The sequence below is a fragment of the Streptomyces sp. NPDC002851 genome (assembly GCF_053591935.1).
The window spans coordinates 1-112,543 of record NZ_JBSFUT010000014.1 but is presented as its reverse complement, the minus strand read 5'-3'; the positions used below and the strand labels follow the sequence as shown (position 1 = coordinate 112,543).

Below are 112,543 nucleotides of genomic sequence, written 5' to 3'. Positions count from 1 at the left end.
CAACTCGCCTCACTGAACACATGGTTCACGGATGTTCTTTGATTCCAGATCCGACGAGTTACGTCGAACGTGCCCAGTTTGTCGGTGAATTGACGTCCGGGCTGCCGTTGATGGCCGTCGTCTCGCGAGCCGATCACGTACTCGCCTTGCCTTTCGCCCGCCGCCGTGCATCCCGCAATGCCACCGCACCCCCCGCAATAACCGCCACCAAAACGGAACTGCCGACCACCACATATGTGCCAAGGCGTGATGCCCGCTCCTGGGCTGTTTCTCCAAGAGGCAGTGGAATTGCAGAAGGTGGCTTCGCCTTCTCCGCGTTGTCGTTGCCCGGCACCGGCCGCTCGATGCGCTTGTCAGCCTCCGTCAGTGCCCGTACCGGGTCGACGACGCCCCAGCCCACGAGGCGGTCGTGGCCGGGGATGGCGCGCTCCGCTGTCTGCATGATCTGGGCGTTGATCTGTTGCGGGGTCCACGTGGGTCGCTTCTCCTTGAGCAAGGCGACCACCCCGGTGACGTAAGGGGCCGAGAAGCTCGTGCCGTTGTCGGAGCAGTGGCCGCCGCCGGGCACCGTCGAGATCATGTCGACGCCCGGGGCCGCCACGTCGACGAACTCGCCCGACTGCGAAAAGGCAGCGCGTTCGTTGTTACGGTCCGACGAGGCGACGGCCAGGACGCCCTCGTACGAAGCCGGATAGGTCTCTTTGACGTTTCCTCCGAGGCCGTCATTGCCAGCCGAAGCCACGACGACGACCTTCTTCGCGAGAGCCTCGTTCACGGCCTGCTTAAGCTCAGGTGTGGGCTCTACGGCGTTCGCCGTGTCCTGGGAGATATTGATCACGTCGGCCTTCGCCGGGCCCGCCGCGTAGCGGATTGCCGATGCCAAGGTTTCTGCTGTTCCGTGGCCTTCGGCGTCGTTCTGTTGGATCGGAATGATCGTTGCCCCGGGGGCAAGGCCGACGAAACCCGTGCCCTTCATCGGGCGGGCTGCGATGATTCCCGCGACCTTGGTGCCGTGGCCCACCGAATCCGTAGTTCCGTTCTCTTTTCCGCGCTCGATCTTGTTGCCGTTCTCGTCCTTGAGGTTCTTCGGCAGGAGATTGCGGCCGCTCTTTGTGTCCACGGCCCTCGTCAGCTGGCGGTTCTTGACGTCCACCCCCGTGTCGATGACCGCTACCCGTACGCCCTTGCCCGTCGACTGTTTCCACAACTCGTTGAGCAGGACGCGCTGCAGCGACCAGGGGCGCCCCTCATAGGGCTTGTCCGGGTACGTGCACTGGTCGGGGGCCTCGTCCGCGGCGGCGGGCGTGGTGGTGGCCGGTGCCGAGAGTGCGACCAGTGCGGCTGTCCCCGCGGCCAGGGTCCGGCGCTTTTTTCGCATCGCTCACGCCCCCTGTGGCTGCAGTGCCGCCCCGGTCGACAGGCGCGGCCCTGTAGGTAGGAAGGCCGACCAGGCGGCGGGGATCGGGGCCGGGGTCACGTTCTCGTAGCCGAGCCGGTTCTGGGCCTGTTGGGCCTCCGCCAGGCGTGCCTCGCGCTGCTCCTTGCGCTCCTTCGCCGAGCCCGAGGAGCCGACGCCCGCGTCGTCCGTCGCGCTGTCGCCGTTGGACTGCATCGCGTAGCGCAGGCCGGTGTCCGTGACCAGGAAGGCAAAGCCCGACTTGGTGTTCGAGCCCTTGAACTGGCGGAAGAGCTGGCCCGAGCCGGGCGTCACGTACGCGCTGCTTGCCCCGGTGGGCAGAGGCGCCGGGAAGTCGGTGCCTGCCCAAGTGCTCAGGGTCGTAGCGCCCTTGTTGCCCTCATCGACGTCGCGCAGGACATTGCACACGGTGCTCCGGTTGCCGTCCTCGGTGCCGGGAGAGTTGACCGGCGTTGGTTCCTGATCCGGCCAGTTCTTGTCGTCGCCGAAGGGCGTGCCGGGCGTGAAGGCGGCCGGGCTGACCGGCTTCGCCCGTCCCGCTTGGCCGAGCTCGACCAGATCGGCGCTGCTGAGCAGGAGCTTCGCGGTGAAGTCCGAGACGGGAGCGACCCTGCCGGGCAACACGACGTACTTCTGTCGCTTCGTCCCGGAAGTGGCTTCCAGAACCATGCCCACCTTGTTCGTGTCCTGGTCGAGTCGGCTGCCCGGGACCTTCGCGTCCGCTCCTGGGGTGCCCGTGATTCTGGGGAAGGTGATGGCGTCGCCCCTGTGCAGGGTGTCCAGCCAGCCCGTCGACACCCGCTGCGGCGTGCGGTCCGAGCCGACGACCTGGCGCAGCAGCCCTTCGTTGTTCTGCATGGGGTACGCCGTCCCCTTGGCGTCGACCACATAGCGGGTGCGGTCCGGCCCCTGCACGTACAACAGCTCGCCCCCGGTGAGGCGTTCGGAGCCCTCGGTCCGCTTCATGTCGCGCTGGGCGAGGATGAACGCCGCCTTCTGGATCGCGCGGCCGCCCTCGCCGGGCTGTTCGCAGACCGCCCAGCGCTTCTTCGCCCCGGCTTCCTTGGCCTCGGGCAGCCGGTCGGGAGCGTACGGGATGCCGAGGGTCGGGCCGTGCGGGACCTTGCCGCTGTCGAGCACCGATTCGTCGACGTTGATGATCTTGCCCTTGTCCGGCGTGAGCAGCAGTTTCGCGGAGGACATGTTGAGGACCGGGTGCAGCTGGACCTTGCCGTCGGTCTCCAGGACCACGTACCGGGTGGTCGACTTGCTGGAGATGATGACGTGCTCGCCCTTCTTGTCCCAGCCCTCCGGCGCCGCGGGCTTGAACATTCCCCAGGCCCCGAACGCGGCCAGGACGACGACCGCCACGATCGCCCCCGGCAGCACCGCGCGCAGCGGGCGCGGCCAGGCTTCCTCCGTGCCGCTCGCGCTCGGCTGCAGGAACTGCGCGATCAGCCGCCGTCGCGCGAAGGTGTACGCGTTGAGCTCATCCCGCCGTGATGCCATTGGTTCCGATGCCTCTTTCCCCCACCGGGCTGTCGGGTTCCCCGGGGTGCCGGGGGCCTGTCGCCGTATTCATTGCTTACGTCGCCGTACCGCACCTCATGACGAGAGCGACCGCATCCGGTGATAGGCGTCGAACACCGCGAGGCACAGCGGCAGCAGCGTCAGGAGGACGAAGCTCTCCGCGATCTCCAGGAAGCGGCCCCAGAACGGGGTGACCCCCTTCCGCGGCACGATCAGCGAGATCGCCGCGATCACCGTGGCCACGACGGCGACCGCCACCGACAGCCAGACCAGGCGGATGTCGAGCGCCGTGCTGTCGCCCCGCAGCGCCTTGATGACCATGTCCACGGGCGGGTTGAGGCTCAGGCCGAGACCGAGCAGCACGAGGGAGGCCAGGCCCGCTGCGAGCGCACAGCCGACCTGTGCCGTGTGCCGGAAGAGGTGGGCCCTGGTCAGCATGGCCAAACCGGTGGCGAATGCGAGGAGTTGGGCCCACAGGTCGTCCGAGAAGCCGAGCACCGCGGCCGCTCCCACCGCGACCAGGGCGCAGCCGCCCACCAGGCCGACGAGGAGCTCGTGCCCGCGCCGTGCCTGGGTGGCGATGCGCTCCGCGTCGATGTCGGTCGGCTGCTCGGTCTCGTCCTCGAAGTCGAGGGTGGCGGAGGAGCGCGGCGGGGCGAAGCCGATGGGCAGGCGGGCGAAGCGGGTGGAGAGGCCGGGCAGGAACGCGAGCGTGCCCACGGCGAGCGGGGAGCAGATCGAGGCGGTCTCGATCGGCTCCAGGTCGGCGAGGATCGCCACGAACGTCATCACCAGGCCGATGGCGGAGGCGAAGACAAAGGCCACGAACGGGCCGTCGCCGCTCGGCGTGACGATCACCAGCACTACCGAGGCCACCAGGACGGCCGCGCAGGCGAGCAGGAACTGCAGCCTGCCGACGCCCTGTCCGGCCGCCAGCGGCAGCAGCCCCGTACCGGCCACGCCCAGGTTCGCCAGGGCGCCGATGCCCAGCGCGAGTGCGGCCCCGCGGTCCCCGTACACCCGGGCGCGTGCGACCGCGAGCGCGAGCAGCACCAGGCCGGAGACCGCGGTGAGGATGCCCGGCAGGCCGTGCATGTCGTGCCTCAGGTCCGAGGTCCACGCCACGAAGGCGAGCAGGCAGAGCAGCACCGAGGCGCCGAAGAGGCCAGCGCCGCGCATCAAGGCGTCGTTCCACAGGGTGCGGTCGCGGGTGACCGCGCTCGCGGTGGCGTGCGAGACATCGTCGAAGACCGCGGGCGGCAGCGAATCGGAGAACGGCCGCAGCGAGAGGAGCTCTCCGTCGACGATGCGCTGGGCCGCCAGCGAACGGGCCTCGTCAAGCACGGTGCCGTCCCGGTGCACCAGGTGATAGCCGACCGGCGCACCCGGTGCCGGACTCTGCCCGGAAAGACGGAGGATTTCCGGATAGAGATACGCCAGTGGAACGTCGTCGGGCAGGGCCACATCGATACGGCTGTCCGGCGCCGCCACGATGATGCGGCGGAAACCCGCGCCTCGGCCGACGGGCCCCCAGGAGCCGGAGCCGGGCATTCCACCGCCCGCCGCTCGAACCGTCGAACTCACCTGCTGTTCCCCCTCCACGCCGTTCTCCGGGGTACGGTCCCACCCTTGTCCCCATTGACCGCGAATGGTCCTGAAATTTCTGGGTCGTTCGCGGGTGCGTATGCGCGTGCGTCACCCTATCGCCCGCGGTGTCGGTGTCCGCCAGTAGGATCCCCAGCGGTTGGAGCCGGTGCCACGGGGGTGCGAGGGGCTAATTCCAGCCAACGAGGGGATGGGTGAGCTTTGAGCCAGATCGTCGTCAAGCGGCCGCCGCGCGCCCTGCCGCCCGAAGTGCCTGCAGAGCCAGTGCAGTTGCAACCACCGCCCGAACTGCCACGAGGTCAGCAGGAGGGGGCGCTCATGCAACTGCTCCCGATGCTCGGCATGGGCGGCTCCGTCGTCTTCTTCTTCATGACGCCGAACCCGATCATGCGGATCATGGGCATGGTCATGATTGCGTCAACGGTCGGCATGGGCATCGCGATGCTCGTCCGCTATCGCCGGGGCACTCAGGGCCAGTTGGCCGACATGCGACGGGACTACTTGAAGTACCTCGCAAGAACGAGGCGTTCGGTCGCGAAGACAGCGCGTCTGCAGCGCGACGCCCAGTTCTACCTCCACCCCGCCCCCGAGCAGCTGTGGGCCCTTGTCGCCGAAGGCAGCCGCACCTGGGAGCGCCGCATCAGCGACGACGACTTCGGCCAGGTGCGGATCGGTCTGGGCAGTCAGCAGCTGGCCACTCCGCTGGTGCCGCCCGAGACCGCGCCCGTCGACGAACTCGAACCCCTCACCGCCGGTGCCATGCGGCAGTTCATCGCCGCGCACAGCACCATGGACGGCCTGCCCCTGGCGGTCTCGCTGCGGGCCTTCTACCACGTGACCGTGAGCGGTGACGAGGCATCCGTCCAGGCCTCGGCCCGTGCCCTCGTCGCCTCTCTCGTCTCCCTGCACTCACCCGACGACCTGGTCCTGGGCATCGCCGCCGCGCACGACACCGTCCCGTACTGGGAGTGGGCCAAGTGGCTGCCCCACGTCCAGGGCGAAGGCACCGATGGGGCAGGCCGGAGCAGGCTCATCACCTCCAGCGCCGCCGAGCTCGAGAACCTCCTCGCCGACCGACTCGAGGGGCGGCCCCGCTTCCAGGGGGGCGGCCAACCCCTCCTGGAGCAACCGCACATCGTTGTCGTACTCGACGGCGAGAGCCTGTCCCCGATGTCCCCCCTCGCCTCGGCCGAGGGACTGCAGGGCGTCACCGTCGTCGAGCTCGTGCCGGGCCGCAACACCGGCGCGCGCGGCGGCCTCTCCGTGGACGTACATCCCGGAGTGCTGCGCCTGGAGTCCGGGAACGGCCTGGTGTACGAGGGCACACCGGACCATCTCAGCCACGAGGCCGCCGAGGCCCTGGCCCTCCAACTCGCCCCGCTCTACGTGGCATCGGGCGGCGACTCGGACGAACCGCTGCTCGCCAACCTGGAGTTCACCGACCTGCTCAACCTGGGTGACGCCGCATCCGTCGACGTCGGCCACACCTGGCGGCCCCGCTCCCGCGCCGACCGCCTGCGTGTCCCCATCGGCGTCGGCGAGGACGGCACCCCGGTGCTGCTCGACCTCAAGGAGGCCGCCCAGGAAGGTATGGGGCCGCACGGCCTGTGCGTCGGCGCCACCGGCTCCGGCAAGTCCGAGCTCCTTCGCACCCTCGTGCTCGGCCTTGCCGTCACACACTCCTCGGAGACTCTCAACTTCGTCCTCGCGGACTTCAAGGGCGGAGCCACCTTCGCGGGCATGGCGGACATGCCGCACGTCGCCGCGGTGATCACCAACCTCGCCGACGACCTCACGCTCGTGGACCGCATGGGTGACTCCATCCGCGGCGAGCTCAACCGGCGCCAGGAACTGCTCCGTCAAGCGGGCAACTTCGCGAATATCCACGACTACGAGAAGGCCCGCTCCGTCGGCGCCCCGCTCGACCCCATCCCGTCCCTCGTCCTGGTCATCGACGAGTTCAGCGAACTCCTCACCGCCAAGCCGGACTTCATCGAAATGTTCGTGCAGATCGGCCGCATCGGCCGCTCGCTCGGCGTCCATCTCCTCCTCGCCTCGCAGCGCCTGGAGGAGGGCAGGCTGCGCGGCCTGGAGACCTATCTCTCGTACCGCATCGGCCTGCGCACCTTCTCCGAGGCCGAGTCGCGCGCCGCGCTCGGTGTCCCCGACGCCTACCACCTGCCGAATGTGCCGGGCTCGGGCTATCTCAAGTTCGGCACCGACGAGATGGACCGCTTCAAGGCCGCCTACGTCTCCGGACCGCACCGCCCGAGCGACGACCGCCCCGTGGCGGCCGACGGGCAACTGCCGGTGGACCGCCGCCCCGTGCCGTTCACCGCGTCCCCCGTCCCGGTGCACTACGTACAGCCCGACCCGCGGACCCTCGTACCGGACCCGCCCGCCAGTGGGCAGGACGACGCCCTTGCCGACACGGTCCTCGACGTCGTCGTGCGCCAACTGGAGGGACAGGGCCCGGCCGCACACCAGGTGTGGCTGCCGCCGCTCGACAACCCACCGCCGCTCGACTTCCTGCTCCCGGGCCTCGCACCGGTCCAGAACCGTGGCCTGACCCCGCCCGAATACGAGGGCGCGGGCCGCCTCGTTGTCCCCCTAGGTGTGGTCGACAAGCCCTTCGAGCAGCGCCGCGACACCCTCTACCGGGACTTCTCCGGCGCCGCGGGCCATATGCAGATCATCGGCGGCCCGCAGTCCGGCAAGTCCACACTGCTGCGCACGCTCGCCGCTGCATTCGCGCTCACACACACTCCGCAGGAAGTGCAGTTCTACGGCCTGGACTTCGGCGGTGGCGGAATGGCCGCCATATCCGGCCTGCCGCACGTCGGCGGGGTCGCCTCACGCCTCGACCCCGAGCGGGTGCGGCGCACCGTCGCCGAGGTGTACGGCGTCCTCACCCGCCGCGAGGAGTACTTCCGCAGCGCCGGCATCGACTCCATCGCGACCTTCCGCCGCATGCGATCCCGCGGCGAGATCTCGGTGACGGATCAGCCGTGGGGCGACGTCTTCCTGGTGATCGACGGCTGGGGCAACTTCCGTACGGAGTACGAGAACCTGGAGTCCACCGTCCTCGACATCGCGGCACGCGGTCTCGGCTACGGCATCCACCTGATCCTCACCGCATCGCGCGCCATGGAGGTCCGCGCCAACCTCAAGGACCTCCTCATGAACCGCCTGGAGCTGCGACTCGGCGACACCATGGACTCCGAGCTCGACCGCAAGGCCGCCGCCAACGTCCCGACGGGAGTCCCGGGCCGCGGCATCACCCCGGAGGGGCTGCACTTCATGGGTGCGGTCCCGCGCATCGACGGCCTCCATTCCGACGCCGAGCTCTCCGAGGCAACCGCCGCCATGGGCAAGGAAGCCGCCCGGCACTGGCCCGCTCCCGGAGCCCCCGCCGTCCGCCTGCTGCCCCGTGAACTCCCGCTCGCCCAGCTGCCGATGGGCCGCGCCGAGCCGGAGCGTGGCATCGCCTTCGCCCTCGACGAGAACAACCTGGAACCGGTCTTCCTCAACCTCGAACAGGACCCGTTCTTCCTGGTCTTCGGCGAGAGCGAGTCCGGCAAGTCCAACCTGCTGCGCCTGCTCATCAAGCAGCTGACCGACCGCTACAGCGGCGACAGCTGCAAGATGTTCGTGATCGACAACCGCCGGTCCCTGCTCGACGCGGCCCCGCCGTCCCACTTGGCGGAATACGTGCCCATGTCCAACGCAATGGACCACCACGTGGACGCGCTCGCGGGCCTGATGAAGCGACGCACACCGTCCCCGGACATCACCGCGCAGGAGCTGCGGGACCGCAGCTGGTGGCAGGGCCCGACGGTGTACGTGATCGTCGACGACTACGACCTCGTCTCGACGTCCGCAGGCAACCCCCTCGCGCCCCTCACCGAGTACCTGCCCTTCGCGCGCGACGTGGGCGTCCGCTTCATCGTCGCCCGCAACACGGCGGGCGCGGGCCGGTCCTCGTACGAACCCTTCATGCAGCGCATCAAGGAGCTGGGCGCTCAGGGCGTGGTGCTCGCCGGGGACCCGGCAGAGGGCGACATCCTCGGCAACGTACGACCGCGGCCGATGCCGCAGGGCCGGGGCATCTTCGTCTCGCGCCGACGCGGGAATCCACTGGTGCAGACGGGGCTGGTGGAGAGGGAGCGCGCGTGAGTGCCCCCAGCGCCTGCCCAGACGTGCCTCGCGTGCGCGGCGCAAACTGTAGCGACGACAGAGGTCTCTCAGGCCACCGCCTCGCCCGCCCCCGCCCGGTCACGGCGAGGCGTCTCCGAGCGGAAGCCGTGGCCGAGTTCGGGGGAAAGGCCGTGATAGTGGCGGAAGTTCTAGATGAGCGGGCTCCATAGTGCCGGGTCGATGTGGTGCGTACCCGGCACGACGATGCGTTCGTCGGCGTGCACGCGCCGCACCGCGCACTCGACGCTGAAGAACAACCCGTCCCCGCCCGGGGTCATGGCGACGGTCCGCGCTTCGAGCTGAAGGCCGCACTCGGCGACGCGCGGAGGCCGAACGACCTCGGAGTCCACAGCGGTGAATCCACCGGCGGCGAACTTGTCCCGCTCATACCGATACAGGGCCGCCCGCTTGCTCTCCGGTACGGGATGCGTCCCGGTGAGCGGGGCGAGCCGCTCGACGTTCGCCCAGAGTTCCGGGGAGGCGACGTTGATGGTCAAGTCCGAACGCTGGGCCGGATAGCGCGGTGCGCGACGTGAGTGTCGGGAGTTGTCGTTGCCATGCGAAGAACGCTAGGTACGGAACCCTTCGACGCCCGTCGAAACGCCGGCCTCCCAACGCCCGCTTTGCGGGCCTGGAGCTGCGGAGTGACCCTGGAAGTAGTGATGGGGTCGCCGCTCGGCGCCCGCGCCCGTTCGCCATTGGAGGGTGGTCTCATGGCTGTGCTTATGGAGATCGAATTCCCAGGAGTGACAACGCAGGAGTACGACGCCGTGGACAGGCGCGTGGGCGCGCGCTCGGGCCAGCCTCCTGAGGGGCTGCTGTTCCACACCGCGATCGTTACGGAGACGGGTTTGCGCGTGATCGACCTCTGGGAGTCGACCGACGCGTTCCGGGACTTCTTCACGCGGCTTCAGCCGGTGGTGAAGGAAGAGGGCTATCCCGAGCCGTCCGCGCCGCCGAAGATTACGGACGTCCATTACCACTTCGAACGGCCGCAGCCGGTCAGCAGCTGAGTCCGTGCGGCGGCCACGATCCCCGGCCCCGGCCCCGGGCCGGTGAGGGGGCTGCGCCCCGCCCCGTCACGCCGTCACGCCGTCACCCTGTGACCGTGAACGACGCCAGCGCCGTGTCGAAGTACCGCTTGGCCTCCGCCTGCTTGCCCGACGGGCCCGAGATCCACAGGTCGTACATCTTCCCGCCCTCGTCCCAGCTGATGTCGTACGTGCGGCGTGGGCCGCCGTCCGAGGCCGTGCCGTCCCAGGTGAACTGCCAGAGACCGGCGGCGTGTCCGTTGTGCGTGGTTTCCGTGACCGAGCCGTCGCGGTAGCCGGGGTAGTCGTTCGGGCCGTCCTTGTGGGCCTGGCGCATGACCGCCACCGGGCCGTCGGCGTCCTGCGGCTGCGGGTGGATGCCGATCCGGAACTCCTTGCCGGGGGAGTAGTAGTAGACCCGCGGGGATTCGTACGAGCGCGTGAAGCCGTTCGGGATGGTGATTTTGAAGCCTGCCGGGTCTGTGACCGTGCGGTAGCCGGAGGGGGCGCCGTCGCCACTGCCGTCGCCCGAACCGTCTTCCGGGGGCGTCGAGTTGGACGGGTTCGGCGACGGGGATCCCGCGTCGTCGTCCCGGTCGTCGTCCGAACCGCCGTTGCCGTCCGGCGACTTGGCCGGGTTCGGCGACTTGCTCGGCTCCGTCGACGGGGCCGGGAGGCGGTTGCCCTCCGGGCCCTTCGGGGTGTCCGGGTCCGTCTCCTGCTTGTCCTTGTCGGAACCGGCCGGTCCGGCCTCGTCCCCGGCGCTTTTCGCGTCGTTCTTCGTCAGGAGCCATACGCCGGTGCCCGCACCGCCCGCTGCCAGTACGGCCACCAGGACCCCGGCCAGGAGGGCCACCCGGGTGCGGGGACCCCGCGAGGCACCGGGGGCGCGGCGGGTGCGGGAGGCGGTATGGGGGCCGTTGGGGGTGGGTGGTGCGGAGGCGGGCGTGTTCGTGCCCCTCGCGTCGCCCGTGCCCCTCGGGTCGCCCGTGTTCCTCGGGTCGCCCGTGTTCCTCGCGTCGACCGTGTTCCTCGGGTCGCTCGCACCGCTCCCGCTGTTTGTGGCGTTCGCTGCGTTCGCTGCGTTTGCCAGGGAGGCTCGGGGGTCGGTGGGGGCGGCGGCCCCGGCGGCGACCGACGCGGCCCCGGCCGCCGCACCGGTCCCGACCGCACCGGCCCCGGCAGCCGTCCCGGATGCCCCGGACGCCCCGAACTGGGCCTCCTCCACGACCACCCGCAGCAGCTTCTCCGCCTCGTCCAGGTCGAGGCGGGCCTGCACGTCGCGGTCGAGCAGGCCCCGTACCACCGGAAGCAGCCCGCCGAGCGACTCCGGGAGGCGGATCTCGTCCATCACCACGGCGTGCAGGACACCGGCCACCGAGTCGCGGTGGAACGGGGACCCGCCGTCCACCACCGCGCACAGCAGCACCCCGAGCGACCACAGGTCCGACTCCGGGCCGGTGCGCGCCCCCGACATCCGCTCCGGCGCGGTGTACTCGGGCGAGCCGACGAACGAACCCGTCTCCGTCAGCGTCGTCTGCCCGGCGACCTGCGCGATGCCGAAGTCCGACAGGACCACGCGGCCGGTGGCGGACTCGAGGAGTACGTTGGCGGGCTTCAGGTCGCGGTGCTGTACCCCGGCGGCGTGGGCGGCGCGGAGCGCGGCGAGCAGGTCGAGACCGATGCGGGCGGCTTCGACGGGGGAGAGGAGGCCCTCCTGGGCGACGCGGTCGGCGAGCGAGCGGCCGTCGATCAGCTCCATGACGATCCACGGCCGGTTGTCGTGGGCCACGATGTCGTGCAGGACCATGATGTTCGGATGCCGGACCTGGGCGACCGTGCGCGCCTCGCGCAGCGTGCGCTCGCGCTGCATCTCCGCGTCCATGTGCGGGAGTTCGGGGTCGACGTGCAGTTCCTTGACCGCGACGGCGCGACCGAGCAGCTCGTCCCGCGCACGCCAGACCGTGCCCATGCCGCCGCGCCCGAGCCATGTGGCGATGCGGTAGCGACCCGCGATCAGATCCCCCGTGCTAGCCATGCCCACATCATGCCGTACCAGTGGTACGGGGATATGGCTCTGTTGCGCCTGATGCGTGCGGTGCGGCACGTGGCGGTAAGCGAGGAAGCGCAGGCCGGAAGGGGTGCCAGCTGGCTATGCACCGCAAAGGTGGAGATGCTGTGGAAGATGGGTCGGCCTCGCGACCACCCGGTATCCACCCGGTACGCATCCGGCGCGAAGGTGCGACGAGCTCCGATGAGTCCCGATGAGTTTCCGGCCCCGGGGCGGTCTACCTCGTACGGGCGCCACACCGCGTACACATGAGAGGAGCCCAAGCCATGAGCACCCAGGAGAGCAAGAGCAGCACTCAGAAGATCCGGACCTGCCTCTGGTTCGACGGCCAGTCCGAGGAGGCCGCCGCCTTCTACACCTCCCTCTTCGACGACTCCCGCATCACGGACGTGCAGCGGTACGAGAACGCGGGGCCCGACGGGACCAGCACCGTGACGGTCGTCGACTTCGAGCTCGCCGGGCGGCAGTTCATCGCGTTGGACGGCGGCCCGGAGTTCAAGTTCAACGAGGCGCACTCGATGTACGTCGACTGCGCCGACCAGGCCGAGGTCGACGAGCTGTGGGCCAAGCTCACCGCGGACGGCGGCCAGGAGGTGCAGTGCGGCTGGCTCAGGGACAAGTACGGGCTGTCCTGGCAGATCGTCCCCAAGCAGCTCAACGAACTGCTCGCCGACCCGGACAAGGAGAAGTCGCGCCGCGTCATGAAGGCGATGCTGGACATGGTCAAGCTCGACGTACAGGGGCTGCGCGACGCCTACGACGGCAAGTAATACCCTGCTGAGCTGAGAGTCGTACGACCAAGGGCCGAGGCCGTTCCCCGTCCCGAGACAGGGGTCAAACGGCTCAGCGATTCTTACGCTGACGGCCATGACCGCCACGGATTCGGCTGACGCCGACCTCACGGACGACACGGACCCCGAGCTCGCAAGGACCGGGGTCCTCCGCCGCCCCTACCGCGCCCTGAGCATCGGCATCGTCTCCGTCGTTTTCCTGGTCGCCTTCGAGGCGACCGCCGTCGGGACCGCGATGCCGGTCGCCGCACGGGAGTTGGACGGGGTGTCCCTGTACGCCTTCGCCTTCTCCGGGTACTTCACGACCAGCCTGTTCGGCATGGTGCTCGCCGGGCAGTGGGCCGACCGGCGCGGGCCGCTCGGGGCGCTCGCCACCGGGATCGGCGCGTTCGCGGTGGGGCTTGTGCTCGCCGGGGCGGCCGGGGCGATGGGCGTGTTCATCCTCGGGCGCGCGGTGCAGGGGCTCGGCGGCGGTCTGCTGATCGTCGCGTTGTACGTCGTGGTCAGCCGGGCCTATCCGGAGCGGCTGCGGCCCGCGATCATGGCGGCGTTCGCGGCGAGCTGGGTCGTACCGTCGATCGTGGGCCCGCTCGCGGCCGGAACCGTGACCGAACGGTTCGGCTGGCGCTGGGTGTTCCTCGCCATGCCCGTACTCGTCCTGATCCCGCTCGCCCTCGCGCTGCCCGCGATACGGCGCATGGCGGGCGGGCCGCCGGAGCGGGACGTGGCCGACGGTGCGGGGAGTCCCGCCGCCCGCCGCATCCGGCTTGCGCTCGGCATCGCGGTCGGGGCCGGGCTCCTGCAGTACGCGGGTCAGGACCTGGCCGTCCTGTCGCTGATCCCCGCCGCGCTCGGCGCCGCCCTGCTCGTGCCCGCGGCGCTCGCGCTGCTGCCGCGCGGCACGTTCCGGGCCGGGCGCGGGCTGCCGTCCGTCGTGCTGCTGCGCGGGATCGCGGCCGGGTCGTTCATCGCGGCCGAGTCGTTCGTGCCGCTGATGCTGGTCACGCAGCGCGGACTGTCGCCGACCCTGGCCGGGCTCTCGCTCGCGGCCGGGGGTGCGACCTGGGCGTTCGGCTCCTGGGTGCAGTCGCGGCCGCGGCTCGAACCGTACCGCGAGCCGCTGGTCAGGATCGGCATGCTGCTCGTCGCGACGGCCATCGCCACGGCGCCGACGGTGCTCATCGACTCCGTACCGGTGTGGATCGTGGCGGTCGCCTGGGGCTGGGGCTGCCTCGGCATGGGCCTGACCATCTCGTCCACCAGCGTGCTGCTGCTCAAGCTCTCCGCCCCGCACGAGGCGGGCGCCAACTCGGCCGCCCTGCAGATCTCGGACGGCCTTTCCAACATCCTGCTCCTGGCCGTGGGCGGCGCGGCCTTCGCGGCGCTCGGCGGCGGGGCGGTGGGGGCGGCGGACGCTCACCCCAGCCCCGGTGCGGCCGGACACCCTATGGCCTTCGTAGCGGTCTTCGCCCTATCGGCGGCGGTGGCCTTGGTGGGTGTGTACGTGGCGGGGCGGCTGCGGGCCTCGTCCGGGTGACGGCCCGGATATCCCGGGGGTACGAGCCCGGCGTGCGCTCTACGGTCGGCGCCACGTGCCCTCGCCGAGGGCTGAGAGCGGAAAGAGGAGCAAGCAGTGCCCGACTTCGAACTGCACCTCGGGCCCGACCGGGAAAAGGCAGTGCGGGCCATCGCCGAGGCGCAGGGCACCACCCCTGAAGAGGTGGTACGCCGAGCAGTGCTCGAAGTGCTCGCCGAGGCCCAGGCGGCCCCCGCCGCACCGGACGACTCGCAGCGCCCCGCCGACCCGGTGTGACCCGCGTCCCACCTCCGCCCCACGTGGCGCAGTCGCCGTGTCCCCTCAATACGCCCCCGGTAGGGTGTCCCGGTTGTCATACGTAGCCGAGCACCCCGACCGCGAACCCGGAGACCGTGACTACCACCGCCCCCTCCTCCCACCACCTCTCACCCGCCTTCCCCGGCCGCGCCCCCTGGGGCACCGCCAACAAGCTGCGTGCCTGGCAGCAGGGGGCCATGGAGAAGTACATCCAGGAGCAGCCGCGGGACTTCTTGGCCGTCGCGACGCCCGGCGCCGGTAAGACCACCTTCGCGCTGACCCTGGCCTCGTGGCTGCTCCACCACCACGTGGTGCAGCAGGTGACCGTCGTCGCGCCGACCGAGCACCTGAAGAAGCAGTGGGCGGAGGCCGCGGCCCGGATCGGGATCAAGCTCGACCCGGACTACAGCGCCGGGCCGCTGAGCAAGGAGTACCACGGGGTCGCCATCACGTACGCGGGCGTGGGCGTCCGCCCGATGCTGCACCGCAACCGCGTCGAGCAGCGCAAGACGCTCGTCATCCTCGACGAGATCCACCACGCCGGTGACTCCAAGTCCTGGGGCGAGGCGTGCCTGGAGGCCTTCGAGCCCGCGACCCGGCGGCTCGCGCTCACCGGTACGCCGTTCCGCTCCGACACCAATCCCATCCCCTTCGTGACGTATGAGGAAGGGAATGACGGGATCCGGCGGTCCGCCGCCGACTACACCTACGGCTACGGCAGCGCGCTCGGCGACGGCGTCGTGCGGCCCGTCATCTTCCTCTCCTACAGCGGCAATATGCGCTGGCGGACCAAGGCCGGTGACGAGATCGCGGCCCGGCTCGGCGAGCCCATGACCAAGGACGCCGTCAGCCAGGCCTGGCGCACCGCCCTCGACCCGCGCGGCGACTGGATGCCGAACGTCCTCAAGGCCGCCGACCAGCGCCTCTCCGAGGTCCGCAAGGCGATCCCGGACGCCGGTGGCCTGGTCATCGCCTCCGACCAGGACTCGGCACGGTCGTACGCCAAGCTGATCCGGGAGATCACCGGCACGAAGGCGACCGTCGTGCTCTCCGACGACGTCGGGGCGTCCAAGAAGATCGACGAGTTCAGCCGGAACGAAGGCAACACGGCCCGGTGGATGGTCGCGGTCCGCATGGTGTCCGAAGGCGTCGACGTGCCGCGCCTCGCCGTCGGCGTCTACGCCACCACCATCTCCACGCCGCTGTTCTTCGCCCAGGCCGTGGGCCGTTTCGTACGGTCGCGGCGGCGCGGCGAGACCGCCTCCGTCTTCCTGCCGACCATCCCCGACCTCCTCGGCTTCGCCAACGAGATGGAGGTCGAGCGGGACCACGTCCTCGACAAGCCGAAGAAGGACGGGGAGGAAGACCCGTACGCCGAGTCCGAGAAGGAGATGGACGAGGCCAACAAGGAGCAGGACGAGGACACGGGGGAGCAGGACATGCTGCCCTTCGAGGCCCTCGAATCCGACGCCGTCTTCGACCGAGTCCTTTACGACGGTGCCGAGTTCGGCATGCAGGCCCACCCCGGGAGTGAAGAGGAGCAGGACTACCTCGGCATCCCCGGGCTCCTCGAGCCCGATCAGGTGCAGATGCTGCTCCAGAAGCGGCAGGCCCGGCAGATCGCGCACAGCCGGAAGAAGCCGGACGAGGAGGCCGATCTCCTCGAACTGCCCGCCGAGCGGCGGCCGGTGGTCTCCCACAAGGAGCTGCTCGAGCTCCGCAAGCAGCTCAACACCATGGTCGGTGCGTACGTCCATCAGTCCGGCAAGCCGCACGGCGTGATCCACACCGAGCTGCGCCGGGTCTGCGGCGGCCCGCCGAGCGCGGAGGCCACCGCGGGGCAGATCCGGCAGCGGATCGCGAAGGTCCAGGAGTGGGCGACGCGGATGAAGTGACCGGGGTCCCGGCCTCTGTGCGGCCGCTCGGTCAGCGGCGCTCGCCCGGTCAGCGGCGCGCGCCGGGGCCGCGGCGGTTGCCGATCACGACCATGGCCGTACCGATACCGATACCGACACCGATACCGATACCGATCGCGAGCGTCACCGCGGCGGTGCTGACGATCCAGGGCGTGCCGGGGCGACGGGCGCGGCCAGCGCGGTCGGCGCGTCGCGCTCGGCGGCGCCGACGGGGTGGGCGAGAGGGCAGCACCGGCAAGGGTCCTGAGTCGTGAGCCCTTGGTCCTCAGGGGGGGGCATTGCGGGGCGGCGAGATTCCGGCATTCGGGATAAACGCCCCGTATCGCTCCCGCTGCACCCGTCGAGCTTTCCGCCAGGTGCCCGGATTCTGGACGGAGTCTTCCGCTCAGCGGGACGTCTCGCTACTGTCCCGGCAACGCATACGCCCCGTGGCAACGCCGCCGCGGAGCGCAGCCGGTGCCAGGTGGCGCCTGGGCGGACCGATTCGCCGCCCCGGACCGCCTCCGCCCGACGGCCGCTGTCGCGCGTTCGCCGTTGGGACCGGTGACGCGTCTTTCCCCCAGGGGCCGCCGCAACTCACCTGAAGGAGAGGGCGTCGTGACCGCGGAGACCTCCCAGACGCTCGACCGGGGACTGCGTGTCCTCAAGCTGCTCGCCGATACCGATCACGGTCTGACCGTCACCGAGCTGTCCAACAAGCTCGGTGTGAACCGTACGGTGGTCTATCGGCTCCTGGCCACCCTTGAACAGCACGCGCTGGTCCGCCGGGACCTGGGCGGCCGCGCCCGGGTCGGCCTCGGCGTGCTCCGCCTGGGCCGCCAGGTGCACCCGCTGGTGCGGGAGGCGGCGCTGCCCGCGCTGCGCGCCCTCGCCGAGGACATCGGCGCCACCGCGCACCTCACCATGGTCGACGGCACGGAGGCGCTCGCCGTCGCCGTGGTCGAGCCGACCTGGACCGACTACCACGTGGCGTACCGCACCGGCTTCCGGCACCCGCTTGACCGCGGCGCGGCAGGCAAGGCCATCCTGTCGGCCCGGCAGGGCGTGATGACCGACCCCGGCTACACGCTCACCCACGGCGAGCTGGAGGCCGGGGCGTGCGGAGCGGCGGCCCCGCTGCTCGGTGTGACCGGGATAGAGGGCAGCGTCGGCGTGGTGATGCTGGCGGACGCGGTTCCGGAGCGGGTGGGGCCGCGGGTCGTGGACGCGGCCAAGGAGGTCGCGGACGCCCTGCGCTGACCGCACCACGCTCCCGATAGATTGACGTCGTGCTCTCTCGCCTCGCCCAGCTCTCCCGCCCCAAGGCCCTGGCCCTCAGCGCCACCCCCGTCGTCGCCCTCCTCGCCGTAGCCGCGTTCGCCCCGCTGCCGTTCTCCGTGGCGCAGCCCGGCTCGACCGCGGATGTGCTCGGGGAGCACAAGGGGGAGCCGGTGATCACCATTGCGGGCGCCCCGACCCGGGACACCAAGGGTGAGCTGCTCATGACGACCATCGCGGCGACCACCCCCGACACGGAGGTGGACCTCGGCGACGTGATCGACGGCTGGTTCCGCACCGACCGCGCCGTCATGCCCCGCGACGCCGTCTACCCGACCGGCGACTCCGTCGAGGAGATCGAGGAGCACAACCGGGCCCAGATGAAGAAGTCCCAGGACGCGGCGGTCGACGCGGCCCTGACCTACCTCGACAAGAGCCCGGAGGACGTCCGCGTCCAGCTCAAGCTCGCAGACGTGGGCGGCCCGAGCGCCGGGTTCCTGTTCTCGCTCGGCATCATCGACAAGCTCGACGGCGACGGCAGCGGCGGCGACCTCACCGGCGGCCGCAAGATCGCCGGTACCGGCACCATCGAGGCGGACGGCACCATCGGCCCGGTCGGCGGCGTGGCCCTGAAGACCCAGGCGGCCCGCCGCGACGGGGCGAGCGTGTTCCTCGTACCCAAGGCCGAGTGCTCCGACGCGAAGGCCGAACTCCCCGACGGCGTACGCCTGATCCCGGTCGACAGACTGACCGACGCGGTCGACTCGCTCCGGGCCCTGAACGCGGGCGGCGGCAAGAACGTACCGAGCTGCTGAAGCAGGGTGTCAGCGAGGCTCAGCCTTCTAGAAGGGCGTCTCAGCGGCTCAGCCCTCCTAGAAAGGCGTCACAGCGAGGCTCAGCCCTCCTTGACGAACCCCTCCGCCAGCAACCAGTCCAACGCCACCTTGTGCGCGTCCTGCCCGTCCACATCCACCTTGGCGTTCAGGTCCCGCGCCACCTGGTTGTCGAGCCTCTTCGTGATCGGGTCGAGGACGTCCTTGATCGCCGGATACTTCTTCAGGGACGCGGAGTTGACCTCGGGCGCCGCGTTGTAATTCGGGAAGAAGCGCTTGTCGTCCCGCATCACCGTGAGGTTCATCGCCTTGATGCGTCCGTCGGTGGTGAAGACCTCGCCGTACGTGCACGCGCCCTTGGCCGCCTGCGTGTAGACGATGCCGCTGTCCATCTTGGTGATGTTGGCCGCGGGCACCCGCATCCCGTACTGCTTCTGCATGCCCGGCAGGCCGTCGTTGCGGGAGGCGAACTCGCTCTCCACGCAGAGCGTGACGGCGCTCGGGTCGGACTTCGCCAGGGCGGCCACGTCGGAGAGCGTCCTGGTCCGGTACTTCTGCTCGTTGGCCTGGTTGAGCGCGAGGGCGTACGTATTGTTCAGCTCGGCGGGCGGCAGCCAGGTGATGCCCTCCTTCAGGTCCGCCGTGCGCACCGCCTCCCACTGCGCGTGCGGGTCGTCGACGGGTTCGGTGTTGCCCTGGTACGTGATCCAGGCGGTGCCCGTGTACTCGTACATGAGGTCCGCGTCGCCGCTCTTGACCGCCTCGCGGGCGCCGATGGAGCCCTGGATGCCGGTGCGGTCCAGGACGTCCGCGCCCGCCGCCTCCAGGGCGATCCCGGTGATCGCGCCGAGGATCAGCTGCTCCGTGAACTCCTTGGACGTGACGGTGAGATCGGCGCCCTCCAGCGGCTTGCCGTCGCCGATGGTGCCCGGCTCGACGTCGTCGACCATGGGGGAGCCGCTGGTGAGCCCGCAGCCGGAGAGTAGCGAGGGGAGCAGCAGCGCGGCGGAGGCCGCTATCGGATACGTACGCCTCACGTACCCGTCTCCAACCCCCGCGGCCTGAGCAACAGTTCGGCCAGCGAAGCCAGCCAGTCCACCAGGAGCGCGAGCACCACCGTCAGGATGGAGCCGAGCATCAGGACGGCCATCCGCTGGTTGGTGATGCCGGTGGTGATCAGGTCGCCGAGGCCGCCGCCCCCGCCGAATGTGGCGAGCGTCGCCGTGCCGACGTTGAGCACCAGGGCGGTGCGCACCCCGGCCAGGATCAGCGGGACGGCGAGCGGGAGTTCCACCCGGCCGAGGACGCCGAGCGGGGACATGCCGATGCCGCGGGCGGCCTCGAGGAGCGCGGGGTCGTTGCCCTTGAGGCCCGCGATGGTGTTGGAGAGCACCGGGAGCAGCGCGTAAATGATGATGCCGGTGAGGGCGGCCTTCTCGCCGATGCCCAGCCAGATGACCAGGAGAGCCAGGAGGCCGATCGCCGGGGTCGCCTGGCCGATGTTGGCCAGGGCCATCGCGGCCGGGGCGGCGCGGCGCAGCGGGCGGCGGGTGAGCAGGATGCCGAGCGGGATCGCGATGATCAGCACGAAGAAGGTGGAGATCACCGTGAGTTGGATGTGCTGGCGCAGGCGGAGCATGACGTTGCCGCCCGCGAGGGCGTTCTCGGCGATCGAGTCGAGCTCGGCGGTGCGGAACCAGAGCCAGGTGATCAGGAGCACGATCGCGAGCAGGGCCGGAAGGACGGTCAGCTTCGCCAGGCTGATCCGCCGCGGCGGCTTCCCGGGCGGTACGGGCGTCAGCGGCTCCTGCTCGCCCTGGCCCACGTCCCGGAACGCGAGCCCCTTGACCTCGTGCTCGCCGTGCGGGCGCTCCTGCGGGCGCTCCTGCGGGCGCTCCTGCGGGGACGCCGTCGACTGCTCGCTCTCGGTGTTCACGCCCGTTCCTCCTCGGCGCCGCCGTCGCCCTCCTGTTCCCGGTGGGTCAGCTCGGCCTGCCGCTCCTCCAGCTCGTGCTGGTGCTCGAGGGCGTCGAGCCGGTCCGCTTCCAGGAGTTCGTGTACGGAGTTCATCAGCGTCTCCAGGTCGACGACGCCCTCGTACGCGCCGTGCCGGGCGGTGACCGCGACGCGCCCCGCGCTGTCGGTGAGCACCGCCTCCAGGGCGTCCCGGAGCGTGGCGTCGCGGGTCACGGTGTCGTGCACGAGCGTTCCGGCGCGGGCCAGGGAGCCGCGGGCGCGCATCAGGTCGCCGCGGCGCAGCCACTTGTACGGGCGGCCGCGCTTGTCGAGCAGCAGGATCTCGTTGGTGGAGCCGGAGCGCAGCTTGTCGAAGATGTCCTGGAGCGGGTCGTCGACGGTGACGGTCGCGTAGTCGCGGATCTCCACATCCCGTACGCGGGTGAGATTGAGCCGCTTCAGGGCCGCGCCCGCGCCGACGAAGCCGGAGACGAAGTCGTCGGCGGGGTTGGTGAGGATCGCCTCGGGGGTGTCGAACTGGGCGATGTGCGAGTGCTCCCGGAGCACCGCGATCCGGTCGCCGAGCTTGATGGCCTCGTCGAAGTCGTGCGTGACGAAGACGATGGTCTTGTGCAGCTCGTGCTGGAGCCGGATCAGCTCGTCCTGAAGGTGGTCGCGGGTGATCGGGTCGACGGCGCCGAACGGCTCGTCCATGAGAAGCACCGGCGGGTCGGCGGCCAACGCCCGGGCCACGCCGACGCGTTGCTGCTGTCCGCCGGAGAGCTGGCGCGGGTAGCGGCCGCGGAACTCGACGGGGTCGAGGCCGACGAGGTCGAGCATCTCCTCGACCCGGCTCCTGATCCTCGCCTTCGGCCAGCCGATCATTTTCGGTACGAGGGCGATGTTCTGGGCGACCGTCATGTGCGGGAAGAGCCCGGAGGACTGGATCGCGTAGCCGACCTTGCGGCGCAGCTTCACCGGGTCCATGTCGGTGACGTCCTCGCCGTTGATCCGGATGCGGCCGCTGGTCGGCTCGATCAGGCGGTTGATCATCTTCAGCGTGGTGGACTTGCCGCAGCCGGAAGGGCCCACGAAGATCACGATCTCGCCGGCCTTGATCTCCATGCTGACGTTGTCCACCGCGGGCTCGTCACTGCCCGGGTAGCGCTTGGTGAGTTGCTCGAGCTCGATGGTGGCGCCCGTGGTGGCACTCGGGGCCGGGCCCGCGGGGCGGGTCGGCATGGGTTGCTCAATGGTGGCGGCGGCGGTCTCAGACACGGATACCCCTCGGAATGGTCAGACGGCCGATGACGACGTACGCGGCGTCGAAGAGCAGGGCGAGGACGATGATGCCGAGCGTGCCCGAGAGCACCTGGTTGAGCGCGTTCTCGCTGCCCAGGGAGCCGATGCCGCGGAAGATCTCGTTGCCGAGGCCGGGCCCGGAGGCGTACGCGGCGATGGCGGCGATGCCCATCAGCATCTGCGTGGAGACCCGGATGCCGGTGAGGATCGGTGGCCAGGCGAGCGGCAGCTCGACCCGGAAGAGGCGGGCGAGGCGCGACATCCCGATGCCCTTGGCCGCGTCGACCAGGGCCGGGTCGACCCCGCGCAGGCCCACGATCGCGTTCCGCACGATCGGGAGCAGGCCGTACAGGATCAGCGCGATCACGGTCGGCGCGACGCCGAGCCCGACGATCGGGATCAGCAGACCGATCATGGCGAGCGACGGGATGGTCAGGAGCGTCGAGGCCGTGGTGGTGGCGAGGCTGCCCGCCCACTCGTTGCGGTACGTGAAGACCCCGACGAGCACGCCGATGAGCGTGGCCACGACCATGCACTGGAAGACGGCGCCGGCATGTTGAGAGGCGTCGGTGAGCAGCTGCTGATGCCGACTCCCCAGGTACTCCCAGAAGTTCACTGAGTCACCTCGCATTGCTAGCCGTCACTTGAAGGTCACCGTCCCTGAGGCTCCGCCGCGGCCTGCTCCACCAGCGGGATGATCCGCAGCGGCACGGGGTTCTCCATCACGATCGCGGTGGAGGCCCGGACGATGCCATCAAAGCCCACGACGCGGTCGATCACACGCTGAAGATCGGCATTCGAGCGGGCCACCAGGCGGCAGAGCATGTCGCCGTGCCCGGTGGTGGTGTGCAGCTCGAGGACCTCGGGCACGGTCGCCAAGTGGGCCCGTACGTCGGCGCCCTGGCCCTGTTTGATCTCCAGGGTCGCGAACGCCGTCACCGGGTAGCCGAGGGCCGCCGGGTCGACATTCGGGCCGAAGCCGCGGATCACTCCATTCGACTGAAGCCGGTCGAGCCGGGCCTGCACGGTGCCGCGCGCGACGCCCAGGCGCCGGGACGCCTCCAGGACCCCTATCCGCGGCTCGCGGGCGAGCAGCACGAGCAGCCGTCCGTCGAGCTCATCGATGCCCGGGGCAACCGGATTTCCCGCCATGGCGCAGATCACACTCCCACTGGTCATCATGTACAGATAGCCCGGCCATACTGGCCGCTCGCTATGCATTGTGCCCAGCAAAAAAGCAAACTATTGCGCAGCTTGCGGACGCGGAGAGACGCTGCGGACATGGCAGCTACATCAGCGAATCCCCAGCAGACCACCCCCCACACACCGCGCGAGGCCGATCCCTTCCCGGTGAAGGGCATGGACGCGGTCGTCTTCGCCGTGGGCAACGCCAAGCAGGCCGCGCACTACTACTCCAGCGCGTTCGGCATGCAGCTGGTCGCCTACTCGGGACCCGAGAACGGCAGCCGCGAGACCGCCAGTTACGTCCTGGAGAACGGCTCGGCCCGCTTCGTCCTGACCTCGGTGATCAAGGCATCCACCGACTGGGGCCGCTTCCTGGAGGCCCACGTCGCGAAGCACGGCGACGGCGTGGTGGACCTCGCCATCGAGGTGCCGGACGCCCGCGCCGCGTACGCCTACGCGGTCGAGCACGGCGCCACCGGCCTGGAGGAGCCGTACGACACGAAGGACGAGTACGGCACCGTCGTACGCGCGAGCATCGCGACGTACGGCGAGGTCCGGCACACCCTCGTCGAGCGCTCCGGCTACGACGGCCCGTACCTGCCGGGCTTCGTCCCCGCCGAGCCGATCGTGCAGCCGCCCGCCCGGCGCACCTTCCAGGCCATCGACCACTGCGTGGGCAATGTCGAGCTAGGCAAGATGAACGAGTGGGTGGCCTTCTACAACAAGGTCATGGGCTTCACGAACATGAAGGAGTTCGTGGGCGACGACATCGCGACGGAGTACTCGGCCCTGATGTCGAAGGTGGTGGCGGACGGCACCAAGAAGGTCAAGTTCCCCATCAACGAGCCCGCGATCGCGAAGAAGAAGTCGCAGATCGACGAGTACCTGGAGTTCTACAACGGCCCGGGCGTCCAGCACATGGCCCTGGCCACGAACGACATCGTCGAGACGGTACGGACGATGCGTGCCGCCGGAGTCCAGTTCCTGGACGTCCCGGACTCCTACTACGACACCCTCGGCGAGTGGGTCGGCGACACCCGCGTCCCGATCGACACCCTGCGCGAGCTGAAGATCCTCGCGGACCGCGACGAGGACGGCTACCTGCTCCAGATCTTCACCAAGCCGGTCCAGGACCGCCCGACCGTCTTCTTCGAAATGATCGAACGCCACGGCTCCATGGGCTTCGGCAAGGGCAACTTCAAGGCCCTCTTCGAGGCGATCGAGCGGGAGCAGGAAAAGCGCGGGAATCTGTAGCCGACACCGGCCGACACCGGCCGACACCGGCCGACACCGGCTGACGGCGGCGGAGCGCTCGGGTAAGCCGAGCCCTCCGCCGCCGTTCGACGTACGCTGCACGCCATGGCCAGGATCAACGACGTCGGCGGCATGCAGGGCTTCGGGCCGCTCGACACCACCGACGACAGCGAGCCGTTCCACGCCGACTGGGAGGCGCGGGTGTTCGCGCTGAACAGCGCCCTGGTGAAGCAGGGCGTGTACAACCTCGACGAGTTCCGGGACGCCGTCGAGACCCTGCCGGTCGCGGAGTTCCTGGCCGCCTCGTACTACGAGCGCTGGTTCCACGCCATTCGGACTCTCCTGGAACGCAAGGGAGTTCTGGCACCGGGTGAGCTCGATGACTGACCGGTTCGCGCCCGGCGACCGGGTCCGCACCCTGGCTCACGACCCGCCGCACCACACCCGCCTGCCCCGCTACGCCCGTGGCAAGACCGGCACCGTCGTCGAGCCCGAGGGCCGCCACCCGCTCGCCGACCTGCGCGCGCAGGGCCTCGCCGACGCGGCCGCGCCCGCCGAGCAGGTGTACGCCGTCCGGTTCGCGGCCCGCGACCTGTGGGGCGCGGGGGACCATCACGTCGTACTCGACCTGTGGGAAAGCTACTTGGAGGCCGCGCTGTGAGCGGAGCACACGAAGAGAGCGGGGCCGCGACCCTCTCCCGGCGGGTACGCCGCCTGGAGACCTTGCTCGAGGAGCGCGGGCTCGTCGACGGGGCCGCGCTCGACGAGGCCCTCGACGCCTTCCTCGCCGACGCCTCGCCCGCCAACGGCGCCCGCGTCGTGGCCCGCGCCTGGACCGACCCCTCGTTCAAGGAACGGCTGCTCGCCGACGGCACCGCCGCCGTCGCGGAACTCGGGTTCTCCGCCGGGGGAGTGCAGCCGCAGCGGCTCCGAGTCGTCGAGAACACGGCGGACGAGCACAACGTCGTCGTCTGCACGCTCTGCTCCTGCTACCCGGTCCGGCTGCTCGGCCCCTCACCCAGCTGGTACAAGAGCGAGGCCTACCGCTCCCGCGTCGTGCGCGAACCCCGCGCCGTCCTACGGGAGTTCGGGCTCGACCTGCCCGAGGACACCCGGATCACCGTCTGGGACTCCAGCGCGGAGACCCGGTACCTCGTGCTGCCGCGCCGACCCGAGGGGACCGAGCGGCTCTCCGAGGACGAGCTGGCCGCTCTCGTCTCCCGGAATGCGCTGATCGGTACCGCGGCGCTCTGAGGGCGGGCTGAACGGCCGTACGGCTTACGTGGCGGAGCCGGACGTTTGCGTGGCCTGGGGCGTCGGGGTTCGCCAGGACTGCCGCGTGGGTGTGGGCGTGGGCGCGGGCGGCGCGGGCGTCGTGGGGCGGGCGCTGGACGGGCGGGACGTGGGCGCGGCCTCGCGGGTGGGCTGCTGCGACTCCTGCTCCTCCGGCTGCTCCGACTGCTCCGACTCCGGAGACTTGGACGGTTCCGCCTCCATCTGCGCCGGACCGCCCTCCGGCGGCTCGCCGAGCGCCGTCAAGGCTTCCCGTGCCTTCGGGGCGAGGAGTGGCGAGAAGTGCGGGTTGATGCGCAGCGCCTCCTGTAGGTGGCGGCGGGCCGCGCCGTACTTCTCAAGGGACCGCTCGATCTCCCCCCGGTGGTACGCGAACAGGGCGCTCCGCGGACCCTCCTTCATCGCCTTCTGCGCGTACCCGAACGCCTCCTCGTCGTCGCCCGCCCGGTGCAGCGCCCAGCCGAGCGCGTCCGCCGTCTGCGGGCTCGGGTGCCGCTGCCACTCGGCGGTGAGCCGTTCGACCGCCGCGTCCGCGTCGCCGTGCCCGGCCTCGAAGAGCCCGAGCACCAGCTCGTCCCGGACCCCGCCGCCCCGCTCCTGCTCCGCGATCCGGCGGCGCAGCAGGTCGTACTGCACCCGCGCGGCGGGCTCGTCGCCCTGAGCGGCGTACAACTCGCCCAGTTCCAGGTGGTATTGGGGCAGCGGCCGCTTCACCAGGACGGCCTGGTACGTGAGGACCGCCTCGTCGCCCCGGCCGAGCGCCGCCTGCGCCCGGGCCCGCCCGGCGAGCGAGGCGTGGTGCCCCGGGTCGGCGCGCCGCGCCGCGTCGAACCAGCGCAGCGCCTCCGCCGGCTCGCCCCGCTCCCAGGCCTGCTGGCCGAGCAGATGCTGGTACGCCGCCCGCTCCGCCGGAGTCTCGGCCAGGGCCGCCGCGTCGGAGAGCGCCGCCGCGGCGTCCTCGCGCCAGCCGCGGCTCTGGTACACCTGCCCGGCGCGGGCGAGCACGGCCTGGCCGGAGCGCAGCTCCTGCAGTTTCTCCAGGGCCTTGCCCGCCGCCTTCTGGTCACCGAGCCGTACGTACGTGTCGATCAGGTCGGGGTAGAGCGTCCAGCGCTTCGGCGCCTGCTTCCGGGCCAGTTCGCCCCACTTCCGCGCCGCCCGGTAGTCGTGCCGTACGCGGGCGAGCGCGGCCATGCCCGTCAGGGCCTCGACGTTCCCGCGCTCCCCGGCGCGGACCTTCAGCGAGGTGCGCAGCGCCCGCTCGGCCTTCGGGTAGTACCGGTAGTCGGCGGTCCGCTCACCCCGTTCCACGTAGGCGGAGCCGAGCACCGCCCAGGACTCCTCGTCGCCCGGGTGCCGTGCCACGTGCGCCGCACGCTCGCGGATCAGGGCGTCCAGGTCGGGCAGCGCGGCGGGAGCGCCCGCCTGGGCGGCGGCAAGGGCGCGTCCCGAGGGCCCGAGCGCGGGCCGCTCCGTCTCGTCCTGCAGCAGCGGTACGAGCGTCAGCGCCCCAACGAGCACCACGGACCCGGCGACGGTGCCGAGCAGGACACGCTTCAGCGAGGGGGCGCGTCGCCCGCGACCGGTCGGTGCGGGCCCTGGTTCGTTCTTCACGACGCTCTTCATGGCGCTCACTGTGCGTCAGTACGAAGAACGGATCGGAGTACGTACGCGGGGTCGCGGACGGGTTCACACCGATGGCCCCCGATGCGACCCTTGGATCATGAGCGACGCCTCCCAGGCTTCTCCGGCTTCTCCGGCTTCTCCGGCTTCCCCGGCGTCCGCGGCTTCCGCGGTTCCTTCGGACCTCACCGCCCGGCTCCGCGAAGGGCTGCCCGCCGACGCGGTCCTCACCGACACGGACGTCACGGCCTCGTACGCGCACGACATGGCCAGCTTCTGCGACGCGGGGGCCCCGGCGGTCGTCGTCCTGCCCCGCACCGTCGAAGAGGTGCAGCACGTGATGCGCACCGCGACCGCGCTGCGCGTCCCGGTCGTCCCGCAGGGCGCCCGCACCGGCCTGTCCGGCGCGGCCAACGCCTCGGACGGCTGCATCGTGCTCTCCCTGACCAAGATGGACCGGATCCTGGAGATCAGCCCCATCGACCGGATCGCGGTGGTCGAGCCGGGCGTCGTCAACGCGACGCTCTCCCGCGCCGTCGGCGAGTACGGCCTCTACTACCCGCCGGACCCGTCGAGTTGGGAGCAGTGCACCATCGGCGGGAACATCGGCACCGCGTCCGGCGGCCTGTGCTGCGTGAAGTACGGCGTCACCGCGGAGTACGTCCTCGGACTCGACGTCGTCCTCGCCGACGGCAGACTGCTCAGCACCGGCCGCCGTACCGTCAAAGGCGTCGCCGGATACGACCTCACCCGGCTCTTCGTCGGCTCCGAGGGCAGCCTCGGCATCGTCGTCCGCGCGGTGCTCGCGCTCAAGCCCGAGCCGCCCCGGCAGCTCGCGCTCGCCGCGGAGTTCGCCTCGACCGAGGCCGCCTGCGACGCGATCTGCAAGATCATGGAGGGCGGCCACGTCCCCTCGCTCCTCGAACTGATGGACCGTACGACCATCAGGGCCGTCAACGACATGGCGCAGATGGGCCTCCCGGACACCACCGAGGCGCTGCTCCTGGCCGCGTTCGACACCCCGGACCCGGCCGCCGACCTGGCCGCCGTCGGCGAGCTGTGCGCGGCCGCGGGCGCGCGGGACGTCGTACCCGCCGAGGACCACGCGGAGTCCGAACTGCTGCTCCAGGCCCGGCGGTTGTCGCTCACCGCGCTCGAGGCGGTCAAGGGCACCACGATGATCGACGACGTCTGCGTGCCCCGCTCCCGGCTCGCCGACATGCTCGACGGCACCGCCCGGATCGCCGAGAAGTACGGCCTGACCATCGGCGTCTGCGCACACGCGGGCGACGGCAACACCCACCCCACGGTCTGCTTCGACGCCCAGGACCCCGACGAATCGCGGCGCGCCCGCGAGTCCTTCGACGAGATCATGGCGCTCGGCCTGGAACTCGGCGGCACCATCACCGGCGAGCACGGCGTCGGCGTACTCAAGAAGGAGTGGCTGGCACGCGAGCTCGGCCCGGTCGGACTCGAACTGCAACGCGGCATCAAGCAGACCTTCGACCCGCTGGGGCTGCTCAACCCCGGCAAGCTCTTCTGACGCTGTTCTTTGCGGCTGAACCGCCGCCGCTCTCGCGGACCTGGCTGGTCGCCGTTGTGGTTCCTCAATTGATGGTTACGGCTGTGGCGGCAGGGATTCTTCACTCACCTCCGTCCTTGGACTCGTCCGACGGCCACGGGTCGCGCAGCCACAGTTCGTCGAGACGGCCGCCCGGGGTCGGGGTGAGCAGGTCGGCAAGGCCGTCGTCGATGCCGAGCTGCTCCGCCTCGGTACCCGGCGGCACCACGCGCAGGGTGCGCTCCAGCCAGGCGGAGACGGCGGCGGCCGGGGCCTCGATGAGCGCGTCGCCGTCCGGCGAGCTCAGCGCCATCATGACGACGCTGCGGCCGTTCAGCTTGGTCGGCCAGACCCGGACGTCCCCGTGCCCGCAGGCCCGGAACACGCCCTCGACCAGGAGTTCGCGGGCGAAGGTCCAGTGCACCGGGTGGTCCGAGCCGATGTGGAAGGCGATGTGCACGGCGTACGGGTCGTCGGTGCGGTACGTGAGACGGGCCGGGACCGGGATGCTGCGTTCCGGGGACAGAACCAGCTTCAGCTCCAACTCGCGTTCGACAACGGTGTGCATGGCGTTTCCTCTCACTTCGTTCTCCGTAGGGGGCCCCTGAGCGGGCCTTCAGGAGGAGAGAGGGGGCTGCGCCGCATCCCTTACGCAACTTTCCGGAGATTCTTTGGATTCTTTTCGGTACCCGGACAGGGGATGGAACGGCGGGACGGGCCCGGCCTCGCGCAACCGTCTGATAGATGTGGACCCTCAAGAAGACCACCGAGCAGATACGGGAACGCGGACCATGAGCGCCCCAACCCCGGCCCCTGGCGACAGCAGCCCCACCTCCGGCTACTACCCGGATCCGTCCATCCCCGGATATATCCGGTACTGGAACGGCGCCGCCTGGGTGCCGGGTACCAGTCGGCCCGCCCCTGCCGAGGGCGAGCCGATGCCTGAACCGCCCGGCGGGCACGGCGCCCACGCCCCCGCCGTCCCCGAGCAGCACGTCGCGCCCGCGGAGGAGACCGGGCCGATGTTCCTCGACGAGGAACCGGCCTCGGCCACCACACCCGCCTCCGGCTCGGCCCCGGACGCGGGCGGCGCCACGGCGGGCGGCGCCGCACAGCAGAGCGGCGGCAGGCCCGAGCCCGCCTCCGCCTGGCAGGCCGATGCCTCCCGGCAGTCCGGCTTCGGCGGCACGCCGAACGGCGGGGTGTCGTGGGGCGCGCCCGGCGTGCCCGGCGCGCAGGACACAGCTGACCCGCAGGGTGCGGCGCCCGCGCGGCCCGAAGCGCCCGACGGTGCCCCGGCACAGGGTGCGTGGCCGGACGGAACGGTCGCGATCCGGGCGGTGAACCCGCACGGCGACGGACCTGCCGGATCCGCCGGGGCGCAGCAGGGCGGCCCGGGCGGCGGCCAGCCGGGCCAGGCAGGCCAGCCGGGCGAAGGCACCCCGGGCCAGCCCCCCGCCGACCGCACGATGATGGTCCGCCGCCTCAACCCCAACGCGGACGGCACCGGCCAGGCCCAGGCCCCCGGCCAGCCCCAGTCACCGCCCGCCGCGCAGCCCGAGCCCGGCACCATGGCGATCCGCGCGCTCCCGCAGAACGACGCGGCCGCCCCCGGCGCCACGGCACCCCCGCACTCCGGTTACGGCTACCCGCAGCAGGGCAACCAGCCGGCTCCCGGCGGCGGTTACGGCTACCCGCAGCAGTCGCCGCCGCAGCAGCAGCCGCCGCAGTCCCCGGTCACCCCGGGCCCGGGCGGCGGCGCCGCGTCCTGGCCGCAGCAGGCGCAGCAGCCCGCGCCGGGGCCCGGCCCCGACGACCCCGTCATGCCCTTCAAGCCACCGACCACCGACCCGTTCCTGGAGGCGGCGCAGGCCCAGGCCGCGGCCCGGCCCGCGCCGCTCGGCAAGCGGCTCGCCGCGCGGCTCATCGACGGCGTGCTGCTCGCGGTCGTCCTGGGCGCGGCGGCGTTCCCGTTCATCGGGAAGGCGACGGACCACATCGAGGGCAAGATCGAGGCCGCGAAGATGTCGGGCGTGAAGACCACGGTGTGGCTGCTCGACGGGACCACGGCGGGCTACCTCGGCATCGTGCTCGCGGCGCTGCTGCTCTTCGGATTCCTGTACGAGGTGCTGCCCACGCACAAGTGGGGCTGGACCCTGGGCAAGAAGCTCCTGAAGCTCGAGGTGCGGGACATCGAGGAGCACGCGCCGCCGTCCTTCGGGGCGTCGGTCAAGCGCTGGCTCGTGTACTGCGTGCCCGGGCTCCTCGCGGTGGGCGTGATCGGCATCCTGTGGTGCGTCTTCGACCGCCCCTGGCGCCAGTGCCTGCACGACAAGGCTGCCCGTACGTTCGTAGCGGGCTAGGTCCCGTCACTGAGCCCGGCGCCGACCACGATCACGGCGCCGGGCCTACCCGTAGCGCGAGAACCCGTATGGCCCCGCGCGGGATGCGACGCACCGCGCCACAAGGTCGACTCGGCGCATGACCACCCAACCGCCGGACGACGACCCGTTCAAGAAGCAGCCGCCCGACGGCAGTGGCGGCGGTAGTCCGTACGACACCCCGCCCGGGGGCCCCGGCGGCCCGAGTGGTCCCGGCGGTCCCGGAGAGGGCGGCGGCCCGTATGGCGCGCCCCCGCCGCCCTACGGAGGCGATGCCTACGGCGGCGGGTACGGCGGGGCCGATCCGCTCGCCGGGATGCCGCCGCTCGCCGACAGCGGCAGGCGCGTCCTCGCCCGCCTCATCGACATGGTGCTCGTCGGCGTCGTCGTCTGGCTGATCTCGCTGAGCTTCGGGGGCATCACCTTCGACACCGACCCCGAACAGGTCGAGTTCAGCGAGTCCTTCGGGCACTCGCTGCTCGCTGCCGTCCTGTACACCGGCTACGACACCGTCCTGATCGCCCAGTCCGGCCAGACCCTGGGCAAGAAGTGGCTCGGCCTGCGCGTGGCCAACCTCGACAACGGCGCCACGCCCTCCATGCAGACGTCACTGCTGCGCGCGGGCGTCCTCTGGCTGCCGTTCGCGTTCTGCTGCGCCTGCGTCTGGACGGCGATCTGCGGCGGTTGGAGCTTCTTCGACAAGCCGTACAAGCAAGGTCTGCACGACAAGGCCGCCAAAACCGTGGCGGTCACCGTCACTTGACCGCAGGCACGCGCTCCTCGGTGCGGGCCGGGGCGGGCGAGGCGTCGAGCGGTATTTCTTTGGTACGAGGGGTGCGCACCGTCCTCGGCGCCGGTAGCGTCACCGCAACCAGGAGGCCGAGGCCGAGCGCGGCGACGGCGACGAGGGCGATGCCTATCGCGCTCTGCGTCCGGGCGAGGAGCAGCAGCGCGAGGGTGGCGAAGACGACGGTGGCGGTACCGTAGGCGAGCTGTGCGACAGTCGGGCGAGGCATGTCGTAATCCGTCCTCGGGACAGCGGAACTCTTCTGGAACGTGCGGTGCTGGGCGTACGAAGTGCGGATCAGGACGTACGGTTTGGTCCCCGCGTGTCCAAGCGCGCCGTCAACTGACTCTATTCCGCTGGATTCCCGAGCGGAACGACGAGTAAGCGTGACCTAACCCACGGTGCCGAAGCACAGGGGGCGCACGGGTTCATTCACTGGTCCGGCCTCTGAGATGTACGCGCCCTTGCCAGGGTCACGGTTGCGTGCCGGTCAAGAACGGGCAGTGTCCGGATAACGTAACGCCCCTTCCGCGTAACGTACTTGACCAGTCCAAGTCAAGGTCTGTCTTTTCAGCCGCGTCTCCGGTCGAATGACGTCACTTGTGACGCGGCTCGCGCCCGGATGCCCAACTCTCCGTTCCACCCCTCACATCCGCGGGCTCCGGCACGCGCGGTCGCGGGGGAGGACAACATCAAGTGAACAGAGCAGAAGGGCCTGCCAGACGCGGATCGCTGCGTGCCGCGGCCGTCGTGACGGCGCTCGCCGCCGTCGGCGCCACGGCGTCGGCGTACAGCCTGGCCCAGGCCGATGACCACGGCCTGCGGAGCTCCCCGGTGGAGCGGCGCGACCCGGCTCCCGCGAAGGGGCACGCCGAGCACGACCTCGAGGGCCCGTTCAGCGAGCAGCAGGAGCGGCTGCGCGAAGAGGCGCTCGAGCGGGTCATATCCGGGGACGCCAAGGCGAACAGGCGGGGCGGCTCGCAGGTCGTGAAGATGGACGACGGCAAGTACGTCGAGCTGGGCCGGGAGAAGACCGACAAGATCTTCACGATCCTGGTGGAGTTCGGCGACAAGGTCGACGACACCACGATGTTCGACCCGGACGGTCCGGACGGGCCGAAGCCGCCGGTGAAGAAGTACGGCGGCGAGCCCGGGCCGCGCCACAACGAGATAGCCGAGCCGGACCGCGAGGACAACAACTCCACGGCCTGGCAGGCGGATTACGACCGACAGCACTACCAGGACCTGTACTTCTCCGAGGACTCCGGCAAGCAGTCCATGAAGAAGTACTACGAGAAGCAGTCCTCGGGCCGCTACTCGGTGGACGGCGAGGTCTCCGACTGGGTCAAGGTCGAGTGGAACGAGGCCCGTTACGGCTCGAACTACTGCGGCGACACCAACTGCGCCAACGTCTGGGACGCGGTGCGCGACGGCACCAACCAGTGGGCCGCCGACCAGAAGGCCGCCGGGAAGACCGACGAGGAGATCAAGGCGCAGCTGTCCCAGTACGACCAGTGGGACCGCTACGACTTCGACGAGGACGGCGAGTTCAACGAGCCGGACGGCTACATCGACCACTTCCAGATCGTGCACGCGGGCGAGGACGAGTCCGCGGGCGGCGGCGCCGAGGGCGAGAACGCGCTGTGGGCGCACCGCTGGTACGCGTACGGCTCGGACGCCGGAAAGACGGGCCCGGAGGAGAACAAGGCGGGCGGCACCCAGATCGGCGGGACCGGCATCTGGGTCGGCGACTACACGATGCAGCCGGAGAACGGCGGACTCGGCGTCTTCGCCCACGAGTACGGCCACGACCTGGGTCTGCCGGACCTCTACGACACCAGTGGCAAGGGTGAGAACTCCACCGGCTTCTGGTCGTTGATGTCCTCCGGCTCCTGGCTCGGCCGCGGCAAGGACTCGATCGGCGATCTGCCGGGCGACATGACCGCCTGGGACAAGCTCCAGCTGGGCTGGCTCGACTACGACACGGCGAAGGCCGCGACCGAGTCCCGGCACAAGCTGGGCCCGGCCGAGTTCCAGACCAAGAACAAGCAGGCGCTCGTCGTCGAGCTGCCCGCCAAGTCGGTCACGACCACGATCACCAAGCCCGTCGAGGGCTCCCAGCAGTGGTGGAGCGGTTCGGGCGACGACCTCAAGAACACCCTGGCGCGCCCGGTCGACCTGACCGGCAAGTCCAAGGCGTCCCTTGACCTTTCGGGCTGGTGGGACATCGAGGAGAACTACGACTACGCGTATGTCGAGGTCTCCACGGACGGCGGCGCGAACTACACGCCGATCGACGGCACCGCGGACGGCAAGCCGATCCCGCGCGACGGTGGCGACAAGCCGGCCCTGACGGGCGTCTCGGAGACGTACAAGAAGCTCAACTTCCCCCTGGACGCCTACGCGGGCCAGAAGATCGACCTGCGGTTCCGCTACCAGACGGACGGCGGCGTCGCGGGCAAGGGCTTCACGGCCGACGCGATCTCACTGACCGCGGACGGGGAGAAGCTCTTCGAGGACGGCGCCGAGGCGGACGACAACGGCTGGACGGCGAAGGGCTTTTCGCGCATCGCGGAGTCCTTCACGAAGGACTACCCGCAGTACTACATCGCCGAGAACCGGCAGTACGTGTCGTACGACAAGACCCTCAAGTCCGGCCCGTACAACTTCGGTTGGGCCGGGACGAGGCCGGGCTGGGTGGAGCACTTCCCGTACCAGAACGGCCTGGTGATCTGGCAGTGGGACACCTCGCAGCCGGACAACAACACGGGCGTGCACCCCGGTGAGGGCCTGGTCCTGCCGGTCGACGCGCACCCGAAGGCGCTGAAGTGGGCCGACGGGACGCTGATGCGCAACCGCATCCAGTCCTTCGACTCGTCCTTCAGCCGCTACGGCACGGACGCGGTCACGCTGCACAAGAACGGCATCGCGACGAAGCTCCCGGCGCAGCGCGGGGTGCGGGTCTTCGACGACGGGGACTGGTCGCGGTACTACGACGCGTCGAACCCCACTGGAAGCGTGAAGGTTACTGACACCAACACCAAGATCAAGATCGTGAAGGAGTCCCGGACCGGCTCGACGATCACGGTCAAGGTTGGCCCCGGAGCTAACTGACAGTTATTTCCGCAGGTCAGAAGCGTATCGGCCGCGACCCTCTAGCGGGGTCGCGGCCGGTCGTGTTTAGGTGCCTCCGGTGACTTCTTATTGACGCAACGACTTACGGGGGTGTGTTCCGGATGGCTGCGGGCGGCTTCAGCAGATTGCCGAACGGCACGGTGGTAGTGGCCCTTACCCTTCCAAATCCAGACATAGGGGGCGGGAACATACGGATCCTGGTGCATGCCGTAAATCGAGCACGCGCCCTGACCCGCATCCGGAACCTGGGCTTCCGAGCGGTCTATCTGCGCGGCAACGCGGCCCCGCCGACCCCGGACGAGATCACGGCGGTCCTGCACCATCCGGACGGCCTGATCTGGCGCACGGCCCCGGACGAGACCCACGAACTGTGGCACCCGATCCGGGCGCTGATCCGCCCGGTGCGCGTGTTCTGACGGCTCAGACCACGGGCTTGCCGGTCAGCTCCACGCCCGCCTCCCGCAGCTCCTCAAGCGCGGCCTCGGTCGTCTCCTCCGAGACCCCGGCCGTCAGATCGAGCAGCACCTGAGTCCGGAACCCCTCGCGGGCGGCGTCGAGCGCCGTGGCCCGTACGCAGTGATCCGTAGCGATACCGACCACGTCGACCTCCGTGACCTCCCGGGCCCGCAGCCAGCGCGCCAGCGGAACGCCGTTCTCGTCGACCCCCTCGAACCCGCTGTACGCCGCCGTATACGCACCCTTGTCGAAGACCGCGTCGATCGCCCCGGACGCGACGGCGGGCGCGAAGTTCGGGTGGAAGCCCACCCCCTCCGTACCCGCCACGCAGTGCGCGGGCCAGGAATGGGCGAAGTCCGGCCGGTCCGAGAAGTGGTCGCCGGGCGCGATGTGACAGTCACGGGTGGCGACCACGTGCTGGTAGCAGGCGCCCGCGGCCTGGCCGATCAGATCGGTGATCGCGGCGGCCACATCCGCACCGCCCGCGACCGCGAGGCTGCCGCCCTCGCAGAAATCGTTCTGCACATCCACGACAATCAGGGCGCGGCGCATGATGGTGTCCTTCGGGTGGGGGGCCGGGCGCGGCCGGCCGGCTCGCGGGGTGCTCGCCCCTCAAGGTCGAGCGTAGGCACTGCGCGTGCATTGCGGGAGGGGGTGTTGGGCTGCCAGGTCCTGTCGTCGGACTCCCGTCTGCCGCGCGGCTGCCCTCCGGGCGACGACGGGAGCCTGACGACGGGACCTGGCGCGACTGCCGTTGCATTCCCCCTCCCCCAGCGTTCATGCGCGTACGGGCCGCGGTGCGCCGAGGTGAGTGAGCGCGCGTACGGCGTCGTACGTACGCAAGGCCGCCGCCCTTTTCCGGGGCGGGGGGCGGGTCAGACGTACTCGGTGGGGATGACGGGCTCCCCGCGGGACAGCTGGGTCGCGGAGAGCGGCAGCCGGTCGCGGGCCGCCGCGTGCCGCTCGCGCACCGTGTCGAGCGGCTCGCGGGCAAGGACCTCGCCGCCCTTGACCAGCTCGACCAGGAGCTGGCGGTCGGCGAGCTCCGCGGGGACCGGCCCGGTGCCGACCACCTCGGCCTCGGCGACGCCGTCCTCGTCCAGGCGGCGGGCGGCCCACTTGCGTCCGGCCTTGGAGGTCTTGCCGCCCAGGGACTTCTTCGCCATCGGTTCGAGCGGGGCCTGCGGGTCGGCGGAGGCGGCCCGGGCCACCAGCTTGTAGACCATCGAGCAGGTGGGGTGCCCGGAGCCGGTGACCAGCTGGGTGCCGACGCCGTACGCGTCCACGGGTGCGGCCGCGAGCGAGGCGATGGCGTACTCGTCCAGGTCCGAGGTGACCACGATCTTCGCCTTGGCCGCGCCGAGCTCGTCCAGCTGCTGCCGCACCCGGTGCGCGACCAGGAGCAGATCGCCGGAGTCGATGCGTACGGCGCCGAGTTCGGGCCCGGCGACCTCGACGGCCAGGCGTACCGCCTCGGCGACGTCATAGGTGTCGACGAGCAGCGTGGTGCCGCGCCCGAGCGAGTCGACCTGGGCGGTGAAGGCGTCCCGCTCGCTGTCGTGGAGCAGCGTGAAGGCGTGCGCGGAGGTGCCGACCGTCGGGATGCCGTAGCGGAACCCGGCGGCCAGGTCCGAGGTGGAGGTGAAGCCGCCGACGTACGCGGCCCGGGACGCGGCCACCGCGGCCAGCTCGTGGGTGCGCCGGGCGCCCATCTCGATGATCGGGCGGCTGCCCGCGGCCGAGGCCATCCGGGAGGCGGCCGCGGCGACCGCCGAGTCGTGGTTGAGGATGGAGAGGATCACCGTCTCCAGGAGCACGCACTCGGCGAAGGTCCCCTCGACGCGGAGGATCGGCGAGCCCGGGAAGTACGTCTCGCCCTCCGGGTAGCCCCAGATGTCGCCGCGGAAGCGGTACTGCGCGAGCCATTCGAGGGTGGGCTCGTCGACCACGCCGCGGGCGCGCAGGAAGTCCAGCATGCGGGCCTCGAAGCGGAAGTTCTCCACGGCGTCCAGGACGCGCCCGGTGCCCGCGACGACACCGTAGCGCCGGCCCGGGGGCAGTCGGCGGGTGAAGACCTCGAAGACGGAACGGCGTTCGGCGCTGCCGGCGCGCAGCGCGGCCTGGAGCATCGTGAGTTCGTAGTGATCCGTGAAGAGCGCCGTCGACGGCACCTCCACGGGCAGTCCGAGCGGCAGTCCGGGTTCGTCCGAGGGGTTCTGGGGCCCACTGTTCATGCTTACGGATGCTACCGCTATCTCGTCACTCTGACGATTTCGGGGTGCCTTTACCGGGGCGGTCCGGAAAATCTTCGGGGTGGACCGCGGGAACCGCCCGGGGGCGTTTGTGCGCAAGCCCGGCCCGGGTGGCAGCATGGGCCACGTGAGTGTGGCTCCCGATGTATCTCCGACAGAGATCCAGCGCCCAGAGGCGGCGGAGGAGGGTTCCCCCGTGGCGGAGCCCGATGTCCCCTGGGTCACGATCGTGCACAACGATCCGGTCAACCTCATGAGCTATGTGACGTATGTCTTCCAGACGTACTTCGGCTACTCCAAGGACAAGGCGCACAGACTCATGCTCGACGTGCACCACAAGGGCCGTGCGGTCGTCTCCAGCGGCACCCGCGAGGAGATGGAGCGCGACGTGCAGGCGATGCACAGCTATGGACTCTGGGCGACCATGAGTCAGGACCGCGGCTGATGGCGGGACAGTTCGAGCCGATTCCCGGCGGCGGCGCGGCCGTCGCGCTCGACGAGGTCGAGATCTCCATCCTGCGCTCGCTCGCCGTGCAGCTCCTCGAGCTGATCGGGCCCGGGCCCGGCGGGGCGGGCGACGAACCGGACCCGCTCGCCGAGCTGTTCGCCGAGGGCCCGAGCGAGCCGCCGAGCGACCCCGTCCTGCAGCGGCTCTTCCCGGACGCGTACGGCGATCCCGATGCGGTGCCGGACGACGAACTCAAGGCGTACTCGGCGGAGTTCCGGCGCTTCACGGAGAACGACCTCCGGGCCGGGAAGCGTGAGAACGCCCTGGCGGTGGTCCGCTCCCTCGACGAGCTCAGCGTGAGCGGCGAGGGAGGTGCCGTACTGAAGCTGTCGGTGGACGACTCGCGCCGGTGGCTCGGCGCCCTCAACGACCTGCGCCTGGCGATCGCCGCCCGCCTCGACGTGATCGCCGAGGAGGACACCGATCTGCTGTACCGGCTGCCGGACTCCGATCCGCGCAAGCCGATGGTGATGGCGTATCTGTGGCTGGGCGGTCTTCAGGAAACGCTCGTCGAGACGCTGATGCCGTAGCGGCTCTTCCGTAATTACATGGCCCCTGCATTACATGTGTAATGCAGGGATTTCTGTTCGGTAAGCGGATGCCGAATAGCGAATAACGATCCCGTCACATCGGGCTCCCTTCGTGCCTGGTAGCGGCCTTCCGCCCGATCTTCGAGTGACCCAGGTCACACGGCTGGGGGTTAAAGACGTGGTAAGAAACGTCAACTGATTTTCCGGCACCGTCCTCGCCGAATCGGACAACGGCGTTCGCTCCACCCCTCATTCCCGCTCGCAGCAGTTCTGCGCCATCGAGGTTGCTCTATATGTCGCTCGATTCCCTTACTCAGTCCATCGACGAGGCGGTATCCGCCCGCGTCGAGCCGATCGCCACCTGGCTCGGCGACGTCGTCTTCTACTCCGTGCCCGTCGCCGGTACGGAGCTCCCGCTCATCGTGGCCTGGCTGGTTCTCGCCGGTCTGATCTTCACCACCTGGTTCGGCTTCGTTCAGCTACGCAAGTTCAAGCTGGCCCTGGACGTGGTGCGCGGGAAGTACGACGACAAGGAGTCGGCTGGCGAGGTCAGCCACTTCGCGGCGCTGACCGCCGCGGTCTCCGGCACCGTCGGCCTCGGCAACATCGCCGGTGTCGCCGTCGCCGTCTCGATCGGTGGCGCGGGCGCCACCTTCTGGATGATCCTCTGCGGCCTGCTCGGCATGGCCACCAAGTTCGTCGAGGTCACCCTCGGTGTGAAGTACCGCGAGGTGCACCCCGACGGCACCGTCTCCGGTGGCATGATGCACTACCTGCCCAAGGGGTTCGCCGAGCGCTTCGGCAAGGGCGGCGCGACCTTCGGCAAGGTGCTCGCCGTGCTCGGCTCCATCGGCATCCTGTTCTTCGGCCTCTTCGGCGGCAACCTCTTCCAGGCCAACCAGAGCTACTCCCTGCTGGCCTCCGTCACCGGTGGTGAGGACGGTCTGATCGGCTCTTCCACCGGCGCCCTCTTCTTCGGCCTGCTGCTCGCCGCGCTCGTCGGCATCGTGCTGCTCGGCGGCATCCGCTCCATCGCCTCGGTCACCAGCCGCCTCATCCCCGCCATGGCAGGCATCTACATCGTGGCGTGCCTGGTGGTCATCCTCGTGAACGTGACCGCGGTCCCAGCCGCCTTCGCCGAGATCATCCAGCGCGCCTTCGACCCCCAGGGTGTCGCGGGCGGCATCATCGGCGCCCTGATCGTCGGCTTCAAGCGCGCCGCGTTCTCCAACGAGGCCGGTCTCGGCTCCGCCCCGATCGCGCACTCCGCGGTGAAGACCAAGCACCCCGCGAGCGAGGGCCTGGTCGCCCTGCTTGAGCCGTTCATCGACACGGTTGTCATCTGCACCATGACCGCGCTGACCATCGTCATCGCCAAGCCCGACAGCTGGAAGGTCGGCAACGAGAACGCGGAGGGCGTCACCATCACCTCCGACGCCTTCGCGACGGTCCTGCCCTGGTTCCCGTACGTGCTCACGCTCGCCGTGCTGCTCTTCGCCTTCTCCACGATCCTGACCTGGGGCTACTACGGCCTCAAGTCCTGGACGTACCTCTTCGGGCGCAGCAAGGCCAGTGAGGTCACCTACAAGGTGGTCTACTCCCTCTTCGTGGTCGTGGGCTCGCTGCTCGCCCTGGACACGCTGATCAGCCTGGCCGACTCGGTGCTCTTCCTGCTCGCCGTCATCAACATCACCGGCCTGTACCTCCTGGCCCCGGTGGTCAAGCGCGAGCTGAACTCCTTCCTGGAGTTCGTCCAGCGGCGCAAGAACGGTCTGCCGGACAAGGACGAGGACGGGGACGGGGACGCGGAAGCCGTCACCGTCTCGCAGAACGTCTGAGTCGACCGCCGTCGTTCGACTCGGCAACGGGTCCGCCCGCACCCTTCGGGGGGTGCGGGCGGACCCGTTTGTGTTGTCCCGTGTGGCGTCCCGGAAGGTTTTCCGCCGCTTTGTGTTCGCTCAACGGACGTTCAAATCCGTATAACGATCACGTCACCGCAATGCGGCCTTTTGTCTTCGATGCGGGTCGTGTGGCCCATTTTGCCCGTGACCCCCGTCACGTATCTGTCGCTGGATCACGGATGTGGACGTGATAAATGTTCTCGACCACCCGGCGGGACGCCACCCATGTTGCCGCCGGGGCGCCCCGCCGGCAGACCGCCGGTAGGCACGGCTCCATCCATCCGGGGGGATCGTGACCCGGTCCGGGCCGACAGCGGCACGGGTCGGCGTGGAGAAAGGCGCAGCACGCATGACCTCAGTGCAGGTCGATAAGCAGTACGACGGCAGTGAGGCCGTGTCCGGCGGGGAGACCGCCGGTGAGTCCGTCGGGGAGACCGAGGGCTATCAGCGCGGGCTCGGGGCCCGGCAGATCCAGATGATCGCGATCGGCGGTGCCATCGGCACCGGCCTGTTCCTCGGCGCGGGCAAGGGCATCTCCAAGGCGGGCCCGAGCCTCATCCTCGCGTACGCCCTCGCGGGCCTGGTCATCTTCTTCATCATGCGGGCGCTCGGCGAGCTCCTCATGTACCGCCCGGTGTCGGGCTCCTTCTCCGAGTACGCCCGCGAGTTCATCGGCCCGTTCGCGGGCTTCGTGACCGGCTGGACGTACTGGCTCTTCTGGGTCGTCACCGGCATCACCGAGGTCACCGCGGCCTCCGAGTACATGCAGTACTGGACCAAGCACGCCGACGGCTGGGTCGATCAGCCGCAATGGGTGTTCGCGCTGATCTTCACGGTGGTGCTCTTCGGCGCCAACCTGATCTCCGTGAAGCTCTTCGGTGAGCTGGAGTTCTGGTTCTCCATGGTCAAGGTCACCGCGATCCTCGGCATGATCCTGATCTGCGTCGGCATCCTGACCATCGGCTTCTCCGACGCCGGTGACACCGCCTCGGTCACCATGCTCTGGGACCAGGGCGGCTTCTTCCCCAATGGCGTCGGCTCCACGCTGATGACCCTCCAGATGGTGATGTTCGCCTTCCTCGCCGTCGAGCTGGTCGGCGTCACCGCGGGCGAGTCCAAGGACCCGAAGACCGTCCTGCCCAAGGCGATCAACACGGTGCCGTGGCGCATCGCGGTCTTCTACATCGGCGCCCTGATCATGATCCTGTCGGTCGTGCCGTGGACCCACTTCCAGGAAGGCGTCAGCCCGTTCGTCGCCGCCTTCGAGAAGATGGGCCTCGGCATCGGCGCGGCCATCGTGAACTTCGTGGTGCTCACCGCCGCCCTGTCCTCCTGCAACTCGGGCATGTACTCCACCGGCCGGATGCTGCGCGACCTCGCGCTCAACGGCCAGGGCCCGAAGATCTTCACCAAGCTGACCAAGAACGGCCTGCCGCTCGTCGGTACGAGCGTCTCGGCCTCCCTGATGCTGGTCGGCGTCTGGATCAACTACGAGTTCCCCGGCGAGGCGTTCAACTACGTCGTCTCCTTCGCGACCATCTCCGGCATGTGGGCCTGGATCATGATCCTGTGCTGCCAGATCCGCTATCGCGCCCGCGCGGACCGCGGCGAGCTGCCCAAGTCCTCGTTCCGGGCGCCGGGCGCGCCGTACACGAGCTGGTTCGCGCTCGGCTTCATCGGCTTGGTGATCGTGCTCATGGGCGTCGACGAGGGCGCGCGGATCTCGCTGTACGCGGCGCCGGGGTGGGCCCTGATCCTGTTCGTGTCGTACCGGCTGCTCGCGCGCCGCACGCCCTCGATCGCGGAGCGGGAGCGGAAGACCGGGGCCGTCTCATAGTCGCGTCTCAATAGATGGGCCGCGGATCTCGGATCCGCGGCCCCTCTGCTTATTCTCGTCATCATGCTCACCATCACCCAGGCCCTGTACGACAAGATCGTGGCCCACGCCCGCGCCGACCACCCCGACGAGGCGTGCGGCGTCATCGCCGGGCCGGTGGGCTCCGGCCGTCCCGAGCGCTACATCCCGATGCTGAACGCGGCCCGCTCGCCCACGTTCTACGAGTTCGACTCGGGCGACCTGCTCAAGCTCTACCGCGAGATGGACGACCGGGACGAGGAGCCCGTGGTCATCTACCACTCGCACACGGCGACCGAGGCGTACCCCTCCCGCACCGACATCTCGTACGCCAATGAACCGGGCGCCCACTACGTCCTGGTGTCCACCGCCGACACGGACGACGCGGGCGAGTTCCAGTTCCGCTCGTACCGGATCGTCGACGGCGCGGTCACCGAGGAAGACGTGCAGGTCGTCGACGCGTACGAGGTCTGACAGACTGACGCCGACCATCAAGGCGGCAGGTGCCAGGAACCCGGTGCGAATCCGGGACGGTCCCGCCACTGTGACCGGGCGCGAGCCCGGAAGTCAGGAACTGACCTGTCGCCTTCTCCCACGACCAGGGGACGCGGACATCCCCCGGAGGAGGCCCCGCTGTGCCCAGGAGCACTCGGCGTACCCGCGCACATGCCCTCATAGCCGTCGCGGCCCTGCTGCCGCTCACCGCCTGCTCCACGGCGGGCCCGGACGACGCGAAGCCCGCGGCGCGGGCCGCCGGATTCCCGTACACGGTGACGAACTGCGGTGTGCGGACCACGTACACCGCCCCGCCGCAGCGCGCGGTCACCATGAATCAGCACGCCACCGAGGTGCTCCTCGAACTCGGCCTGCGCGACCGCATCGCGGGCACCGCCTATCTCGACGACGAGGTCCTGCCGAAGTACGCCAAGGACTACAAGTCCCTGCCGGTGCTCGCCGAGAAGTACCCCTCGTACGAGAAGCTGCTCTCCGCCGACCCCGACTTCGTGTACGGCGGCTACGCCAGCGCCTTCGCCGGGAACGAGGGGCGTTCGCGGGCGGCCCTGGCCAAGTCGGGCATCAACACCCGCCTCAATATCGAGGGTTGCTCGGGCGGGCGGGCCTCGACCATGAAGGACGTGTACCGGGAGGTCCGCGAGACCGGCCGTACCTTCGGGGTGGGGGAGCGGGCCGAGCGGTGGGTGGCGTCGGCGGAGCGCGAAGTCGCGGATACGGCGGGGGAGTTGGGGGACGTCGAGCCGGTCCCGGTCTTCGTCTACGACAGCGGGGACAAGGTGGCGTTCACGGCGGGCGGCACGGGGATCGGCAACGAGATCATCGAGCGCGCCGGGGGCCGCAATGTCTTCGCCGATCTGAAGAAGCCGTTCGGCAACGCGTCCTGGGAGGACGTGGTCGAGCGGGCGCCCGAGTGGATCGTGATCTACGACTACGGGGGTACGACGGTGGAACAGAAGAAGCGGCGGTTGCTGGACGACCCGGCTCTCGCGGACGTACCGGCCGTGAAGCATCGGCGGTTCGCGGTACTGCCGCTGTCGGATGCGGTGTTGGGGGTACGGGCACCCGGGGCCGTGCGGAACCTGGCGGAGCAGCTGCATGCGGGTGCCGCGGGATGACCGCTGTCGGCGCGCGGCGGTATGCCGTGGTCACGGCTGCTTTGGTGGGCGCTCTCGCCATGGCCGCGCTCGGGGGCCTCGCCCTCGGCTCGGTAAGCATCCCGCCGGGAAAGATCCTCCAAGCCCTCACCGACCCCACGCCCACCCCCACCCGCACCATCCTCCTGGACGTCCGCCTCCCCCGAGTCCTGCTCGGCGCGGCCGTAGGCGCCGGGCTCGCCGTGATCGGGACCGTCCTGCAGGCCCTTGTCCGTAACCCCCTCGCCGACCCCTTCCTGCTCGGCATCTCCTCCGGGGCCTCCGCCGGGGCCGTCGTCGTGATCGTGCTCGGGGGCAGTTTCGGGCTCGCCGGGGTCGCGACGACCGTGTCCCTGCCGGTGGCCGCCTTCGTCGGGGCGCTGGGCTCGCTGGTTCTCGTGTACGGCCTGGCCAGGGGGCCCGGGGGTGGCTTCGGGACCGCGCGGCTCGTGCTCGCCGGGGTCGCGGTCGCGTACATCCTGTCCGCGCTGACCAGCCTCGTCCTGGTCGTCTCGGCCCGCGCCGACCACCTCCAGGAGATCCTCTACTGGACCCTCGGCGGCCTCGGCAGCGCCCGCTGGGACATGCTCGCGCTGCCCGCCGCCGTCCTGGTCGCGGGCACCGTGCTGCTTCTCGCCCTGGCCCGGCCGCTCGACCTGCTGCTCGCGGGGGAGGAGGGCGCCACCGTGCTCGGCCTGGACACCGGCCGGTTCCGGGCCGCCGTCTTCGTGCTCGCCTCGGTCCTCACCGGGGTGCTCGTGGCGTACAGCGGCGCCATCGGCTTCGTCGGCCTGATGGTGCCGCACGCCGCCCGGATGGCCGTCGGCGCCGCCCACCGCAGGCTGCTGCCGGTCGCGGCGCTCGGCGGCGCGGTGTTCCTGGTCGCCGCCGACCTCGCGGCGCGCACCGTGGCCGCACCCCAGGACATCCCGGTCGGCGTGCTCACCGCGCTCACCGGCGGCCCGTTCTTCCTCTGGCTGCTGCATCGGAGCCGTACCGTCGCCGCGGCGGAAGGAGCCGCCGCCTGATGCTGAGCATCGAGAACCTCACGTACGAGATCGGGGACCGGTCCGGGATCGGGGGCCGGTCGGAGGGCCGGTCCGGGAGGCGTCGCCTCGTCGACGGCGTCACCCTGCACGTCGCCGAGGGCGAGACCGTCGGCCTCGTCGGCCCCAACGGCAGTGGCAAGACGACCCTGTTGCGGTGTGTGTACGGCACCCTGACCGGCGCCGCGGGCCGCGTCCTCCTCGACGGCGACGACCTGGCGACGCTGACCGCCAAGGCCCGCGCGCGGCGCATCGCCACCGTCCCGCAGGACGGCCACGCCGGCTTCGAGCTGACCGTCCACGAGGTGGTCGCGATGGGCCGCTCCCCGCACAAGCGGTTCTGGGAGGCGGACACGGCGGCCGACGAGGAACTGGTGCGCGCGGCCCTGGACCGGCTCGGCGTCGCCGACCTCGCGCACCGCTCCTTCGCCCGGCTCTCCGGCGGTGAACGCCAACGCGCGCTCGTGGCCCGGGCGTTGGTGCAGCAGCCGCGCCTGCTCGTACTCGACGAACCCACCAACCACCTGGACATCCGCTACCAGCTGGACATCCTGGGCCTCATCCGCACCCTGGGCACCACCAACCTCCTGGCCCTCCACGACCTCAACCTGGCGGCGTACTACTGCGACCGTCTCTGCGTCCTGCGGGACGGCCGCGCCGTGGCGTACGGCACACCGCGCGAGGTCCTGACCGAGGAGCTGCTCGCCACGGTCTACGGGGTCAGGGCCGAGGTCACGGTGCATCCGACGACCGGAGCGCCCGTGGTGACGTACCTCCCGGAACCGGCCGAAGCCCCCGGGAAAGCGGTCCCGATCCCGATGGGCGAGCACGATCAGTCCGCTATCTGAGATCACATTCCAGGACCCGGACCGGGAATCGATACGATGACCGCATGGTTCTTCACGACGTGAGCGACAAGACGCCGGGCATGCTGCTCGTGGCGCGCCTTCACGTCGACCTGTGCAGGCTCTCCAGCGCCATCTGTCCGCGCTGACCCCTGCCGCCGCACGGCCGTGCGCCGCGGCGCTCACCCCGCGCACCACCTGCTTTTCGCGCTGTCGCGCGCGCACCGACCTCTTTCTCACCGGACGACAGGAGCTCAGCCATGGCCATCGAGGTCCGCATCCCCACCATCCTCCGCCAGTACACCGACGGCGCGAAGGCCGTCGAAGGCAGCGGCGACACCCTCGCCGACCTCTTCGCCGACCTGGAGTCCCGCCACTCGGGCATCCAGGACCGACTGATCGACGAGGCGGCCGGCGGTCAGCTGCGCCGCTTTGTGAACGTCTACCTGAACGACGAGGACGTCCGCTTCCTCGACGGCATCTCCACCAAGCTGGCCGACGGCGACAGCATCACGATCCTCCCGGCCGTCGCCGGCGGTATGGCCTGATATGCGGTACGACTCCCCGCTCGCCGCGGTCGGCAACACCCCGCTGGTCCGGCTGCCCCGGCTCTCGCCCTCCGACGAGGTCCGTATCTGGGCCAAGCTGGAGGACCGGAACCCGACCGGCTCGGTCAAGGACCGCCCCGCGCTCCACATGATCGAACAGGCCGAGAAGGACGGCCGGTTGACCCCGGGCTGCACCATCCTGGAGCCGACCAGCGGCAACACGGGGATCTCGCTGGCGATGGCGGCCAAGCTCAAGGGCTACCGGATCGTCTGCGTCATGCCCGAGAACACCTCGTCCGAGCGGCGCGAACTCCTCGCCATGTGGGGCGCGGAGATCATCTCGTCCCCGGCGGCGGGCGGTTCCAACACGGCGGTACGGGTGGCCAAGGAGCTCTCCGCCGAGCACCCGGACTGGGTGATGCTCTACCAGTACGGCAACCCGGACAACGCGGGCGCCCACTACGCCACGACGGGCCCGGAGATCCTCGCGGATCTCCCCTCCGTCACCCACTTCGTGGCGGGCCTCGGCACGACGGGGACGCTCATGGGCGTCGGCCGTTATCTGCGCGAGCAGAAGCCGGATGTCAAGATCGTGGCGGCCGAGCCGCGCTACGACGACCTGGTGTACGGCCTGCGCAACCTGGACGAGGGCTTCGTCCCCGAGCTGTACGACGAGACCGTCCTGACCACCCGCTTCTCGGTGGGCTCCCAGGACGCGGTGACCCGTACCCGCGAGCTGCTGCAGCAGGAGGGCATCTTCGCGGGCGTCTCCACGGGCGCGGCGCTGCACGCGGCCATCGGCGTGGGCAAGAAGGCCGTGCGCGCGGGCGAGCCCGCGGACATCGTCTTCGTCGTGGCCGACGGCGGCTGGAAGTACCTGTCGACCGGCATCTACACGGCCGAGTCGACCGACGCGGCGGTGGCGGCCCTGCACGGCCAGCTCTGGGCCTGAGGCTGTCCCGAGTCCATCCGGCGGGGTGACCGGCCCCCGCGCCCTGGGCGCGACCCCGGTCACTCCGCCAAGTGCTGCACCTGATCCCACAGCGTGGGATCCACGACCCCCACCCGCCGCCGGAACCCCCACACCGGCACCTCGCGCAGCTCGTCCGTCTCGAGGAAGCTGGTCCGTCCGTGGGTGTCACCGACGGCCCCCGGGGGCAGCGGGATCACCCCGGCCCGTTCGTCGTGGTACTTGGTCGTGATCTCCGCGACCCGCGCGGCCCCGCCGTGCACCCGAAGGACCAGGCAGGGCCGGTCCGCCCGCCCGTCTCCCACCGCCGCGCTCCCCGAGGCACTACGCGCGGCCCCTTCTGACTCCGGGCCGTCCTCGTCTGGCACCTCCACCCACCAGATCTCCCCCGCCCGCGGCCGCACCTTCGGCCCGGCAGGGACCCCGGAAGGCCGCGCGGGCGGATGCGTACGGTCGTGCCGGGCGCGGATCCGCCCCACGCTGTCCGAGACCGCGACGATCAGGGCGAGCACCACGACCGCGGCAAGCGCAAGCCACCACGACGTGTCCATGGCCCCGACGGTATCGAAATGAAGCCCGTCCGGCGTTTGAGGACGAGCGCGCTGGGAACGCACGCCGCCCGAACCGGTGACGCGCCGGGTGAGTTCCCCCACAACGGCCCGGGACGGAGGAGTGACGAGCCCTTTTGCGCCTTACGCTCAACGGACCGCACAACCCCCGTCCTTCCCGCCAGCACGGAGGTTCCCGCTCCATGAAGCTCACCGTCGTCGGCTGCTCCGGGTCGTTTCCCTCCGCGGACTCGGCCTGTTCGAGCTACCTCGTCGAGGCCGACGGCTTCCGGCTGCTCCTCGACATGGGCAACGGTGCCCTGGGCGAGCTGCAGCGCCACTGCGGTCTCTACGACCTTGACGCGATCTTCCTCAGCCATCTCCACGCCGACCACTGCATCGACATGTGCGGCTACTTCGTGGCCCGCTACTACCGCCACGAGGGCGGCCGCTGCGGAGCCCTCCCGGTCTACGGCCCGGAGGGCACGGAACAGCGGCTGACCACGGCGTACGCGGACACCCCGTCGTCCTCGTCGATGAGCGAGGTCTTCGACTTCCACACGCTGAAGCCCGGATCGTTCGAGATCGGCCCCTTCTCCGTACGCACCGAGAAGGTGTTCCATCCGGTGGAGGCGTACGCGATCAGGGTCGAGCACGGCGGCAAGTCGCTGACGTACTCCGGGGACACGGGCGTGTGCCCGGCGCTCGACGAACTCGCCGTCGGCACCGACCTGTTCCTCTGCGAGGCCTCCTTCACGCACGGCAAGGAGGACATCCCGGACCTGCACCTCAACGGCCGCGAGGCGGGCGAGGCGGCGCAGGCCGCGGGGGTGGGGCGCCTGGTGCTTACGCACATCCCACCGTGGACGGACCCGCAGATCAACCTGAGGGACGCGCGCGCGGTGTTCAGCGGGCCCGTGGACCTGGCGGCGCCTGGCGCGACGTACGAGATCTAGCGAGATCCAACGAGATCCAACGCCGCCTCTAACCGAGCAGCAAAGGGGCCTGCCGTAGGTCGACTACGGCAGGCCCCTTGGTCACGTCATTCGCCGGAGGCTACTTCGCCTCGGCCTTCTGCAGCTCGGCGAGCTCCTCGTCGGACTCGCGGCCCGGCGTCGGCAGGTTGAACTTCGTGATCGCGAAGCGGAAGACGAAGTAGTAGACCACCGCGAAGCACAGGCCCACCAGGGCCAGGCCCCATGGGTTGGACGCGATGCCGAGGTTGAGGACGTAGTCCACCGCGCCGGCCGAGAAGCCGAAGCCGTCCTTCATGCCCAGGGCCCAGGTCAGCGCCATGGAGACACCGGTGAGGACCGCGTGGATCGCGTACAGGACCGGGGCGATGAACATGAACGTGAACTCGATCGGCTCGGTGACACCGGTGACGAACGCGGTGAGCGCGAGCGAGAACATCATGCCGCCGACGACCTTGCGGCGCTCCGGGCGGGCGCAGTGCGTGATCGCGAGGCAGGCCGCGGGCAGGGCGAACATCATGATCGGGAAGAAGCCGGTCATGAACTGTCCGGCGCTCGGGTCACCGGCGAGGAAGCGCGCGATGTCGCCGTTGACGGTGCCGTCGGCGCCCTCGTACGAACCGGCCTGGAACCACGGGAAGGAGTTGAGCAGGTGGTGCATGCCGACCGGGATCAGCGCACGGTTGGCGACACCGAAGATGCCCGCGCCGACCGCGCCGGAGCCCACCAGCCACTCGCCGAAGTTGTGCAGCCCCGTGCCGAGGACCGGCCAGATGAAGCCGAAGACGATGCCTATGAACAGGCCCGCGAAGGCCGACAGGATCGGGACGAGGCGGCGGCCGCCGAAGAACCCGGCCCAGTCGGGCAGCTTGGTCCGGTAGAACTTCTGGTAGAGCAGCGCGACCACGATGCCCATGACGACACCGCCGAGGACCTTGGCGTCCACGGGCGCTTCCACCAGCGCGACCTTGCCGTCCACGACCTGCTCGACCTTCGGCAGGTTCGGGTCGGTGAAGGTGCCGAGCACCTTCTGGAAGACCAGGTAGCCGGTGACGGCCGCGAGTGCGGTGGAGCCGTCCGACTTCTTGGCGAAGCCGATGGCGATGCCCACGGCGAACAGCAGCGGCATGTTGTCGAGCAGCGCGCCGCCGCCCGCCGCCATATAACCGGCGATCTTGTTGATGAAGTCCGGCAGGGACTCCTTGCCGAGCATGTCGTCAGCGCCGAGGCGAACCAGGAGCGCACCGGCGGGCAGAACCGCGACCGGCAGCATGAGGCTGCGGCCGATGCGCTGCAGCACCGACATCACGCCGGCGCCCTTCTTCTTGTCGGCCGCGGGTGCGGCAGCCGTGGACACAACTTCCTCCAGTGGGCATGACGCCGCCTGGGAAGAGGGTGGGGGACGGCGACGTCGCTCAGGGGACGCGGTACGGTCGTACCGCCTGGTCTACACCACTAGTGGTGTAGACCTGTTGTAGCACGGTGAGTGCGAGATAAGGAACTCCTTCGGTCCCTTAAGTCCCTGACGCCCTACTTGAGGTTCTCGCGCTCCATTTCCGCGATCTCCTCGTCGGACTCGCGGCCCGGTGTCTTCAGGTCGAACTTGGTGATCACGAACCGGAAGAGCACGTAGTACACGACCGCGAAGCCGAGCCCGACCGGAATGATCAGCGCCGGCTTGGTGGCCTTGCTCCAGTTCAGGAGGTAGTCGAAGAGGCCCGCGGAGAAGAAGAAGCCCTCGCGAATGCCGAGCGCCCAGGTGATCGCCATCGAGGCGCCGGTGAGCAGCGCGTGGATGCCGTACAGCGCGGGCGCGAGATAGACGAAGGAGAACTCGATCGGCTCGGTCACGCCGGTCACGAACGAGGTCAGCGCGACCGACATCATCATGCCGAACACCACCTTGCGGCGGGCCGGCTTGGCGCAGTGCGCGATCGCCAGACAGGCGGCCGGCAGCGCGAACATCATGATCGGGTAGAAGCCCGTGGTGAACATGCCCGCGTCCGGGTCCCCGGCCAGGAAGCGGAAGACATCGCCGTGGATCTCCTTGCCCTGGGCGTCCGTATACGTACCGAACTGGTACCAGGCAAAGGTGTTCAGGAGCATGTGCATCCCGAACGGGATCAGTACCCGGTTGATCACGCCGAAGATTCCGGAGCCCCACGCGCCCCAGTTGGAGAGCGTCTCGGCCGAGCTGTTGAGTCCGTCGCCGATCGGCTGCCAGCCGTAGCCGAAGATCACCGCGAGCGCGATGCAGACGAAGGACATCACGACCGGGATGAACCGGCGGCCGCTGAAGAAGCCCAGCCAGTCCGGCAGCCGGGTGCGGTGGTACTTCTCCCAGATCTTGGCGGTGATCACGCCGACCACGACACCGCCGAGCACACCGGGGTCGACCGGCTGCTCGGTGACGTCGTCGGTGAAGGCGGAGTCGAGGACGTTCTTGAAGACCATGTACGCGACCACGGCGGCGAAGGCCGTGGAACCGTCCGCCTTCTTGGCGAACCCGATGGCGACGCCGACGCAGAACAGCAGCGCCATGTTGCCGATGATGCCGTTGCCCGCACCGGCGAGGATGGCGGCCGGCTTGTTCCAGCCGAGCCCGTCCTTGCCGAACACGTCGTCCTGGCCGATCCGGAGCAGCAGGCCCGCCGCGGGCAGTGCGGCGACCGGGAGTTGGAGGCTGCGGCCGAGCTTCTGCAGGCCACCGAGGACGACCTGGCGCCAGGTCTTGGCGGGCTTCGAGGACTTGGAGGGCTTCGCCGACGCGGCGGACGCATCCGAACTCATCCATGTCCTCCGGGACGGGCCAGGATCGGCGGCGTGCATACTGGTGTAGACCAGTAGCGCTACGGTCTGGAGCCCGGCCCCGAGACGGATCTCCGTGGTCGCCATGATTGGCCACCCGGTCGCCCCTCGCCCGCGAAGTTGCGCCAACCGTGCGTTACCGTGACGAACCGGACCCACGCGGCCCGAACAGAGCGTTCTGACAAGCAGGGAGACAGAGATGGCCTCGAAAGCCGAGAAGATCGTCGCCGGGCTCGGCGGACTCGACAACATCGAAGAGATCGAGGGCTGCATCACCCGCCTGCGCACCGAGGTCGCAGACGCGGACCTGGTCGACGAGGCCGCTCTGAAGGCCGCCGGTGCCCACGGCGTCGTGAAGATGGGCACCGCGATCCAGGTCGTCATCGGCACCGACGCGGACCCGATCGCCGCGGAGATCGAAGACATGATGTGACGTCGCGTACGACGTACGCAGGGCGCCGGGCCCGCCGTGGGGGCGGACCGGCGCCTTTGCCGTGTACGGGTCGTGGTGTGCCGTTTCGGTGCCTGCCGTTGGGAGCGTGCCGTTTGCCGTATGCCGGGGTGCGGCCGGATCCGTAAGGCGGGGTTCCGGTGGCGTTGCCCCCTCCGGATAGGCTCGCGGCATGTCTCGCATCGACGGCCGTACCCCGCAATCGCTCCGCCCCGTCACCATCGAACGCGGCTGGAGCAAGCACGCCGAAGGATCCGTCCTCGTCTCCTTCGGCGACACCAAGGTCTTCTGCACCGCCTCCGTCACCGAGGGCGTGCCCCGCTGGCGCAAGGGCAGCGGCGAGGGCTGGGTCACCGCCGAGTACGCGATGCTGCCCCGCTCCACCAACACCCGCGGCGACCGCGAGTCCGTCCGCGGCAAGATCGGCGGCCGCACCCACGAGATCTCCCGCCTCATCGGCCGCTCCCTGCGCGCCGTCGTCGACTACAAGGCGCTCGGCGAGAACACCATCGTCCTCGACTGCGACGTGCTCCAGGCCGACGGCGGCACCCGCACCGCCGCGATCACCGGGGCGTACGTCGCCCTCGCCGACGCCGTCGCGTGGGCACAGCGCAAGAAGCTGATCAAGCCCAAGGCGCAGCCGCTCACCGACTCCGTGGCCGCCATCAGCGTCGGCATCGTGGACGGGGTGCCGCTGCTCGACCTCTGCTACGAGGAGGACGTGCGGGCCGACACGGACATGAACGTGGTCTGCACCGGCGACGGCCGCTTCGTCGAGGTCCAGGGCACCGCCGAGGCCGAGCCGTTCGCCCGCGACGAGCTGAACTCGCTGCTCGACCTGGCCGTCTCCGGCTGCGACGAACTGGCCGCACTCCAGCGGGCCGCTCTTGAGGCGAAGGCCACAGCGGAAACCAACTGACGTCGTTCAGGCGTTCCGTACGACAAGACCCGCATACAGGAATCCGGTCAATACAGGAATCCCGATCCAGGGATCCGCATCAAGGGGAGGACCCGTTCCATGGCCGAGCGCGCACGCCATACCCGGCAGCAAACCGCCCGACGGACCACCAGGATCGCCGCCACCATGACGGCCGTGGCCGCGGCCGCCGCGCTCACCGTCGGCTGCGGCGCCGTCGACAAGGCGCTCGACTGCGTCCAGACCGCCGACACCATCGCGAACAGCGTGGGCGATCTCCAGCAGGCCGTGGAGGGCGCCGGGGACAATCCGCTCGAGGCCGACAAGGCGCTCGACGAGATCGACAAGAACCTCGACGAGATCGGCGACAAGACCGACAACGCGGATGTCGGCAAGGCGGTCGACGACCTCAACAAGGCGGTCACGAACGTCCGTAAGTCGATCGAGAACGGGGACGCCAACCCGGACATCACGCCGGTGACGGACGCGGCGAGCGAACTCACCAAGGTCTGCTCGCCCTGACGCCCGGGGCCTGGGCCCGAGGCATGGGCCCTGGCCCTGGCACCCATAATCGGGGCATGACCCGCCTGATTCTCGCCACCCGCAACGCCGGGAAGATCACCGAACTGAAGGCCATCCTCGCCGACGCCGGTCTGCCGCACGACCTCGTCGGCGCGGATGCCTACCCCGACATTCCGGACGTCAAGGAAACGGGCGTCACCTTTGCCGAGAACGCCCTCCTGAAGGCGCACGCCCTGGCCCGCGCCACCGGACTGCCCGCCGTCGCGGACGACTCGGGCCTGTGCGTGGACGTACTCGGCGGCGCCCCCGGCATCTTCTCCGCGCGCTGGGCGGGCCGCCACGGCGACGACACCGCCAACCTCGAACTCCTCCTCGCCCAGCTCGCCGACATCGACGAGCTCCACCGCGGCGCCCACTTCGCCTGCGCGGCAGCGCTGGCTCTGCCGGACGGAACGGAGCGCGTGGTCGAGGGCCGCCTCCGCGGCACCCTCCGCCACGCCCCGGCGGGCACGGGCGGCTTCGGCTACGACCCGATCCTCCAGCCGGAGGGGGAGAGCCGGACGTGCGCGGAGCTCTCCGCCGAGGAGAAGAACGCGATCAGCCATCGCGGGAAGGCGTTCCGGGCGTTGGTGCCGGTGGTGCGGGAGTTGTTGGGCTGACGCCGCTTCGCCGAAGGGCGCCGCTCATCGGCGGCGCCCTGCTTGGAGTGGGCCCGGTGGGACTCGAACCCACGACACACCGCACCTAAAACGGCGCCCTCTAGCCTGCTGGGGTACGGGCCCGCAGCGATGCTTACTCTACTGGGCGTAGTGGGCCCCTGGTGCCTGGGTCGCTACGTCGGCCGCCTCGGCACCAGGTGCTAGTTGTCGCATGGCAGTTGGGGCACAACAACCGCAGGTTCTCGCGTCGGTCGTCGCTCCAGTCCCCGTTGATGTGGTCGACCTCCAGCGTCATGGGCTTGCCGAGCCACTCGGGGCCGATGCCGCAACGTGCGCACTCCTCGGGCACACCTACTTCGAGAAGTGCACGGCGTATGCGCTTCGTCGCTGTCCGGTGTGTGCCGTTGTGCCGGACCAGTACCTCCTCCGGGCGTTTGGCGTTCGCGGCCGGTTTCCCCCGATGATGCGCCTGCCCGACGAAGTGTGCGCTCGAAAGCCCTTCCTGCTCGATCCAGCGCCGCAGGGCGGCTCGTCGGCTGCCGTTGTCGGGAAAGTCGAGTCTCTGCAGGGCCTCGGCCAAGGAACGGGACGCGGCCACTGCCTGACGCAAAATGTCTGGGCTGGGCTTACGGATGCTCATGAGATGCCCTGCGTCCGGCGTTGCTTGCGTCTACCCCGATATGTGTCGGTGGTCGCATGGCAGTTGGGGCACAGTAGCCGCAGGTTCTCGATTCGATTGTTCCGCCAGTTGCCGTCGATGTGGTCGACTTCGAGTGGCAGCGGTTCGCCGAGCCACACCGGACCGATTCCGCACAAGGCGCAGCGTTCCTCGTTGCCAAGTTCACGCATCGCCCGTTTGAGACGACTGCTTGGTGTCCGCCAGGCGTGTGGTGATGTCTCCTCGACGAGGATCTCTTCGGCGGTCCGGCGACGCTGGTTATGCCTCTGGTTCTCCGTGCGGACCACCGGCGTGAAGTGTGAGGTGTCGATCCCGTACGCCTTGATCTTTCGGCTGATGTGGGTGTGGTGGCCACCGACGGCGTCAAGCCCCAGGCGGCGCAGGACCTCGGACACGCTCGTGGAGGCCGAGACCGCCGCCTGAAGGATCGCCCGCGTCCACTTCACCCCCTCCCGCTCGAAGTGGGACGTGTCCACCCCCAGCTTCTTCATGCGGTCCTGGATGTAACGGCGGCGTGAGCTCCGCGGATCCACCCCCAACCTCTCCAACGCCTCCGACAGCGTCCGAGACGCTCCGGCCGCCTCCTCCAGGCGCTCCCTGGTGTATGGGCTGGCTGCCCCCATGGGTTCCCCTCCGATCCGGTCGCACGTTCGTGGCCTCGTACGGAGTAACGAACCGGTTATCGGACAGTCACGCCCGGGATGCGGAACGGCTCGTACCGGATCGCCCGGTACGAGCCGCTCACCTCGCATCGGATGTCAGATCCCAAGATCCTTGATGATCTTGGCCACGTGGCCCGTCGCCTTCACGTTGTACAGGGCTCGCTCGACCTTGCCCTCCTCGTCCACGACGACCGTGGAGCGGATGACTCCGGTGACGAGCTTGCCGTAGAGCTTCTTCTCGCCGAAGGCGCCGTATGCCGAAAGGACCTGCTTGTCCGGGTCGCCGACCAGCGTGACCTTCAGGTCCTCCTTCTCGCGGAACTTGGCCAGCTTCTCCGGCTTGTCCGGCGAGACGCCGATGACGTCGTAGCCCGCGGTGGCGAGGACGTCGAGGTTGTCCGTGAAGTCGCAGGCCTGCTTGGTGCAGCCAGGGGTCAGCGCCGCCGGGTAGAAGTACACGATCACCTTGCGGCCCTTGCGGTCCGCGAGCGAGACCGGGTTGCCGTCGGCGTCGGGCAGGGTGAAATCGGGGGCAACGTCGCCGGGCTGCAGGCGCTCACTCATGTACGGCTCTCCTCGGTCGGTGCAGTCGGTGCAGGTGCAGGTGCGGGTATCGGTACGGGAGAGCGTAATGGGGGCCCTTGTGCGGTGCTGCGGCCCGGGAGCTGACAGACTGTCCACTACGAAGCACGAAGCCACGGATACGAGCCACACGGAGGCAGCGCGGTGTCGGATGCGGACGTCAGGACCCCCGCTGAGATCGAGGCGGACATCAAGCGCCGGCGTGCGGCGCTGGCCGAGACGCTCGACGAGATCGGCGTGCGGGTCCACCCGAAGACCATCGTCGGCGACGCCAAGGCCCGCGTCGCGAGCAATGTCGACCGGACCCTCGGCCGCGCCTACGTTTCCGCCAACCGCGCCGTGAGCCAGGTGAAGTCCCAGTTCGTGGACGCCGAGGGCGCCCCGCGGATGGAGCGCGTGGTGCCCACGGCGCTGCTCGCGGTGGGGGCCGTCGGGCTGCTCGCGGTGGCCGCGCGGCGCAGGAGAAGCTGACCCGGCGGCGTACGCAGGGGTCGGAGGCAGGTAGGTTCGGGGCGTGAGCGCCAACAACCAAGAGCACAGCACCCACCACGACAAGTTGCCCATCCGGATGCTGCACGACCGCGTCCTGGTCCGGACCGACACGGCGGACGGCGAGCGGCGCTCGACCGGCGGCATCGTCATCCCGGCCACCGCGGCGGTCGGTCGGCGCCTGGCCTGGGCCGAGGTCGTCGCGGTCGGGCAGAACGTGCGGACCGTGGAGCCCGGCGACCGGGTCCTCTTCGACCCGGAGGACCGGGCCGAGGTCGAGGTGCGGGGCGTGGCGTACGTCCTGATGCGCGAGCGCGATCTGCACGCGGTTGCCGCGGACCGCTTCGAGGGCTCCGAGGACTCGACGGGGTTGTACCTCTGATCCGTTGATCCGGGCCTGGGGGTTTCTTCCCTGGGGGCTTCTTCCCCAGTCCCGCCCCTTCCCGTAACCAGGGGGCTCCGCCCCCTGGACCCCCCCTTTCGTCCTCAAGCGCCGGACGGACTGGGAGTCGGAGCCCAACTTCCCTCGGGAGCACCGCCCCCGCCGGTCGTCGTATCGCCGCCGTCCGTAGTGCCGCCGTTTGTCCGGCCGCCCGGCGTCTGGTCGCCCTGCGTTTCGCCGCCCTCGGTCCGGCCCTGTGTCTGGCCCTCCGACCGGCCCTCCGTCCGGCCCTGGTTCTGGCCACCGTTCGTCGCCCCGCCGTTGCCGTTGGTGCCGCCGTTGCCGTTCGTGGGGCCGTTCGTGGGGCCCGTCGCGGTCGGCGTTCCGGGTTTCTGGGGCTCGTCCGGTGATGGGGTCTCGGACGGTGAGGGCGGGGGCTCGGAAGCGTTCGGGGCCAGGGTCAGGTCGAAGTCCTGGACCGGCTCGCCGCTCAGCGCGTCCCGGGTGAACTGGGCCCAGATCCGCGCCGGATAGGCCCCGCCGTCGATCCGCGGCTCCCCGAGCGCCCCGTACAGCGGGGTGTGCCCGTAAGGCGCCTTCGGGTCCTGGCCGAGGACCGCGACGACCGTCGCGAGCTCCGGCGTGTACCCCGCGAACCAGGCCGCCTTGTCCTCCTCGGCCGTGCCGGTCTTGCCCGCCGCCGGGCGGCCCGCGGCCTGCGCGGCGGTGCCCGTGCCGCCCTCGACGACGCTCTGCAGGACCGCCGTCGTGGTGTCCGCGGCCTCCCGGCTGACCGCCTGCTCCGTGCGCTGCTTCGGCAGCTCGACCGGCTGGCCGTCCTTGGAGACCTCCTCGACGAGCGTGTACGTGCCGTGCTTGCCGTGGTTCGCGAGCGTCGCGTACGCCTGGGTCATCTCCAGGACGCTGGCCGTCGCCGGGCCGAGCGCGATCGACGGCGACGCGGTCAGGTCCGGCGTCGACTCCGGGATGCCCAGGTCGATCGCGGTCTTCTTGACCCGGTTCGAGCCGACGTCCACGGCCATCTGTGCGTAGACCGCGTTCACGGACCGGTCCGTGGCCTCGGTCACCGTGATGTCGCCGTACGAGTGCTGGTCCTCGTTCTCCGGGGCGTAGGTGCCGCCGCTCCAGCCCTCGACCGGGCGCTTGTTGGTGCCGTCGTAGAGGGTGAACGGGGTGATGGGGCGGCCGTCCTGCGTGGTCGAGTCGTTCTCCACCGCCGAGGTGAACACGAACGGCTTGAAGGTCGAGCCCACCTGGTAGTCGCGCCGCGTCGCGCTGTTCACGTACTGCTTCGTGTAGTCGATGCCGCCGTACATCGCGACGACCCGGCCCGTCTCCGGGTCGATGGAGGCGCCGCCCGCGCGCACGTGGCGGTCGATCTCGCGGTTCTTGTCGATCTTCGAGATCAGTTGCTCGTCCACGGCCTCGACGAAGGCGTTCTGCTTCTTCCGGTCGATCGTGGTCGTGATCCGGTAGCCGCCCTTTTCCAGGGTGTCCTCGTCGATGATGCCGTTCTCGGTCAGATAGTCCTTGATCGCGTGCACCAGGTAGCCGCGCTGGCCCGACAGGCCCTTGGCGCCCTTCGGGGCGTCGGGCTCGGGGAACTTGGCGGCCTGCCGGTCCGCCGCGCTCAGCCAGCCCTTCTTGACCATGCCGTCGAGCACGTAGGTCCAACGGCCCAACGCCCGCTGCTTGTTCTCCGGATGCGCCGATACGTCGTACGCGTTGGGGGAGTTGAGCAGCGTCGCCAGATAGGCGCCCTCGGCGACCGACAGGTTCTCGGCGTCCTTGCCGTAGTACGCCTGGGCCGCGGCCTGGATGCCGTACGCGTTGCGCCCGAAGTAGCTGGTGTTGAGGTAGCCCTCGAGGATGTCGTTCTTGCTGACCTGGCGGTCCAGCTTGATCGCGATGAAGAATTCCTTCGCCTTGCGGGTCAGGGTCTGTTCCTGGCCCAGGTAGTAGTTCTTCACGAACTGCTGCGTGATCGTGGAGCCGGACTGCTTGCCCTTGCCGGTCACGGTGTTCCAGGCGGCCCGGATCATCGCCTGCGGGTCCACCGCCGACTCCTCGTAGAAGTCCCGGTCCTCGGCTGCGAGCACCGCCTCGCGTACCTGCTTGGGCATCTGGTTGAGCGGGATGCTCTCCCGGTTGACCTCGCCGTCCCGGGCGAGCTGCGAGCCGTCCGCGTACAGGAAGACATTGGTCTGCTTGGTCGCCGCCGCCTTGGCGGGCGGAATATCGACGAGCAGATACCCGGCCACGAGGGCGCCGCCGAGCAGCAGACAGAGCAGCAGGAACGTGCCGAGCACCATCCGCCAGGTCGGGAAGATCCGCCGCCAGCCGGTGCGCTTGCGCCGCTGCTTCTTGCCCTTGCGTGGGTCGTCGTCGCGCGACGCCCACGTCGGCCGCCGGTCGGCGCCGTTCTGCTGCGGCTCGTCGTCGCTCATGTCTTTACGGAACTCCTGTTTTCGCCTGGTACGCAGGTACTCGACCCTTTACACGGGTACGCGAACCTCTGGCCCAACTGTCGCATTGCGTGGTGGACCGCCCGTCATCAGGCACGCGTCTGTGACGGCACTGTGATCCTCCGACCGAGTGAAAATCCCTGGCGGGGTCTTGCGCTGCCCGGCTAACGTCGTGCGCTTTGGCCGGTGAGGGTGTGAGAGGGGGGCCGTGCGTGCGGTTATACGTGACGGTCGCGGTCGGCGGCTTCCGGCGTTACGCGACCTACCGTTCGGCCACCGCGGCGGGGGTGTTCACCAACTCCGTCTTCGGCCTCGTCCTGGCGTACACGTTCATCGCCCTCTGGCACGAGCGCCCGCAGCTCGGCGGCTACGACCAGGCCCAGGCGCTCGCCTACGTCTGGCTCGGCCAGGCCCTGCTCGCGGCCTGCGCGCTGCTCGGCGGCGGCGTCGAGAGCGAGCTGATCGAGCGGATCCGCTCCGGCGACATCGCCACCGACCTCTACCGCCCCGCCGACCTCCAGCTCTGGTGGCTCGCGACCGACCTGGGCCGGGCCGTCTTCCAGCTCCTGGGGCGCGGCCTGCTGCCGATGGTGTTCGGCGCCCTCGCCTTCGACATCGCGCTGCCCGCGGACCTGGGCACCTGGCTCGCCTTTCTCGGGGCCGTCGCCCTGGGCATGGTGGTGAGCTTCGCCATCCGCTATCTGGTCGCGCTGTCCGCATTCTGGCTGCTCGACGGGGACGGCGTCGGGCAGATCGCGATGCTCACCGGAATGTTCTTCTCCGGGATGCTGCTTCCGCTCACCGTCTTCCCCGGCGCGCTCGGTGAGCTGGCGCGTGTGCTGCCCTGGTCCGCGCTGCTCCAGGTGCCCGCCGACGTGTACCTCGGCAAGTACCCCGGCCCGGCCGTCCTTGAGGCGTACGCCTTCCAGCTGGCCTGGGCCGCGGTGCTGCTCGGCGCCGGGCGGCTGCTCCAGGCCGCCGCGACCAAGAGGGTGGTCGTGCAAGGTGGTTGAGGCTGCTTCGACGACTTCGACGACTTCGACGGGTTCGGCGGGTTCGGCGGGTTCGGCGGGTTCGACGGGTTCAAGGTCGGTGTGGGCGCGGGCCCGTCCGGTCGAGGCGTTACGCATGTACGGCGTGATCGTCGCCATGTGGATGCGCTCCACCATGGCGTACCGCGCGTCCTTCGCGATGACCGTCCTCGGCTCCTTCACGGCCTGCGCCTTCGACTTCGTCGCGATCCTCCTGATGTTCGCGCACGTCGACCGGCTCGGCGGCTACTCGCTCGGCGAGATCGCCTTCCTGTACGGCATCGCGGGCACCGCCTTCGGCCTCGCCGAGCTGCTGCTCGGCTCCGTGAGCAGGCTCGGCAGCCGGGTCCGCGACGGCACCCTCGATACGCTTCTGGTGCGCCCGGTACCGGTGCTCGTCCAGGTCGCCGCCGACCGGTTCGCGCTGCGCCGGATCGGCCGGATCGTGCAGGGGCTGCTCGTCCTGGCGTACGGCCTGATCGTCCTGGACCTCGACTGGACCCCGCTGAAGCTGCTCATGCTGCCGATGATGGTGCTCAGCGGTACCGCGATCTTCGGGGCGCTGATCGTGGCCGGGGCGGCCTTCCAGTTCGTGGCGCGGGACGCCTCCGAGGTGCAGAACGCCTTTACGTACGGCGGCAATACGCTGCTTCAGTACCCGCCGACCGTCTTCACCAAGGACCTGGTCCGCGGCGTCACCTTCATCCTGCCGCTGGCCTTCGTGAACTGGGTGCCCGGCCTGTACGTACTCGGCCGCCCGAACCCGGCCGGGCTGCCGGACTGGACGGCCTTCCTGCCGCCGGTGGTGGCCGCGGTGTGCTGTGCCCTGGCCGGGTTCGCGTGGCGGGCCGGGCTGCGTTCGTATCGAAGTACGGGTAGCTGAAAGGGAGTTGAGCGGAAGTGGGCGACGCATTGGCCTCCGGCGGCGATCCTGGCGAATTCATCGAGCTCGACGGCGTGGAGAAGGTCTTCGACGTACGCGTACGAAAGAAGGGCAAGAAGGGCAAGAAGACCGGATTGCTGCGCCGCGAGCGGCACGAGGTGCGGGCCGTCGACGGGATCTCCTTCACCGTGCCGCGCGGCGAGATGGTCGGCTACATCGGGCCCAACGGCGCGGGCAAGTCCACCACCATCAAGATGCTCACCGGCATCCTCACGCCCAGCGGCGGCCGCCTCCGGGTCGCCGGAATCGAACCCTCCCGGGAGCGCACCCGCCTTGCCCGGCGCATCGGCGTGGTCTTCGGGCAGCGCACCACGCTCTGGTGGGACCTGCCACTGATCGACTCGTACCGCCTGATGCACCGGATGTACAAGATCCCCGACGCCCGCTTCCGCGAGAACCTCGACCGCTGCGTCGAACTCCTGGATCTGGGCGGCCTGTTGAACGTCCCGGTCCGGCAGCTCTCGCTCGGGCAGCGGATGCGCGGTGACATCGCGGCCGCGCTCCTGCACGACCCGGAGGTGCTCTACCTCGACGAGCCGACCATCGGCCTCGACGTCGTCTCCAAGGCGAAGGTCCGCACGTTCCTGCGCGAGCTGAACGCGTCCGCGGGCACGACGGTCCTGCTGACCACCCACGACCTCCAGGACATCGAGCAGCTCTGCAAGCGCGTCATGGTCATCGACCACGGCCGCCTGATGTACGACGGCGCGCTCGCGGGCCTGCACGAGATCGGCGAGAGCGAGCGGACCCTCGTGGTGGACCTGGAGCACGAACTGCCCGCGATCGAGGCGGACGGCGCGCGCGTGGTCCGCGTCGAGGGCCCGCGCCAGTGGCTGGCGTTCCCGGCCTCGGCCTCCGCGGCACCGATCGTGACGGCCCTTGCGTCCTCGTACCCGGTGGTCGACCTGTCGGTACGGGAACCGGACATCGAGGACGTGATCGCAAAGATGTACGCGGAGCGGGCCGAGCCCTAGGGTGAACTTCATGACCGACGATCTGCCCGAGCTGCGGGCTTCGGACGCCGACCGGGAACGCGTGGCGGAGCGGTTGCGGGATGCCCTCGCCGAGGGCCGCCTGGACATGGAGGAGTTCCAGGACCGCCTCGACGCGGCGTACAAGGCCCGTACGTACGGCGAGTTGGCGCCGCTCACTCAGGACCTTCCGGCCACCCGGGGCGCCGGCCCCGGCCCTGCCGCCACCTCGTCATCCGAGGCCGGGGCGTGGGCGGACCGCATCGGCGGCCGCGGCACGTCCACCGGTGGCGTGGCGATCATGTCGGGCTTCACCCGCAAGGGCCGCTGGACGGCACCGCGCCGCTTCAACTGCTTCGCCTTCTGGGGCGGCGGCGAAATCGACCTGCGCGAGGCCGACTTCGAGGCTCCCGAGGTGGTCATCAACTGCGTGGCCATCATGGGCGGCGTCACGGTGACCGTGCCGCCCGGCGTCGAGGTCGACGTACGCGGCATCGGCATCATGGGCGGCTTCGACGACAGCGCGAGCGGGGTGCCCGGCGACCGGGGCGCCCCACGCGTCGTCGTCAAGGGCTTCGCCCTCTGCGGCGGCGTGGGCGTGCTCCGCAAGGCGTCGCGGGCGGAGAAGCAGCGGCTGAAGGAGGAGCGCCGTCGGGAGCGCCTGGAGCGGGGAGAGGGCGGCCAGAACGGCAACGGCAACGGCAACGGCAACGGCAACGGCGACGGCGATGAAGGCGGCGAGGGCGGCGAGGGCGAGGGGCGGCGCAAGGAACTCGGGTAGCGCCCGGACGCGTTGACAGCCCGCTGCGCGGGCCGCTCACAGCCGGGGGCACAGCGGGCCGGTCAGAGCGGGCTGGTTACAGCGGGGTGGTCACAGTGGACCGTTTACAGCGCGGTGGTTACAGCGGGGTGGTCACAGCTCAGCCGGAGCGGAGCCCTTGAGGAGAGCAAGGTTGAAGCTCTCCGCCATCTTCTGGAAGCCCGCGTCGCTGGGGTGCAGGTGGTCGCCGGAGTCGTAGGCCTCGCGGAGGCGCTCCGGGGCGTACGGGTCGCGCAGCGCGCGGTCGAAGTCGACGACCGCGTCGAAGACCTTGCCGTTGCGGATCTCCTCGTTGACCGTCTTGCGCACCGCTTCTAGATCCGGCTTGTAGCCACGGTGGCCGCCGAACGGCATCAGGGTCGCGCCGACCACCCGCAGGCCGCGCGCGTGCGCCTGCCGGGTCAGCTCGCGCAGGCCCTCGATGAGCTTCTCGGGGTCGGTCAGCTGCGGGGTGCGCAGGATGTCATTGACGCCAAGGACGATGACGACGGCCTTGACCCCCGTACGGGACAGCACGTCGCGGTCGAAGCGGGACAGGCCGCTCGGGTTGGTGGCCGGGCGGCCGAGGCCGTCGGAGAGGACCCGGTTCCCGCTGATGCCCTGGTTGAGCACGCTGTAGCGGGGCGCGCCCTGTTCCTCGCGGAGCCGGTCGGAGAGGACGTCGGTCCAGCGGGCGTTGGCGCCCATGGTCGAGCTGACGCCGTCGGTCAGGGAGTCGCCGATCACCACGACGGCGCCTTCGGCCTCCCGGGTGAGTACGTCGACGGCGGTCAGATAGCGCCAGTACGGGCTCTGTTCGGTGTACGCCTCGCCGCCCGGGTCCTCCGTGTGGTCGCCGCTCGCCGCGTACGAGATCTGCCGCGCGTGCGGGTGGTACGTGACGGGCCCGGAGCGGGTCGGCGAGAACGTCGTCACCAGGATGTCCCCGTCGGCGGGCACCGCGATGCGGACCGCGTCGCTGACCACCTGCCCGCCCGGCTCGATCACCACGGAGTGGCTGCCGCCGAAGCTGAGCCGGCGCAAGGTCCCGGCCGCGGCGGCCGCGTTGCTGGGAGCCGCGGCGACGGCTATTGAGGCGTGCTTGATGGAGAGCGGCTGCTGACCGTAGAGGTTGGAGAGCGTGATCCGGGCGCTGTGGCCCGCCACGCTGGTGTGCACCACGTTCCGGATCGACTTACCGGCCAGACCGGCCTCGGTCCTCGGCTCGGCGCCCGCGGGCGAGGCCGACCAGGTACCCACCCAGGTCCCGGCGGAGGCGGGGGCGGCGGAGCCCTGCGGACTGCGCGGGCCCGCGCGGAGGTTGTCGCCGGAGCCCTTGCCGCCGGACACGATGACGTAGATGGCGGTGGAGACCAGCACCACCACGGCCGCCAGTGCGGCCAGGAGGGCATAACCGTTGCGCCTGGTCATGCGTGCTGTATCTCCTCGGGACGGGGAGCCCCGAGGCTCCGGATTGACTTTCCCATTTTGCTGTACGGGCCTGGCGCGTGCGCAGGGGACCCCCGATTACCCAGGAGGGGCGAGGGGATTACCCGGGGCGGGGCGAGGGCGGATCGGCGCGGGGGCACAGTACGGCGCCGCCGTCGCCGCCGTCCGGTCCCGTCCGAACAGACGCCGGGAACTAACGGTCCGTTCCAGGAGTCGCTCACTTCAGGACGCGGCGGGGACAATTGGGTGGGGACGGTTCGGACGGATGGAGCGAATGGGAAGCGACGACAGCGAGAAGCCGGAAGTTCCGGGCACATCCTCCGATATGGCGGAATCCGTTCATAGGGAGGATTCCCCGGCGAGGGCTAGTGCATACGGGGGCATGGGGGACCCGGATGGGGATGCTGACGGTGACCCAGGTGGGGATGCTGACGGTGACCCGGGCGGGGAGCGGCCTGGCCCGGCGTACGAGAAGGCGGGCGTCGCCAGACGCTTCGGCGCCGCCGCCATGATGGACACCCCGGCGGACGCCGAGAAGCGCCGCGGTGTGCGCCGTATGAAGGTGACGGCGACCGGTCTTCTGCTCCTGGTCGCGCTCATCTTCATCCTGGCCAAGTGGGCGCAGAGCGCGGGCGCCGGTGGCTGGACCGGCTATGTCGCCGCGGCCGCAGAGGCGGGCATGGTGGGCGCGCTCGCCGACTGGTTCGCGGTCACGGCCCTGTTCCGCCGCCCGCTCGGCCTGCCCATCCCGCACACCGCGATCATCCCCACGAAGAAGGACCAGCTGGGCATCACCCTGGGTGAGTTCGTCGGCGAGAACTTCCTCTCCGAAGCGGTCGTACGGCAACGCCTGCGCGCCGTCGGCATCGGCGCCCGCCTCGGCACCTGGCTCGCGGACCCCGCGCACGCGGACCGCGTGACGGCCGAACTCTCCACCGCGACGCGGGGCGCGCTCACCGTGCTGCGCGACTCGGACGTGCAGGCCGTGGTCGGCGAGGCCATCACGCGCCGGGCCGAGGCGGCCGAGATCGCCCCGGGGCTCGGCAAGACCCTGGAACAGGTGGTCGCGGACGGCGGCCACTACCGCGTCGTGGACCTGATCTGCGTACGCGCCCACGACTGGCTGGTCGAGCACGGCGAGTCGGTGATGGACGCGGTGCAGGACGGCGCCCCCGGCTGGACCCCGAGATTCGTGGACCGCAGGGTCGGCGAACGCGTCTACAAGGAACTTCTGCGCTTCGTCACCGAGATGCGGGACATGCCCGCGCACCCGGCGCGCGGCGCCATCGACCGTTTCCTCACCGACTTCGCCGCCGACCTGCAGTCCGACAGCGACACCCGGGCGCGCGTCGAACACCTCAAGCGGGAGATCCTCGGGCGCAGTGAGGTGCAGGACATCATCGCCTCGGCCTGGTCGTCGGTACGGGCGATGATCGTCTCCGCGGCCGAGGACGAGCGCAGCGAACTGCGCCTGCGGGTACGCGCCGGACTCCTCTCGCTCGGCTCCCGCCTGGGCGAGGACGACCGGCTGCGCTCCAAGCTGGACGGCTGGCTCGAGGACGCGGCGGTGTACGTGGTGACGACGTACCGCAACGAGATCACCTCCCTGATCACGGAGACGGTGGCGAGCTGGGACGCCGAGCACACCTCCCGCAAGATCGAGGCCCACATCGGCCGTGACCTGCAGTTCATCCGGATCAACGGCACGGTGGTGGGTTCGTTGGCGGGCCTCGCGATTTATACGGTGGCGCATGCGCTCGGGGGATGAGGGCGCGTGGGGGACGGGGAGGGGGACGGGGACGGAGACAGGGGCGGGGACAGGGACGGAGAAGGTGATGGAGACGGGGCCGGAGGCCGGAGGTAGTCGGCACCAGGTGGCGGTCCTGGTACGCCACGGCGTGCTGCCGATGGAACTGGGCCTGGTGCACCAGCTGTTCGGCACGGCACGCTCCCCGGGCCCGGCGGGTGAGCGGCTGTACTCCGTACTGACCTGTGCCTTGGAGCCGGGCCAGATCCGCACGGACGCGGACTTCCCGGTGTACGCGGCACACGGCCCGGAGGCGCTGGCGCAGGCGGACACGGTGGTCGTACCGGCCTCGCACGAGGAGGACGAACTCCTGGACGGTGCAGGGGGATTGCCCCCGAGGCTGGCCGAGGCACTGGCGAGGATCCGGCCGACGTCCCGCCTGGCGTCGATCTGCACGGGCGCCTTCGTACTGGCGGCGGCGGGCCTCCTGGACGGCCGCCGGGCGACGACCCACTGGCTCTCGACGGCCCTGATGGCCCGCAGCTTCCCGAACGTACGAGTAGATCCCGAGGTGTTGTACGTCGACGAGGGCCGTGTCCTGACGTCGGCGGGCGAGGCATCCGGTGTGGACCTGTGCCTGCACATGATCCGGTGCGACTTCGGCGCGGCGGTGGCGGCGGACGTGGCGAGGCGCACGGTGGTGCCGCCGCACCGCGAGGGCGGCCAGGCGCAGTACATCCCGCGCCCGGTGGCGGAGCCGGATGGCCGCTCGTCGACGTCGGCGGCGCGGGCGTGGGCCGTGGAGCACCTGAGTGAGCCGGTCACACTCGGGGATCTGGCGGCGCGGGAGGTGATGAGCGTACGCACGTTCAGCCGCCGCTTCAGGGAGGAAGCGGGGGTGACACCGATGCAATGGCTGACCCGTCAACGCATCGAACGGGCAAGGCAGTTGCTGGAGGAAACGGACAGAACGGTGGACCGCATCGCGGCGGACTCGGGCTTCGGCACGGGCACGAACCTGCGCCAGCACTTCCACGCGGCACTGGGGGTGACCCCGAGGGCGTACCGGGCGACGTTCAGAGGGCCGGAGGGACTGTAAAGAGGAGGGGGGAGGGGCGACACGCCCGGGCGGCAGGAAAACGTAACCCCAAAATCACCACGGGCCGGGAAGCCGCCCTGAGACCCCGCCCCCGCACAACACCTCAGCTCACCCGCCCCATCTCGCCGCCCTTACAAGGCAGTTGAAGATCAATCCCAAAATCCCCGCATACCCACCGCAGCCCGCACGAACCTACGACTCACCCAACAACGCAGTCTTTCCGGCACAGTTGAGACAGAAACCCCGCCCCGGCAGCGACAAGAAGCAGGAGCAGACAGGTGATCTGTTACGGAGCGACCGTCCTCGACCTCGTGGAGGACCTGGTGGACGCCTACGCCGAGGTCTTCTCCGCGCCACCTTGGAACGAAGACGAGGAAACCATTCAGCGCTTCCACTACCGCCTCTGCAACGACACGGACCGCCCCGGCTTCCGAGCCGTCCTGGCCCAGTCCCGCACCGGCATCGACGGCTTCGCCCTCGCCTACCTGACCCCCGAACGCCTCCCGGACACACGGACCCACGCGAAGGTCGCGTCCCAGCTGGGCCCGGACAGGGTGACGAACCTCCTGACCGGCGCCCTGGAACTGGACGAACTAGCAGTCCGCCGCCACGCCCGCCCCCACGGCACCGGCCGCCACCTCCTCTCCGAACTCGCCGGGGACGCCCCGGAGGGCCGGGCCTGGGTGGCAATGTCACGGCGCGCGGAGGACGCGGTCGCGAGCTATCGGCGATTGGGGTGGCGGGAGGTGGAGCCACTGCCCGGGGAGGAGAACGAGATGCTGGTCTTTCTTTCGCCGGGGCATCCGGGGGTTGCCGGCGCGGCGGCATGACGGCGTTGTCGGCGTACAGTCGCTCCCTCCGGGGGCGCGGTCGGTAACAGCCGTCCAAGCAGAACCTGCGAGGGCTCCGGGCCCGCCGAGCAGGAGGCGTGATTTTTGCTTCCGGCCGCTGTGGGGCCATTCTTGCCTTATGGCTCGCTCATCAGCTGTCCCGTCTTCCCCCGGCGTCTCCGACCGGATGAGCCGGCAGGGGCGTCAGGACACGGAGCCGGAGTTGGCGGTGCGCCGCCTCCTGTACGCAGCGGGGCTGCGGTATCGGCTGCAGCGCAGGGTGCCGGGCATGGCCCGCAGGACCATCGACATCGCGTTTCCCGGGCCGCGTATCGCTGTCTTCCTCGATGGCTGCTTCTGGCACGGATGCCCTGAACATGCCACCAGCCCCAAGGCCAACGCGGCCTGGTGGCGTACGAAACTGGACAAGAACATGGCACGCGACGCCGAGACGACGGCCCATTTGGAGGCCGAAGGGTGGATCGTGCTGCGGTTCTGGGAGCACGAGGCGCCCGAGGATGTCGCCGCGCGCGTGGTCGCGGCGATCCACCGGGCGCGCGATCGACGTCAGCGCGGGTCCGCCTGAGCCCCGTGACACTCCCGGTACGCCATCCCCGACCCACACCAACAATCCCCCCGAGGAGGCCAAGCCACAGCCCGCCCCCGGGCCGCCAGGGTCGTGGCGTACTGGGGGAGGAGGTCCGGGTCGGACGGGGAGGTGGACTCTGAGGCTGCGAAGGCTTCGTAGGACGGGACCGTTGCCGTGACGATGCCTAGGTTTGGGGTGCCCGATGCCGCCAGCTCGCGGAGGGAGGACTCCACTGTTGCCAGGTGTTCCTCGTGGGAGGGGTATTCCGTCCTCAAGGTCGGGTAGGCCGCCAGGAGTTCGGAGAGCTCATCTGCCGGCCAGTGGAGGATCGCTACCGGGAAGGGGCGGGAGAGGGCCTCTCGGTATGAGCCCAACTCGGCCTGGAGGCGGGTGATTTCGGCGCGGAGTTCCGTCGGGTCCTCCGAGCCCAGGCTCCACGTGCGCTTTGGGTCGTGGAGTTCGTCCAGGGAGATCGACGACGTGTGGGCCGTGTCCGCCAAGGTGTCCCAGGGGTCGTGGGGCAGTGCCAGGAGGCGGCGGACTCGGTGGCGGGCGGTCATCAGGGTTCGTGTGTCGGGCGGGAGCTGGGCGGGGCCGGAGGGGGCGGGGGCGAGGGTCTTCGCCGCCTCCGTCAGGAGGTCGTGGGACTGTTCCAGTTCGTCGTGGGTTTCCAGGGCCTCCGCCGCGATGACCCAGGGGGCCGGGTCGCGGGGGGCCGCCAGGCGTACGCCGTCGATGATGGCGCGGGCCTCGGCCTCGTGGCCGTACTCGTAGAGGTTCGCGGCCTTCAGGGCGCGGATCAGGGTGGGGTGCTCCGGGGCCGGGTCGGTGGTGGCGAGGAGGCGGTCGTAGAGCGTGGTCGCGCGCGGGCGGTCGCCGGCCACCTCCAGGTGTGCGGCGGCGTGCAGGAGCAGCTGCTCGGCGTCCTCGGGGTACTGCGCCGCGGTGCGCAGGAGACGCTCGGCTTCCGCGGTGTGATCCCTGGTGTGATCCGTGTCCGATTCGGGGCGCATGGAGACACCGTACTGCCGACCTCTGACATGAGGCAGGGGCCGTCCAACGGGTGGCTGGTTGCTTGGGGGTGGCCAGTTCACGGGGGTGTGTTTATCGTGCGCGGCTGGGGGCGGCTGATGAGGGGGTGCCTTTGGTGGTCCGGGTCCGGCCGGGGCGGCGTGCGCGGGTGTCTGTCGTTGTGCAGGGTCGCGCCGCGCGCCGGCGGGGGGTCGTGCGGCGGGTGCTGTGGGGTGGTGCCGAGGTGGCCGTGACCCTCGGGCTCGTGCTGTTGCTCTTCGTCGCCCATCAGCTGTGGTGGACCAATCAGCAGGCTCGCGCCGGGGCCGAGCGGGAGGTCCGTGCGCTTGAGGAGCGGTGGGGTGACGACGGCGGGGGTGAGGGCGGGGGTGGAGACCGTCGCGGTGATGGTCGGGGTGATGGTGGCTCCTTCGATCGGCCTGCGGCGGGCTCCCGTGGATCTGATTCCGGTGCGTCCCCCTCGCATAACTCTCCGGGTTCCCAACCTCGTTGGGATTCCGCGTACGCCGTGCTGAGCATTCCTCGGCTTGGTGTGCGCGTTCCCGTTGCCGAGGGGGTCAGTGAGGGCGGGGTGCTCGATAAGGGGTACGTCGGGCACTATCCGCAGACCGATCAGCCGGGGCGGGTCGGGAACTTCGCGCTGGCCGGGCATCGCAATACCCATGGGGAGCCGTTTCGGTACATCAATCGGCTCGAGGCCGGGGACGAGCTGAGGGTTGAGACTCGGAGCGATGTCTTTACGTACGTAGTCGACCGGCTGTTGCCCGAGACGCTGCCTCGTGACTCCGGGGTGATCGCTGATGTGCCGCGTTCCGGCGTGAAGCCCTCGTACGGGTACCGCGAATCCGGGTACTACATCACGCTCACCACCTGCACACCCGAGTACACGTCCCGTTACCGGCTCATTGTGTGGGGGAAGCTCAAGTCTGCGCGGCCCCGTCAGTAGCTCAGTAGGCTCCTGTGGGTGATCTTTTCTCGCCCTCATCTGTTGTGGCTGCTTGTGCCCTTCGTGTTGTTCGTCGTGGCGCTGCCGGTGGCCAACCGGACCGAACCCGTCGTCTTCGGGCTGCCGTTCTTCTTCGCCTGGCTGCTCGGGGCGACGCTGCTCACGCCCGTCTCCGTGTGGCTCGCCTGGCGTGGGGACCAGCGGTACGGGTGGGACGAGCGGGACGAGCGGGGCCAGCGGGACCAGGCGTATCGGAGTGAGGACGGGCGCCCGTGAACGCCGCCGTTGCCACCGGGATCTTCGGCGTCTTCATGGTGGCCACCGTCGTCCTCGGGCTGCTCGCCGTGCGCGGGCGCGGGCAGCAGGGTGGGCTCGCCGAGTGGTCCGTGGGTGGGCGCAGCCTGGGGGCCGTGTTCATCTGGGTGCTGATGGCGGGGGAGTCGTATACGAGCTTCAGCTATCTCGGGGCCGCGGGGTGGGGGTACAACTACGGGGCCCCCGTGCTGTACGTCGTCGCCTATATGTCCTGCGGGTACGCGGTCGGGTACGTCGTCGGGCCGATGCTGTGGTCGTACGCGCGGCGGCACGGGCTCGTCGGGATCACCGACATGATCGCCCACCGTTACCGCCGCCCCTGGCTCGGTGCCGCCGTCGCCGTGCTCGCGACCGTGTTCCTGCTGCCGTACATCCAGCTCCAGATCACCGGCATGGGCGTGGTCGTCGCGACGATCTCCTACGGCACCATCAGCCTCAACTGGGCCTATTTCCTTGCCTTCGCCGTGACCACCGGGTTCGTGGTGGTGAGTGGGCTGCGGGGGAGTGCCTGGGTTTCCGTGCTCAAGGATGTGCTTGTTATGGGGACGCTTGGGTTTCTTGCCCTCTACGTTCCCTTGCATTACTTCGACGGGTACGGGCCCTTTCTCGACCGGCTGCTTGCCGAGAAGCCCGCGTGGCTGACGCTGCCCGGCCATGGGGGTGGTGAGGGGAGCGGCGGAGACGGGAGCGGGCTCGGCGTCGCCTGGTTCGCCAGTACCTCGTTCCTCAACGCGCTCACCGTCGTCATCTTCCCGACCACCGTCGCCGGTTACCTCGGGGCCCGGGACGGCGATGCCCTGCGTCGCAACGCCATCTGGCTGCCCGCGTACAACGTCCTTCTCTTTGTACCGATGTTTTTGGGGATGGCCGCTCTCTTTGTAGTGCCTGGTTTGGTCGGCGCCGACTCCAACCTGGCGCTGTTCCGGCTCGTCACCGACTCGCTGCCCGCTTGGGCGGTCGGGCTCATCGGCGTCGCGGCGGCGCTCTCCTCGATCGTGCCGATGGCCGTGTTCATGCTGGTGATCGGCACCATGTGGGGGCGCAGTGTGCTCTCGCTCGTGCCCCGGCTGCGCGGCCAGGCGCGGCAGAAGACCGCCTCGCAGGTGGTGGTCGTGGTCGCGGGCGCACTCGCGCTGATCATGACGTACGCCGCACCCAACACCCTCGTACGGCTGTCGCTCATCTCGTACGAGGGGATGGCGCAGCTCCTGCCGATGCTGCTGCTCGGCCTGGTGTGGCGGCGGCTGACCCTCGCGGGGGCGGTGAGCGGGCTCGTGGTGGGGGTGGCGATCGTGTGCGGGCTGGTGTTCAGCGGGAACGATCCCGTCTTCGGTGTGAACGCCGGGGTCGTGGCCCTCGCCGTGAACCTTGCGGTCGCGCTCGTGGTGACGTACGTGGGGCCGGTGAGGCAGGACGAGGATGAGCGGGCGGATGCCGAGGTGCTGGCGAAGGATCCGCTCGGGGTGTAGGCGGTGGGTGACGGTACGATCGGTGCGTCCGGCAGTGCGAGAGGGGGCGGCGTGTTCGACAGCTTTCAGTGCTACAAGGCGCTGCGCTCCGCCGGGCTGCTCTTCCTGCTGTTCGCCCAGGCAGCGCTGACCGACACCGGCAGCCTCTCCGCCGCCGTCGCCCTCGCCGCCACCGCCGCGGCCGGTTCCGCGCTCGCCTTCTGCGCCGTACTCGCCTCGCGCGCCGTGCCCACGGTGCCACGCGGCCGGGTCCGTACCGCCATCCGCGACCGCGAGCGGCGCACCGCCTTCCTGCCCCAGCGCGATCCCGACGCCGCCGGGCGACCCCGGCCGCGAGCTCCGGGGCGGCTCGTCCCGACGGCCGTCGCGTAGGGCTGTGCTCTTGCTGTTCGCCTGACAGCTCTTGTTCGCCTGCCCCTCGCGGGCCGTCATGCCGACGTTCGTTCACATTCCGGCACGACGAGACCCACGGAGGGCTCCGCCTTGTCCGTTACTTCGCTCTTTTCTGGCTTTGCCGATCTTGTCGCTCGCTTCGCCGAGCTGCTTGAGCCCGCGTTCCACGGCTCCTCGGCCGCGGCCGCCATCGTCCTGTTCACCATGGCCGTACGCCTTGCCGTGCACCCCCTGTCGCGGGCGGCCGCGCGCGGGCAGAAGGCGCGGGCCCGGCTTGCGCCGGACCTGGCCGCGCTGCGTGAGAAGCACGCCAAGGATCCCGAGCGGCTGAAGCGGGCGGTGCTCGAACTGCACGCCAAGGAACAGGTCTCACCGCTCTCCGGCTGCCTGCCCAGCCTCCTGCAACTGCCCGCCTTCTTCCTTCTGTACCACCTGTTTTCGAGTGCCGAGATCGGCGGCTCCCCCAATGCCCTGCTCGGCCACAGCCTGCTTGCCGCGCCCCTCGGCGGGCGCTGGTACGACGCGCTCGCGGACGGTGGGGTCCTGGGGCCCGCCGGGCTTGTCTACCTCGGCCTGTTCGTGGTCGTTGCGGCCGTCGCCACCTTCAACTACCGGCGTACGAAGCAGCAGATGGCGGCCAATCCGCTGCCGGGGCAGGGAGGTCAGGCCAGGGGGCGGCAGGACGCGCAGGCGCTGCCCGGCATGGGGGCGATGGTGAAGTTCATGCCGCTGATGTCGTTCGCGACGCTCATCACCGTCGCCGTCGTGCCGCTTGCCGCCGCGCTCTACGTGGTCACCAGCACCGCCTGGAGCGCGGTCGAGCGGGCCGTCCTTTACCGGGATCTTCCGGGCACTTCCGGAGCTGTCGCTCACGCCGCGTAATGGTCCGTGATGTGAACGGGGTATTGCGGAGTGGACGAAGAACTTGGAGGATCGGCCAAACCTCCGATGGCCGCCACCCATCGGCCCGCTTAGTGGTTGACCTGGGGAGTGAGAGATGAAGCTGCTGCGCGTCGGACCTGTGGGGGCGGAGCGCCCCGCGCTGCTTGACGAGGCCGGAACCCTGCGTGATCTGTCGGGACTCGTGTCCGACATCGACGGCGGCCTGCTCTCCGACGGGGCCGCGCTCGACCGGATCCGGGTGGCGGCCGAGGGTGGCGTGCTGCCCGTGCTCGATGCCGAAGGGCTCCGGGTGGGGCCGCCGTTGGGCCGTATCGGCAAGATCGTGTGCATCGGGTTGAACTACTTCGACCACGCGCGCGAGACCGGGGCGGCGATACCGGAGGAGCCGATCGTCTTCTTCAAGGCCCCGGACACGGTCGTCGGGCCGAACGACACGGTGCTCGTACCCCGGAAATCCGAGAAGACCGACTGGGAGGTCGAGCTCGCGGTCGTGATCGGGCGCACCGCGCGGTATCTGGAGTCGGCGGAGGACGGGCTCGCGCATGTCGCGGGGTACGCCATCGCCCATGACGTCTCCGAGCGGGAGTTCCAGATCGAGCGCGGCGGTACGTGGGACAAGGGGAAGAACTGCGAGACGTTCAACCCGCTCGGGCCGTGGCTGGTGACCGCCGACGAGGTGCCGGATCCGCAGGCGCTGCCCCTGAAGCTGTGGGTCAACGGTCAGCTGCGGCAGGACGGGAACACGGCCGAGCAGATCTTCCCGGTGGGGGAAGTGGTGCGGTACATCAGCCAGTTCATGACCCTGTACCCCGGGGACGTCATCAACACCGGTACGCCGGCGGGAGTGGCCATGGGGCAGCCCGAGCCCAAGCCGTACCTTCGGGACGGGGATGTGGTGGAGCTGGAGATCCCGGGGCTCGGGCGGCAGCGGCAGGAGCTGCGCGGGGCCTGAGGGGTGGCGCCCGGCGCCGGGGTGCGGTCACGGGTGACGGTCAGAGCGTGACCGTCACCCCGTCCCGGGCCGACCTGCGGGCCGCCTCCAGGACCTCCAGGGCCGCTGCTGCCTCGCGGGCCGGGACCGGGTTGGGGGCGGTGCCGCGCAGGGCCGCTGCCACCGCCGCGTAGTACGCCGGGTAGTCGCCCGGGAGCGTCGGTTCCGGGCGGCCGCCGCCCGTCAGGGGGGATTCGCCGGAGCCTACGCGGCCCCAGAGGGGTTCCGGTTCCAGGCCCCAGGTGGCGGCGTGCGCGCGGGGGCGCAGGCCCTCGCGCAGGGCCGCCTCCTGGGGGTCGAGGCCGTACTTCACGTACCCGGCGGTCGAGCCCAGGACCCGGAAACGGGGGCCGAGTTGGGCCGCCGTGGCGGAGACGTACAGGTGGGAGCGGACGCCGTTCTCGTGCGTGATCGCGATGAACGTGTCGTCGTCGGCCTCGGCGCCCGGGCGGCGTACATCCGACTCCGCGTACACCCGTACCGCCGGGCCGAACAGGACGAGCGCCTGGTCGACCACATGGCTGCCCAGGTCGTAGAGGAGTCCGCCGATCTCTTCCGGGTCGCCCGACTCCCGCCAGCCGCCCTTGGGCTGGGGCCGCCAGCGCTCGAAACGGGACTCGAAGCGCTGTACCTCGCCGAGCTCGCCGTCGTCGAGGAGCTTTTGCAGGGTGCGGAAGTCGTTGTCCCAGCGGCGGTTCTGGAAGACCGAGAGCAGCAGGCCGCGCTTGTCCGCCAGGTCGGCCAGGGCGCGCGCCTCGGCGGCCGTGCCCGCGACGGGCTTGTCCACGACGACCGGAAGACCCGCCTCCAGGGCGGCGGTCGCGAGCGGGACGTGTGTCTTGTTGGGCGAGGCGATCACGATCAGGCCGAGCTCGTCCGCGCGCCCCCACAGCTCATCGGGGGTCGCGACGTAGCGCAGGCCGTCGCCGTGCTCGGCGCGGGCCTGCGCCTGCCGCTCCGGGTTCGAGGTGACGACCGTGTCGAGTACGAGGCCCTCGGTGGCGGCGATCAGCGGGGCGTGGAAGACGGAGCCCGCGAGGCCGTAGCCGACCAGGCCGACGCGCAGCGGAGCGGGAGCGGAGACGGAGGTCATGTCGTCCACTTAAGCAACGGTGTTGCGAAAGTTCAAGCAACGGGGAGAATGGGCGCGTGAGGACGAGTCGAGCCGGTGACGGGAGTGGCCAGAGCCAGAGCGGCCGGAACGCCCAGAGCGGCCGGAGCGGCCAGAGCGGTCGGGGCGTGAATCTGCCCGCGCTGCGCAGTCATAACGCCGCCCTCGTCCTCGATCTCCTCCGCACCGCCGGTGCCGACGGCATCAGCCGTCTCGAGCTCGCCGAGCGCACCGGGCTCACCCCGCAGGCCGTCAGCAAGATCACGGCTCGGCTGCGCGCCGACGGGCTCGCCGCCGAGGCGGGCCGCCGCGCCTCGACCGGCGGCAAGCCGCGCACCGTGCTGCGCCTGGTGCCGGGCGCGGCCCACGCCGTCGGCCTGCACCTGGACCGGGATGCCCTCACGGCGGTCCTCGTCGATCTGTCCGGCACGGTGGTCGCGGAGCGCCGCGCGGGCCTGGACTTCGACGAGGGTCCGGATGCGGTCGTGGCGGCGGCCGCCCGGGAGGTACGCGGCCTCCTTCCGGATTCCGTCCCCGTCCCCGTCTCCGGGCCTGAACCGGCCGCTCCTGCCGCCCTCCTGGGCGTCGGTGTCGCGTTGCCCGGGCCGCTCGATCATGTCGGGGGTGTGCTGCGTCGCGTGACCGGGTTTCCCGAGTGGGACGGGTTCGTGTTGCGCGAGGCGGTGGCGCGGCGGCTCGGCGGTGAGGTGGCCGTCGTCGTCGACAAGGACACCAATGCCGCCGCCCTCGGCCTGGCGCTCGGCGGTGCCACCGCGTCGCCGAGGGGCTCGTTCGCGTATCTCCATCTCGGTACCGGACTCGGCGCGGGGCTCGTCCTCGGTGGTGCGCTGTATCGCGGCGAGCGCACCGGGGCGGGTGAATTCGGCCACCAAGTGGTGCAGTTGGACGGGCCGGAGTGCGGCTGCGGCAACCGTGGCTGCATCGAGGCGCTCTGCCTCGCCGCCGTCGCCGCGGGCGATGTGGACCGGGCCGCACGGGTCCTGGGGGAGGGCGCCGCGAACCTCGTCGAGCTGCTCGACGTCGACCGCGTGCTGCTCGGCGGGCGGGCGGTGCTCCATGCTCCGGAGCGTTTTGTACGGGGTGTGGGCGCCGTTGTCGCACGGCGGGCGCGGCACGGGGCCGAGGACCGGGCCGGGGTCGCCGTCGCTGTGGCGGGCGGGGGTGAGCGGGCGGTGGCCGAGGGGGCGGCGCAGCTGTTGCTCGCGCCGTTGTTCGGCCGCGCGGACGTGGCGTTCCCGGTGACTCAGGGTGGGCCGAAGCTCGTCTGAAGGAGGGGGATCGTGGGGCCGATCGGCCCCACCGTGCGAGTGCCGGTACGGCGGGGACGTACGCGCGTGGCAGATTCCATTGTTCGGTTCTTCGTCTGTCTTCCTGTCTTCCTGTCTTCTGTTCTCCTTCTTTCTCCTTCCGTCCTCTGCCAGCCAGCCCGTCTTCTGCATCTTCTGCCTTCTGTCAGCAAAGGTCGTCTCCTGATGCGCTCGATGCTCCTGCACAGCGCTCGCGCTTTCGGCGTCGCTGTCACCGCCACCGTTCTCCTGCTCGTGACACCGCTGTCCCCCGCCGCGACGGCCGGGCAGAAGCCGCTCACCTGCGACACCGCCGCCAGGGCCGACGGCGCCGACAGCCACGACTTCCCCATCGGCAGCCGCATCAAGGGCGGTCCGGCCACGTACCACGCCGGTGGCGGCCTCGGGGAGTGGACGGTCGAGCTGCGCAACACCGCCAAGATCGCCTGCGGGAACATCCACCCGATCGTCGTCCTCCTCGACCGCGACCGGGACCTCACGGCGGCGCAGGCGAAGTTGGAGTTCCGGGATCCGGACGGCCGGTGGCACCCCGTTGTCTTCCGGGAGACCGATGAGGCGGGCGAGCTCGTCGGGGTCTTCGACGGTTCCGGTGACGGGTTCACCGGGTTCTCCATCGCCCCGGGGCGGACGCTCGCGGTGCCGGTGCGGCTCGGGTTCACCTCCGACGCCGGGGAGAACGAGGTCACCGCCAGCGTCGCCGTCGTACAGCGGCGCGGTGCCGACGGCGACTGGATCGGAGAATCCCGCGACTACCGCTTCACGCTCCTCGCGGCCTCCGACGCGGGCACCGGACGCCCGCCCGCGCAGCTCGCGGGGACCGGGGGCGGGACCGATACGGACGACCGCGCGCTGCTCGCGCTCGGGAGCACCGCCGCGGCGCTCGTCCTCGGCGGCGCCGCGCTCGTGACGGCGGTACGGCGCCGTCGCTCCCGCTGAGCCACTGAGCCACCGAAGCGGCTAGCGTTCCCGCGTGGACTACCCGAACGATCAGCACCCCGGCGCCCCCGTGCGCGCCGGTATCCCCGAGCACGGCCGGATCCCCAAGTACTACGCGGTCAAGACGCAGATAGCGGACCTCCTCGACGAGCTCGGTGAGGGCGGCCTGCTGCCCACCGAGCGGGATCTCGCGCTGCGGTACGAGGTGTCGCGCGAGACCGTACGCCAGGCGCTGCGCGAGCTGCTGCTCGAAGGGCGGCTGCGGCGGTCGGGACGCGGCACGGTCGTGGCCGGGCCCAAGCTGGAGCAGCCGCTCGCGCTCGCCAGCTACACCGAGGGCGTACGGCGGCAGGGGCGCAGGCCCGGACGGTCGCTGATCTCCCTGGACCGGTTCCCGTGCCCGGCGGCGCTCGCCGCCGAACTCGGCCTGGAGCGGGGCGAGTCGGTCTGGCACCTGGAGCGGGTGCTGCTCGCGGATGACGAGCGCGTGGGTCTGGAGAGTACGTACGTCGCCGTGGCGCGGGTGCCGCGGCTCGACGCCGAGTTCGAGCCCGACTCGTCCTTCTACGCGTATCTGCGCGAACGGGTCGGCATCGCCTTCGGGTCCGCGGACGAGCGGATCGAGACGGTGCTCGCGACGCCGCGGGAGGCCCTGCTGGTCGGGACGCCGCCGGGGTTGCCGATGCTGCTCATCCACCGGGTGTCGCGGGATGCGGAGGGGCGGCGGTTGGAGCGGGTGCGGACCTTGTTCCGGGGGGATCGGTTCAGCTTCTCGGTGCGGCTCGGGGACCGGTAAAGCCCGTAACGCGGCAGCAGATCCAAAAGTCACGAGAAGATAACGGGTCTAGGCCAAGTTTGACGGCCCGTTCACCGTCCCGTCGCCGGGGTGTCCGGTCCGGGTCACTCGCCGCTACGAGCGTTCCCGGCATGAGAGTTGTCGTCGTAGGGGCCGGCGTGGTGGGCACCATGCACGCCTGGCAAGCAGTGGAGCGCGGCCACGAGGTCGTACAGATCGAGCGCGAGACGGAGGCCCGCGGGGCCTCGTTGCGCAACTTCGGGCAGATCTGGGTCAGCGGCCGAGCGGGCGGGGAGGAGCTCGAAACCGCCCTGCGCGCCCGCGAGTTGTGGGAGGAGATCGGGGAGCGGGTGCCGGGGCTCGGCTTCCGGGCCAACGGCTCGCTCACGCCCGTACGCAACGAACTCGAACTCGCCGTCGCCGAGGCCGCCCTCGCCCGCGACGACGCCGCGGTCCGCGGCTACAAGCTGCTCACCGCCGCCGAGGCACGGGCCGTCAACCCCGCCCTGCGCGGCGCGTTCACCGCCGCCCTGTACTGCGAGCGGGACGCCGCCGTCGAGCCGCGCACCGCCCAACTCGCCCTCAAAGAGGCGCTGCTCGCCTCCGGCCGCTACACCTACCTCGGTGGCCGCGAAGTCCGCGAAGTTCGCGAGATCACCGCCGCCCAGCCGGGCGCCAGGGCCGCCGTCCGCGACGACCACGGCGATGTGCACACCGGGGACGCCGTCGTCCTGTGCACCGGCGCCTGGCTCGGCGGCCTCGTCCGCGAACTCGCCCCCGAACTGCCGGTACGCTGCGTACGGCTGCAGATGATGCAGACCGACCCGCTCGGCGAACCGCTGCCCACCTCCGTGGCCGACGCCGACAGCTTCCGCTACTACCCGGCGTACCGGTCCCAAGCCCTCGACGCGCTCAACTCCGCGCAGGCGCAAGCCCCGACCGCCGCCGCGCACAAGATGCAGCTGCTCATGGTGCAGCGGCTCGACGGCGGCCTGACCATCGGCGACACCCACGAGTACGAGCACCCCTTCGCGTTCGACGTCGTCGAGGAGCCGTACGAGCACCTGAAGGAGGTCGTCGAGGGCTTCCTCGGGCGGCCACTGCCGCGCGTGCGGCACCGCTGGGCCGGGGTGTACGCGCAGTGCACCGACACCTCCCGGGTGGTCCACCGCGAGCAGGTGCGCGACGGGGTGTGGCTCGTCACCGGGCCCGGCGGGCGCGGCATGACCTGCTCCCCGGCGATCGCCGAGCGAACCGCGAACGAACTTGGCTGGTGAGGACAGTGAGCAAGCAGCACCCTGACGTACGGCTCGTCGTGCTCGACATGGCCGGAACCACCGTCGCCGACGGCGGCCTGGTCGAGCGGGCCTTCTCGCGCGCCGCCGAGCGGCTCGGCGTCGAGCCCGGTTCCGCCGACCACGAGAAGAAGCTCCAGTACGTCCGCGACACCATGGGCGAGTCCAAAATCACCGTCTTCCGGGCGCTGTTCGGCGACGAGGAGCTCGCCGGGCGCGCCAACGCCGCCTTCGAGGCCGCGTACGGCGAACTCGTCGACGGCGGCCGGATCGCGCCGATCCCCGGCGCCCGCGAGGCCATCGAGGAGCTGCGCGCCGCAGGCCGTACCGTCGTCCTGACCACCGGATTCGCCCGGGTCACGCAGGACGCCATCCTCGACGCGCTCAGCTGGCGCGGGCTCGTCGAGCTGACCCTGTGCCCGGCCGACGCCGGGGGCCGCGGGCGCCCGTACCCCGACATGGTCCTGGCCGCGCTGCTACGCACCCGTGCCGCGGACGACGTGCGTGAGATCGCGGTCGCGGGAGACACGGCGTACGACATGAGGAGCGGTCGGCGGGCCGGGGCCGGAATCGTCGCCGGGGTGCTCACCGGGGCGCACGAGGCCGAGGCGCTGCGCGCGGCCGGGGCCACGCACGTGCTCGGCTCGGTGGCCGAACTGCCGGGTCTCATCGGCGGGATGGGCACATGAGCAGCGGGATACGGTTCGACGGCGTGTCCGTCGCGTACGACCAGGCCGCCGAGAACATGGCGCTGGACCACCTCGACCTAACCGTCGAGCCCGGCGAGGTCATGGCGCTGCTCGGCCCGTCCGGGTCCGGGAAGACGACCGCGTTGCGGGCCGTCGCCGGGTTCGTGCGGCCGGTCGCCGGTCGGGTGTTCATCGGGGACCGGGACGTGACCGATCTGCCGCCGTACCGGCGCGGCATCGGCATGGTCGTGCAGCAGTACGCGCTCTTCCCGCATCTGCGCGTGGACGAGAACGTCGCCTTCGGGCTGCGCGCGCGGAAGGCCCGAAAGGCCGACAAGGCGGCGATTCCCGGGCGGGTCGAGGAAGTCCTGGACATGACCGGGATGGCCGCCTACGCCAAGCGCTATCCGCGCGAGCTGTCCGGCGGGCAGCAGCAGCGGGTCGCGATCGCGCGGGCGCTCGCCATCCGGCCCGGGGTGCTGCTCCTCGACGAGCCGTTGTCCGCGCTCGACGCCCAGCTCAGGTCCGGGATGCTCGCCGAACTCGCCCGGCTGCACCGGGAGTTGCCGGATGTGTCCATCCTGTACGTCACCCACGACCAGGTCGAGGCGCTGACCCTGGCCGACCGGATCGCCGTCATGGACAAGGCCCGCCTCCAGGACTGCGGTACGCCGCGGGAGCTGTACCGGCGGCCGCGTACCGAGTTCACGGCGTCGTTCGTGGGCAACGCGAACCTGCTGCCGGTGCGGGTGGGGGACGACGGGGAGGTGCGCCTTGGCGAGGCCCGCCTGAAGGTCGACACCGGCGCCGCCGCCTCCGGCGCTGCGGCGACCCTTTGCGTACGGCCGCATCTCGTGGGGCTCGGCGAGGGGGCGAACACCCTGCGGGGTGCCGTGCGCGAGGTGCAGTGGCGGGGGGCCACGCATCGCCTGTACGTGGAGGTCGACGGGCATCGCGTCAAGGCGGACGTACGCGAACTGAAGGCTCCGCCGGGGATCGGGGAGTCGGTTGCTCTGCACTTCGCCGCTGAGGACGCGGTGTTGCTCGGGGCGGGAGTGGCCGATGAATAGTGCGGCGCGACGGTCTCTCTGGGCGCTGCCGCCCGTGGCGGCCCTCGGGATCGTCTTCCTCTACCCGTTGGCCCTCGTACTCAAAGAGTCCGTCACCTCCCTCGACGACGGCAGCACGTCCCTTCAGCCGTACGCCGACGTCCTCTCCGACCCCGCCTTCCGGGAAGCGCTCTGGACCACCGTCCATCTGGCCGTCGGAGCCACCGTCGGGTGTCTCGTGCTCGGGTTTCTGCTCGCGCTCGTCATCGCGTTCGTGCCGTTTCCGGGGGCCCGTGGCATCGCGAAGTCCATCGACGTCTTCCTCTCCTTCCCCTCCTTCCTCATCACGCTCGCGCTGCTCTTCATCTACGGCACCGTGGGCATGGCCAACGGCCTGTGGACGGATGTGACCGGGGCCGCGAGCGGGCCGTTCCAGTTCCTGGGCACGCCCTGGGGTGTGCTGCTCGCCGAGATCACGTACTTCACGCCGTTCGTGATGCGGCCGCTGCTCGCCGCCTTCTCGCAGCTCGACACGGCGCAGATCGAGGCCGCGTCCTCGCTCGGCGCCCGGGCGCCGCGGATCGTGCGGCAGGTGATCCTGCCCGAGGCGCTGCCCGCGCTCGCGGCGGGCGGGAGCCTCGTGCTCGTGCTCTGCCTGAACGAGTTCGGGATCGTCCTGTTCACCGGGGCCAAGGGCGTCACGACCCTGCCGATGCTCGTCTACAGCAAGGCGATCCTCGAGTCCGACTACACCGCCGCGTGTGTCGTCGCCGTCGTCAACGTCCTGATTTCTGTGGGTCTTTACGGCCTGTACCGGGTGGTGAGCCGTCGTGCTGGTGCATAGCCGCAAGGCCAGGTGGGCCACCTGGGCCGTCTTCCTGCTGTTCTTTCTGCCGCTCTTCCTGCTGCCGCTGCTCGTGATCCTCGCCGCGTCGTTCGCCACGAACTGGTCGAGCGCCTTCCCCTCGGGGTTCACCACCGGGAACTACGCCGCCGCGACCCGTGGCGAGTCCCTGCAGGCGCTCGGCACCAGCCTGCTGACCGCCCTGGCCGCGAGTCTGCTCGCGCTTGTCGCCGGGACCTGGGCGGCGCTCGCCGCGCACGCCCTGAAGCGGCGCGGTGGGGGCACCCCCACGCCCTTCAGGCTGTGGGGGCGGATCATGGACGCGCTGTTCATGCTGCCGGTGGCCGTGCCGTCCGTGGTCGTCGGCCTGGCCGTGCTCGTGGCGTTCTCGCAGCCGCCGTTCCTGCTCAACGGCACCCGCTGGATCGTCATCCTGGCGCACACCATCCTCGTCACGGCGTTCGCCTACCAGTCGGTGTCCGCGGCGATCGTCCGCCTCGACCCGGCGTACGAACAGGCCGCCGCCTCGCTCGGCGCCCGGCCCGGGTACGTCCTGTGGCGGGTGAAGCTGCCGCTGCTCCTGCCGTCCCTGAACGCGGCCGCGGGGCTCTGCTTCGCCCTGTCCATGGGGGAGTTGAGCGCCACGATGATGCTCTACCCGCCGGACTGGATGCCGCTGCCCGTCCAGATCTTCACCGCCACCGACCGCGGCGCCCTCTTCGCGGGCTCCGCCGTCGCCGTGGTCCTCATGGGCACGACGCTGCTCGTGCTCCTGGCCGTCTCCCGTATCCGTACCAGAGCTTCCTACCGCTGAACCGGCCCTGAACCGGCCCCTGAACGGCTTGATCGCCGCAAGGAGATACAAAACATGCGTACTCGCACCCCGGTTGCCGTCATCGGCAGCCTCGTCAGCCTCGTCGCAGCAGCCTCCCTCACCGCCTGCGGTGGCAACTCCGCCGCCTCCGACGAGAAGGTCGTCACCGTCTACAGCGCCGACGGCCTCAAGGGCGAGAGCGGCGACGGCTGGTACGACCAGGTCTTCAAGGACTTCGAGAAGAAGACCGGCATCAAGGTCAAGTACGTCGAGGGCGGCTCCGGTGAGATGGTGCAGCGCGCCCTGCGCGAGCGGTCCAACACCCAGGCCGACGTCATGGTCACCCTGCCGCCGTTCATTCAGCAGGCCGAGGGCAAGGGCCTGCTCCAGGCGTACGAGCCCCAGGGCGCCGACCAGGTCGACGGTGCGGACAAGGCGGCCGACGGCACCTGGACCGCCGTCGTGAACAACTACTTCTCCTTCATCTACAACAAGAAGTCGCTGAAGCAGCCCCCGAAGACCTGGGAAGAGCTCCTGGACAAGAAGTTCAAGAACAAGCTTCAGTACTCCACGCCGGGCGTCGCGGGCGACGGCACCGCCGTGCTCATCAAGGCGATGCACGACCTCGGCGGCAAGGACGCGGCCATGGCGTATCTGAAGAAGCTCCAGGCCAACAACGTCGGCCCGTCGTCCTCCACCTCCAAGCTGGCGCCCAAGACCGACAAGGGCGAACTCCTCGTCGCCAACGGCGATCTGCAGATGAACTACGCCCAGTCCAAGTCCATGCCGAACCTCGGGATCTGGTTCCCGAAGACCTCGACGAAGCCGGACGCCAAGCCGACCACCTTCGCGCTCCCGTACGCCGCCGGTCTGGTCAAGAACGCCCCGCACTCCGCCAACGGCAAGAAGCTCCTCGACTTCATGCTGAGCGAGCAGGCCCAGAAGCAGGTCTCCTCGGTCGGCGGCGGCTTCTCCGCCCGCAAGGACATCAAGGCCACCGACGCCAACGCGCTCGAGCTCGGCCGCCTCATGGAGGGCGTCGAGATCTTCCGGCCGGACTGGGCCGAGATCGACAAGAACCTCTCGTCGTACGTCGACGCCTGGAAGACCGCCACGGGCAGCTGACCCGTACGGCCCGTACGCCGTGGCCGGGTCCGCAGGTCGGACGGGGTGGGTCGGTTTCGGGCCCGCCCCGTTAGTCTGATCGTGTCCGGCCATCCCATAGAGGCATTCCGGCCAAGAGCGGAGATCAGTCCCGTGGCAGAGCGCAAGCCGATCGATTCCTGGCTCACCGACATGGACGGCGTCCTCATCCATGAGGGCGTCCCGATCCCCGGAGCCGACGCCTTCCTCAAGCGCCTACGGGAGTCCGGCAAGCCCTTCCTCGTCCTCACCAACAACTCCATCTTCACCGCGCGCGACCTGCACGCCCGGCTGCGGCGCATGGGCCTGGACGTCCCGGTCGAGAACATCTGGACGTCCGCCCTGGCCACCGCCAAGTTCCTGGACGACCAGCGGCCCGGCGGCACGGCGTACGTGATCGGCGAGGCGGGCCTGACCACGGCCCTGCACGACATCGGCTACGTCCTGACCGACCACGACCCGGACTACGTCGTCCTCGGCGAGACCCGTACGTACAGCTTCGAGGCCATGACGAAGGCGGTCCGCCTGATCAACAACGGCGCCCGCTTCATCTGCACCAACCCGGACGAGACCGGGCCGAGCCTGGAGGGCCCCCTTCCGGCGACCGGCGCGGTGGCGGCGCTGATCACGAAGGCGACGGGGAAGGACCCGTACTTCGCGGGCAAGCCGAATCCGCTGATGATGCGAACGGGCCTGAACGCGATCGGGGCGCACTCGGAGTCGAGCGCGATGATCGGGGACCGGATGGACACGGATGTCCTGGCCGGACTGGAAGCCGGGATGACGACGTTCCTGGTCCTGACGGGCCTGACGAAGCCGGACGAGATCGAGAAGTACCCGTTCCGGCCGTCGAAGGTCGTGGACTCCATCGCGGACCTGGTCGACCGGGTGTGAGTTCAAAGGTCAGCCCCTCCGGCGTTTGAGGAGCGGGGGTCCGGGGGCGGAGCCCCCGAAGCGGCCGTCAGCCACGCGGCGTTAGCCGCATATCGATACAGCCGGGAAGGAGCGGGGCGGGGAGATAACTCCGCTGGCCTATACCGGATGGCGGCGGCCCCACGCGCGGCGGACCTTCGAAGGACCAGGAGGTTCCACCATGCGCCGAGCCGGACTCGCTCTCAGCGTCGCCGCCGCCATCCTCGTAGCCCTGTCGCCCGGTACGTCCCTCGCCGGTGACAGGGTTCGGGTCGACCCTGCCAAGGCCGTCCCCGGAGAAGAGGTGGCGGTCACCGCCGCCGGGTGCGAGGGCACCAGCGGAGCCGCCAAGTCCGAGGCCTTCGTGGCCGACGCGACGCTCACCGGACCGGAGGGCGAAGGCTCACCCCTCAGCGGCGAGGCCATGATCCGCTCGACGGTGGAGCTTGGACGGTACGACGTCACGGTGAGCTGCGACGGCAAGGACCGCGGCAAGGGCAAGATCACCATCGTCCGCGACAAGCCCTCACCCTCGCCCTCGCCCACCCGCAAGGCCTCGGCCAAGCCCCCGGCCGCGAAGCCCGAGCCTCCGGCCGCGAAACCGAAGCCCGAGCCCCCGGCCGCGAAACGCACGTCCCCGGCCTCGCCCACCGCCCCGATGCGCGCGGGCGGCGGCGGCACCGCCGAGACCGCGGCGGCCGGGACGGGGGACGGCACGACGTACGCGCTCATCGGCGGGCTGCTCGTGGCCGTTACCGCGCTCGCCCTCGCCGCACGGGTCGGCGTCCGCTCCCGCCGCTCCAGGTAGGACGGCGAGGCATGGCGGCCGGTGCGGAAGGCGGAGCAGGGGCGGGGCGGTTCTGCACCGGCGTGGTCTGGGCCCTCCTGCTCGTCGGGTTCTGGCTGTGGGGCGGGGAGGCGGCCGAGGTGCCCGGCGGCGCCGCGGGCCCCACCACCGGCGACGTCGCCGCCGTCGGCAGACCCGCCCGGCTCGAACTGCCGCCCACGCAGCAGGCGTTGTCCGCCGCGCCGCCCCAGCACCTCGACATCCCGTCGATCCGGGTGAGCGCACCCGTGGTGCGGCGCGGCCTCGACGCCGACGGGGCCGTGGCGCCACCCGGCTACGACAAGCCCGGCGTCGTCGGCTGGTACGAGGGCGGTACCGCACCCGGCGCCGAGGGCACCGCCCTGTTCGTCGGGCACGTCGACACCGACACCAGGCCCGCCGTCTTCTACCACCTGAGCACCCTGCGCCCCGGCGCCAAGGCCAGGGTGACACGGGCCGACGGGACCGTCGCCGAGTTCACGGTCGAGGGCGTACGGGTCTTCGGGCGGAACGAGTTCGACGCCCGGCAGGCGTACGGGGAGCGCCAACCGGGCCGCGCCGAGCTGCGGTTGATCACCTGCGGGGGCACGTTCGACCGGGTCACCCGCAGTTACTCGTCGAATGTCGTCGTCTCCGCCTACCTGACCGGCACGGCGCCCTGAGCGTCCGGCACGCCTCCCTCCCCGGCCGGAACCGCCGCACGGGCCGCCGCCGCGCGCAGCCCCAGCGCGCCGAAGACCGCCGCGAACACCGCCCACAGCAGGACGTGCGAGGCGAGCGAGAGCATGCGGAAGTCCCAGAGCAGGGTGGCCCCTACGGGTACCGGGTCCGGGTTGCCCGGCAGCGCGAACAGGGCCACGAGTACCGCGACCGTGGTGGCCGCCACCGCGAGGTGCCGCACCGGGACGCTGCGCGCCGCGAGCCGGACGTACACCTGCCGGACCAGGAACATGCCGAGCACGCCGATGACGACGGCGGCCAGCCACAGCTCCTGCCGGTTGGTGACCGTGCCCGAGTCGCCGACGCCCGGCGGGTTGGCCGGATAGCGCAGGCCCGGCAGGAGCGACACCGCGAGGAACGCCGCGGCCGAGAAGGCCAGGGCGCGCGACCACGGGGACGCGTCCGGGGTGCGGCGGTGCACCAGGGCGTACGCGATGGCGAAGAGCACGCCGATGGCGAGCCCCGCGACGATCGCCGTCACGACCAGGCCGAAGTGCTGTTGGGAACGGGAGAAGAGCTCTTCGTGATGCTGGGCCGCGGGCGCCGCGTCATGGGCGTGCGAGCGCGCCTCCTCGAGGCGGATCGCACGGTCCATCAGCGGCTCGGCGAGCAGCAGCGAGAACAGGCCCGTTACCAGGCCCGCCGCGCCGCCCGCCGCCAACCCGCGCCCGAGCAGGGGGAGTACGGGGGAGTTCATGCTGGGAGCGCCCCGATCAGTGGCAGGGGGCGCCGAAGAGGTGCCGTCCGTCGTGCGAGAACTCGTGCAGATAGTCGCCGGTCGCGGCGATCGCGGTGCCGTTGTCGATGAAGACCGCGTACAGCGCCACCAGGGCGATGATCGCGGCGGCCGAAGCGAGCAGCCAGTCGCGGGTGCGGGTCGTCGCGGCCGATACCGCGGCGGTGTCGGGGGTCTGCGCGTGCAGGGACATATCGATGAGCCTCCTTCTGGGGTTTCCACGCCCCATGGCAGGAGGACGACGGCTCAAGTTCCTGGCTCCCGTACGCGCCCGTCGAGTTGGCGGGTCATCGCGCGCGGTCACAGTGGCGGGACCGTCCCGGATTCGCACCGGGTTCCTTGTCTGCCGTCGCCTCGCTGTATGGACTTGTCGTCCGGGAGAGTCCCAGCAGGCAGCGACGCCTGTCAACCGCGCGTGGACGGCGCGGGGGCGGCGCGCGGACTGCACGGGGCGGCGCACGCCGTGCCCCGCGCCCAGGGCCCCCTCGTGCGTGCGGGCCCCTGTGCCACGATGGGGAGCCGGACAGTGCACCAAGGGGGAGTGGATGTACGGCAAGCACGACCGCCGTGGGCACGGGCCCGCGGTACGGGCGGGTAAGGCCGCGGCGGCTGCCGTGGGGGCGGCGGCGCTGCTGCTCGCGGGCTGTTCCTCGTCGGGCGACCCGGAGCCGGGCCAGGACCGCACGACCAGCGGTCCCGTGGGACAGCGGCCCAAGGCCACCGACCCGTACTGGGTCAACCCGGACGGCAACGCGGCCCGGCAGGTCGCCGCGTACGAGAAGGACGGCAAGCGCGAGGACGCCGCGCTGATCAAGAAGATCGCGGAGCAGCCGGTCGCGGAGTGGATCGGCACCGAGAACCCCGAGCAGGAGGCGCGCGGCTTCACCCAGGCTGCCGAAAAGGCCGACCGGGACGCGTTGTTGGTGCTCTACAACATCCCGCACCGCGACTGCGGGCAGTTCTCCAAGGGCGGCGCCCCGGACGGCGACAGCTACCGGGGCTTCGTCGACGGCGTCGCCAAGGGCATCGGGGATCGGCACGCCACCGTGATCCTGGAGCCGGACTCGCTCCTTCACCTGGTGCAGCAGTGCACCCCGAAGGAGTTCCACGAGGAGCGGTACGCGCTGCTCACCGAGGCCGTGACGAAGCTGAAGGCGCTGAAGAACACCAAGGTCTATCTGGACGGCGGGAATCCGGGCACCGGCTCGCCCGACGCGTACTACGAGCCGCTGAAGCGCGCGGGCATCGACAAGGCCGACGGCTTCGCGGTGAACGTATCGAACTTCTTCACCACCGAAGAGGCCACCGCCTTCGGCAAGGAGCTCTCACCGAAGGTCGGCAACAAGCCGTTCGTGATCGACACCAGCCGCAACGGCAACGGCCCGTACACCGGCGGCGACGAGGCCGAGCGCTGGTGCAACCCGCCCGGGCGTGCGCTCGGTGAGGAGCCGACCACAAAGACCGGTGACGAGCTCGTCGACGCGTATCTGTGGATCAAGCGGCCCGGCGAGTCGGACGGCGAGTGCAAGGGCGGCCCGAAGGCCGGTGAGTGGTGGCCGGAGTACGCCCTGAAGCTGGCGAAGGCCGGTCGGTAGTCCGTACGTAGGTGAGGGCACCTCCCGGATCGGGGGCGCCCTCACTCGGTTACCGAAAACGTCCTCTACATAAGCTCGCGTACCGAAAACGTCCCCTACATAAGTAAGGGCTGCCAGGGGCTACTTGGGGATCTCCACCCACTGCGCCTTGCTCGGCCGCCCCTTGTCGTCCGTGACGAACAGCATGTACCAGCCGGGCTGCACCAGGTTCTTGTTGCGGGGCACCGTCACGGTCACCGAGTCCCCGGACCGCTTCAGGCCGAGCGCGATGGACCGCTGGTCGATGTCCGTGACGTGGGTGCTGGCGCTGGGCCGGATCAGGCGGGCGTTCTTGATGGACGAGGCGTTCCGGGTCTTGAAGGTGCCCGAGCCGCCGAGCTCGATCGTCTCCGGGCCGTCCTGCAGCGTCGGCCCGGTGCCCTGGTACAGGTAGGGCGGGGTGTAGATCTCGATGCGCTGCTCGAACGTGCCGGGCTTGGTGTTGGCCGCGTCCGCGAACAGCGAGTCGGAGCCGAAGACCACGACCCGGCCGTCCGGCAGGAGCAGCGAACCCGAGTGGTAGTTGCGGCCCACCAACGGGTCGGCGACGCGCCGCAGTTCATTGCTCTTGGCGTCGTACATCCGGGCTTCGAGGATGTTGGAGTCGCTGCGGCCGCGGTAGTCCTCGGAGCCGCCGGTGATGAGGATCTCGTCGTTGGGCAGGATGGACGACTGCGGGTAGCGGGTGCCCTTGTCGAGCGAGGGGCCGTCCTTGAAGGCCGGGGTGTCGTCCTTGAGGTCGATGATCCGGGTCTTGTTGCTGGACTTCTCGGATTCGCCGACGCCTCCGCCGCCGATCACCATGAACTTCTCGTCCTGCGCGGGCGGCACCATCACGGTGCCCGCGGTCTCCATCAGCTTGGCGTCGCTGAGGCCGCCGACCTTGGTGAACTTGTTCGTCCGGAAGTCCCAGATGCCGGGGTCGCGGCCGACGTCGTCGGGGCCGTACCCGGCGTTGGCGCCGGAGTAGAAGAGCTTGCCGTTCGGCAGCCCGAAGACCGCGGGGTACGTCGGGAACTGGCGGTTCTGCTTGACGTACTGCCACTTCTTGGTCTCGGGGTCGTACACCTCGTTCCGGTTGCCCGGGACGATCTGGCCGATGTCGTCGAGGCCGGAGAGGGCGAGGATCTTGCCGTTCGAGAGCGTGGTGAGCGTGGGGTACCAGCGCGCCTCGTTCATCGGGTCGACCTTGATGTACTTCTCGGCGACCGGGTCGAACTCGTAGGCGTCCTTGATGCCTTGGAAGTCCTTCTTGTCCAGCGCGAGCTTCTCGGCGATGCCGTAGGTGTTGCGGGCGTCGGCGCCCTTGAGGCCGTGTACCCGGTAGTTGTCCTGCGCGCCGGTCTCGTACTTCTTACCGCGCTTCTCGGCCTCTACATAGATACGGCCGAGTCCCGGATCGTTGCGGACGAACGCGCCGGTCTGCTTGTCGAAGACCTTTTTCGCCTTCTCGACGAGGACGGGGTCCTTGGAGACGAAGGTCTTGCCGCTCTTCTTGCCGGTGAAGCGGGTGCCCGCGGGCAGCGTGATCGGCTTGTCCGGGTTCTCGTTGTGCACCACCATCAGGCCGCCGGCCTTGGTGACGTCGCCCTTGAGCTTCTCGTACCGCTTGGTTCCGCCCGCCACCAGGAGCTTGCCGTCGGGCAGTTGGGTGTGGCCGGTGCAGAACAGGTCGTTCGGGGTGTGGATCTCCTTGAAGGTGTTCTTCACCGGGTCCCACAGGACGGTGTCGAACTTCCCCGCGTCGAAGTTCTTCTGGTTGTTCCCGGAGCCGGCGACCATCAGCACCTTGCCGGTGTGCAGGACGGCCGCGTGGATGGTGTTCAGCCGGTACTTCTCCGGGAACTGGACTATCTGCCAGTGACCGTTCTCGGCCTTGTACTCCGGTCTGTTGATCTTGTACTGGTGGTACTGCTCGGAGCCGTAGCGCCAGAGCCACGGGCCGTTCATCCCGGCCAGCGCAAGGACGACCGCCGTACCGATGGTGAGGCGGCGGGCACGGCGGCGGCTGGAACGGTCTTTCATCGGTTCTCCACGTGGTGGTGAGGCAGGCCGGTGCCTGGCAGCGGGCCGGGATGCCGGGATACAAGAAGAAGCGCGGGGCGCTGCCCACGGCCGACGCCGCGTCTCAAGGGGGAGGTGGAGGGCCGGGGCGAGTGGGTACGGCGATCTGCATGGTCTCGTCGGCGGCCCAGGTGGGCCTGCGTGCCGGGGCGTGCGCACCCGGCGCGGGTGCGGGCGCGGGCTGGGCTTGTCGGTGTCCCGGGGCCTGGTGCTGCGCGACGGGATGCGGTGCGACGGGATGCGGTGCGGTGGGTTGCGGCACGACGGGTTGCGGCACGGTGGGGTGCGGTGCGGTGGGCCCGTGGGGCTGCCCGGGGGCTCCGGCTGCTGCGGCTCGCGCTCCGACGGCTCCGGCTCCTGCCGCCGCCGCGGCGGCCTTGCGGCGCTTCTTCTCCTGGCGCCACCCGTACCGCCACGCGAAGATCGGCGCGGCCGTGATCAGCAGGGCGACCGAGGCCCAGGTGATCATCGCCGGGTGGGCGTGGTCGTACACGAAGGCCGCCGCGACCGAGCCGCCGAAGACCAGGATGAAGAAGAGATGGATACGGAAGGTCCCGAACAGCGTGTCCGGGCTGGCCGATTCGCCCTTGGGGGTCACCACGAACTTGGACTTGCGGCGCAGCACGGCGTCCATCAGGGAGCGGGCGTAGATCGGCGCGGAGAGCGCCGACATCACCATGCCCGCGACCCCGCCGGAGCCCTCCGGCTCGTGCGGTGAGACGTTGTGCCGCCGGTTCCAGATGTAGAGGCCGATCTGCAGCGCGGAGGCGTTGCCGTACAGCATCAGCCAGATCGTCGGGTCGATGTTCACACCCGAGGCGCCGAGGCCCAGGAAGAGCGCGCAGCTCAGCGCCGCGAGGATCCAGTTGAGTGCGGACATCGGGTAGAAGATGACCAGCATCGTGTAGTTGAAGAGCCGCCCGGGCGGCAGCGTGAACGGTGCCTTCCAGAACTGCTTCAGGATCGACTCGTACGTCCCGCGTGACCAGCGCAGCTGCTGGGTGAAGAAGTCCGTCCAGGCGTTGGGGCCCTCGCCGACCGCGAGCACGTCGGGCGTGTAGACCGACTTCCACTTCTTGCCGGTGGCCGGGTTGCGGTGGCGGTGGATCTCGAAGCCCGTCGCCATGTCCTCGGTGATCGAGTCGTACAGGCCGCCGATCTGCTTGAGTGCGCTGATGCGTACGGCGTTGGAGGTGCCGACGAACATGGGGGAGCGGTAGGCGTTGCCCGCCCGCTGGATCAGGGCGTGGAAGAGGAACTGCTGGGACTCGGCGGCCTTGGTGATGAAGTTGTCGTAGTTGCCGTAGACCTGCGGGCCGATCACGAAGCCCACGTCCGGGTCGCGGAAGAAGCCCAGCATCCGCTCCAGGTAGTTGGGCAGCGGCACATGGTCGGTGTCGACCGAGGCGAAGTAGTCGTAGTGGTCGCCGTGCGCGTCCAGCCAGGCGTTGTAGTTGCCGTGCTTGGTCTTGGCGCGGTGCGGGCCCTTCTTCTGGTTCCACTTCTCGACGCCCTTGCGGGAGAAATGGTGCACGCCCAGGCGCGCGCAGACCGCTTTCACCTCGGGGTCGTCGCCCTCGTCGAGCAGCCAGATGTGCAGGAGGCCCCGGTGCCGGATCTTGACGGCGGCCTCCAGGGTCTTCGTCACCATCTCGAGCGGCTCCTTGCCGGGCACGAAGGAGGTGAGGAAGGCGACGCGGGTGCCGTTCTCCGGGACCACGGGTATGGGGTCGCGGGCCACCAGCGTGGCGTGGGCGTTGGACAGGACGTTCATGCAGCGGAAGAACTCGATCAGGCCGATCGAGACGAGCATGACGACGTCGAGGTGTTCCAGATACGGGTTCGGAACGTAGTCCCGCTTGGTCCAGTGCTCCGGCTGAAGCAGCCAGGCGAGCAGCACGAGCGAGAGCAGCGGCGCCGCGCCGAGCATCAGGGCCGCGCGGATCCGGTGCGGCTCCTGCGAGAGCAGCGAGCGGTACTTGACCTTGTACGGCTTGGCCGGGTCGGGCTGCGTCAGGGGGCCCGCGAGCCTGCTGTAGTGCTCGTAGTCGTAGCGCGGCAGCGACTTCTTGATGCGTTTGAAGCCGCCGGTGAAGGAGCCGGAGCGGTGCGGCGGCACCCGGAGCTGGGTCGTCTGTGACGGGTCGAAACCCGGTTCGGGGCCCGTCGGAGTCGACGTCATTGGTCCATCCCCCCGCACGCGGGCAGCCGCGTGGTCGGTCGTCGGTCGTGTCCGCTCGGGTCCCCCTTGACCGTCCCGGACGGATCATGGCGGGTCACCGCCCCTGCCCGCCCTAAGTGACGAGTCTGGTGACCTTCCGGTTGCATGATGCCTGCCGCGGCGCTCGCGCGAGAACGGAGCCCCGATCCGTAACGATGCCGCAACCGGCCATGCGATCCCCCGCGGCGGTCCCCCAACCGCCCCGTACCGCCCGCCTCATGGGAGCCATCGGCTCCATGGCTTCAGGCAAAGATTCTACGAGCCCCTACATGATTGCAAGAGCGGTGAACCGCCCGGCGGGCACCCCCGGCGTGCGCCGCGCGTCCATGGGCGCACGCGGCCCGGCGCGCGCCGTTACATGTCAAATGCGTGCTGAGCGACCGCCGTTGGATCAGGCGATCCCAGGCGCATACGGATATTGCCGAAGTGGTCCCGAATGGCTTGTTCCGCACCCAGGACGTCGCCGGAGCGTACCGCGTCCAGGATGTCCCGGTGCTGCTTGCAGGTCACCTGCGGATCCTGCGGGGCGCCCATGAGATCGGTGCCCACCCGGTGGAAGGCGTCCCAGAACGCCTCGAGGACCTCGCCGAGCAGCGGGTTGCCGAGCCCTCGGTAGAGCGCCGCGTGGAAGGCGCGGTCGGTCTCGGCGGCCACGTCGCCCTTGGCCGCCTCGCGCTCCATCTGCTCGGCCAGGGCTTCGAGCTGCGCCAGGTCGGCGGGTGGCACCCGGCCCGCGAGCCGGGCGATGAGGCCGGTCTCCACCGCCTCGCGCAGCTCGAGGAGTTGGCGCAGGCTGTCCTCGCCGCGGTAGTGGCCCGCGACGGTACGGAAGGCCAGGCCCTCGGTCATCGGCGCCATCGACATCGGCCCGACGTAGGTGCCGAAGCCGTGCCGGATCTCCACGATGCCCATCGCCTGGAGCGCCTTGAGCGCCTCGCGCACGGAGTTCCGGCTCACGCCGAGCAGCTCCATCAGCTCCGGCTCGGTGGGCAGCGAGGCCCCGGAGGGCAGCCGCCGCTCGATGATGAGCTTCTTGATCCGCTCCTGTATGTCGCGCGCCATAGGGTTCAAGGCCATGGGGTCAAGGTAGCCGCAGGTCGTCCGGACGTGACCCCGCAGAGCGAGATCCGGGCATGCCGGAATATGGACATTGCCGAGACGCGGGCCCGCCGAGACATGGCCTGCCGAGATGCGGACATGACGAAAGGCCCCCGCTTTCGCGAGGGCCTTTCGTGTCGGTGCGCCGCCAGGGACTCGAACCCCGGACCCGCTGATTAAGAGTCAGCTGCTCTAACCAACTGAGCTAGCGGCGCGCGCTGACCTGCGAAAGCTTACCCGATCCCGAGGGGTGCCCCGGACCACCGGACCGCCGCGACGCCCTCGCGTTCGAACAGCGGCTGGGCGAACGGGGGACCGGGGCGGGCGCCTCCGTACAGCATTCGGACCGTCAACATGCGAATGGGCTGGACAGTTGAGAAACTGACGACCGTGCAGCGACGTGAATACGCAAGGGCGGGGCGCGAGCCGGGATGTGACGGGAATCGCATTCCGTCCGCTCCGGCTCCGGCGCCGGTATGGGCTACGGCTCCGGGGTCGACTTCGGCGCCGGAGGAATGCGACGGATTCGAGGGCGCGATGCCCGGCCCCGGGTTTTCCGTACGGGCCGGACTTCCGGAATTCGAGGAGCGGGAACCGGTCCCGGACTGCCCCTGCCCCGGCTGCGCCGCCGTGCGCCGCGAGACCGCCCGGTCCCCCGGGGAATCGGGGCACCGGCCCTGCGGAGTGCGCCGTGCCCTGGTGCTCGCGGCCGCCACGGGCACCGTGGTGTGCGCCGCGCACCCCCCGTCCGCGGCCGCCGCACCCCACGATCACCGCAGGTCAGCAGAGCAGATCAGCTCGGCCGGGGTACGCGCGGACGACCCCGGCGGCAGCCCGCAGGGCGGCCAGAGCGGCCTGTACGGCAGCCCCGGGCGGCCGGCCGACGGGCCCGGCACGGTCACCCGCGCGGAGATCATCGAGCGGGCCGAGGAGTGGGTCGCCGCGAAGGTGCCGTACAGCATGGACCAGTACTACACGGACGGCTATCGGCAGGACTGTTCCGGCTTTGTCTCGATGGCCTGGAATCTCGGCCGCAATGAATGGACCGGAAGTCTCGACCGGTACGCGGTACGCATCGAGCGGGACGAACTGCGGCCCGGCGACATTCTCCTGTTCCACAATCCGGCCGACCCGCAGAAGGGTTCGCACGTGACGATTTTCGGCGGCTGGACCGACGCCACGCACGCGTATTACCTCGCCTACGAGCAGGCCCGCCCGCACGCCCGCAAACAGGACACCCCGTATGCCTACTGGAATCACGCCAAGCGCTATACGCCCTACCGCTACAAGAACCTGCGCGTCGCCGGAGAACCCGTCACCGGCGGACCGGCCGAGCAGACGCCCCGCTATCCGGGCGCGGCGGCATTCGGCCCCGGCGCCAAGGGCCCGCACATCACCCAGCTCGGCCGCCTCCTGGTGCGCCGCGGCGGCGCCCCCTTCTACCGCTCGGGCCCGGGCCCGGTCTGGACCGAGGCCGACCGCAGGGCGACCCAGGCGTTCCAGCGGGCACAGGGCTGGACGGGGGCGGACGCGGACGGGCTGCCGGGGCCGGTGACGTGGGAGTACCTGGTGGCGGGGAAGGGGCGGGATATTCCGGTGGCGGGTTCGGGGGGTGCGGTCGGTTCGGGCGCCGATTCCCGTACGAGTGCGAGTGCGAGTGCGAGTACGGGTACGGGTTCTGGTTCCGGTTCCGCGGGGATGCCCCGCTACCCGGGCAAGGCCGTGTTCCGGCCCGGGCGGTCGCACCCGATGATCGAGCGGCTCGGGCGGCAGCTGGTGGCGAAGGGCTTCGGCCGCTACTACGCGCAGGGGCCAGGACCGCGCTGGAGCGAGAGCGACCGGCGCAACGTCGAGGCGTTCCAGCGCGCCCAGGGCTGGCGCGGCGGCGCGGCCGACGGCTATCCGGGCCCGGAGACCTGGCATCGGCTCTTCTCCTGACCTGCCCATGACTCGTCCCTCGCCAGGACCGGCACAGGCGACACAGCTGCATCGCGGAGGTACCGATGAGCACCACGACCGAGAGGCCCAACGACGGACCGGAGTACGAGGGGTCGTCCGAGGCTCCCGCGCCCTCGGCCGCCCGCGCCCCCCGGCTCATCCAGAACGACTCCACCACCGAGATCCCCGTCCACCTCCTCTTCCGCGACGGCACCGGCCCGGGGGCCCGTCTCCCCGGTCTCAGCGGGCCCGCGACGCCTGGCACCGCACCAACCGCATCCATCAGCGGCTCCGCGGCGGGCGCGGGCGGATGCACGACGACCGGGACGACGGACCCCGGCACCCCGCTCGCCCCCGCCGTGGTCGGCCGCCGCCGGGGCACCGGCGAGCAGCCCCGAACCGTGTCCCCCGCCAGCGGCCCGCACCGGCCGGTGCTCGGAGCCCCGCCCCGCCCCGAACCCCCCTCCGACACCGGCCCCGTGGAGCTCCGGGCGCGGTCCTGGCCGGGGGCCGCCGCCGTGGCCGCGGGCGCGACGGGGCTCGCCGGGTGTGCGGCCGGGGCCTGGTGGTCCGGGGTGCTCCCGCCGCTCGCGGTGTCCCTGGCCCGGCTTCCGGTGCCGCCGGACGGGGCCCAACTCGGGCCCGCGCAGTGGGCGGTGATGGCGGGTTCGGGCGCGCTCTCGCTCTTCGCGTTCGGCGGGCTCGGCCGGGGGCGGGTCGGCCGGGCGTGGGTGCTCTCGCTGTTCGGGCGGTACCGGGGGAGCGTCCGGCGCACCGGCCTGGTGTGGGTCAACCCGTTGCTGAAGCGGCGCCGTGTCGACGTACGACTTCGGCACTGGCGGAGCGAGCCGATGCCGGTCGTGGACGCGCACGGGGTCGCGCTCTCCGTGGTGGTCCTGGTGGTCTGGCGGGTACGGGACACGGCGCGGGCGGCGCTCGCGGTCGAGGACCACGCGGCGTATCTGCGCGCCTGCGTGGAGTCGGGGCTCGCCCGGGTCATGTCGCGGCTGCCCGCGGACCCCTCGGCCTGCGGCGCGGCCGGGCCGACGCTCCGGGACACCGAGGCGGTCGGGAACGCGCTGACCCGGCGCCTGGCCGCGGACGCGGCGCCCGCCGGGATCGAGGTGTTCTCGGTGCAGCCGACCCGGATCGAGTACGCCCCCGAGGTCGCCGACGCGATGCGCCGCCGCGGGCTCGCCGCGCTGGATGCCCGGGAGCGGGACAGCGTCCTGACACGGGTGGTCGACTCGGTGGAGGACACGGTGACGCGGCTGACCACGCGGGGCCTGGTCGAGCTCGACGACTACGAGCGCAAGGCGCTGGTGAAGGACCTCACGGTGGCGTTCTACACGGGGCAGACGGAGCGCTAGTCCCGGTCTCCCTTGTCGCCCGAAAAGCCCTCCCTCATTGGTATGGACTAGTTCAACTCTCAGTAATAATCTGTGACTTGGTCTAGACCGCAGCACTGCAGCACTTCGTACGGCTCACGGAAACACCCCCACGTTCTCCCAGGAGCACAGGAGCAGCAGCATGCGCAAACGCACCTACGCCGCGGCGGTCGGCCTCGCCACCGCCGGCGTCTTCGTCCTCTCCACCGGCGCGGCGAGCGCCCACGGCTACACGGACTCGCCCATCAGCCGGCAGAAGCTCTGTGCCAACGGCACGGTCACGGGCTGCGGCGCCATCCAGTGGGAGCCGCAGAGCGTCGAGGGCCCCAAGGGCTTCCCGGCCGCGGGCCCCGCCGACGGACGCATCTGTTCCGGCGGCAACGCCCGCTTCGGCGAGCTGGATTCGGCCACGAAGCCGGGCGGCGGCGCCTGGCCGACGACCAAGCTGTCCAGCGGCTCGAGCCACACCTTCCGCTGGCAGTTCACGGCCCGTCACTCCACGACCGACTTCCGGTACTACGTCACCAAGAACGGCTGGGACGACAGCAAGCCGCTCAGCCGCGCGGCCCTGGACACCGCGCCGTTCTTCACCGTCCCCTACAACAACCAGCAGCCCCCGGCCACGCTCGAACACACCGGCACGCTGCCCTCCGGCAAGTCCGGGCACCACGTCATCCTGGCGGTGTGGACCATCGCCGACACCGGCAACGCCTTCTACGCCTGCTCGGACGTCACGTTCTGACTGGACCCGATATGTCCCACCGGACCGGCGGAGCTGTCTCTTCCCCCACCCGGGCAGCCAGGTAATGTCTGCGCGCACCGCTCTGACCAGGTGGTGTGCGCAGACCTCTGACCAGGTGGTCTGCGGAGACCCAACGCGCAGACCAGCGCAGCCCACCCCCGGGGGAAGACCGATGGACTTCGTGATCGTCGCCGTACCGACGCTGCTCGCCGCCGTCGCGGCCGCGATCGGCGCGGTGATGGTGCGCCGCGTGCTGCAGCTGCGGCGCGCCCGGACCCGCGGCCGCACGGCCGAGGCCCGCTGTCTGCGCACGTACACCACCACGCGCCGGGACGACGGCCGTGCGAGCACCACGCTGCACCACGTCTACGAGTTCCGTACGCCGGAGGGCCGCGCGGTCCGCTTCGAGGAGGCGAACGGTCCGGCGAGCGTCGGTGAGGGCGACCTCGTGCCGGTCTACTACACGGCCGACCGCCCCGAGCGCGCCACCGCGCACGCACCCCGCCCGGCCGCCGACGCGGCCGCCGCGGCGGGGCTGCTGCTCGTCCTGATCCTGGTGGTGGCGCTCTGCGTCGGCCTCGCGACCTCGTCCCGCACCGAGTTCGGCCGGATCGCCGTGGAGGACGCGACCAGCGCGGCCCTGCCTTTCTGACGGTACGTCAATTATGGTGCGCGGTCATGGGACCACCTGACGTCTGCGAGAGTGCTACCGGCGTCAGCCGGTAGGTGAATCGCCCCAGCGGCCAGCGGGCTGGGGGCCAGGGTGCTCCTGGGCTTCGATGTATCGCTTGACCACGGCCAGGGGAGCGCCACCGCAGGAACCAGCGAAGTAGGAGCCGGACCAGAAGCGGCCGTTTATGATCGCCTGGTTGACGTTGTGCGTGCATTCCTGGCGGAGTCGCCTCGAGCTGACGCCTTTGAGGCTGTTCACGAGCTTGGAGATGGCGACCTTCGGCGGGTAGTGCACGAGCAGGTGAACGTGATCGCGTTCGCCGTTGAACCGCTTGAGTTCGGCCTCGAAGTCCGTGCACACGTCCCGCATGATCTCCTCGCAGCGCCCCAGCAACTCCGGGGTGAAGACGCTCCGCCGAGACTTCGTGACAAACACCAAGTGCACGTGAAGGTTGTAGGCGACATGCGCGCCCCTGCGTACATCGGGGCTCTGTTCCCATCGTGGTGACATGAACCAATGGTATGCTGCTGATCGTTCCGGCCAACACGCGGTACAGGGAGGGGAGTTGAAGCAGCTGCGTGGCCACAAGGCCCGGCTTTACCTCACCCCCTCCCAGCTCACGGCAGCCGAGGCCCAGGGGCACGCGGCCCGCACGATGTGGAACTGCCTGCACTCCTGGTGGACGATGCTCCCCAAGGACAAGCGCACCCTCGGTGCAGCCGACGAGGCGATACGCCAGGGCCGCAAAGACCTCGACTTCCTTGGCGTACTGCCCGCGCAGGCCGCTCAGCAGGTCCTCAAGACGTACTTCCGTGCCTGGGTGAACTGCTGGGAAGGCCGGGCTGATGCCCCGAACTTCAAGGGCCGCTTCCGGTCCCGCATGGCCGTCGACATCCCGCAGGGCCGTGACCTCCAGATCGTGCGGCTCAACCGCAGGTGGGGCCGGATGTGGGCGCCGAAGATCGGGTTCGTGCTGTTCCGCTGGACCAAAGACCTCCCGGTCGGCAAGCGTGCCAACAAGTCCAACAAGGTCACCGGCGCCCGCCTTGTGAAGGAGGCGAACAGCTGGCATGTCATCTTCCGCGTCCAGACCGAAGTACGCGACCCCGAGCCCCACACCGGCCCCACGGTCGGCATCGACCGCGGTATCACCAAGCCTCTGGCTCTCTCGGACGGCTCGTTCCGTGAGCACGGCCCTTGGCTGTCCAAGGGCGAGGCCGAGCGGCTGCGACGCCTGGAGAAGGCGGCAGCACGCAAGCGCCGCGCCCGCAAGAAGGGCGAGAAGCCCTCACGTCGCCTCTCCCACACGTACGACCAGATCGCCCAGCTCCGCGCAAAAGCCAAGCGTCGAGCGGTCGACTGGCAGCACAAGACCACCACCGAGATCGCTCGCGCCTTTTCGCGTATCGGGGTGGAAGACCTGGCCATCTCGAACATGGTCAAGTCAGCTCGGGGGACCGTGGAAGCCCCCGGCGCCAACGTCCGTCAGAAGGCCGGACTGAACCGCTCCATCACCGGGGAGGCATGGGGCCGTACCGTGACGATGCTTGAGTACAAGGCCGCCCAGCGTGGCGGCCAGGTCGTCAAGGTCCCGGCCCCGAACACCTCACGGCGCTGCTCGGCCTGCGGCTTCATCACCCCCGGCAGCCGGGAGACGCAGGCCCGTTTCGTCTGCAAGGCCGGATGCGGGTACGAGGCGAACGCGGACACCAACGGCTCACGCAACATCAATCACGCCGCCGGATCGGCGGTGTCAGGACGTGGAGACCTCGGGGATGCCCGGTCTGTGAAGCGTCAACCACCCACCAAGCCGCACGCGGCCTGAGGAGGGATTCCCCCTCGTTCCACGAGGGGGAGGAGATCAAGTACCCCTGAAGCCCGAACGTCGAGGATCTTCTGGAGCACTACCGGGACCACGGCCGCGAGGAGCTTCTCGGACGGTGACGCACCTGGACCCGGGGGTGGGTGGAGTGGACTACTGCTGGGCGCACGGGGACGCCGCGCCGCGCGTCTCCGGCGGCTGAAGTGCCGTGACATGGCCGCCGAGCTGGAAGCCGATACCGCGGACGGTCACGATCCAGCTGGGCGCGCCGAGCTTGTTGCGGATGCTGCTGACGTGCGTGTCGATGGTCCGGCGTGACCACGCGTCGCCCCACACCTCGTTCATGATGCGCTTGCGCGAGATGACGGCATCGGGCTGCGTGGCGAGGAGATGCAGCAGATCGAACTCCTTGCGCGTCAGGTCGATGCTGCGGCCGTCGAGCCTGACCTGACGCGCCGACGGGTCGATGAGGAGCGGCCCGTGCGAGATCACGGCCGGGGCCCGGTGCGCGGTGTGGGCCCGCGAGCGGCGCATCACGGCCTCGATACGGGCCATGAGCTCACGGAACCCGTAGGGCTTGACGAGATAGTCGTCGGCCCCGGTCTGCAGGCCGAGGACCCGGTCGAGTTCGCTGCTGCGGCCGGTGACGGCAATGATGGGAACGTCGCTACTGGCGCGAATGCGCCGACAGATCTCCAGGCCGTCGAGGTCGGGAAGATCGAGGTCGATCAGCACCATGTCGGCGCTGTCGTAGGCGCGGAGCGCGGCCGCGCCCATGCCCACCCACCGGGCCTCGTGCCCCTGCCGCAGCAGCTTCTGCACCAGGGACTCGGCGCACTCCGTGTCGCCGTCCACCACGAGCATGTGCCAGGCGACGGACGGCTGTTCGCCGTGGATCGGGGCGGTCGGCGCCGCCCTGTCGATGGGGTCGTGCCGGTACGGGAAGCCATGCCGGTCGGGTGTCACCGCCAGGTGCGGACGACGGCTGATTCCTGGAGAAGCGTTCGCCATTTCTGATCCCCCGCGTCATTGATTCAGGAAGAAAGGCGCCTGCTTCATAGTGGCCGCGGAGGAGCGGGGTGGCCAGAATTCTCCCTGTTCCACAAGTTGCAGGGCAGCAACTGGCCATCGGCTTACGGAAGTAGCGGGACCGGCTTACGGAAGGACGGCGACGGTGGCCGCGTAGCACAGGCCCGCGCCGTAGCCGACGAGCAGGGCGAGGTCACCGGTCCCGGCGTCCCCGGAGGCCAGGACCGCGTCCAGGGCCAGTGGGATGGACGCGCCCGAGGTGTTGCCGGCCGTCACGACGTCCCGGGCGACGGTGGTGGAGTCCGGCAGGCCGAGCCGGTTCGCGATCATATCGATGATGCGGACGTTGGCCTGGTGCGGGACGAAGACATCGAGCCGGTCCGCCGGTACCCCCGCGGCTGTAAGGGCCTGCTCCGCGACCCGGGCCATCTCGTAGGCGGCCCAGCGGAACACCCGCTGGCCCTCCTGGCGCAGATACGGGAACTCCTGCTGTCCGGCACCGTCCCTGAGCGCGTCCCACGGCAGGCTCTGCTCGATCGCGTCCGCCTGGGAGCCGTCCGCGCCCCACACCACGGGCCCGAATCCGGGGGTGGTGGACGGACCGATCACCACGGCCCCGGCGCCGTCCCCGAAGATGAAGGCGGTGGACCGGTCCCGGAGGTTGAGCAGGTCGGTCATCCGCTCCACGCCGACGACCAGAACGTGCCCGCCACGGCTGCGTACGCTGTCGGCCGCGAGCACCACGCCGTGGACGAATCCGGCGCAGCCCGCGGACACGTCGAAGGCGGCGGCCCCATGGGCGTCGATCCGGTGCGCTATCTCCGTCGCGACGGCCGGGGTCTGCTTGAGGTGGGTGAAGGTGGCGGCGATGACGCAGGTGATGTCGGCCGGGCTGAGGCCCGCGGCGGCGATCGCCTTGAGCGCGGCCTGCTCGGCCATCACACCGAGTGTTTCGTCCGGCTCCGCCCACCGCCGGGTGACGATCCCGGACCGGGAGCGCACCCAGTCGTCCGAGGAGTCGATGAGACGGCAGGCCTCGTGGTTGTCGACGATACGGCGGGGGCGGTAGGCGCCCACGCCCATGATCCGTGCGAAGGGGCTGCCCTGCGGGGCGACGAGCCCCTGCGTCACTGGCTCCCGGTTGTTCACTGGCTCCCGGTTCACTGTGCTCCTCCAAGGACAGCCGCGGATGGTGCGGGGACATACCGGCCGAGCACTGCCGCCAGTGCGCGCAGCAGGTCGCTCTCGTGGGAGCGGACGAAGAAGTGCCCGCCGGGCAGGACGCGCAACTCGCTCCCCCGGCCGCCGTGGCGCGACCAGGCGGCCATCGCGGGCACGGGCACGAGATGGTCCTCGCGGCCCACCAGCAGGTGCAGCGGCAGCCGCAGCGGCTCGATCGCCCGCTCGGGCGTGGTGCCGGAGCACAGCCGCAGATCGTCGCGGACCAGCGGGATGAACCGGTCCCGGAAGCGCTTGCGGCGGGCCAGCTCCCAGGGGATCCCGCCAAGGCCCGCGAGGGCGGCGGCAAGGGCCTCGTCGCCCGCGTCCGGGTCCAGGATGCCGTTGGGCGGCACGTGCGGGGCCCGGTGCGAGAGCAGGACGAGTGCCCGGGGGAGTGGTGCGCCCCGTCGCTGGCGGCGCAGGGTGAGGGCGTGCGCGACGAAGGCGCCCATGCTGTGCCCGAGAAGGACGTGCGGACGCGCGAACGCGTCGTCGAGCTGCTCGTCCAACTCCGCGGCCAGCGCGTCGCGTTCGGTGAACCGGGGCTCGTGCGCCCGCTCCTCACGCCCTGGCAGCTGCACCGGGCGCACCCGGACCCGGGCTCCGTGCGCGTCGAGGAGCTGCTGCCAGCGCGCGTACGCGGAGGCGCCGCCGCCCGCGCACGGCAGGCAGAACAGCGTCAACGTACGCTCGGCGTCGGGCACTTGGGGTTGCGCACAAGGGGCTACCACGCGTCTCCTCCTGCCTGGCGCCGCAGGCTCAGCAGCCGAAAGGTCGGCGCCGCCCGCTCCGCGGCCGGTCCGTCCCCGGTGCGTACGGCGACGGCGGCCCGGTAGCCGCCGGGCACCGGCAGGTCGACGAGGGACCAGCCCTCGGGCCCGGCCGGAGCATCCGCCGCGGCCGCCGCATAGGTCTCGGCGAAGCCGACGTACTGGGAACCGAGCCCCGCGGCCAGACCCGTGCCGATGCCCTTGAAGTACGCCTCCTTGCGCACCCAGCAGCTCAGGAACGCGTCCCGGCGCTGCCCGGCGGGGAGCGCGGCGAGGGTACGGCGCTCGTCCCGGTGCAGGTGCGCGAGCCAGCGGCTCATGCGCCCGGCGCCGTCCACCACCGAGGCCGCGACCTCGCGCGCCTCCACATCGACCCCGACCGGCGTCGCGGCAAGCGCGTACAGCGCCGCGTCCGCCGCGTGCGAGAGCGAGAACCGGACCCCGGGGTGGCCCACGAGCGCCGGACGCCCGTGGAGTTCGGCGCACCCCGGCATGCCGCAGCGCTCCCGCGTGAACGAAAGGCGCGCCGGGGCGGCGCCCACATGGCGGCCCAGGAGCACCCGAAGGCCCACGTGTGCGGTGACGTAGCGGTCCCGGGCCCGCGGGTCCTGGAAGGCCGCGGCGCGGCGGAGTTCCGCCGGATCCAGGACCTCCGCGGCCATCGCCAGAGCCGTCGCGGCGGACTCGGGGATCCTAAGGAGGTGTACCTGAACCTCGGCCGGGGCCAAGGGGGCGGGCGGCGGGACTTCCGCAACAGGCCCTAGTCGCGTCCCCCCGCCCACCACCTGCTGTCCGGCCACCGCTACCGCCCGGCGCCGCTCGCCCGGTTCAACCGGTACATCCGGGTCGCCAGGGACATCCGCCCCTCCAGGCGGAACGTCGGCGGGCGCTTGCCGTCCACGTCGTCGAAGTCGTACTCCGCCGCCAGGTCGCCGGTGCTGAGGACGCTGCCCGAACGGGCCGTCACCTCCGGGTCGTCGAGCAGGCAGGCGACGGCGCGACCGACGTACTCCGGGGAGTGGACCACGGCGGCCGGGCCGCTGCCCATGGCCTCCCAGTCCGCCGCCACGCGCTCCGTGCGCACGAACCCCGGGTGCAGCGAGACCGCCGCGATGCCCTTCTTGCGCAGGTCGGCGGCGAAGCCCCGGCACATGCGGTCGGCCGCCGACTTGAAGACGTCGTAGCCGACCTGGCCGAGGTAGATGTCGCCGTCGGTGAAGCTGATGCCCACGACCAGGCCGCGCTGCCGCGGCAGCATGAGCGGTGCGAGCCTGCGCGTGACGTCGTACTGGGCGCGCAGCGAGGCCTCGAACAACTCGTAGCGCCACATCGGCTGTTCCCAGAACGGCGCGTCGAAGCGGACCTCCGTCATCCGCTCGTATCCGGCCCACGCGTTGTTGACGAGCAGGTCGAGGGCGCCGTGGTCGGCCTCGATGCGTTCGGCGAGCGCCTGGTTGTCCTCCGGGCGCCGGTGGTCGCAGTGCACGGCGATGCCCTTGCCGCCGCGCCGGGTGACCTCGTCCGCGGTGTCGTCCACCGTGCCGGGCAGGTCTTCGGTGCGCTCGCCGTCTCGGGTGCTGCGGCCGGTCACGTAGACGGTCGCACCCGCCTCGCCGAGCGCGAGCGCGATACCTCGCCCCACGCCTCGGCTGGCGCCCGTGACCACCGCCACCGAGCCGCCGAGGTCCGGTGGGGTCCAGCCAGCGTTCCTGTCCATCATGTCCTTCCGTCCGTCGGGAGTGCCTGCGGTACCGGTACCTGCTAGGTCAGGTGGGCCGCGGCGTACTCGAGGCTTGTCAAGTAGGCGGCCGCGTCGTCGAATTGGGGGAGGCCGTAGCGCTCGCGGAGTTCGGGCATGGAGGTGGGCAGGACGCCGCCGCTGCACCGGGTGACCTCGCTGGTGTCCCGCAGCACGGAGACGTAGGAGCGGGTCATCGGGTTCAGGCGCGCGATCTCCTCCGGGTCGAGGGTGTCGGCGTCCACCAGGGGCGGTGGTTGCAGCGTGCGGCCCTGGGTGGCCGCGTGCTTGACCATCACGTCGAGGCAGGCCTGCACCCCCATGGCCTCGTCGCCGAGCGTGACCCAGAACTCGCCCTCGTCGTCGCCGAGTTCGATGGCGCGAAGAACCGCCTTCGACAGCAGGTCATGCGGTACGAAGTCCATCCGGATGCCCGGGTGCACGGCGAGGAAGGGGGCCCTGCCCCGGCCGATCCAGTCGGACATCAGCTGGACGATCTGCCCCCGCGTGGTCCAGCCGGTGACGGAGTCACCGATCAGGTTCGTGGGCCGGAACACCGTGTGCGGCACTCCGCTGTCGCGAAGCAGCCGCTCGGCCGCCAGCTTGGAGGCGATGTAGTTCCGGCACACGTTGTCCTCGCCCAGAGGCGTGGGCGCGTCGTTCATGAGCGCGGCGACGAAGGCCGTGCTGATGAAGTGGACGGTTGCCTCGGCCCGCCGGGCGAACTCGACCACCCGGCGGGTGCCGTCGACATTGACGGGCCGGTAGCGCTCGGCGGGCAGCCCCCACTCCGTCAGGCCCGCGGAGTGAATGACGACGTCGACCTCGGCGGCGAGGGCCGCGTAGGCGTCCTCGTCGAGCCCGAAGCGGTCCGCCGTCACATCGCAGTGCACCGTGGCGCCGGTGGCCGTGGGCAGCGGGGTGCTGTGGGAGGCGGCCAGGGTGCGTACGTCGCCCGCGTTGTTCTCGGCGTTCTTGGCGTTCTCGGCCTCCCGCAGGATCGACCGGCCGACCACCCCGGACGCGCCGGTGAGCAGAACCGTGGTGCGTGCACTCATGACCTGCCGTCCTTCCAGTTCATCAGGCGGGCCATCGCACGGGCACCGGCGTAGAGCAGCGGTTCGGGCGGGAAGGAGGCGGGCGGCCTGCGCTGCTCGCCGTCGACGAACAGGAGCCGGGAGTAGTCCGAGTCCTTGCCCAGGAGCAGATCCCTGAGGACCTTGCCGCCGGTGTGGGTGGCGGCGATGCCGTTCCCGCAGTAGCCGTAGCCGTACAGGATGTTGCCGCCGATGGTGCCGAAGTGCGGGGCGAAGTCGCGTACGACGTCGATCGTGCCGCCGTAGGCATAGCCGAACTCGACATCGCTCCACATGGGGAAGAACCGCAGGAACTCCCGGTGGATCTCGCGGTACACCTCGGACCGGTTCATGTTCCGCTGCCGCTTGTCCCGGCCGTAGTAGTACGGCACCGGGCCGCCCGCGAACATGACGCGGTTGTCGTGCGTGAGCCGGGCGCAGGTCAGCAGGGACCTGGCCTCCACCAGACCCTCCCGGCCCGCCCAGTTCACCCGGGACAGCTGCCGGTCGGTGAGCGGCTCGCTGACCATCGCGTACGTCCAGACCGGGATGACCTTGCGGCGGAACGGCGGGAAGGCGTCCATGTGGACGTTGGTGGCCAGGACGACCTTGTCCGCCGTGACGCGCCCGCCGGCGGTGACGACGGTGGGCCGCACCCCGCGCTCCACCCGCAGGCAGGGCGAGTCGTCGTACACCGTCACGCCCTGCTCCCGGACCACCCGGGCGATGCCGCGGGCCAGGCGGAACGGGTTCACCAGGGCGCCGCCGGTGCGCATGCTGCCGACGATCGCGGGCGAGCCGACGATCTCCTGGGACGGTGCGGCGGGCAGGATCTCAGGCTGCGCCGCCCCCATCCGCTCGGCCAGGGCCCGGTCCTGGCGCAGCCGCTTCAGCTGCGCCTGGTCGGTGGCGACCATCAGGTAGTCGTTGGCCTCGTACTCGGCGTCGATCTTGTTCTTGCGGGTGAACCGGCCGATCTCCAGGATCGAACGGCCCACCGCCTGGGAGGCCTTCAGCGCACGCTGCGCGCCGAACTCCTGTACAAGGGCCTGGATGTCCTTGCCGATGGTCGGCGTGACGAAGCCGTCGGCGCGGCCGGACGCCCCGAATCCGGAGTGCCTGGCCTCGACGATACGGATGTCCAGGGCCGGTTCGGCCTGCTTGAGGAAGTAGGCGGTCCACAGGCCGGTGAATCCGCCGCCGACGATGCAGACGTCGCAGTCGACCGCCCCGCGCTGGGGAGGACCGGCCGTGACCTGCTCGGTGTCGTGCCAGTAGACGACATGCTTGTACCCGTTCAATGGGTGCTCCTTGGCATGTGCGCCGCCGCGTGGGAGGCAGATCACACGGCCTCGAGGATGATCCTCGCGAGGCCAAGATGACGGTTTCTGAAGTGCCCCACGGAGGCGTTGAGATACCTTTCGTAATCCGCGGTTATGGACTCTCCCGCGCATTCCACAGCGGCTTCCCGGCACTGTCGCAGCCGGTCGAACCATTCCTGGCAGGTACGGCTGTAATGGTCCGGGTCATTGCGCAGGCCGACCACTTCGAAATTCTTCTCGCTGCCCTCGATCACTTCGGAGAGTGCCGGAATCTCGGACTCCGGGAAGATGTGGTCGATGATGAACATCAGGTCCCGCACGGTCTGTTTGTCCATGCGGTTGTTGTTTCCCTTGACGATGGTCTGCAGGGCGAGCCGGCCGCCTTGCGGGAGCCAGCGCCGACAGTGCTCGAAGAACTCCCGGTAGGCCGCGACCCGTTCGTCCCTGGACAGGCCCATGCGGGCGAAGTGCTCGAAGGCGCCGATGGAGATGATGGCGTCGTAGGGCTCATCGGGGGCGTGGTCGCGCCAGTTCTCGACGCGTACCTCGGCGCGCGGCAGGCGCAGCTCGCGGACATGCTCGGCCTGACTGTCGCTGAGCGTCAGGCCGACCGCGTGCCCCACGTCGTACCGCTCGACCAGGTTCTTGAGGAGACTGCCCCAGCCGCAGCCGACGTCGAGGACCCGCCGGGCACCGGAGACCTTCGCCCCCTCGGCGAGATGGTCGAGCTTGCGCTGCTGCGCGGATTCGAGGGTGTCGCCCTCGGCCCAGAGGGCGCACGTGTACGTGCGGTTCCGGTCGAGCCACAGGGCGAAGAAGTCGTTGGAGACGTCGTAGTGGTGCCGGATGGCTTCCGCCGTGGCGCCCTGGTATCCGCCGCTCACGCGCTGGCGCTCTGTTCCATGGAGGCGGCCTCGGCGAGCCGCACCAGATCGCCGACCGTCTTGACGCTCGCGGCCTTGGTTTCGTCGAACTCGATGTCGAGGTCATCCTCGATCGAGTAGACGATGTCCGCTATCTGCAGGCTCGAAAGGCCGACCGCGTCAAAGGAAGTGTCGGCGTCGAGGCGGTAGGAATCCGCCTTGCTGCCGAGCTTCTTCGAAATACGGCTGCATACATCCTCGACCGTGATCACGAGTGGTACCTCTCTATCGCTCTGCTGTTGCTCTTCAAGGGGTACGGCGAGTCTCTGCCGGTAATCGGCCTTCAGGCAACAGCGGTTGATTCAGGACAAGGTCAGGGACTGTCACCTTCGCGCGCCGCTTCGGCCGGTTTTCTGTCCGACGTCAGACGCATGTCAATTCTTTGACAGATCGCGGGTATGGAACGCGAGTGCGCGGCGCCGATCGTGGAGGATCGGCTCTGCGTGCGGAGGTACGAGCGAAGGCCCGTGCCCGGATGTGGCACGACGACACTGGGAGATTCCCGTATGACTGAGGTGCAACTGTCCGCAGGTACCGTCGAATACGAGGACACCGGCGGCGACAAGCCGGTCCTCGTGCTCGTCCATGGCGTGGCCATGGACGGCACTCTGTGGCGCGATGTGGTGGCACGGCTGCGCGAGGACTTCCGCTGCGTCGTGCCGACGCTTCCCCTGGGCGGGCACCGTCGGCCGATGGACCCGGACGCCGACCTGACCGTGCCGGGAGTGGCGCGGCTGCTCGCTGAGTTCCTCGACCGTCTCGACCTGCGGGACGTCACCCTGGCCATGAACGACTGGGGCGGTCCGCAGGCCCTGGTGGCCCTGGGCCTGGACCAGCGGATCGGGCGGCTCGTCATCACCTCCTGTGAGGCGTTCGACAACTACCCGCCCGGGCTTCCCGGAAAGAACCTGCTCATGTCGGCGCGGATGCCCGGCGGCCTCAACTTCGCCTTCAAGACACTGAAGTTGAAGTTCATGCGGGGCGCGCCGATGACCTGGGGCTGGATGAGCAAGGGCGGCGTCCCGCACGACGTGATGGACGGCTGGCTCACGCAGCTCTGGCAGTCCGCGGAGATCCGCCGCGACCTGCGCAAGTACATCCTGGGCGTGCCGCCGCGCGACGAACTCCTGCGCTGGGCCGAGAAGTTGCGGGACTTCGACCGCCCGGCCCTGGTCGCCTGGGCCGCCGAGGACAAGGTCATGCCGCCCGAGCACGGGCGCAAGCTCGCCGAACTGCTGCCCCACAGCGAGCACGTGGAGATCCCGGACAGCTACACCCTCATCCCCGTGGACCAGCCCGAGCAGCTCAGCGCGCACATCAGGTCGTTCATTCTGACGGGCTCGGCCCTGAAGTCCTGAACTCAGCGGTGCGGTCCTGAATTTCAGCGGTGAGGAGACGAGACGACAATGGAGTTCGACATCGTGGCGCGGCTCGCGGACATCCCCGAGTCCGACCGCTACCCGGCCGTGCTCGACCTGGTGCGTGAGCGGACGGCGGACCTGCTCGGCCGGAGCACCCAGGAGATCGACCCGGATGTGGCCTACGTCGACTACGGCGCCAGTTCGCTTGCCGCGGTCGAACTCACCGGCCGCCTGTCCAAGGCGACCGGCCTCGAGCTCCCCCTCACCCTGCTCTTCGACCACCCGACCCCCGCGGCCGTCGCGGACCACCTGCTGGCCCGCCTCGGCTTCCCGGGCCGGGACGCCGCCGCTCCGGCGCGGGACGAGGGCCGTACCGGGACGGCCGTCGACGACGACCCGATCGCGGTGGTGGGGATGGGCTGCCGGTATCCGGGCGGCGCGGAGTCACCGGCCGCGCTGTGGGAGCTCGTCACCGCCGGGCGCGACGCGGTCTCGGACTTCCCGCGGGACCGGGGCTGGGATGTGGCGGGCCTGTACGACCCGGACCCCGACCGGCCCGGAACCACGTATGCCCGGGCCGGCGGGTTCGTGGCGGACGCGGCCGGGTTCGACGCCGAGTTCTTCGGCGTCGGACCCACCGAGGCCCTCGCGATGGACCCGCAGCAGCGGCTGCTCCTACAGACCGTGTGGCAGACCCTGGAGGACGCGGGCCTCGACCCGGCAAGGCTCCGGGGCTCGCGGACGGGGGTGTTCGTCGGCGCGGCCGGTCAGGACTACGAGCAGCTGGCCCGCTCCGGGCCCGCCGAGCTGGAGGGCTACAGCGCCATCGGCTCGGCGGGCAGCGTCCTTTCGGGCCGGGTGGCCTACGCCCTGGGCTTCGAGGGCCCGGCCCTGACCGTCGACACCGCCTGTTCCTCGTCCCTCGTGGGTGTGCATCTGGCGGTACGGGCACTGCGCCAGGACGAGTGCTCCCTTGCCCTCGCCGGTGGCGTCACGGTGATGTCCACACCGCGGATCTTCACCGAGTTCGCCCGGCAGCGGGCCCTGTCCCCGGACGGCCGCTGCCGGGCGTACGCCCAGGCCGCCGAGGGCACCGGCTGGGCCGAGGGGGTCGGCGTCGTACTCCTGGAACGGCTGAGC

The 112,543-nt window shown here is 70.3% G+C and carries 108 protein-coding genes, 2 tRNA genes, 1 pseudogene and 2 riboswitches; of the genes and pseudogenes, 69 read left to right on the top strand and 42 right to left on the bottom strand.

Annotated elements, in window-relative coordinates:
• Window positions 1-133 precede the first annotated feature (133 nt).
• From mycP to eccD, 3 genes are all read right to left on the bottom strand, one after another.
• Window positions 134-1,378 (bottom strand): type VII secretion-associated serine protease mycosin, encoded by a 1,245-nt coding sequence (gene mycP, locus ACWD10_RS17135; protein WP_451091618.1) that lies wholly within the window; start codon window positions 1,376-1,378, stop codon window positions 134-136.
• 3 nt (window positions 1,379-1,381) lie between these two features.
• Window positions 1,382-2,926, bottom strand: a complete 1,545-nt coding sequence (gene eccB, locus ACWD10_RS17130; protein WP_451091616.1) for a type VII secretion protein EccB — start codon at window positions 2,924-2,926, stop codon at window positions 1,382-1,384.
• A 96-nt stretch (window positions 2,927-3,022) separates the two neighbouring features.
• Window positions 3,023-4,498 carry a type VII secretion integral membrane protein EccD gene (gene eccD / locus ACWD10_RS17125; RefSeq protein WP_451091762.1) on the bottom strand — a complete coding sequence of 492 codons (1,476 nt, stop codon included), beginning with the start codon at window positions 4,496-4,498 and terminating at the stop codon, window positions 3,023-3,025.
• Window positions 4,499-4,753: 255 nt separating this feature from the next.
• On the opposite strand from eccD, the gene eccCa reads away from it, so the two are divergent.
• The gene (gene eccCa, locus ACWD10_RS17120) at window positions 4,754-8,728 is read left to right on the top strand and encodes a type VII secretion protein EccCa (RefSeq protein ID WP_451091614.1); all 3,975 of its coding nucleotides are present in this window, start codon (window positions 4,754-4,756) and stop codon (window positions 8,726-8,728) included.
• Window positions 8,729-8,796: 68 nt separating this feature from the next.
• Here the strand turns inward: eccCa and ACWD10_RS17115 are convergent.
• Window positions 8,797-9,261: pseudogene (locus ACWD10_RS17115) on the bottom strand (flavin reductase family protein); the annotation flags it as partial.
• Window positions 9,262-9,393: 132 nt separating this feature from the next.
• On the opposite strand from ACWD10_RS17115, the gene ACWD10_RS17110 reads away from it, so the two are divergent.
• A complete protein-coding gene (locus ACWD10_RS17110) occupies window positions 9,394-9,762 on the top strand; it encodes a hypothetical protein (RefSeq protein WP_451091612.1) in 369 nt (122 codons plus the stop codon).
• A gap of 82 nt (window positions 9,763-9,844) precedes the next feature.
• Here the strand turns inward: ACWD10_RS17110 and ACWD10_RS17105 are convergent, their stop codons facing one another.
• Window positions 9,845-11,818: a protein kinase domain-containing protein gene (locus tag ACWD10_RS17105; RefSeq protein ID WP_451091610.1), complete on the bottom strand. Its 1,974-nt coding sequence runs from the start codon at window positions 11,816-11,818 to the stop codon at window positions 9,845-9,847.
• Between the two features lie 299 nt (window positions 11,819-12,117).
• On the opposite strand from ACWD10_RS17105, the gene ACWD10_RS17100 reads away from it, so the two are divergent.
• From ACWD10_RS17100 to ACWD10_RS17075, 6 genes are all read left to right on the top strand, one after another.
• On the top strand, window positions 12,118-12,621 hold the full coding sequence (locus ACWD10_RS17100; RefSeq protein ID WP_451091608.1) for a VOC family protein: 504 nt from the start codon (window positions 12,118-12,120) through the stop codon (window positions 12,619-12,621).
• Between the two features lie 97 nt (window positions 12,622-12,718).
• Complete coding sequence (locus tag ACWD10_RS17095; RefSeq protein ID WP_451091606.1) at window positions 12,719-14,179, top strand: MFS transporter; 1,461 nt, start codon at window positions 12,719-12,721, stop codon at window positions 14,177-14,179.
• Between the two features lie 96 nt (window positions 14,180-14,275).
• Window positions 14,276-14,455 (top strand): hypothetical protein, encoded by a 180-nt coding sequence (locus ACWD10_RS17090; RefSeq protein ID WP_451091605.1) that lies wholly within the window; start codon window positions 14,276-14,278, stop codon window positions 14,453-14,455.
• A gap of 116 nt (window positions 14,456-14,571) precedes the next feature.
• Window positions 14,572-16,371, top strand: coding sequence for a DEAD/DEAH box helicase (locus ACWD10_RS17085; protein WP_451091603.1), 1,800 nt, complete (start codon window positions 14,572-14,574; stop codon window positions 16,369-16,371).
• Window positions 16,372-16,989: 618 nt separating this feature from the next.
• Window positions 16,990-17,631, top strand: coding sequence for an IclR family transcriptional regulator (locus ACWD10_RS17080; RefSeq protein WP_451091601.1), 642 nt, complete (start codon window positions 16,990-16,992; stop codon window positions 17,629-17,631).
• A 29-nt stretch (window positions 17,632-17,660) separates the two neighbouring features.
• Window positions 17,661-18,464, top strand: coding sequence for a S16 family serine protease (locus ACWD10_RS17075; RefSeq protein WP_451091599.1), 804 nt, complete (start codon window positions 17,661-17,663; stop codon window positions 18,462-18,464).
• A gap of 80 nt (window positions 18,465-18,544) precedes the next feature.
• On the opposite strand, the gene ACWD10_RS17070 is transcribed toward ACWD10_RS17075, so the two are convergent.
• The 5 genes from ACWD10_RS17070 to ACWD10_RS17050 all read right to left on the bottom strand — a co-directional run bounded on the left by ACWD10_RS17070 (window position 18,545) and on the right by ACWD10_RS17050 (window position 22,892).
• On the bottom strand, window positions 18,545-19,519 hold the full coding sequence (locus ACWD10_RS17070) for a glycine betaine ABC transporter substrate-binding protein (protein WP_451091597.1): 975 nt from the start codon (window positions 19,517-19,519) through the stop codon (window positions 18,545-18,547).
• Window positions 19,516-20,307: an ABC transporter permease gene (locus ACWD10_RS17065; protein WP_451091760.1), complete on the bottom strand. Its 792-nt coding sequence runs from the start codon at window positions 20,305-20,307 to the stop codon at window positions 19,516-19,518. Before ACWD10_RS17065 ends, ACWD10_RS17070 begins: the two co-directional genes overlap by 4 nt.
• A gap of 107 nt (window positions 20,308-20,414) precedes the next feature.
• Window positions 20,415-21,680 carry an ABC transporter ATP-binding protein gene (locus ACWD10_RS17060; protein WP_451091758.1) on the bottom strand — a complete coding sequence of 422 codons (1,266 nt, stop codon included), beginning with the start codon at window positions 21,678-21,680 and terminating at the stop codon, window positions 20,415-20,417.
• Between the two features lie 28 nt (window positions 21,681-21,708).
• Window positions 21,709-22,356 carry an ABC transporter permease gene (locus ACWD10_RS17055; protein WP_451091595.1) on the bottom strand — a complete coding sequence of 216 codons (648 nt, stop codon included), beginning with the start codon at window positions 22,354-22,356 and terminating at the stop codon, window positions 21,709-21,711.
• A gap of 35 nt (window positions 22,357-22,391) precedes the next feature.
• A complete protein-coding gene (locus tag ACWD10_RS17050; protein ID WP_451091593.1) occupies window positions 22,392-22,892 on the bottom strand; it encodes an Lrp/AsnC family transcriptional regulator in 501 nt (166 codons plus the stop codon).
• Between the two features lie 129 nt (window positions 22,893-23,021).
• On the opposite strand from ACWD10_RS17050, the gene hppD reads away from it, so the two are divergent.
• From hppD to nthA, 4 genes are all read left to right on the top strand, one after another.
• A complete protein-coding gene (hppD, locus tag ACWD10_RS17045) occupies window positions 23,022-24,179 on the top strand; it encodes a 4-hydroxyphenylpyruvate dioxygenase (protein ID WP_451091591.1) in 1,158 nt (385 codons plus the stop codon).
• Window positions 24,180-24,284: 105 nt separating this feature from the next.
• Entirely contained in the window at window positions 24,285-24,566 is a 282-nt protein-coding gene (locus ACWD10_RS17040) for a hypothetical protein (protein ID WP_451091589.1), read from the top strand.
• A complete protein-coding gene (locus ACWD10_RS17035; protein WP_451091756.1) occupies window positions 24,559-24,840 on the top strand; it encodes an SH3-like domain-containing protein in 282 nt (93 codons plus the stop codon). Before ACWD10_RS17040 ends, ACWD10_RS17035 begins: the two co-directional genes overlap by 8 nt.
• On the top strand, window positions 24,837-25,433 hold the full coding sequence (gene nthA, locus ACWD10_RS17030) for a nitrile hydratase subunit alpha (RefSeq protein ID WP_451091587.1): 597 nt from the start codon (window positions 24,837-24,839) through the stop codon (window positions 25,431-25,433). The genes ACWD10_RS17035 and nthA overlap by 4 nt, the downstream gene beginning before the upstream one ends.
• Before the next feature lie 24 nt (window positions 25,434-25,457).
• Here the strand turns inward: nthA and ACWD10_RS17025 are convergent, their stop codons facing one another.
• On the bottom strand, window positions 25,458-27,098 hold the full coding sequence (locus ACWD10_RS17025; RefSeq protein ID WP_451091585.1) for a tetratricopeptide repeat protein: 1,641 nt from the start codon (window positions 27,096-27,098) through the stop codon (window positions 25,458-25,460).
• A 97-nt stretch (window positions 27,099-27,195) separates the two neighbouring features.
• On the opposite strand from ACWD10_RS17025, the gene ACWD10_RS17020 reads away from it, so the two are divergent.
• A complete protein-coding gene (locus tag ACWD10_RS17020) occupies window positions 27,196-28,638 on the top strand; it encodes an FAD-binding oxidoreductase (protein ID WP_451091583.1) in 1,443 nt (480 codons plus the stop codon).
• Window positions 28,639-28,738: 100 nt separating this feature from the next.
• Here the strand turns inward: ACWD10_RS17020 and ACWD10_RS17015 are convergent, their stop codons facing one another.
• Complete coding sequence (locus ACWD10_RS17015; protein ID WP_451091581.1) at window positions 28,739-29,224, bottom strand: SsgA family sporulation/cell division regulator; 486 nt, start codon at window positions 29,222-29,224, stop codon at window positions 28,739-28,741.
• 223 nt (window positions 29,225-29,447) lie between these two features.
• Between ACWD10_RS17015 and ACWD10_RS17010 the strand changes: the two genes are divergently transcribed.
• Window positions 29,448-31,019 carry an RDD family protein gene (locus ACWD10_RS17010; RefSeq protein ID WP_451091579.1) on the top strand — a complete coding sequence of 524 codons (1,572 nt, stop codon included), beginning with the start codon at window positions 29,448-29,450 and terminating at the stop codon, window positions 31,017-31,019.
• A 118-nt stretch (window positions 31,020-31,137) separates the two neighbouring features.
• Window positions 31,138-31,800 (top strand): RDD family protein, encoded by a 663-nt coding sequence (locus ACWD10_RS17005; protein WP_451091577.1) that lies wholly within the window; start codon window positions 31,138-31,140, stop codon window positions 31,798-31,800.
• Here ACWD10_RS17005 and ACWD10_RS17000 read toward each other — a convergent pair.
• Window positions 31,793-32,053: a hypothetical protein gene (locus ACWD10_RS17000; protein WP_451091575.1), complete on the bottom strand. Its 261-nt coding sequence runs from the start codon at window positions 32,051-32,053 to the stop codon at window positions 31,793-31,795. The genes ACWD10_RS17005 and ACWD10_RS17000 overlap by 8 nt on opposite strands.
• A gap of 467 nt (window positions 32,054-32,520) precedes the next feature.
• Between ACWD10_RS17000 and ACWD10_RS16995 the strand changes: the two genes are divergently transcribed.
• Together ACWD10_RS16995 and ACWD10_RS16990 are read left to right on the top strand one after the other, a co-directional pair.
• Entirely contained in the window at window positions 32,521-34,938 is a 2,418-nt protein-coding gene (locus ACWD10_RS16995) for an immune inhibitor A domain-containing protein (protein ID WP_451091573.1), read from the top strand.
• Window positions 34,939-35,060: 122 nt separating this feature from the next.
• Window positions 35,061-35,375: a hypothetical protein gene (locus ACWD10_RS16990; protein WP_451091571.1), complete on the top strand. Its 315-nt coding sequence runs from the start codon at window positions 35,061-35,063 to the stop codon at window positions 35,373-35,375.
• A gap of 4 nt (window positions 35,376-35,379) precedes the next feature.
• Here ACWD10_RS16990 and ACWD10_RS16985 read toward each other — a convergent pair whose 3' ends face one another.
• The gene (locus ACWD10_RS16985) at window positions 35,380-35,967 is read right to left on the bottom strand and encodes an isochorismatase family protein (protein WP_451091569.1); all 588 of its coding nucleotides are present in this window, start codon (window positions 35,965-35,967) and stop codon (window positions 35,380-35,382) included.
• Between the two features lie 323 nt (window positions 35,968-36,290).
• Window positions 36,291-37,649 (bottom strand): nicotinate phosphoribosyltransferase, encoded by a 1,359-nt coding sequence (locus ACWD10_RS16980; RefSeq protein ID WP_451091567.1) that lies wholly within the window; start codon window positions 37,647-37,649, stop codon window positions 36,291-36,293.
• Window positions 37,650-37,785: 136 nt separating this feature from the next.
• Here ACWD10_RS16980 and clpS point away from each other — a divergent pair, with 136 nt between their 5' ends.
• The 11 genes from clpS (at window position 37,786) to ACWD10_RS16925 (ending at window position 47,501) form a co-directional block, all read left to right on the top strand.
• A complete protein-coding gene (gene clpS / locus ACWD10_RS16975; RefSeq protein ID WP_451091565.1) occupies window positions 37,786-38,112 on the top strand; it encodes an ATP-dependent Clp protease adapter ClpS in 327 nt (108 codons plus the stop codon).
• On the top strand, window positions 38,112-38,705 hold the full coding sequence (locus ACWD10_RS16970; RefSeq protein WP_451091563.1) for a DUF2017 domain-containing protein: 594 nt from the start codon (window positions 38,112-38,114) through the stop codon (window positions 38,703-38,705). Before clpS ends, ACWD10_RS16970 begins: the two co-directional genes overlap by 1 nt.
• A gap of 293 nt (window positions 38,706-38,998) precedes the next feature.
• Window positions 38,999-40,543 (top strand): alanine/glycine:cation symporter family protein, encoded by a 1,545-nt coding sequence (locus ACWD10_RS16965; protein ID WP_451091561.1) that lies wholly within the window; start codon window positions 38,999-39,001, stop codon window positions 40,541-40,543.
• 412 nt (window positions 40,544-40,955) lie between these two features.
• The gene (locus tag ACWD10_RS16960) at window positions 40,956-42,443 is read left to right on the top strand and encodes an amino acid permease (RefSeq protein ID WP_451091559.1); all 1,488 of its coding nucleotides are present in this window, start codon (window positions 40,956-40,958) and stop codon (window positions 42,441-42,443) included.
• A gap of 63 nt (window positions 42,444-42,506) precedes the next feature.
• Window positions 42,507-42,935: a Mov34/MPN/PAD-1 family protein gene (locus ACWD10_RS16955; RefSeq protein ID WP_451091557.1), complete on the top strand. Its 429-nt coding sequence runs from the start codon at window positions 42,507-42,509 to the stop codon at window positions 42,933-42,935.
• 10 nt (window positions 42,936-42,945) lie between these two features.
• Window positions 42,946-43,058, top strand: a riboswitch (cobalamin riboswitch).
• A 38-nt stretch (window positions 43,059-43,096) separates the two neighbouring features.
• On the top strand, window positions 43,097-44,092 hold the full coding sequence (locus ACWD10_RS16950; RefSeq protein ID WP_451091555.1) for an ABC transporter substrate-binding protein: 996 nt from the start codon (window positions 43,097-43,099) through the stop codon (window positions 44,090-44,092).
• Window positions 44,089-45,138, top strand: a complete 1,050-nt coding sequence (locus tag ACWD10_RS16945; protein WP_451091553.1) for a FecCD family ABC transporter permease — start codon at window positions 44,089-44,091, stop codon at window positions 45,136-45,138. Before ACWD10_RS16950 ends, ACWD10_RS16945 begins: the two co-directional genes overlap by 4 nt.
• Window positions 45,138-46,004, top strand: a complete 867-nt coding sequence (locus ACWD10_RS16940) for an ABC transporter ATP-binding protein (protein WP_451091552.1) — start codon at window positions 45,138-45,140, stop codon at window positions 46,002-46,004. The genes ACWD10_RS16945 and ACWD10_RS16940 overlap by 1 nt, the downstream gene beginning before the upstream one ends.
• A gap of 44 nt (window positions 46,005-46,048) precedes the next feature.
• Window positions 46,049-46,150 carry a putative leader peptide gene (locus ACWD10_RS16935; protein ID WP_451091550.1) on the top strand — a complete coding sequence of 34 codons (102 nt, stop codon included), beginning with the start codon at window positions 46,049-46,051 and terminating at the stop codon, window positions 46,148-46,150.
• Between the two features lie 111 nt (window positions 46,151-46,261).
• Window positions 46,262-46,549 (top strand): MoaD/ThiS family protein, encoded by a 288-nt coding sequence (locus ACWD10_RS16930; protein WP_451091548.1) that lies wholly within the window; start codon window positions 46,262-46,264, stop codon window positions 46,547-46,549.
• A 1-nt stretch (window position 46,550) separates the two neighbouring features.
• Window positions 46,551-47,501 (top strand): PLP-dependent cysteine synthase family protein, encoded by a 951-nt coding sequence (locus tag ACWD10_RS16925; RefSeq protein WP_451091546.1) that lies wholly within the window; start codon window positions 46,551-46,553, stop codon window positions 47,499-47,501.
• 59 nt (window positions 47,502-47,560) lie between these two features.
• Here ACWD10_RS16925 and ACWD10_RS16920 read toward each other — a convergent pair whose 3' ends face one another.
• Window positions 47,561-48,070 (bottom strand): type II toxin-antitoxin system PemK/MazF family toxin, encoded by a 510-nt coding sequence (locus tag ACWD10_RS16920; protein WP_451091544.1) that lies wholly within the window; start codon window positions 48,068-48,070, stop codon window positions 47,561-47,563.
• Between the two features lie 200 nt (window positions 48,071-48,270).
• Here ACWD10_RS16920 and ACWD10_RS16915 point away from each other — a divergent pair, with 200 nt between their 5' ends.
• Window positions 48,271-49,023: an MBL fold metallo-hydrolase gene (locus ACWD10_RS16915; protein WP_451091542.1), complete on the top strand. Its 753-nt coding sequence runs from the start codon at window positions 48,271-48,273 to the stop codon at window positions 49,021-49,023.
• A 100-nt stretch (window positions 49,024-49,123) separates the two neighbouring features.
• On the opposite strand, the gene ACWD10_RS16910 is transcribed toward ACWD10_RS16915, so the two are convergent.
• Both ACWD10_RS16910 and ACWD10_RS16905 read right to left on the bottom strand, forming a co-directional pair.
• Window positions 49,124-50,347 (bottom strand): PTS transporter subunit EIIC, encoded by a 1,224-nt coding sequence (locus ACWD10_RS16910; RefSeq protein WP_451091754.1) that lies wholly within the window; start codon window positions 50,345-50,347, stop codon window positions 49,124-49,126.
• Window positions 50,348-50,571: 224 nt separating this feature from the next.
• The gene (locus ACWD10_RS16905; protein WP_451091752.1) at window positions 50,572-51,831 is read right to left on the bottom strand and encodes a PTS transporter subunit EIIC; all 1,260 of its coding nucleotides are present in this window, start codon (window positions 51,829-51,831) and stop codon (window positions 50,572-50,574) included.
• Between the two features lie 196 nt (window positions 51,832-52,027).
• Here ACWD10_RS16905 and ACWD10_RS16900 point away from each other — a divergent pair, with 196 nt between their 5' ends.
• From ACWD10_RS16900 to rdgB, 4 genes are all read left to right on the top strand, one after another.
• Window positions 52,028-52,282, top strand: a complete 255-nt coding sequence (locus ACWD10_RS16900) for a glucose PTS transporter subunit EIIB (protein ID WP_451091750.1) — start codon at window positions 52,028-52,030, stop codon at window positions 52,280-52,282.
• 190 nt (window positions 52,283-52,472) lie between these two features.
• Window positions 52,473-53,219 (top strand): ribonuclease PH, encoded by a 747-nt coding sequence (gene rph, locus ACWD10_RS16895; protein ID WP_451091540.1) that lies wholly within the window; start codon window positions 52,473-52,475, stop codon window positions 53,217-53,219.
• Window positions 53,220-53,318: 99 nt separating this feature from the next.
• Window positions 53,319-53,738 (top strand): hypothetical protein, encoded by a 420-nt coding sequence (locus ACWD10_RS16890; RefSeq protein ID WP_451091538.1) that lies wholly within the window; start codon window positions 53,319-53,321, stop codon window positions 53,736-53,738.
• A gap of 56 nt (window positions 53,739-53,794) precedes the next feature.
• Window positions 53,795-54,397 carry an RdgB/HAM1 family non-canonical purine NTP pyrophosphatase gene (gene rdgB / locus ACWD10_RS16885; RefSeq protein WP_451091536.1) on the top strand — a complete coding sequence of 201 codons (603 nt, stop codon included), beginning with the start codon at window positions 53,795-53,797 and terminating at the stop codon, window positions 54,395-54,397.
• A gap of 48 nt (window positions 54,398-54,445) precedes the next feature.
• Here the strand turns inward: rdgB and ACWD10_RS16880 are convergent.
• The 4 genes from ACWD10_RS16880 to bcp all read right to left on the bottom strand — a co-directional run bounded on the left by ACWD10_RS16880 (window position 54,446) and on the right by bcp (window position 56,302).
• Window positions 54,446-54,520 (bottom strand) — tRNA-Leu (locus ACWD10_RS16880).
• A gap of 10 nt (window positions 54,521-54,530) precedes the next feature.
• Window positions 54,531-54,692: an HNH endonuclease gene (locus ACWD10_RS16875; RefSeq protein ID WP_451091748.1), complete on the bottom strand. Its 162-nt coding sequence runs from the start codon at window positions 54,690-54,692 to the stop codon at window positions 54,531-54,533.
• Between the two features lie 341 nt (window positions 54,693-55,033).
• Window positions 55,034-55,699, bottom strand: coding sequence for an HNH endonuclease signature motif containing protein (locus ACWD10_RS16870; RefSeq protein ID WP_451091534.1), 666 nt, complete (start codon window positions 55,697-55,699; stop codon window positions 55,034-55,036).
• A gap of 135 nt (window positions 55,700-55,834) precedes the next feature.
• A complete protein-coding gene (gene bcp, locus ACWD10_RS16865; protein ID WP_451091532.1) occupies window positions 55,835-56,302 on the bottom strand; it encodes a thioredoxin-dependent thiol peroxidase in 468 nt (155 codons plus the stop codon).
• Between the two features lie 162 nt (window positions 56,303-56,464).
• Here bcp and ACWD10_RS16860 point away from each other — a divergent pair, with 162 nt between their 5' ends.
• Window positions 56,465-56,791, top strand: coding sequence for a DUF3618 domain-containing protein (locus ACWD10_RS16860; RefSeq protein WP_451091530.1), 327 nt, complete (start codon window positions 56,465-56,467; stop codon window positions 56,789-56,791).
• 43 nt (window positions 56,792-56,834) lie between these two features.
• Window positions 56,835-57,191 (top strand): GroES family chaperonin, encoded by a 357-nt coding sequence (locus ACWD10_RS16855; protein WP_451091528.1) that lies wholly within the window; start codon window positions 56,835-56,837, stop codon window positions 57,189-57,191.
• Window positions 57,192-57,295: 104 nt separating this feature from the next.
• On the opposite strand, the gene ACWD10_RS16850 is transcribed toward ACWD10_RS16855, so the two are convergent.
• Complete coding sequence (locus ACWD10_RS16850) at window positions 57,296-59,659, bottom strand: transglycosylase domain-containing protein (protein WP_451091526.1); 2,364 nt, start codon at window positions 59,657-59,659, stop codon at window positions 57,296-57,298.
• A gap of 230 nt (window positions 59,660-59,889) precedes the next feature.
• On the opposite strand from ACWD10_RS16850, the gene ACWD10_RS16845 reads away from it, so the two are divergent.
• From ACWD10_RS16845 to ACWD10_RS16830, 4 genes are all read left to right on the top strand, one after another.
• Complete coding sequence (locus tag ACWD10_RS16845) at window positions 59,890-60,690, top strand: ABC transporter permease (RefSeq protein WP_451091524.1); 801 nt, start codon at window positions 59,890-59,892, stop codon at window positions 60,688-60,690.
• Window positions 60,691-60,769: 79 nt separating this feature from the next.
• Entirely contained in the window at window positions 60,770-61,591 is an 822-nt protein-coding gene (locus ACWD10_RS16840; protein ID WP_451091522.1) for an ABC transporter permease, read from the top strand.
• 17 nt (window positions 61,592-61,608) lie between these two features.
• Window positions 61,609-62,625: an ABC transporter ATP-binding protein gene (locus tag ACWD10_RS16835; protein ID WP_451091520.1), complete on the top strand. Its 1,017-nt coding sequence runs from the start codon at window positions 61,609-61,611 to the stop codon at window positions 62,623-62,625.
• 10 nt (window positions 62,626-62,635) lie between these two features.
• The gene (locus ACWD10_RS16830) at window positions 62,636-63,403 is read left to right on the top strand and encodes a DUF1707 SHOCT-like domain-containing protein (protein WP_451091518.1); all 768 of its coding nucleotides are present in this window, start codon (window positions 62,636-62,638) and stop codon (window positions 63,401-63,403) included.
• Between the two features lie 132 nt (window positions 63,404-63,535).
• On the opposite strand, the gene ACWD10_RS16825 is transcribed toward ACWD10_RS16830, so the two are convergent.
• Window positions 63,536-64,852: an SGNH/GDSL hydrolase family protein gene (locus tag ACWD10_RS16825; RefSeq protein WP_451091516.1), complete on the bottom strand. Its 1,317-nt coding sequence runs from the start codon at window positions 64,850-64,852 to the stop codon at window positions 63,536-63,538.
• Between the two features lie 400 nt (window positions 64,853-65,252).
• On the opposite strand from ACWD10_RS16825, the gene ACWD10_RS16820 reads away from it, so the two are divergent.
• The 4 genes from ACWD10_RS16820 (at window position 65,253) to ACWD10_RS16805 (ending at window position 69,132) form a co-directional block, all read left to right on the top strand.
• A complete protein-coding gene (locus ACWD10_RS16820; protein WP_451091514.1) occupies window positions 65,253-66,638 on the top strand; it encodes a DUF445 domain-containing protein in 1,386 nt (461 codons plus the stop codon).
• Between the two features lie 67 nt (window positions 66,639-66,705).
• A complete protein-coding gene (locus ACWD10_RS16815) occupies window positions 66,706-67,716 on the top strand; it encodes a GlxA family transcriptional regulator (RefSeq protein WP_451091512.1) in 1,011 nt (336 codons plus the stop codon).
• 278 nt (window positions 67,717-67,994) lie between these two features.
• Window positions 67,995-68,546, top strand: a complete 552-nt coding sequence (locus ACWD10_RS16810) for a GNAT family N-acetyltransferase (RefSeq protein ID WP_451091510.1) — start codon at window positions 67,995-67,997, stop codon at window positions 68,544-68,546.
• 139 nt (window positions 68,547-68,685) lie between these two features.
• Entirely contained in the window at window positions 68,686-69,132 is a 447-nt protein-coding gene (locus tag ACWD10_RS16805) for a very short patch repair endonuclease (protein WP_451091508.1), read from the top strand.
• Here the strand turns inward: ACWD10_RS16805 and ACWD10_RS16800 are convergent.
• Window positions 69,114-70,148 (bottom strand): SEC-C metal-binding domain-containing protein, encoded by a 1,035-nt coding sequence (locus ACWD10_RS16800; RefSeq protein WP_451091506.1) that lies wholly within the window; start codon window positions 70,146-70,148, stop codon window positions 69,114-69,116. The genes ACWD10_RS16805 and ACWD10_RS16800 overlap by 19 nt on opposite strands.
• 179 nt (window positions 70,149-70,327) lie before the next feature.
• Between ACWD10_RS16800 and ACWD10_RS16795 the strand changes: the two genes are divergently transcribed.
• The 6 genes from ACWD10_RS16795 (at window position 70,328) to ACWD10_RS16770 (ending at window position 75,145) form a co-directional block, all read left to right on the top strand.
• Complete coding sequence (locus ACWD10_RS16795) at window positions 70,328-71,113, top strand: class E sortase (protein ID WP_451091746.1); 786 nt, start codon at window positions 70,328-70,330, stop codon at window positions 71,111-71,113.
• 18 nt (window positions 71,114-71,131) lie between these two features.
• Window positions 71,132-71,389, top strand: a complete 258-nt coding sequence (locus ACWD10_RS16790; RefSeq protein ID WP_451091504.1) for a DUF3311 domain-containing protein — start codon at window positions 71,132-71,134, stop codon at window positions 71,387-71,389.
• The gene (locus ACWD10_RS16785) at window positions 71,386-72,897 is read left to right on the top strand and encodes a sodium:solute symporter family protein (RefSeq protein WP_451091502.1); all 1,512 of its coding nucleotides are present in this window, start codon (window positions 71,386-71,388) and stop codon (window positions 72,895-72,897) included. Before ACWD10_RS16790 ends, ACWD10_RS16785 begins: the two co-directional genes overlap by 4 nt.
• A gap of 51 nt (window positions 72,898-72,948) precedes the next feature.
• A complete protein-coding gene (locus tag ACWD10_RS16780) occupies window positions 72,949-73,269 on the top strand; it encodes a DUF6412 domain-containing protein (protein ID WP_451091500.1) in 321 nt (106 codons plus the stop codon).
• Between the two features lie 111 nt (window positions 73,270-73,380).
• Window positions 73,381-74,172 carry a YidC/Oxa1 family membrane protein insertase gene (locus ACWD10_RS16775; protein ID WP_451091498.1) on the top strand — a complete coding sequence of 264 codons (792 nt, stop codon included), beginning with the start codon at window positions 73,381-73,383 and terminating at the stop codon, window positions 74,170-74,172.
• A gap of 115 nt (window positions 74,173-74,287) precedes the next feature.
• Entirely contained in the window at window positions 74,288-75,145 is an 858-nt protein-coding gene (locus ACWD10_RS16770; protein WP_451091496.1) for a fumarylacetoacetate hydrolase family protein, read from the top strand.
• Between the two features lie 40 nt (window positions 75,146-75,185).
• Here ACWD10_RS16770 and ACWD10_RS16765 read toward each other — a convergent pair whose 3' ends face one another.
• A complete protein-coding gene (locus ACWD10_RS16765; protein ID WP_451091744.1) occupies window positions 75,186-76,277 on the bottom strand; it encodes a Gfo/Idh/MocA family oxidoreductase in 1,092 nt (363 codons plus the stop codon).
• A 56-nt stretch (window positions 76,278-76,333) separates the two neighbouring features.
• Here ACWD10_RS16765 and ACWD10_RS16760 point away from each other — a divergent pair, with 56 nt between their 5' ends.
• The 12 genes from ACWD10_RS16760 (at window position 76,334) to ACWD10_RS16705 (ending at window position 87,589) form a co-directional block, all read left to right on the top strand.
• Window positions 76,334-77,584 (top strand): ROK family transcriptional regulator, encoded by a 1,251-nt coding sequence (locus ACWD10_RS16760; protein ID WP_451091494.1) that lies wholly within the window; start codon window positions 76,334-76,336, stop codon window positions 77,582-77,584.
• Between the two features lie 204 nt (window positions 77,585-77,788).
• The gene (locus ACWD10_RS16755) at window positions 77,789-78,559 is read left to right on the top strand and encodes a hypothetical protein (protein WP_451091492.1); all 771 of its coding nucleotides are present in this window, start codon (window positions 77,789-77,791) and stop codon (window positions 78,557-78,559) included.
• Between the two features lie 34 nt (window positions 78,560-78,593).
• Entirely contained in the window at window positions 78,594-79,355 is a 762-nt protein-coding gene (locus ACWD10_RS16750; protein ID WP_451091490.1) for a GntR family transcriptional regulator, read from the top strand.
• Between the two features lie 131 nt (window positions 79,356-79,486).
• On the top strand, window positions 79,487-80,632 hold the full coding sequence (locus ACWD10_RS16745; protein WP_451091488.1) for a TIGR03364 family FAD-dependent oxidoreductase: 1,146 nt from the start codon (window positions 79,487-79,489) through the stop codon (window positions 80,630-80,632).
• A 5-nt stretch (window positions 80,633-80,637) separates the two neighbouring features.
• Window positions 80,638-81,339 (top strand): phosphonatase-like hydrolase, encoded by a 702-nt coding sequence (locus ACWD10_RS16740; protein WP_451091486.1) that lies wholly within the window; start codon window positions 80,638-80,640, stop codon window positions 81,337-81,339.
• Window positions 81,336-82,409, top strand: coding sequence for an ABC transporter ATP-binding protein (locus ACWD10_RS16735; protein WP_451091484.1), 1,074 nt, complete (start codon window positions 81,336-81,338; stop codon window positions 82,407-82,409). The genes ACWD10_RS16740 and ACWD10_RS16735 overlap by 4 nt, the downstream gene beginning before the upstream one ends.
• Window positions 82,402-83,232, top strand: a complete 831-nt coding sequence (locus ACWD10_RS16730) for a 2-aminoethylphosphonate ABC transporter permease subunit (protein WP_451091482.1) — start codon at window positions 82,402-82,404, stop codon at window positions 83,230-83,232. The genes ACWD10_RS16735 and ACWD10_RS16730 overlap by 8 nt, the downstream gene beginning before the upstream one ends.
• Window positions 83,219-84,046, top strand: a complete 828-nt coding sequence (locus tag ACWD10_RS16725; RefSeq protein WP_451091480.1) for an ABC transporter permease — start codon at window positions 83,219-83,221, stop codon at window positions 84,044-84,046. Before ACWD10_RS16730 ends, ACWD10_RS16725 begins: the two co-directional genes overlap by 14 nt.
• Window positions 84,047-84,100: 54 nt before the next feature.
• Window positions 84,101-85,171, top strand: a complete 1,071-nt coding sequence (locus tag ACWD10_RS16720) for a 2-aminoethylphosphonate ABC transporter substrate-binding protein (protein WP_451091478.1) — start codon at window positions 84,101-84,103, stop codon at window positions 85,169-85,171.
• A 132-nt stretch (window positions 85,172-85,303) separates the two neighbouring features.
• On the top strand, window positions 85,304-86,083 hold the full coding sequence (locus tag ACWD10_RS16715; protein WP_451091476.1) for an HAD-IIA family hydrolase: 780 nt from the start codon (window positions 85,304-85,306) through the stop codon (window positions 86,081-86,083).
• 199 nt (window positions 86,084-86,282) lie between these two features.
• On the top strand, window positions 86,283-86,909 hold the full coding sequence (locus ACWD10_RS16710; protein WP_451091474.1) for a hypothetical protein: 627 nt from the start codon (window positions 86,283-86,285) through the stop codon (window positions 86,907-86,909).
• 11 nt (window positions 86,910-86,920) lie between these two features.
• Entirely contained in the window at window positions 86,921-87,589 is a 669-nt protein-coding gene (locus ACWD10_RS16705; protein ID WP_451091472.1) for a class F sortase, read from the top strand.
• On the opposite strand, the gene ACWD10_RS16700 is transcribed toward ACWD10_RS16705, so the two are convergent.
• Both ACWD10_RS16700 and ACWD10_RS16695 read right to left on the bottom strand, forming a co-directional pair.
• Window positions 87,565-88,344, bottom strand: a complete 780-nt coding sequence (locus ACWD10_RS16700) for a CbtA family protein (RefSeq protein ID WP_451091470.1) — start codon at window positions 88,342-88,344, stop codon at window positions 87,565-87,567. The genes ACWD10_RS16705 and ACWD10_RS16700 overlap by 25 nt on opposite strands.
• A 16-nt stretch (window positions 88,345-88,360) precedes the next feature.
• The gene (locus ACWD10_RS16695) at window positions 88,361-88,576 is read right to left on the bottom strand and encodes a CbtB domain-containing protein (protein WP_451091468.1); all 216 of its coding nucleotides are present in this window, start codon (window positions 88,574-88,576) and stop codon (window positions 88,361-88,363) included.
• Between the two features lie 33 nt (window positions 88,577-88,609).
• Window positions 88,610-88,749, bottom strand: a riboswitch (cobalamin riboswitch).
• A gap of 179 nt (window positions 88,750-88,928) precedes the next feature.
• Between ACWD10_RS16695 and ACWD10_RS16690 the strand changes: the two genes are divergently transcribed.
• On the top strand, window positions 88,929-89,978 hold the full coding sequence (locus ACWD10_RS16690; RefSeq protein WP_451091466.1) for a glycoside hydrolase family 6 protein: 1,050 nt from the start codon (window positions 88,929-88,931) through the stop codon (window positions 89,976-89,978).
• Between the two features lie 120 nt (window positions 89,979-90,098).
• Here the strand turns inward: ACWD10_RS16690 and ACWD10_RS16685 are convergent, their stop codons facing one another.
• From ACWD10_RS16685 to ACWD10_RS16670, 4 genes are all read right to left on the bottom strand, one after another.
• Complete coding sequence (locus ACWD10_RS16685) at window positions 90,099-92,042, bottom strand: galactose oxidase-like domain-containing protein (RefSeq protein WP_451091464.1); 1,944 nt, start codon at window positions 92,040-92,042, stop codon at window positions 90,099-90,101.
• Window positions 92,043-92,145: 103 nt separating this feature from the next.
• Window positions 92,146-94,263: a glycosyltransferase family 2 protein gene (locus ACWD10_RS16680; protein WP_451091462.1), complete on the bottom strand. Its 2,118-nt coding sequence runs from the start codon at window positions 94,261-94,263 to the stop codon at window positions 92,146-92,148.
• 393 nt (window positions 94,264-94,656) lie between these two features.
• Window positions 94,657-95,379 carry a FadR/GntR family transcriptional regulator gene (locus ACWD10_RS16675; RefSeq protein WP_451091460.1) on the bottom strand — a complete coding sequence of 241 codons (723 nt, stop codon included), beginning with the start codon at window positions 95,377-95,379 and terminating at the stop codon, window positions 94,657-94,659.
• 162 nt (window positions 95,380-95,541) lie between these two features.
• Window positions 95,542-95,615: transfer RNA gene (locus ACWD10_RS16670), tRNA-Lys, on the bottom strand.
• A 322-nt stretch (window positions 95,616-95,937) separates the two neighbouring features.
• Here ACWD10_RS16670 and ACWD10_RS16665 point away from each other — a divergent pair.
• The 4 genes from ACWD10_RS16665 to ACWD10_RS16650 all read left to right on the top strand — a co-directional run bounded on the left by ACWD10_RS16665 (window position 95,938) and on the right by ACWD10_RS16650 (window position 100,120).
• A complete protein-coding gene (locus ACWD10_RS16665) occupies window positions 95,938-97,338 on the top strand; it encodes a peptidoglycan-binding protein (protein WP_451091458.1) in 1,401 nt (466 codons plus the stop codon).
• 65 nt (window positions 97,339-97,403) lie between these two features.
• Window positions 97,404-98,708, top strand: coding sequence for an SPFH domain-containing protein (locus tag ACWD10_RS16660; RefSeq protein WP_451091456.1), 1,305 nt, complete (start codon window positions 97,404-97,406; stop codon window positions 98,706-98,708).
• Between the two features lie 160 nt (window positions 98,709-98,868).
• A complete protein-coding gene (locus ACWD10_RS16655) occupies window positions 98,869-99,468 on the top strand; it encodes a lytic polysaccharide monooxygenase auxiliary activity family 9 protein (RefSeq protein WP_451091454.1) in 600 nt (199 codons plus the stop codon).
• A gap of 172 nt (window positions 99,469-99,640) precedes the next feature.
• Window positions 99,641-100,120 (top strand): DUF3592 domain-containing protein, encoded by a 480-nt coding sequence (locus ACWD10_RS16650; RefSeq protein ID WP_451091452.1) that lies wholly within the window; start codon window positions 99,641-99,643, stop codon window positions 100,118-100,120.
• Window positions 100,121-100,183: 63 nt separating this feature from the next.
• On the opposite strand, the gene tnpA is transcribed toward ACWD10_RS16650, so the two are convergent.
• Window positions 100,184-100,651 carry an IS200/IS605 family transposase gene (tnpA, locus tag ACWD10_RS16645; RefSeq protein ID WP_451091450.1) on the bottom strand — a complete coding sequence of 156 codons (468 nt, stop codon included), beginning with the start codon at window positions 100,649-100,651 and terminating at the stop codon, window positions 100,184-100,186.
• A 55-nt stretch (window positions 100,652-100,706) separates the two neighbouring features.
• Here tnpA and ACWD10_RS16640 point away from each other — a divergent pair, with 55 nt between their 5' ends.
• The gene (locus tag ACWD10_RS16640) at window positions 100,707-101,966 is read left to right on the top strand and encodes an RNA-guided endonuclease InsQ/TnpB family protein (RefSeq protein WP_451091448.1); all 1,260 of its coding nucleotides are present in this window, start codon (window positions 100,707-100,709) and stop codon (window positions 101,964-101,966) included.
• Window positions 101,967-102,116: 150 nt separating this feature from the next.
• Here ACWD10_RS16640 and ACWD10_RS16635 read toward each other — a convergent pair whose 3' ends face one another.
• From ACWD10_RS16635 to ACWD10_RS16595, 9 genes are all read right to left on the bottom strand, one after another.
• Window positions 102,117-102,974, bottom strand: a complete 858-nt coding sequence (locus ACWD10_RS16635) for a response regulator transcription factor (protein ID WP_451091446.1) — start codon at window positions 102,972-102,974, stop codon at window positions 102,117-102,119.
• A gap of 144 nt (window positions 102,975-103,118) precedes the next feature.
• Complete coding sequence (locus tag ACWD10_RS16630; protein ID WP_451091743.1) at window positions 103,119-104,123, bottom strand: beta-ketoacyl-ACP synthase 3; 1,005 nt, start codon at window positions 104,121-104,123, stop codon at window positions 103,119-103,121.
• 29 nt (window positions 104,124-104,152) lie between these two features.
• Complete coding sequence (locus ACWD10_RS16625; RefSeq protein ID WP_451091444.1) at window positions 104,153-104,917, bottom strand: thioesterase II family protein; 765 nt, start codon at window positions 104,915-104,917, stop codon at window positions 104,153-104,155.
• Window positions 104,918-104,937: 20 nt separating this feature from the next.
• On the bottom strand, window positions 104,938-105,645 hold the full coding sequence (locus ACWD10_RS16620) for a 4'-phosphopantetheinyl transferase family protein (protein ID WP_451091442.1): 708 nt from the start codon (window positions 105,643-105,645) through the stop codon (window positions 104,938-104,940).
• A gap of 140 nt (window positions 105,646-105,785) precedes the next feature.
• Complete coding sequence (locus ACWD10_RS16615) at window positions 105,786-106,703, bottom strand: SDR family NAD(P)-dependent oxidoreductase (RefSeq protein ID WP_451091440.1); 918 nt, start codon at window positions 106,701-106,703, stop codon at window positions 105,786-105,788.
• A gap of 41 nt (window positions 106,704-106,744) precedes the next feature.
• Complete coding sequence (locus tag ACWD10_RS16610) at window positions 106,745-107,779, bottom strand: SDR family oxidoreductase (protein WP_451091438.1); 1,035 nt, start codon at window positions 107,777-107,779, stop codon at window positions 106,745-106,747.
• A complete protein-coding gene (locus tag ACWD10_RS16605; RefSeq protein WP_451091436.1) occupies window positions 107,776-109,098 on the bottom strand; it encodes an NAD(P)/FAD-dependent oxidoreductase in 1,323 nt (440 codons plus the stop codon). The genes ACWD10_RS16610 and ACWD10_RS16605 overlap by 4 nt, the downstream gene beginning before the upstream one ends.
• Window positions 109,099-109,139: 41 nt before the next feature.
• A complete protein-coding gene (locus ACWD10_RS16600; protein WP_451091434.1) occupies window positions 109,140-110,003 on the bottom strand; it encodes a class I SAM-dependent methyltransferase in 864 nt (287 codons plus the stop codon).
• Entirely contained in the window at window positions 110,000-110,254 is a 255-nt protein-coding gene (locus tag ACWD10_RS16595; RefSeq protein WP_451091433.1) for an acyl carrier protein, read from the bottom strand. Before ACWD10_RS16595 ends, ACWD10_RS16600 begins: the two co-directional genes overlap by 4 nt.
• A gap of 294 nt (window positions 110,255-110,548) precedes the next feature.
• On the opposite strand from ACWD10_RS16595, the gene ACWD10_RS16590 reads away from it, so the two are divergent.
• Both ACWD10_RS16590 and ACWD10_RS16585 read left to right on the top strand, forming a co-directional pair.
• Complete coding sequence (locus ACWD10_RS16590) at window positions 110,549-111,400, top strand: alpha/beta fold hydrolase (protein ID WP_451091431.1); 852 nt, start codon at window positions 110,549-110,551, stop codon at window positions 111,398-111,400.
• A gap of 48 nt (window positions 111,401-111,448) precedes the next feature.
• A partial coding sequence (locus ACWD10_RS16585) for a type I polyketide synthase (protein ID WP_451091429.1) occupies window positions 111,449-112,543 on the top strand: 1,095 nt, incomplete at its 3' end.

Excerpts from the sequence above, each read along its gene's own strand:
- mycP (WP_451091618.1), bottom strand. The coding sequence starts at position 1,378 with ATGCGAAAAAAGCGCCGGACCCTGGCCGCGGGGACAGCCGCACTGGTC.
- eccB (WP_451091616.1), bottom strand. The coding sequence starts at position 2,926 with ATGGCATCACGGCGGGATGAGCTCAACGCGTACACCTTCGCGCGACGG.
- eccD (WP_451091762.1), bottom strand. The coding sequence starts at position 4,498 with ATGCCCGGCTCCGGCTCCTGGGGGCCCGTCGGCCGAGGCGCGGGTTTC.
- ACWD10_RS17105 (WP_451091610.1), bottom strand. The coding sequence starts at position 11,818 with ATGGCTAGCACGGGGGATCTGATCGCGGGTCGCTACCGCATCGCCACA.
- ACWD10_RS17100 (WP_451091608.1), top strand. The coding sequence starts at position 12,118 with ATGAGCACCCAGGAGAGCAAGAGCAGCACTCAGAAGATCCGGACCTGC.
- ACWD10_RS17095 (WP_451091606.1), top strand. The coding sequence starts at position 12,719 with ATGACCGCCACGGATTCGGCTGACGCCGACCTCACGGACGACACGGAC.
- ACWD10_RS17060 (WP_451091758.1), bottom strand. The coding sequence starts at position 21,680 with ATGCCGACCCGCCCCGCGGGCCCGGCCCCGAGTGCCACCACGGGCGCC.
- ACWD10_RS17050 (WP_451091593.1), bottom strand. The coding sequence starts at position 22,892 with ATGGCGGGAAATCCGGTTGCCCCGGGCATCGATGAGCTCGACGGACGG.
- hppD (WP_451091591.1), top strand. The coding sequence starts at position 23,022 with ATGGCAGCTACATCAGCGAATCCCCAGCAGACCACCCCCCACACACCG.
- ACWD10_RS17040 (WP_451091589.1), top strand. The coding sequence starts at position 24,285 with ATGGCCAGGATCAACGACGTCGGCGGCATGCAGGGCTTCGGGCCGCTC.
- ACWD10_RS17035 (WP_451091756.1), top strand. The coding sequence starts at position 24,559 with ATGACTGACCGGTTCGCGCCCGGCGACCGGGTCCGCACCCTGGCTCAC.
- ACWD10_RS17025 (WP_451091585.1), bottom strand. The coding sequence starts at position 27,098 with ATGAAGAGCGTCGTGAAGAACGAACCAGGGCCCGCACCGACCGGTCGC.
- ACWD10_RS17020 (WP_451091583.1), top strand. The coding sequence starts at position 27,196 with ATGAGCGACGCCTCCCAGGCTTCTCCGGCTTCTCCGGCTTCTCCGGCT.
- ACWD10_RS17015 (WP_451091581.1), bottom strand. The coding sequence starts at position 29,224 with ATGCACACCGTTGTCGAACGCGAGTTGGAGCTGAAGCTGGTTCTGTCC.
- ACWD10_RS17010 (WP_451091579.1), top strand. The coding sequence starts at position 29,448 with ATGAGCGCCCCAACCCCGGCCCCTGGCGACAGCAGCCCCACCTCCGGC.
- ACWD10_RS17005 (WP_451091577.1), top strand. The coding sequence starts at position 31,138 with ATGACCACCCAACCGCCGGACGACGACCCGTTCAAGAAGCAGCCGCCC.
- ACWD10_RS17000 (WP_451091575.1), bottom strand. The coding sequence starts at position 32,053 with ATGCCTCGCCCGACTGTCGCACAGCTCGCCTACGGTACCGCCACCGTC.
- ACWD10_RS16990 (WP_451091571.1), top strand. The coding sequence starts at position 35,061 with ATGGCTGCGGGCGGCTTCAGCAGATTGCCGAACGGCACGGTGGTAGTG.
- ACWD10_RS16985 (WP_451091569.1), bottom strand. The coding sequence starts at position 35,967 with ATGCGCCGCGCCCTGATTGTCGTGGATGTGCAGAACGATTTCTGCGAG.
- ACWD10_RS16980 (WP_451091567.1), bottom strand. The coding sequence starts at position 37,649 with ATGAACAGTGGGCCCCAGAACCCCTCGGACGAACCCGGACTGCCGCTC.
- clpS (WP_451091565.1), top strand. The coding sequence starts at position 37,786 with ATGGGCCACGTGAGTGTGGCTCCCGATGTATCTCCGACAGAGATCCAG.
- ACWD10_RS16970 (WP_451091563.1), top strand. The coding sequence starts at position 38,112 with ATGGCGGGACAGTTCGAGCCGATTCCCGGCGGCGGCGCGGCCGTCGCG.
- ACWD10_RS16965 (WP_451091561.1), top strand. The coding sequence starts at position 38,999 with ATGTCGCTCGATTCCCTTACTCAGTCCATCGACGAGGCGGTATCCGCC.
- ACWD10_RS16960 (WP_451091559.1), top strand. The coding sequence starts at position 40,956 with ATGACCTCAGTGCAGGTCGATAAGCAGTACGACGGCAGTGAGGCCGTG.
- ACWD10_RS16955 (WP_451091557.1), top strand. The coding sequence starts at position 42,507 with ATGCTCACCATCACCCAGGCCCTGTACGACAAGATCGTGGCCCACGCC.
- ACWD10_RS16945 (WP_451091553.1), top strand. The coding sequence starts at position 44,089 with ATGACCGCTGTCGGCGCGCGGCGGTATGCCGTGGTCACGGCTGCTTTG.
- ACWD10_RS16940 (WP_451091552.1), top strand. The coding sequence starts at position 45,138 with ATGCTGAGCATCGAGAACCTCACGTACGAGATCGGGGACCGGTCCGGG.
- ACWD10_RS16935 (WP_451091550.1), top strand. The coding sequence starts at position 46,049 with ATGGTTCTTCACGACGTGAGCGACAAGACGCCGGGCATGCTGCTCGTG.
- ACWD10_RS16930 (WP_451091548.1), top strand. The coding sequence starts at position 46,262 with ATGGCCATCGAGGTCCGCATCCCCACCATCCTCCGCCAGTACACCGAC.
- ACWD10_RS16925 (WP_451091546.1), top strand. The coding sequence starts at position 46,551 with ATGCGGTACGACTCCCCGCTCGCCGCGGTCGGCAACACCCCGCTGGTC.
- ACWD10_RS16920 (WP_451091544.1), bottom strand. The coding sequence starts at position 48,070 with ATGGACACGTCGTGGTGGCTTGCGCTTGCCGCGGTCGTGGTGCTCGCC.
- ACWD10_RS16915 (WP_451091542.1), top strand. The coding sequence starts at position 48,271 with ATGAAGCTCACCGTCGTCGGCTGCTCCGGGTCGTTTCCCTCCGCGGAC.
- ACWD10_RS16910 (WP_451091754.1), bottom strand. The coding sequence starts at position 50,347 with ATGTCGGTGCTGCAGCGCATCGGCCGCAGCCTCATGCTGCCGGTCGCG.
- ACWD10_RS16905 (WP_451091752.1), bottom strand. The coding sequence starts at position 51,831 with ATGAGTTCGGATGCGTCCGCCGCGTCGGCGAAGCCCTCCAAGTCCTCG.
- rph (WP_451091540.1), top strand. The coding sequence starts at position 52,473 with ATGTCTCGCATCGACGGCCGTACCCCGCAATCGCTCCGCCCCGTCACC.
- ACWD10_RS16890 (WP_451091538.1), top strand. The coding sequence starts at position 53,319 with ATGGCCGAGCGCGCACGCCATACCCGGCAGCAAACCGCCCGACGGACC.
- rdgB (WP_451091536.1), top strand. The coding sequence starts at position 53,795 with ATGACCCGCCTGATTCTCGCCACCCGCAACGCCGGGAAGATCACCGAA.
- ACWD10_RS16875 (WP_451091748.1), bottom strand. The coding sequence starts at position 54,692 with ATGACGCTGGAGGTCGACCACATCAACGGGGACTGGAGCGACGACCGA.
- ACWD10_RS16870 (WP_451091534.1), bottom strand. The coding sequence starts at position 55,699 with ATGGGGGCAGCCAGCCCATACACCAGGGAGCGCCTGGAGGAGGCGGCC.
- bcp (WP_451091532.1), bottom strand. The coding sequence starts at position 56,302 with ATGAGTGAGCGCCTGCAGCCCGGCGACGTTGCCCCCGATTTCACCCTG.
- ACWD10_RS16850 (WP_451091526.1), bottom strand. The coding sequence starts at position 59,659 with ATGAGCGACGACGAGCCGCAGCAGAACGGCGCCGACCGGCGGCCGACG.
- ACWD10_RS16830 (WP_451091518.1), top strand. The coding sequence starts at position 62,636 with ATGACCGACGATCTGCCCGAGCTGCGGGCTTCGGACGCCGACCGGGAA.
- ACWD10_RS16825 (WP_451091516.1), bottom strand. The coding sequence starts at position 64,852 with ATGACCAGGCGCAACGGTTATGCCCTCCTGGCCGCACTGGCGGCCGTG.
- ACWD10_RS16820 (WP_451091514.1), top strand. The coding sequence starts at position 65,253 with ATGGGGGACCCGGATGGGGATGCTGACGGTGACCCAGGTGGGGATGCT.
- ACWD10_RS16815 (WP_451091512.1), top strand. The coding sequence starts at position 66,706 with ATGGAGACGGGGCCGGAGGCCGGAGGTAGTCGGCACCAGGTGGCGGTC.
- ACWD10_RS16805 (WP_451091508.1), top strand. The coding sequence starts at position 68,686 with ATGGCTCGCTCATCAGCTGTCCCGTCTTCCCCCGGCGTCTCCGACCGG.
- ACWD10_RS16800 (WP_451091506.1), bottom strand. The coding sequence starts at position 70,148 with ATGCGCCCCGAATCGGACACGGATCACACCAGGGATCACACCGCGGAA.
- ACWD10_RS16770 (WP_451091496.1), top strand. The coding sequence starts at position 74,288 with ATGAAGCTGCTGCGCGTCGGACCTGTGGGGGCGGAGCGCCCCGCGCTG.
- ACWD10_RS16765 (WP_451091744.1), bottom strand. The coding sequence starts at position 76,277 with ATGACCTCCGTCTCCGCTCCCGCTCCGCTGCGCGTCGGCCTGGTCGGC.
- ACWD10_RS16755 (WP_451091492.1), top strand. The coding sequence starts at position 77,789 with ATGCGCTCGATGCTCCTGCACAGCGCTCGCGCTTTCGGCGTCGCTGTC.
- ACWD10_RS16745 (WP_451091488.1), top strand. The coding sequence starts at position 79,487 with ATGAGAGTTGTCGTCGTAGGGGCCGGCGTGGTGGGCACCATGCACGCC.
- ACWD10_RS16735 (WP_451091484.1), top strand. The coding sequence starts at position 81,336 with ATGAGCAGCGGGATACGGTTCGACGGCGTGTCCGTCGCGTACGACCAG.
- ACWD10_RS16730 (WP_451091482.1), top strand. The coding sequence starts at position 82,402 with ATGAATAGTGCGGCGCGACGGTCTCTCTGGGCGCTGCCGCCCGTGGCG.
- ACWD10_RS16720 (WP_451091478.1), top strand. The coding sequence starts at position 84,101 with ATGCGTACTCGCACCCCGGTTGCCGTCATCGGCAGCCTCGTCAGCCTC.
- ACWD10_RS16710 (WP_451091474.1), top strand. The coding sequence starts at position 86,283 with ATGCGCCGAGCCGGACTCGCTCTCAGCGTCGCCGCCGCCATCCTCGTA.
- ACWD10_RS16705 (WP_451091472.1), top strand. The coding sequence starts at position 86,921 with ATGGCGGCCGGTGCGGAAGGCGGAGCAGGGGCGGGGCGGTTCTGCACC.
- ACWD10_RS16700 (WP_451091470.1), bottom strand. The coding sequence starts at position 88,344 with ATGAACTCCCCCGTACTCCCCCTGCTCGGGCGCGGGTTGGCGGCGGGC.
- ACWD10_RS16695 (WP_451091468.1), bottom strand. The coding sequence starts at position 88,576 with ATGTCCCTGCACGCGCAGACCCCCGACACCGCCGCGGTATCGGCCGCG.
- ACWD10_RS16690 (WP_451091466.1), top strand. The coding sequence starts at position 88,929 with ATGTACGGCAAGCACGACCGCCGTGGGCACGGGCCCGCGGTACGGGCG.
- ACWD10_RS16685 (WP_451091464.1), bottom strand. The coding sequence starts at position 92,042 with ATGAAAGACCGTTCCAGCCGCCGCCGTGCCCGCCGCCTCACCATCGGT.
- ACWD10_RS16680 (WP_451091462.1), bottom strand. The coding sequence starts at position 94,263 with ATGACGTCGACTCCGACGGGCCCCGAACCGGGTTTCGACCCGTCACAG.
- ACWD10_RS16675 (WP_451091460.1), bottom strand. The coding sequence starts at position 95,379 with ATGGCCTTGAACCCTATGGCGCGCGACATACAGGAGCGGATCAAGAAG.
- ACWD10_RS16665 (WP_451091458.1), top strand. The coding sequence starts at position 95,938 with ATGCCCGGCCCCGGGTTTTCCGTACGGGCCGGACTTCCGGAATTCGAG.
- ACWD10_RS16660 (WP_451091456.1), top strand. The coding sequence starts at position 97,404 with ATGAGCACCACGACCGAGAGGCCCAACGACGGACCGGAGTACGAGGGG.
- ACWD10_RS16655 (WP_451091454.1), top strand. The coding sequence starts at position 98,869 with ATGCGCAAACGCACCTACGCCGCGGCGGTCGGCCTCGCCACCGCCGGC.
- ACWD10_RS16650 (WP_451091452.1), top strand. The coding sequence starts at position 99,641 with ATGGACTTCGTGATCGTCGCCGTACCGACGCTGCTCGCCGCCGTCGCG.
- tnpA (WP_451091450.1), bottom strand. The coding sequence starts at position 100,651 with ATGTCACCACGATGGGAACAGAGCCCCGATGTACGCAGGGGCGCGCAT.
- ACWD10_RS16635 (WP_451091446.1), bottom strand. The coding sequence starts at position 102,974 with ATGGCGAACGCTTCTCCAGGAATCAGCCGTCGTCCGCACCTGGCGGTG.
- ACWD10_RS16620 (WP_451091442.1), bottom strand. The coding sequence starts at position 105,645 with ATGGCCGCGGAGGTCCTGGATCCGGCGGAACTCCGCCGCGCCGCGGCC.
- ACWD10_RS16615 (WP_451091440.1), bottom strand. The coding sequence starts at position 106,703 with ATGATGGACAGGAACGCTGGCTGGACCCCACCGGACCTCGGCGGCTCG.
- ACWD10_RS16610 (WP_451091438.1), bottom strand. The coding sequence starts at position 107,779 with ATGAGTGCACGCACCACGGTTCTGCTCACCGGCGCGTCCGGGGTGGTC.
- ACWD10_RS16590 (WP_451091431.1), top strand. The coding sequence starts at position 110,549 with ATGACTGAGGTGCAACTGTCCGCAGGTACCGTCGAATACGAGGACACC.